The organism is Pseudomonas sp. NMI542_15 (assembly GCF_021283425.1).
Taxonomy (GTDB): Bacteria; Pseudomonadota; Gammaproteobacteria; order Pseudomonadales; family Pseudomonadaceae; genus Aquipseudomonas; species Aquipseudomonas fortuita.
On record NZ_JAJSRO010000011.1, the window covers coordinates 1 to 113,456 of the forward strand.

General features: G+C 62.7%; 107 protein-coding genes, 2 tRNA genes and 2 pseudogenes (1 of these 111 running past the window's edge). 59 read left to right on the top strand and 52 right to left on the bottom strand.

The genetic code is table 11. The features are described 5' to 3' along the window. The 3 genes from LU684_RS16705 to LU684_RS16715 form a co-directional block, all read left to right on the top strand. A partial coding sequence (locus LU684_RS16705; protein WP_232894833.1) for a hypothetical protein occupies positions 1-792 on the top strand: 792 nt, incomplete at its 5' end. Continuing rightward, the gene (locus LU684_RS16710) at positions 785-1,159 is read left to right on the top strand and encodes a hypothetical protein (RefSeq protein ID WP_024717369.1); all 375 of its coding nucleotides are present in this window, start codon (positions 785-787) and stop codon (positions 1,157-1,159) included. The genes LU684_RS16705 and LU684_RS16710, both read left to right, overlap by 8 nt. A gap of 256 nt (positions 1,160-1,415) precedes the next feature. Next, positions 1,416-1,790, top strand: coding sequence for a hypothetical protein (locus LU684_RS16715; RefSeq protein ID WP_232894834.1), 375 nt, complete (start codon positions 1,416-1,418; stop codon positions 1,788-1,790). Between the two features lie 136 nt (positions 1,791-1,926). On the opposite strand, the gene LU684_RS16720 is transcribed toward LU684_RS16715, so the two are convergent. Together LU684_RS16720 and LU684_RS16725 are read right to left on the bottom strand one after the other, a co-directional pair. Beyond that, a complete protein-coding gene (locus LU684_RS16720) occupies positions 1,927-2,178 on the bottom strand; it encodes a DUF3077 domain-containing protein (protein ID WP_191087914.1) in 252 nt (83 codons plus the stop codon). A gap of 109 nt (positions 2,179-2,287) precedes the next feature. Beyond that, entirely contained in the window at positions 2,288-4,276 is a 1,989-nt protein-coding gene (locus tag LU684_RS16725; protein ID WP_016489341.1) for a sensor histidine kinase, read from the bottom strand. Positions 4,277-4,541: 265 nt separating this feature from the next. Here LU684_RS16725 and LU684_RS16730 point away from each other — a divergent pair, with 265 nt between their 5' ends. The 4 genes from LU684_RS16730 (at position 4,542) to LU684_RS16745 (ending at position 8,023) form a co-directional block, all read left to right on the top strand. After that, entirely contained in the window at positions 4,542-5,339 is a 798-nt protein-coding gene (locus LU684_RS16730) for a hydroxymethylpyrimidine/phosphomethylpyrimidine kinase (RefSeq protein ID WP_016489342.1), read from the top strand. 13 nt (positions 5,340-5,352) lie between these two features. Beyond that, positions 5,353-5,976, top strand: coding sequence for a thiamine phosphate synthase (thiE, locus tag LU684_RS16735; protein ID WP_016501788.1), 624 nt, complete (start codon positions 5,353-5,355; stop codon positions 5,974-5,976). 17 nt (positions 5,977-5,993) lie between these two features. Next, entirely contained in the window at positions 5,994-7,277 is a 1,284-nt protein-coding gene (gene hemL / locus LU684_RS16740; RefSeq protein ID WP_016489344.1) for a glutamate-1-semialdehyde 2,1-aminomutase, read from the top strand. Between the two features lie 200 nt (positions 7,278-7,477). Then, on the top strand, positions 7,478-8,023 hold the full coding sequence (locus tag LU684_RS16745; RefSeq protein WP_016489345.1) for a tetratricopeptide repeat protein: 546 nt from the start codon (positions 7,478-7,480) through the stop codon (positions 8,021-8,023). A gap of 3 nt (positions 8,024-8,026) precedes the next feature. Here LU684_RS16745 and LU684_RS16750 read toward each other — a convergent pair whose 3' ends face one another. Beyond that, positions 8,027-8,353: a DUF1820 family protein gene (locus tag LU684_RS16750; RefSeq protein ID WP_016489346.1), complete on the bottom strand. Its 327-nt coding sequence runs from the start codon at positions 8,351-8,353 to the stop codon at positions 8,027-8,029. A gap of 232 nt (positions 8,354-8,585) precedes the next feature. On the opposite strand from LU684_RS16750, the gene LU684_RS16755 reads away from it, so the two are divergent. The 4 genes from LU684_RS16755 to lnt are packed head-to-tail and all read left to right on the top strand — an operon-like array spanning position 8,586 to position 12,441. Further along, positions 8,586-9,584 carry a PhoH family protein gene (locus tag LU684_RS16755; protein WP_016489347.1) on the top strand — a complete coding sequence of 333 codons (999 nt, stop codon included), beginning with the start codon at positions 8,586-8,588 and terminating at the stop codon, positions 9,582-9,584. Further along, the gene (ybeY, locus tag LU684_RS16760) at positions 9,577-10,050 is read left to right on the top strand and encodes an rRNA maturation RNase YbeY (protein WP_016489348.1); all 474 of its coding nucleotides are present in this window, start codon (positions 9,577-9,579) and stop codon (positions 10,048-10,050) included. Before LU684_RS16755 ends, ybeY begins: the two co-directional genes overlap by 8 nt. 25 nt (positions 10,051-10,075) lie before the next feature. After that, positions 10,076-10,915, top strand: a complete 840-nt coding sequence (locus tag LU684_RS16765) for an HlyC/CorC family transporter (RefSeq protein WP_003249762.1) — start codon at positions 10,076-10,078, stop codon at positions 10,913-10,915. An 8-nt stretch (positions 10,916-10,923) separates the two neighbouring features. Beyond that, positions 10,924-12,441 carry an apolipoprotein N-acyltransferase gene (gene lnt, locus LU684_RS16770; RefSeq protein WP_016489349.1) on the top strand — a complete coding sequence of 506 codons (1,518 nt, stop codon included), beginning with the start codon at positions 10,924-10,926 and terminating at the stop codon, positions 12,439-12,441. 129 nt (positions 12,442-12,570) lie between these two features. On the opposite strand, the gene LU684_RS16775 is transcribed toward lnt, so the two are convergent. Together LU684_RS16775 and LU684_RS16780 are read right to left on the bottom strand one after the other, a co-directional pair. Further along, complete coding sequence (locus LU684_RS16775; protein WP_232894835.1) at positions 12,571-13,332, bottom strand: YdcF family protein; 762 nt, start codon at positions 13,330-13,332, stop codon at positions 12,571-12,573. 143 nt (positions 13,333-13,475) lie between these two features. Further along, positions 13,476-13,790: a hypothetical protein gene (locus LU684_RS16780; protein WP_016489351.1), complete on the bottom strand. Its 315-nt coding sequence runs from the start codon at positions 13,788-13,790 to the stop codon at positions 13,476-13,478. 228 nt (positions 13,791-14,018) lie between these two features. Here LU684_RS16780 and leuS point away from each other — a divergent pair, with 228 nt between their 5' ends. From leuS to LU684_RS16805, 5 genes are all read left to right on the top strand, one after another. After that, entirely contained in the window at positions 14,019-16,625 is a 2,607-nt protein-coding gene (gene leuS, locus LU684_RS16785; protein WP_016489352.1) for a leucine--tRNA ligase, read from the top strand. Positions 16,626-16,686: 61 nt separating this feature from the next. Continuing rightward, the gene (locus tag LU684_RS16790) at positions 16,687-17,292 is read left to right on the top strand and encodes an LPS-assembly lipoprotein LptE (RefSeq protein ID WP_232894836.1); all 606 of its coding nucleotides are present in this window, start codon (positions 16,687-16,689) and stop codon (positions 17,290-17,292) included. Between the two features lie 39 nt (positions 17,293-17,331). Further along, positions 17,332-18,369 (top strand): DNA polymerase III subunit delta, encoded by a 1,038-nt coding sequence (holA, locus tag LU684_RS16795; RefSeq protein ID WP_232894837.1) that lies wholly within the window; start codon positions 17,332-17,334, stop codon positions 18,367-18,369. A gap of 113 nt (positions 18,370-18,482) precedes the next feature. Next, positions 18,483-18,647: an alternative ribosome rescue factor ArfA gene (arfA, locus tag LU684_RS16800; RefSeq protein WP_016489355.1), complete on the top strand. Its 165-nt coding sequence runs from the start codon at positions 18,483-18,485 to the stop codon at positions 18,645-18,647. Between the two features lie 60 nt (positions 18,648-18,707). After that, complete coding sequence (locus LU684_RS16805) at positions 18,708-20,024, top strand: lytic murein transglycosylase (protein WP_016489356.1); 1,317 nt, start codon at positions 18,708-18,710, stop codon at positions 20,022-20,024. A gap of 106 nt (positions 20,025-20,130) precedes the next feature. Here the strand turns inward: LU684_RS16805 and LU684_RS16810 are convergent, their stop codons facing one another. The 13 genes from LU684_RS16810 to LU684_RS16870 form a co-directional block, all read right to left on the bottom strand. Further along, entirely contained in the window at positions 20,131-21,069 is a 939-nt protein-coding gene (locus LU684_RS16810) for a S66 peptidase family protein (RefSeq protein ID WP_060518556.1), read from the bottom strand. Between the two features lie 88 nt (positions 21,070-21,157). After that, positions 21,158-22,174, bottom strand: a complete 1,017-nt coding sequence (gene lipA / locus LU684_RS16815) for a lipoyl synthase (protein WP_016489358.1) — start codon at positions 22,172-22,174, stop codon at positions 21,158-21,160. 2 nt (positions 22,175-22,176) lie between these two features. Beyond that, positions 22,177-22,824: a lipoyl(octanoyl) transferase LipB gene (gene lipB, locus LU684_RS16820; RefSeq protein WP_016489359.1), complete on the bottom strand. Its 648-nt coding sequence runs from the start codon at positions 22,822-22,824 to the stop codon at positions 22,177-22,179. Further along, positions 22,824-23,099: a DUF493 domain-containing protein gene (locus LU684_RS16825; RefSeq protein WP_016489360.1), complete on the bottom strand. Its 276-nt coding sequence runs from the start codon at positions 23,097-23,099 to the stop codon at positions 22,824-22,826. The genes lipB and LU684_RS16825 overlap by 1 nt, the downstream gene beginning before the upstream one ends. 73 nt (positions 23,100-23,172) lie before the next feature. Beyond that, positions 23,173-24,333, bottom strand: coding sequence for a D-alanyl-D-alanine carboxypeptidase family protein (locus LU684_RS16830; RefSeq protein ID WP_016489361.1), 1,161 nt, complete (start codon positions 24,331-24,333; stop codon positions 23,173-23,175). A 272-nt stretch (positions 24,334-24,605) separates the two neighbouring features. Further along, on the bottom strand, positions 24,606-25,607 hold the full coding sequence (locus LU684_RS16835) for a septal ring lytic transglycosylase RlpA family protein (protein WP_016489362.1): 1,002 nt from the start codon (positions 25,605-25,607) through the stop codon (positions 24,606-24,608). Beyond that, a complete protein-coding gene (gene mltB, locus LU684_RS16840; RefSeq protein ID WP_232894838.1) occupies positions 25,607-26,617 on the bottom strand; it encodes a lytic murein transglycosylase B in 1,011 nt (336 codons plus the stop codon). Before mltB ends, LU684_RS16835 begins: the two co-directional genes overlap by 1 nt. 17 nt (positions 26,618-26,634) lie before the next feature. Next, the gene (gene rodA, locus LU684_RS16845; protein WP_049275595.1) at positions 26,635-27,738 is read right to left on the bottom strand and encodes a rod shape-determining protein RodA; all 1,104 of its coding nucleotides are present in this window, start codon (positions 27,736-27,738) and stop codon (positions 26,635-26,637) included. Between the two features lie 38 nt (positions 27,739-27,776). After that, positions 27,777-29,666 (bottom strand): penicillin-binding protein 2, encoded by a 1,890-nt coding sequence (gene mrdA / locus LU684_RS16850; protein ID WP_016489365.1) that lies wholly within the window; start codon positions 29,664-29,666, stop codon positions 27,777-27,779. A 16-nt stretch (positions 29,667-29,682) separates the two neighbouring features. After that, positions 29,683-30,150, bottom strand: coding sequence for a 23S rRNA (pseudouridine(1915)-N(3))-methyltransferase RlmH (gene rlmH / locus LU684_RS16855; protein ID WP_003249722.1), 468 nt, complete (start codon positions 30,148-30,150; stop codon positions 29,683-29,685). Positions 30,151-30,159: 9 nt separating this feature from the next. Beyond that, positions 30,160-30,591, bottom strand: coding sequence for a ribosome silencing factor (gene rsfS / locus LU684_RS16860; RefSeq protein ID WP_016489366.1), 432 nt, complete (start codon positions 30,589-30,591; stop codon positions 30,160-30,162). Positions 30,592-30,634: 43 nt separating this feature from the next. After that, entirely contained in the window at positions 30,635-31,294 is a 660-nt protein-coding gene (nadD, locus tag LU684_RS16865) for a nicotinate-nucleotide adenylyltransferase (RefSeq protein ID WP_016489367.1), read from the bottom strand. 1 nt (position 31,295) lies between these two features. Next, a complete protein-coding gene (locus tag LU684_RS16870; RefSeq protein ID WP_232894839.1) occupies positions 31,296-32,567 on the bottom strand; it encodes a glutamate-5-semialdehyde dehydrogenase in 1,272 nt (423 codons plus the stop codon). Positions 32,568-32,864: 297 nt separating this feature from the next. Here LU684_RS16870 and LU684_RS16875 point away from each other — a divergent pair, with 297 nt between their 5' ends. Further along, positions 32,865-33,533: a DNA-3-methyladenine glycosylase gene (locus LU684_RS16875; RefSeq protein ID WP_023047864.1), complete on the top strand. Its 669-nt coding sequence runs from the start codon at positions 32,865-32,867 to the stop codon at positions 33,531-33,533. Between the two features lie 2 nt (positions 33,534-33,535). Then, entirely contained in the window at positions 33,536-34,852 is a 1,317-nt protein-coding gene (locus LU684_RS16880) for a bifunctional DedA family/phosphatase PAP2 family protein (protein ID WP_016489369.1), read from the top strand. A gap of 127 nt (positions 34,853-34,979) precedes the next feature. On the opposite strand, the gene LU684_RS16885 is transcribed toward LU684_RS16880, so the two are convergent. The 3 genes from LU684_RS16885 to LU684_RS16895 are packed head-to-tail and all read right to left on the bottom strand — an operon-like array spanning position 34,980 to position 36,655. Beyond that, a complete protein-coding gene (locus LU684_RS16885; protein WP_016489370.1) occupies positions 34,980-35,570 on the bottom strand; it encodes an LON peptidase substrate-binding domain-containing protein in 591 nt (196 codons plus the stop codon). A 9-nt stretch (positions 35,571-35,579) separates the two neighbouring features. Beyond that, positions 35,580-36,296: an LrgB family protein gene (locus LU684_RS16890; RefSeq protein WP_016489371.1), complete on the bottom strand. Its 717-nt coding sequence runs from the start codon at positions 36,294-36,296 to the stop codon at positions 35,580-35,582. Continuing rightward, on the bottom strand, positions 36,293-36,655 hold the full coding sequence (locus LU684_RS16895) for a CidA/LrgA family protein (RefSeq protein WP_232894840.1): 363 nt from the start codon (positions 36,653-36,655) through the stop codon (positions 36,293-36,295). Before LU684_RS16895 ends, LU684_RS16890 begins: the two co-directional genes overlap by 4 nt. A gap of 143 nt (positions 36,656-36,798) precedes the next feature. On the opposite strand from LU684_RS16895, the gene LU684_RS16900 reads away from it, so the two are divergent. The 9 genes from LU684_RS16900 (at position 36,799) to LU684_RS16940 (ending at position 48,043) form a co-directional block, all read left to right on the top strand. Then, entirely contained in the window at positions 36,799-37,254 is a 456-nt protein-coding gene (locus tag LU684_RS16900) for a MaoC family dehydratase (RefSeq protein WP_016489373.1), read from the top strand. 196 nt (positions 37,255-37,450) lie between these two features. Next, positions 37,451-38,329, top strand: coding sequence for a 50S ribosomal protein L11 methyltransferase (gene prmA / locus LU684_RS16905; RefSeq protein WP_016489374.1), 879 nt, complete (start codon positions 37,451-37,453; stop codon positions 38,327-38,329). Between the two features lie 42 nt (positions 38,330-38,371). Beyond that, complete coding sequence (locus LU684_RS16910) at positions 38,372-39,733, top strand: DUF3426 domain-containing protein (RefSeq protein WP_232894841.1); 1,362 nt, start codon at positions 38,372-38,374, stop codon at positions 39,731-39,733. Between the two features lie 196 nt (positions 39,734-39,929). After that, positions 39,930-40,943 (top strand): tRNA dihydrouridine synthase DusB, encoded by a 1,014-nt coding sequence (dusB, locus tag LU684_RS16915; RefSeq protein ID WP_016489376.1) that lies wholly within the window; start codon positions 39,930-39,932, stop codon positions 40,941-40,943. Continuing rightward, positions 40,940-41,260 (top strand): DNA-binding transcriptional regulator Fis, encoded by a 321-nt coding sequence (fis, locus tag LU684_RS16920; RefSeq protein WP_012274390.1) that lies wholly within the window; start codon positions 40,940-40,942, stop codon positions 41,258-41,260. The genes dusB and fis overlap by 4 nt, the downstream gene beginning before the upstream one ends. 81 nt (positions 41,261-41,341) lie before the next feature. Next, positions 41,342-42,949: a bifunctional phosphoribosylaminoimidazolecarboxamide formyltransferase/IMP cyclohydrolase gene (purH, locus tag LU684_RS16925; RefSeq protein ID WP_016489377.1), complete on the top strand. Its 1,608-nt coding sequence runs from the start codon at positions 41,342-41,344 to the stop codon at positions 42,947-42,949. A gap of 182 nt (positions 42,950-43,131) precedes the next feature. Beyond that, a complete protein-coding gene (gene purD, locus LU684_RS16930) occupies positions 43,132-44,427 on the top strand; it encodes a phosphoribosylamine--glycine ligase (RefSeq protein ID WP_016489378.1) in 1,296 nt (431 codons plus the stop codon). 150 nt (positions 44,428-44,577) lie between these two features. Next, positions 44,578-47,349: a hybrid sensor histidine kinase/response regulator gene (locus LU684_RS16935; protein ID WP_023049271.1), complete on the top strand. Its 2,772-nt coding sequence runs from the start codon at positions 44,578-44,580 to the stop codon at positions 47,347-47,349. Positions 47,350-47,446: 97 nt separating this feature from the next. After that, complete coding sequence (locus tag LU684_RS16940; RefSeq protein WP_016489380.1) at positions 47,447-48,043, top strand: MarC family protein; 597 nt, start codon at positions 47,447-47,449, stop codon at positions 48,041-48,043. Here LU684_RS16940 and LU684_RS16945 read toward each other — a convergent pair. The 7 genes from LU684_RS16945 to cobG form a co-directional block, all read right to left on the bottom strand. Next, positions 48,040-48,663, bottom strand: coding sequence for a hypothetical protein (locus tag LU684_RS16945; RefSeq protein WP_016489381.1), 624 nt, complete (start codon positions 48,661-48,663; stop codon positions 48,040-48,042). The two genes, LU684_RS16940 and LU684_RS16945, sit on opposite strands and share 4 nt — an antisense overlap. Continuing rightward, a complete protein-coding gene (locus tag LU684_RS16950) occupies positions 48,660-49,349 on the bottom strand; it encodes a hypothetical protein (protein ID WP_031312560.1) in 690 nt (229 codons plus the stop codon). Before LU684_RS16950 ends, LU684_RS16945 begins: the two co-directional genes overlap by 4 nt. A gap of 59 nt (positions 49,350-49,408) precedes the next feature. Continuing rightward, a complete protein-coding gene (locus LU684_RS16955; protein ID WP_016489383.1) occupies positions 49,409-50,089 on the bottom strand; it encodes a hypothetical protein in 681 nt (226 codons plus the stop codon). Positions 50,090-50,181: 92 nt separating this feature from the next. Beyond that, a complete protein-coding gene (gene cobJ, locus LU684_RS16960; RefSeq protein WP_232894842.1) occupies positions 50,182-51,879 on the bottom strand; it encodes a precorrin-3B C(17)-methyltransferase in 1,698 nt (565 codons plus the stop codon). Further along, a complete protein-coding gene (locus LU684_RS16965) occupies positions 51,867-52,598 on the bottom strand; it encodes a precorrin-2 C(20)-methyltransferase (RefSeq protein WP_232894843.1) in 732 nt (243 codons plus the stop codon). Before LU684_RS16965 ends, cobJ begins: the two co-directional genes overlap by 13 nt. Next, positions 52,598-53,224 carry a precorrin-8X methylmutase gene (locus LU684_RS16970; protein WP_016489386.1) on the bottom strand — a complete coding sequence of 209 codons (627 nt, stop codon included), beginning with the start codon at positions 53,222-53,224 and terminating at the stop codon, positions 52,598-52,600. The genes LU684_RS16965 and LU684_RS16970 overlap by 1 nt, the downstream gene beginning before the upstream one ends. Continuing rightward, the gene (gene cobG / locus LU684_RS16975) at positions 53,217-54,548 is read right to left on the bottom strand and encodes a precorrin-3B synthase (protein WP_102689308.1); all 1,332 of its coding nucleotides are present in this window, start codon (positions 54,546-54,548) and stop codon (positions 53,217-53,219) included. The genes LU684_RS16970 and cobG overlap by 8 nt, the downstream gene beginning before the upstream one ends. Before the next feature lie 244 nt (positions 54,549-54,792). Here cobG and LU684_RS16980 point away from each other — a divergent pair, with 244 nt between their 5' ends. The 17 genes from LU684_RS16980 (at position 54,793) to LU684_RS17060 (ending at position 72,661) form a co-directional block, all read left to right on the top strand. Continuing rightward, positions 54,793-56,004, top strand: a complete 1,212-nt coding sequence (locus tag LU684_RS16980) for a bifunctional cobalt-precorrin-7 (C(5))-methyltransferase/cobalt-precorrin-6B (C(15))-methyltransferase (protein ID WP_016489388.1) — start codon at positions 54,793-54,795, stop codon at positions 56,002-56,004. Next, positions 55,997-57,091, top strand: a complete 1,095-nt coding sequence (locus LU684_RS16985; RefSeq protein WP_016489389.1) for a cobalt-precorrin-5B (C(1))-methyltransferase — start codon at positions 55,997-55,999, stop codon at positions 57,089-57,091. Before LU684_RS16980 ends, LU684_RS16985 begins: the two co-directional genes overlap by 8 nt. Then, positions 57,088-57,831 (top strand): cobalt-precorrin-6A reductase, encoded by a 744-nt coding sequence (locus tag LU684_RS16990; protein ID WP_232894844.1) that lies wholly within the window; start codon positions 57,088-57,090, stop codon positions 57,829-57,831. Before LU684_RS16985 ends, LU684_RS16990 begins: the two co-directional genes overlap by 4 nt. A 231-nt stretch (positions 57,832-58,062) precedes the next feature. Then, complete coding sequence (locus tag LU684_RS16995; RefSeq protein WP_095116477.1) at positions 58,063-58,500, top strand: NfeD family protein; 438 nt, start codon at positions 58,063-58,065, stop codon at positions 58,498-58,500. Between the two features lie 26 nt (positions 58,501-58,526). Further along, positions 58,527-59,381, top strand: coding sequence for an SPFH domain-containing protein (locus LU684_RS17000; RefSeq protein ID WP_016489392.1), 855 nt, complete (start codon positions 58,527-58,529; stop codon positions 59,379-59,381). Positions 59,382-59,601: 220 nt separating this feature from the next. After that, entirely contained in the window at positions 59,602-59,991 is a 390-nt protein-coding gene (locus LU684_RS17005; protein WP_016489393.1) for a DUF2946 domain-containing protein, read from the top strand. 46 nt (positions 59,992-60,037) lie between these two features. Then, positions 60,038-60,523 carry a copper chaperone PCu(A)C gene (locus tag LU684_RS17010; protein WP_016489394.1) on the top strand — a complete coding sequence of 162 codons (486 nt, stop codon included), beginning with the start codon at positions 60,038-60,040 and terminating at the stop codon, positions 60,521-60,523. Between the two features lie 22 nt (positions 60,524-60,545). Further along, positions 60,546-60,977, top strand: a complete 432-nt coding sequence (locus LU684_RS17015; protein ID WP_016489395.1) for a DUF2946 domain-containing protein — start codon at positions 60,546-60,548, stop codon at positions 60,975-60,977. A gap of 66 nt (positions 60,978-61,043) precedes the next feature. Continuing rightward, a complete protein-coding gene (locus tag LU684_RS17020) occupies positions 61,044-63,110 on the top strand; it encodes a TonB-dependent copper receptor (RefSeq protein ID WP_016489396.1) in 2,067 nt (688 codons plus the stop codon). Between the two features lie 58 nt (positions 63,111-63,168). Then, complete coding sequence (locus LU684_RS17025) at positions 63,169-64,536, top strand: PepSY-associated TM helix domain-containing protein (protein WP_232894845.1); 1,368 nt, start codon at positions 63,169-63,171, stop codon at positions 64,534-64,536. Positions 64,537-64,774: 238 nt separating this feature from the next. Further along, positions 64,775-66,181: a D-serine/D-alanine/glycine transporter gene (gene cycA / locus LU684_RS17030; protein WP_145913623.1), complete on the top strand. Its 1,407-nt coding sequence runs from the start codon at positions 64,775-64,777 to the stop codon at positions 66,179-66,181. A 263-nt stretch (positions 66,182-66,444) separates the two neighbouring features. After that, complete coding sequence (gene urtA / locus LU684_RS17035) at positions 66,445-67,710, top strand: urea ABC transporter substrate-binding protein (RefSeq protein WP_016395201.1); 1,266 nt, start codon at positions 66,445-66,447, stop codon at positions 67,708-67,710. Positions 67,711-67,848: 138 nt separating this feature from the next. Beyond that, positions 67,849-69,336: an urea ABC transporter permease subunit UrtB gene (gene urtB / locus LU684_RS17040; RefSeq protein WP_016489399.1), complete on the top strand. Its 1,488-nt coding sequence runs from the start codon at positions 67,849-67,851 to the stop codon at positions 69,334-69,336. Then, complete coding sequence (gene urtC / locus LU684_RS17045) at positions 69,336-70,415, top strand: urea ABC transporter permease subunit UrtC (protein ID WP_016489400.1); 1,080 nt, start codon at positions 69,336-69,338, stop codon at positions 70,413-70,415. The genes urtB and urtC overlap by 1 nt, the downstream gene beginning before the upstream one ends. Then, positions 70,412-71,269: an urea ABC transporter ATP-binding protein UrtD gene (urtD, locus tag LU684_RS17050; protein ID WP_016489401.1), complete on the top strand. Its 858-nt coding sequence runs from the start codon at positions 70,412-70,414 to the stop codon at positions 71,267-71,269. The genes urtC and urtD overlap by 4 nt, the downstream gene beginning before the upstream one ends. Positions 71,270-71,415: 146 nt before the next feature. Then, complete coding sequence (gene urtE, locus LU684_RS17055; RefSeq protein WP_016489402.1) at positions 71,416-72,114, top strand: urea ABC transporter ATP-binding subunit UrtE; 699 nt, start codon at positions 71,416-71,418, stop codon at positions 72,112-72,114. A gap of 31 nt (positions 72,115-72,145) precedes the next feature. Next, positions 72,146-72,661 carry a GNAT family N-acetyltransferase gene (locus LU684_RS17060; RefSeq protein ID WP_016489403.1) on the top strand — a complete coding sequence of 172 codons (516 nt, stop codon included), beginning with the start codon at positions 72,146-72,148 and terminating at the stop codon, positions 72,659-72,661. 132 nt (positions 72,662-72,793) lie between these two features. On the opposite strand, the gene LU684_RS17065 is transcribed toward LU684_RS17060, so the two are convergent. After that, on the bottom strand, positions 72,794-73,099 hold the full coding sequence (locus tag LU684_RS17065) for a chaperone modulator CbpM (RefSeq protein ID WP_016489404.1): 306 nt from the start codon (positions 73,097-73,099) through the stop codon (positions 72,794-72,796). Between the two features lie 2 nt (positions 73,100-73,101). Beyond that, positions 73,102-74,055, bottom strand: a complete 954-nt coding sequence (gene cbpA / locus LU684_RS17070) for a curved DNA-binding protein (RefSeq protein WP_016489405.1) — start codon at positions 74,053-74,055, stop codon at positions 73,102-73,104. 164 nt (positions 74,056-74,219) lie between these two features. Between cbpA and LU684_RS17075 the strand changes: the two genes are divergently transcribed. Next, positions 74,220-75,491, top strand: a complete 1,272-nt coding sequence (locus LU684_RS17075) for an Hsp70 family protein (protein ID WP_023046920.1) — start codon at positions 74,220-74,222, stop codon at positions 75,489-75,491. 36 nt (positions 75,492-75,527) lie between these two features. On the opposite strand, the gene LU684_RS17080 is transcribed toward LU684_RS17075, so the two are convergent. The 3 genes from LU684_RS17080 to LU684_RS17090 form a co-directional block, all read right to left on the bottom strand. Then, positions 75,528-76,535 (bottom strand): AI-2E family transporter, encoded by a 1,008-nt coding sequence (locus LU684_RS17080; protein WP_023046919.1) that lies wholly within the window; start codon positions 76,533-76,535, stop codon positions 75,528-75,530. A 70-nt stretch (positions 76,536-76,605) separates the two neighbouring features. Then, positions 76,606-76,893 carry a PsiF family protein gene (locus LU684_RS17085; protein WP_191087033.1) on the bottom strand — a complete coding sequence of 96 codons (288 nt, stop codon included), beginning with the start codon at positions 76,891-76,893 and terminating at the stop codon, positions 76,606-76,608. A gap of 63 nt (positions 76,894-76,956) precedes the next feature. Next, positions 76,957-77,745, bottom strand: coding sequence for an AraC family transcriptional regulator (locus LU684_RS17090; RefSeq protein WP_191087034.1), 789 nt, complete (start codon positions 77,743-77,745; stop codon positions 76,957-76,959). A gap of 226 nt (positions 77,746-77,971) precedes the next feature. Here LU684_RS17090 and LU684_RS17095 point away from each other — a divergent pair, with 226 nt between their 5' ends. Continuing rightward, positions 77,972-78,844, top strand: coding sequence for a DMT family transporter (locus tag LU684_RS17095; RefSeq protein ID WP_016489410.1), 873 nt, complete (start codon positions 77,972-77,974; stop codon positions 78,842-78,844). Here the strand turns inward: LU684_RS17095 and LU684_RS17100 are convergent. Next, positions 78,841-79,731: an esterase/lipase family protein gene (locus LU684_RS17100; protein ID WP_016489411.1), complete on the bottom strand. Its 891-nt coding sequence runs from the start codon at positions 79,729-79,731 to the stop codon at positions 78,841-78,843. The two genes, LU684_RS17095 and LU684_RS17100, sit on opposite strands and share 4 nt — an antisense overlap. A gap of 123 nt (positions 79,732-79,854) precedes the next feature. Here LU684_RS17100 and osmE point away from each other — a divergent pair, with 123 nt between their 5' ends. Then, positions 79,855-80,196: an osmotically-inducible lipoprotein OsmE gene (gene osmE / locus LU684_RS17105; RefSeq protein WP_016489412.1), complete on the top strand. Its 342-nt coding sequence runs from the start codon at positions 79,855-79,857 to the stop codon at positions 80,194-80,196. Between the two features lie 42 nt (positions 80,197-80,238). Further along, positions 80,239-80,769 carry a ferritin-like domain-containing protein gene (locus LU684_RS17110; RefSeq protein WP_016489413.1) on the top strand — a complete coding sequence of 177 codons (531 nt, stop codon included), beginning with the start codon at positions 80,239-80,241 and terminating at the stop codon, positions 80,767-80,769. Positions 80,770-80,880: 111 nt separating this feature from the next. Here LU684_RS17110 and LU684_RS17115 read toward each other — a convergent pair whose 3' ends face one another. Then, complete coding sequence (locus LU684_RS17115; RefSeq protein ID WP_191087035.1) at positions 80,881-82,947, bottom strand: AsmA family protein; 2,067 nt, start codon at positions 82,945-82,947, stop codon at positions 80,881-80,883. A 340-nt stretch (positions 82,948-83,287) separates the two neighbouring features. Here LU684_RS17115 and LU684_RS17120 point away from each other — a divergent pair, with 340 nt between their 5' ends. The 3 genes from LU684_RS17120 (at position 83,288) to LU684_RS17130 (ending at position 85,549) form a co-directional block, all read left to right on the top strand. Then, positions 83,288-83,650, top strand: a complete 363-nt coding sequence (locus LU684_RS17120; protein ID WP_016489415.1) for a hypothetical protein — start codon at positions 83,288-83,290, stop codon at positions 83,648-83,650. Positions 83,651-83,772: 122 nt separating this feature from the next. After that, the gene (locus tag LU684_RS17125) at positions 83,773-84,408 is read left to right on the top strand and encodes a TetR family transcriptional regulator (protein ID WP_023046917.1); all 636 of its coding nucleotides are present in this window, start codon (positions 83,773-83,775) and stop codon (positions 84,406-84,408) included. A 43-nt stretch (positions 84,409-84,451) separates the two neighbouring features. Further along, entirely contained in the window at positions 84,452-85,549 is a 1,098-nt protein-coding gene (locus LU684_RS17130) for an AGE family epimerase/isomerase (RefSeq protein WP_060516800.1), read from the top strand. Between the two features lie 118 nt (positions 85,550-85,667). Here the strand turns inward: LU684_RS17130 and LU684_RS17135 are convergent, their stop codons facing one another. From LU684_RS17135 to LU684_RS17160, 6 genes are all read right to left on the bottom strand, one after another. Next, positions 85,668-86,435: an SDR family oxidoreductase gene (locus LU684_RS17135; RefSeq protein WP_016489418.1), complete on the bottom strand. Its 768-nt coding sequence runs from the start codon at positions 86,433-86,435 to the stop codon at positions 85,668-85,670. A gap of 594 nt (positions 86,436-87,029) precedes the next feature. Next, on the bottom strand, positions 87,030-87,746 hold the full coding sequence (locus tag LU684_RS17140; protein ID WP_016489419.1) for an ABC transporter ATP-binding protein: 717 nt from the start codon (positions 87,744-87,746) through the stop codon (positions 87,030-87,032). Continuing rightward, positions 87,743-88,618 (bottom strand): ATP-binding cassette domain-containing protein, encoded by an 876-nt coding sequence (locus tag LU684_RS17145; protein WP_016489420.1) that lies wholly within the window; start codon positions 88,616-88,618, stop codon positions 87,743-87,745. The genes LU684_RS17140 and LU684_RS17145 overlap by 4 nt, the downstream gene beginning before the upstream one ends. Then, positions 88,615-89,916 carry a high-affinity branched-chain amino acid ABC transporter permease LivM gene (gene livM / locus LU684_RS17150; RefSeq protein ID WP_016489421.1) on the bottom strand — a complete coding sequence of 434 codons (1,302 nt, stop codon included), beginning with the start codon at positions 89,914-89,916 and terminating at the stop codon, positions 88,615-88,617. The genes LU684_RS17145 and livM overlap by 4 nt, the downstream gene beginning before the upstream one ends. A gap of 2 nt (positions 89,917-89,918) precedes the next feature. Continuing rightward, positions 89,919-90,833, bottom strand: coding sequence for an ABC transporter permease subunit (locus LU684_RS17155; RefSeq protein ID WP_016489422.1), 915 nt, complete (start codon positions 90,831-90,833; stop codon positions 89,919-89,921). 154 nt (positions 90,834-90,987) lie between these two features. Beyond that, a complete protein-coding gene (locus LU684_RS17160) occupies positions 90,988-92,124 on the bottom strand; it encodes a branched-chain amino acid ABC transporter substrate-binding protein (RefSeq protein ID WP_016489423.1) in 1,137 nt (378 codons plus the stop codon). A gap of 469 nt (positions 92,125-92,593) precedes the next feature. Here LU684_RS17160 and pncB point away from each other — a divergent pair, with 469 nt between their 5' ends. After that, entirely contained in the window at positions 92,594-93,799 is a 1,206-nt protein-coding gene (gene pncB, locus LU684_RS17165) for a nicotinate phosphoribosyltransferase (RefSeq protein WP_016489424.1), read from the top strand. A 3-nt stretch (positions 93,800-93,802) separates the two neighbouring features. Then, positions 93,803-94,630 carry an ammonia-dependent NAD(+) synthetase gene (gene nadE, locus LU684_RS17170; protein ID WP_016489425.1) on the top strand — a complete coding sequence of 276 codons (828 nt, stop codon included), beginning with the start codon at positions 93,803-93,805 and terminating at the stop codon, positions 94,628-94,630. 114 nt (positions 94,631-94,744) lie between these two features. Here the strand turns inward: nadE and azu are convergent, their stop codons facing one another. Continuing rightward, positions 94,745-95,194 (bottom strand): azurin, encoded by a 450-nt coding sequence (azu, locus tag LU684_RS17175; protein WP_024717363.1) that lies wholly within the window; start codon positions 95,192-95,194, stop codon positions 94,745-94,747. Between the two features lie 349 nt (positions 95,195-95,543). On the opposite strand from azu, the gene LU684_RS17180 reads away from it, so the two are divergent. Continuing rightward, positions 95,544-96,131 carry a TIGR00730 family Rossman fold protein gene (locus tag LU684_RS17180; protein WP_016489428.1) on the top strand — a complete coding sequence of 196 codons (588 nt, stop codon included), beginning with the start codon at positions 95,544-95,546 and terminating at the stop codon, positions 96,129-96,131. 128 nt (positions 96,132-96,259) lie between these two features. On the opposite strand, the gene LU684_RS17185 is transcribed toward LU684_RS17180, so the two are convergent. Then, entirely contained in the window at positions 96,260-98,560 is a 2,301-nt protein-coding gene (locus LU684_RS17185) for a YgiQ family radical SAM protein (RefSeq protein WP_031311556.1), read from the bottom strand. 1,156 nt (positions 98,561-99,716) lie between these two features. On the opposite strand from LU684_RS17185, the gene LU684_RS17190 reads away from it, so the two are divergent. Beyond that, positions 99,717-101,321, top strand: coding sequence for an ATP-binding cassette domain-containing protein (locus LU684_RS17190; protein WP_023046913.1), 1,605 nt, complete (start codon positions 99,717-99,719; stop codon positions 101,319-101,321). 171 nt (positions 101,322-101,492) lie between these two features. On the opposite strand, the gene dnaB is transcribed toward LU684_RS17190, so the two are convergent. The 7 genes from dnaB to rnr form a co-directional block, all read right to left on the bottom strand. Continuing rightward, a complete protein-coding gene (gene dnaB / locus LU684_RS17195) occupies positions 101,493-102,890 on the bottom strand; it encodes a replicative DNA helicase (RefSeq protein WP_232894846.1) in 1,398 nt (465 codons plus the stop codon). A 113-nt stretch (positions 102,891-103,003) separates the two neighbouring features. Next, positions 103,004-103,450, bottom strand: a complete 447-nt coding sequence (gene rplI / locus LU684_RS17200; RefSeq protein WP_012316464.1) for a 50S ribosomal protein L9 — start codon at positions 103,448-103,450, stop codon at positions 103,004-103,006. Between the two features lie 20 nt (positions 103,451-103,470). After that, positions 103,471-104,334 (bottom strand): hypothetical protein, encoded by an 864-nt coding sequence (locus LU684_RS17205; RefSeq protein ID WP_016489435.1) that lies wholly within the window; start codon positions 104,332-104,334, stop codon positions 103,471-103,473. Positions 104,335-104,367: 33 nt separating this feature from the next. Then, a complete protein-coding gene (gene rpsR, locus LU684_RS17210) occupies positions 104,368-104,598 on the bottom strand; it encodes a 30S ribosomal protein S18 (protein ID WP_003249563.1) in 231 nt (76 codons plus the stop codon). A 28-nt stretch (positions 104,599-104,626) separates the two neighbouring features. Next, positions 104,627-105,052, bottom strand: a complete 426-nt coding sequence (gene rpsF, locus LU684_RS17215; RefSeq protein WP_003249557.1) for a 30S ribosomal protein S6 — start codon at positions 105,050-105,052, stop codon at positions 104,627-104,629. A 304-nt stretch (positions 105,053-105,356) separates the two neighbouring features. Beyond that, positions 105,357-106,103, bottom strand: a complete 747-nt coding sequence (gene rlmB, locus LU684_RS17220) for a 23S rRNA (guanosine(2251)-2'-O)-methyltransferase RlmB (protein ID WP_016489436.1) — start codon at positions 106,101-106,103, stop codon at positions 105,357-105,359. After that, positions 106,100-108,685, bottom strand: coding sequence for a ribonuclease R (rnr, locus tag LU684_RS17225; protein ID WP_232894847.1), 2,586 nt, complete (start codon positions 108,683-108,685; stop codon positions 106,100-106,102). Before rnr ends, rlmB begins: the two co-directional genes overlap by 4 nt. A gap of 272 nt (positions 108,686-108,957) precedes the next feature. On the opposite strand from rnr, the gene LU684_RS17230 reads away from it, so the two are divergent. The 4 genes from LU684_RS17230 to LU684_RS17245 all read left to right on the top strand — a co-directional run bounded on the left by LU684_RS17230 (position 108,958) and on the right by LU684_RS17245 (position 111,989). Continuing rightward, a tRNA-Leu gene (locus LU684_RS17230) sits at positions 108,958-109,044 on the top strand. 87 nt (positions 109,045-109,131) lie between these two features. Continuing rightward, positions 109,132-109,218, top strand: a tRNA-Leu gene (locus LU684_RS17235). A gap of 183 nt (positions 109,219-109,401) precedes the next feature. After that, positions 109,402-110,424 (top strand): extracellular solute-binding protein, encoded by a 1,023-nt coding sequence (locus tag LU684_RS17240; protein ID WP_232894848.1) that lies wholly within the window; start codon positions 109,402-109,404, stop codon positions 110,422-110,424. Continuing rightward, on the top strand, positions 110,424-111,989 hold the full coding sequence (locus LU684_RS17245) for an ABC transporter permease (RefSeq protein WP_016489439.1): 1,566 nt from the start codon (positions 110,424-110,426) through the stop codon (positions 111,987-111,989). Before LU684_RS17240 ends, LU684_RS17245 begins: the two co-directional genes overlap by 1 nt. A 97-nt stretch (positions 111,990-112,086) precedes the next feature. Here the strand turns inward: LU684_RS17245 and LU684_RS30750 are convergent. Then, a pseudogene (locus LU684_RS30750) lies at positions 112,087-112,602 on the bottom strand (methyl-accepting chemotaxis protein); the annotation flags it as partial. Positions 112,603-112,944: 342 nt separating this feature from the next. After that, positions 112,945-113,456: pseudogene (locus LU684_RS30755) on the bottom strand (HAMP domain-containing protein); its annotated part runs 229 nt beyond the window's last position; the annotation flags it as partial.

The window sequence follows — 113,456 nt, forward strand, 5'->3', positions numbered from 1 at the left end:
ACTGCAATGAGTGCGGCGAAACAGGCGCGGGAAGCGTTGGCGAGCCTGACGCCAGAAGAGGCCGAGTTCATGATGCGCCATCAGGCCGAGATTGCCGGGTTGCTCAGCGATGTGAGCCTGGCGATGGGGGTAAGTGAGGCGATGGTTGGCAAGTCGCTGGATGAACTCAGCGACATACTGCGAAAAATTGAAGACCTGCATAAAGATCAATTCATCAAGCATGGGCACCTTAGGCACCCTGAGTTCTTTGCGGAACGTCAAAAACTATTTACGCAATTAAGTAAAAATTTGAACGCAACCGTTCTGAACAAGCGGCTCAATCTCGGAAATTATGAGAGTCTGCGGCGGGACCTGGGAATCTCATCGAAAAGTTTAGTCCATCATTGGAGCAAGGCGGGAGGACCGACACACATCCCTGGCTACGCGACACATTTGGATAAACTGGCCAAGATGACCAAATATTTGAAAACCGGCGGGCGTATAGGGATTACTATTGGTGGAATCGGCTCGGCAATCAAAGTCTCTGAAGTCTGCAAAGAGGGAAACTCCAGAGCCTGCGAAAAAGTCAAAGTTACTGAAACAAGTAATTTCTCTGGCGGCTTAGCCGGCGGCTGGGCGGCCGGCAAAGTATCAGCTAGAGTCTCTGCAAAGGTTTGCTGGAGATTTGGACCCGGGACTGTCGCATGTGGAATAGTAATCACTGGCACAGGTACCTTGGCTGGTAGCGTCGGCGGCATGAAATATGGTGAAAAGCTCGGCGAATTAGTCTTTGAGATCTTTGCAGATGATTGAGCATCTTGACTTAAAGCTAAGACTATTGTTGCTAGCAACACCTGTATGCCTAATTTTAATCGGGCTTGCTTCTGATGTTCATATCGCCTGCTCTCGCCAATATAAAGAGATGACCTCGGCACTCCAACGGAGTGCGTGCCTTCCATTTGCGACTGCCATGTGGGGGGAGAAAAAAATTGGCTCCAGGGTGCTAGTCATTTCTGTAATCGCTGGCGCCATCGGATCACCAACTTCAAGCATTCGCAGAGGGCTTATGGATGAGCGAGACTACCGACAATTCCCTAAGAAGCTAAAAAGCAAAATACTTATTTCATCATCACTGAACAACATCGGCATCATCTGGATAGCCGTAAACTTCTTCATCTAATAGCCGACCTGAGAGCCCCCCCCTTATGACCTCAGACCAGAACCACCGCCCCGAATCGCCAACCACCTCACACTGCCAAAAAACGCAACTCCATGTCACGTCCATTTCAAAACTCATAATTATGGCATCCTTATCAATGGGCCTGTACCTTTATTATTGGTACTATCGACACTGGTTGCTCATTAGAGGTCAGCATGGCCTCAGACTCATCCCGCTGCTTTGTACAATATTCGGCGCCTTTACAATATTCTTCTTGATGAAAAAAATCGTCGCTCGCTGTACTCAAGCGAATCGGTCTATAGAAGGTAGTGCGGTCGGTGTCACTCTGATGGTATACGCACCCATCCTACTGATAGTAGGCTGGGAATTTTATATATCCGAAAAAGTACTGAGCAAGCTGCCACTCTCCTTTTTCACCATAATCCCGATTATGCTCACACTCCTCTACACCACCTTTTTCTCGGTAGCAATGGTGCAGATACAACAAGCAATCAATAGTTGCGAGGGTGATGCATGCGGGTTTGAAAACTCAAAAATAACTTGGACAAATGTTCTATGGCTGATTATCTGCTGGCTGCCCATCACCGCTCTTTTTGGCTTTTTGTCGGCTTACGGAGCATTGATGCCTTAACCCGCGCTACCTAGCCTTGCTTGAGGACTCATCGCGGGGCACCGATTCCCACAGTGATAGCGCATCTTTCAATCTATGCACAACTCCTGTGGGAGCGGGTTTACCCGCGAAGGGGCCGGTACAGCCAATACAAAAGTCAGCGCATCAAGCCCAGCTCGGCATCATCCAGCAGCGCCTTGGCCATGGCAGCGAAATAATGCGATGCCCACATCATTTGCTGGTCGCCATCCATCAAACCGGTCAGCGACAAGTCCCGTGCATAGCCCATCAACTCGGAGGCCTGCTCGCGGGCGCTGCGGCAGGGGATGCCTTCGGCTATGCGGAACAGCGGATGGGTTTGGCCTTCCCCTTGGTAGAAATAGGGCATGGGCTGGCAGGGGTTCGCCATGGCAGGTTCAGCGCCTGGGAGATCGAGCGCCGCCCGCGCGGCGCTTGATCTCATAGGCGCTGCACCTGCCACGGCGAGCACCTTTCAGCCTTAACCTAATGCCATGCCTTCAAAGCGAGCGCCGCGTCTGCAGCATGTTAGGGCTCATCTGCACCTGCGAAATCGCCATGTTCAAACTCAACTCAAACCGGCTCCCCAACCCGCGCGTTGACTCATGCGCCAACCGCGCCCCCAGCAACTCCCCCATCTGCCGGCAGATCGACAAACCAATCCCCAAACCGCCATACCGCCGGGTCATCGAACCGTCGACCTGGAAGAACCTCTGATAGAGGGTCGACTGCTCCAGGTCATCGAAGCCGATCCCGCTATCACTGACGGTAAAGGTCAAGGCCAGGTCGCCCGGCCCCAACCGGCGGCCGCGCACCTGGATCATCACCCCGCCCTGATGGGTGAACTTCAAACCGTTGTCCACCAGGCAGCCCAGGCACTGGGCCAGTTTCTGCCCGTCACCCAGCAGCCCGTCCGGCAGGTCGGCCGGTATGTCCAGGCTCAGGTACAAGCCTTTGCGCAGGGCCTGCCCTGCATAACCAGCGCGCAAGCCCTGCAGCAGCGCACGCAGACTGAACGGCGTCGGCTGCGCACGCAGGCGGCCGGCCTGCAGTTCGGACAGGGTGAGAATGGCGTCGACCATGTCCATCATGCCTTGCGCCGACCCCACCGCCGTGCGGTGGTATTGGGCCATTTCGGCGTCCATCGGCAGGGTGTGCATCAGCTCCAGCGAGCCGATCACGCCATTCATCGGGGTGCGCAGCTCATGGGTCACGCTGGCCAGGAACTCGTCTTTCAGGCGGTTGCTCCTGGCCAACTGCAGGTTGAGTTGCTCCAGCGTGCGCCCGGTCTCGCGCAAGGTCTGCGCCTGCTGCTCACGCAGGCTGTTGATGCGGTCCGCCAGCGCCAGCGACAGCAATGCCACCTCCAGCGCTGAACCCAACTGGCTGGCATACATGGTGATGAATACATTTGGCAGATAGCCCAGCACCATCAAGGTGTTGACCAGGCCGCCAAGCAGGAACGCCGTCCAGGCGATGATGAACCAGCGCGCCACGCGCAAGCCCCGCCACCAGGCGTACAAGCCAGCGCTGAAGATGCTGACGGTGAACAGTAATGCCAGCAGCGTGGCCATGCGCAGGGCAATGCCGTAGGGCATGCTCACCGCCAGCACCATGACCAGCGCACCGCCCAGCATCAGTAGCTGCAGCAGCCGGTCGAAGCCACGACTGATGTTGCCCAGTTGCAGGAAATGCCGGGCGAACTGGCAGCCGAACAGGCCTGCTGCACCAATGAACAGCGGCGTCGAGGCGTTCGCCCACCAAGGGCTGTCGGGCCAGAAGTAGGCCACGCCCGCACCGTTCACCGACACCTGGTACAAACCGAACGAGGCAATATAGAGGATGTAGTAGAGGTAGCTGACGTCACGCACGCTGAGGTAGATGAACAGGTTGTACACCAGCATCACCAGCAACACGCCGTAGATCATTCCCAGCACATACAAGCGGGTGGGCTGCTCCTCCATGTAGGCCTCGGGGGACCAAAGCGCCAGCGGCGCCTGCACCGAGCCCTGGCTGTGCAGGCGCAGATAGGCGGTGGTTACCTGCCCAGGCGGCAGCTGCAATTCGAACAGGTAGTTGTTCTGCCGGATCTGGCGGCTGTCGTAGGGCAAGGCATCGCCGGTGCGCTGGGCCAGGTGAAAGCCACCCCTGCCGTCGGACAGGTACAGTTCGAGGTGGTCCAGCGGCGGATAGGCCAGCTCAAGCAGCCATTGCCGTGGGGCAGCGCTGGGCGCGCCAACCGGGCGCAGCTCGACCTTGAGCCAGAACACCGAGGTGGAGTAACCGGCATTCAGCACGTCTTCGTGGTGAGGTTTGAAGTATTTGGCGAACCCGGGGGCACTCACCTGGGCGATGCTGGCACTGCCATCGAGGTCTTCGTAAACCTGCATGGCTTTGCCCAATGGAAGATGCCGGGTAGCGTCGTCGAAATCGACCGCTCCGGCCAGCACGGGCAGCAAGCCCAAAAGCACAATCAGCAAATAGCGCATACAGCCCCAGCATGGCCTGTCCAGTCGCGTCGCGTTAGCCTCCCATCCGTTTGAGACGACGTGATCCGGCAGCACCCGTTTGTCGAGTTATCCGAGCACTCTAGCATAGCTTCGCAACCTGGCAATCGGCCATCTCAAAAACCAAAGAAAAGGCTCTAAATCAATACTTTCAGAAGAACACCAAACAAAAATCTGACCAATCGATCAGTAAAACGCGTTTGTCGGACGATCCGCCCAAACAGGTTTGGTGGTAAGCTCGCCGACCATGAATACCTACAGCTCCCGCCCCGTTGTCCTCTGTCTCTCCGGCCACGACCCTAGTGGCGGCGCCGGCCTGCAGGCAGATATCGAAGCCCTGATCGCGCAAGGCTGTCACGCTGCACCCGCAGTGACCGCCCTGACCGTGCAGGATACCGTCAACGTTTCCGACTTCCGCGTGCTCGACCGCGAGTGGGTACTGGCCCAGGCCAATGCCGTACTGGCCGACTCCACGGTGGCCGCAGTCAAACTGGGCATGCTCGGTTCGATCGAAATGGTCGACACCGTCGCCGAACTGCTGGCCGCCCACCCGCACCTGCCGCTGGTCTGCGACCCGGTGCTGCGTGCCGGCGGCGGTGGCCGCCTGGGCAAGGACGAAGTCGGCTACGCCGTGCGCGAACGCCTGCTGCCGCTGGCGACCATCGCCACGCCGAACCTGCCCGAAGCCCGCATCCTCGCCGAACTGCCTGAAGGCACCGCCGACGAATGTGCCGAAAAGCTGCTGCCGTTCTGTAGACACCTGCTGATTACCGGCGGTCACGGCGACGAAGACGAAATTCACAACCGCCTGTACACCCAGGACGGTCAGCACCACACCTGGACCTGCCAGCGCCTGCCGGGCAGCTACCACGGTTCGGGCTGCACCCTGGCCAGCGCCCTGGCTGGCCGCCTGGCGCTCGGCGAGCAGCTGGAAAGCGCCGTGCGCAGCGCCCTGGACTACACCTGGCGCACCCTGCGTGACGCCGAACAGCTGGGCAGGGGCCAGTTCGTGCCGCGCCGCCTGCCCCTGGACTTCTGCTCCTGATACGAGGCCTTCGATGAAGCTACGCGGTCTGTACGCAATCACCGACAGCCAGCTGCTCGCTGGCCGTTTCCTGTCCCATGTCGAAGCGGCCCTGGAAGGCGGCGTGTGCCTGCTGCAGTACCGCGACAAAAGTGACGACGCGGCGCGCCGCCTGCGTGAAGCCGAAGGGCTGATGAAGCTCTGCGAGCGCTACGGCACCCAGCTGCTCATCAACGATGACGCCGAACTGGCCGCGCGCCTGGGCGTTGGCGTACACCTGGGCCAGACTGACGGCCCGCTGACCCCGGCCCGCGCCCTGCTCGGCCGCCGGGCGATCATCGGCTCCACCTGCCACGCCAGCCTCGACCTGGCCGCCCAGGCCGCCAGTGAAGGCGCCAGCTACGTCGCCTTTGGCCGCTTCTTCAATTCCGTTACCAAGCCGGGCGCGCCCGCCGCCAACGTTGAACTGCTGGAGCAGGCGCGTGCCCAGGTGAAACTGCCGATTGCCGTGATCGGCGGCATCACCCTCGACAACGCCGCCCCGCTGGTCGCCCACGGTGCCGACCTGCTGGCGGTGATCCATGGCCTGTTCGGTGCCGACAGCGCGCAAGAAGTCACCCGCCGCGCCCGCGCCTTCAACGCCTTGTTCGCATCCTGATTTCGAGAGAACCTTTCATGTCCCGTTCCGAAGACCTGTTCGCCAAAGCCCAGAAGCACATCCCAGGCGGGGTCAACTCGCCGGTCCGCGCCTTCAAGAGCGTTGGCGGCACGCCACTGTTCTTCAAGCATGCCGAAGGCGCCTACGTCGTTGACGAGGACGACAAGCGCTACGTCGACTACGTCGGCTCCTGGGGCCCGATGATCCTTGGCCACGGCCACCCGGACGTGCTGGACTCGGTACGCAAGCAACTGGAACACGGCCTGTCCTATGGCGCACCCACCGCCATGGAAACCGACATGGCCGACCTGGTCTGCTCGCTGGTACCATCCATGGAAATGGTCCGCATGGTGAGCTCGGGCACCGAAGCCACCATGAGCGCCATCCGCCTGGCCCGTGGCTACACCGGCCGTGACGCCATCATCAAGTTCGAAGGCTGCTACCACGGCCATTCCGACAGCCTGCTGGTAAAAGCCGGTTCCGGCCTGCTGACCCAAGGCGTGCCAAGCTCGGCCGGCGTGCCGGCAGACTTTGCAAAGCACACCCTCACCTTGCCGTTCAACGACATTGCCGCGGTCGAAAAAACCCTGGCCGAGGTCGGCCAGACCGTGGCCTGCATCATTGTCGAGCCCGTGGCCGGCAACATGAACTGCGTCCCCCCAGCGCCGGGCTTCCTTGAAGGCCTGCGCGAGCAGTGCGACAAACACGGCGTGGTACTGATCTTCGACGAAGTGATGACAGGCTTCCGCGTCTCCCTGGGCGGCGCCCAAGGCCACTATGGCATCAAGCCGGACCTGTCCACCTTCGGCAAGATCGTCGGTGGCGGCATGCCGGTCGGCTGCTTCGGCGGCAAACGCGAAATCATGGGCTGCATCGCCCCGCTCGGCCCGGTCTACCAGGCCGGCACCCTGTCGGGCAACCCGCTGGCCATGGCCGCCGGCCTGACCACCCTGAAGCTGATCAGCCGCCCGGGCTTCCACGCCGAGCTGACCGACTACACCAGCCGCATGCTTGATGGCCTGCAACAACGTGCCGATGCCGCTGGCGTACCGTTCGTCACCACCCAGGCCGGCGCCATGTTCGGCCTGTACTTCAGCGGCGCCGACGACATCGTCACGTTCGAAGACGTGATGAGCAGCGATGCCGAACGCTTCAAGCGCTTCTTCCACCTGATGCTGGAAGGCGGCGTGTACCTGGCACCGAGCGCGTTCGAGGCGGGCTTCACCTCCATCGCCCACGGCGACAAGGAGCTGCAGATCACCCTGGATGCAGCTGAAAAGGCCTTTGCTGCATTGAAGTAATTGCCAGCCTGCACCGGCCTCTGTGGGAGCGGGCTTGCCCCGCGAAGAGGCCGGTACAGGTAATAATTACGCATGCACAATCAGCTGACTTCCCCAACCAAGCAGAAATTCGAGTAAAACTTTGTAAGGTTGGCGCTGCTTATCCCATAATGTGCCACCAGAGACATTGGCCGCAGCTTTGCAGAGGTAAGTCGATCCCCATGAACCGCACCGGCCGCGCCCTGACCCTGGGCTGCCTGTTGCTTCTTCAGCCCCTGCTGGCCTTGGCGGAGGGCGGTAACTCGTTGCTGATTCCGGCGACGGGCCGCTGCACCTTGAATGTTCAGCCTGAAGACCTGGCAAACGCCCTCAAGGCCTGCGAGCAGACGGCTACCGCGGGGGATGCCCAGGCGCAATTCGAACTGGGCGAGTACTACTACACGCAAACGCCGAAAAACCTCGACAAAGCCCTGGACTGGTTCCAGAAGGCTTCGCTGCAAGGCCAGGCCGACGCCCAGTACCGTCTGGGTGCCATGTTCTTCCATGGCGAAGGGGTCAAGGCCAACAATGTGCAGGCCTACATCCTGCTGAAGATGGCCGCGGTCAACGGTGCCGAAGATGCATTGGACATGGCCGACGAAGTGACCGAGCAAATGCCCCGCGACGAGCTGGAGCATGCCACCCAGGTGCTCGGCCAGATTTTCCGCAAATACCTGCTGGAACTGCAGAACGCCGAAGGGCGCACGCCGTTCTCGCCGCTCCCCTGAAGGTTACTTTTCCGGCATTGGCATCGGGAACGGCATCACATTGCCGCCGCCCTTGGCTTCGCTGATCTTTGCCGTGCCCAGGCGCTCGACTTCGTCGATTCGCACGATCGAGTGCATCGGCACGAAACTGCGGATCACCCCCTCGAACTGGCTCTTGAGCTTCTCCTCGCTCGGGTCTACCACCAGCTGCGAGCGCTCGCCGAACACGAACTCCTCGATTTCCAGGAAGCCCCACAGGTCGCTCTGGTAGATCTGCTTGGCATACATCTCGAAGACCTGCCCCTGGTTGAGGAAGATCACTTTATAGATGGCAGGTTCGCGTTTGCTCATGATGGGAGGGATAACACATGCGTAAGAAAAGGCAGGCATGATACCTGCTCCGGCCTCTTCGCGGGTGAACCCGCTCCCACAGGTCATGCACCCAACCTGTGGGAGCGGGTTCACCCGCGAAGAGGCCAGAACAGGCAGTACATACCGTTGAACGTTTCAGTGCTTTCGCCACTGGCATTCAAGGGTTATTCTTGAGTTCACACCCATTGCCGTCGAGCGGCTAAAAACGACCTTGAACGCACCCATAGAACCCCATCGTTTCATCCTCGAGCCCTTCGAGGCCCACCGTTTCGCCAACCTGTGCGGGCAGTTCGACGAGCACTTGCGCCTGATCGAACAGCGCTTGGCCATCGAAATCCGCAACCGCGGCAATCAGTTCGAACTGATCGGCGAACCCAAGACCACCTCTGCGGCCGAACAGTTGCTGCGCCGTCTCTACCGCGAGACCAAGGCAACCGACCTGTCGCCGGAAACCGTGCACCTGTACCTTCAGGAGTCGGCTGTCGAGAACATCGACAACCCGGCCGTGAACGAAGTCAGCGTGTCGCTGCGTACGCGCAAGGGCAACATCCGCCCACGCGGGCTCAACCAGCAGCGCTACGTGAAGGAAATCCTGGCCAACGACATCAACTTCGGTATCGGCCCGGCCGGTACCGGCAAGACCTACCTTGCCGTCGCCTGCGCGGTGGATGCGCTGGAACGCGAACAGGTGCGCCGCATCCTGCTGGTGCGCCCGGCGGTCGAGGCAGGCGAAAAGCTTGGCTTCCTGCCCGGTGACCTGGCGCAGAAGATCGACCCGTACCTGCGCCCGCTGTACGACGCCCTGTACGAAATGCTCGGTTTCGAGCACGTGGCCAAGCTGATAGAGCGCCAGGTGATCGAGATCGCCCCGCTGGCCTACATGCGTGGCCGCACCCTGAACAACAGCTTCATCATCCTCGACGAAAGCCAGAACACCACGCTGGAACAGATGAAAATGTTCCTCACCCGCATCGGTTTCGGCTCCACGGCGGTGATCACCGGTGACATCACCCAGGTCGACCTGCCACGTGGCACCAAGTCCGGCCTGGCGCACGTCATCGAGGTGCTGAAGGACGTTCCAGGCATCAGCTTTACCCACTTCCAGCCCAAAGATGTGGTTCGTCACCCACTGGTGCAGCGTATTGTCGAAGCCTACGACCGCTTCGAAGCCCACCAGGCCAAGCCCGAGGCGCCCGGCAAAAATGCTTGAACTTGATATCCAACGGGCCACGGACGCTGCCGCCCCGGATGACGCCGCCTTCCGCCGCTGGTGCGAACTGGCCCTGCGCCAGCGCAGCGCCGACTCGGAAATGACCATTCGCCTGGTCGAGGAAGCCGAAGGCCGTGAGCTGAACCACACCTACCGGCATAAAGATTACGCGACCAATGTGCTGTCGTTCCCGGCCGATGTACCCGACGACCTGCTCGATATCCCGTTGCTGGGCGACCTGGTGATCTGTGTAGCAGTGGTCGAGCGCGAAGCGGCCGAACAAGGCAAGTCGCTGGAGGCCCACTGGGCGCACCTGGTCATTCACGGTTGCCTGCATCTGCTCGGCTATGACCACATCGATGATGAGGAAGCCGAAGAAATGGAAGGCCTGGAACGGGAATTGCTGGCAGAACTGGGTCACCCCGACCCGTATGCCGACGATGAAACCGACTCAATCACACACTGAAACACGAAGGATCACGAGAACCGCCATGAGCGAAGATCGATCGAGCAACGGGCAAAAGTCCTGGCTGGGCAAACTGACCCAGGCTTTTGCCCATGAGCCGAAAAACCGCCAGGAGCTCCTTGAGTTGCTGCGCGAAGCCCATCAGAACAAACTGCTGGACAGCGAAGCGCTGACCATCGTCGAAGGCGCCATCCAGGTCGCCGACCTGCAGGTGCGCGACATCATGGTGCCGCGCTCGCAGATGAACAGCATCAAGGCAGGCCAGTCGCCTCGCGAGTTTCTGCCAGCGGTGATCGACGCCGCGCACTCGCGCTACCCGGTGATCGGCGAAAGCCACGACGATGTGCTCGGGATCCTGCTCGCCAAAGACCTGCTGCCGCTGATCCTCAAGGAGAACGGCGACAGTTTCAACATCAAGGACCTGTTGCGCCCGGCCACTTTCGTGCCCGAGTCCAAACGCCTGAACGTGTTGCTGCGCGAATTCCGCGCCAACCATAACCACATGGCCATCGTCATCGACGAATATGGCGGTGTGGCAGGCCTGGTGACCATCGAGGACGTGCTGGAGCAGATTGTCGGCGATATCGAGGACGAGCACGACGTCGAGGAAGACAGCTACATCAAGCCGCTGCCCAGCGGTGACTTCCTGGTCAAGGCGCTTACCCCGATCGAAAACTTCAACGAGTTCTTCGACAGCGAGTTCTCCGATGACGAGTTCGACACGGTCGGCGGCCTGGTGATGAGCGCCTTTGGCCACCTGCCCAAGCGCAACGAAACCACCGAGATCGGGTCTTACAAGTTCCGTATTCTCAACGCCGACAGCCGGCGGATACACTTGCTGCGCCTGACCCCGATCACCCGTTAAGGACAAACATGCGTTGGATCACCCGCCCCGGCTGGCCCGGTAACCTGCTGGCCCTGGCGGCCGGTGCTTCCACCCTTCTGGCCCTGGCGCCGTTCGACATCTGGCCGCTGGCCATATTGTCCATCGCCGTGCTCTACCTCGGCCTGCGCGAGCTCAGCCCGCGCCAGGCCATGTGGCGGGGCTGGTGGTTCGGTTTCGGCCTGTATGGCGCCGGTACCTGGTGGATCTACGTCAGCATGAACACCTACGGCGGCGCCTCGCCGCTGTTGGCGATCCTGCTGCTGTTGGCGTTCTTCGCTGCGTTGGCCTGGTTCTTTGCCCTGCCCACCTGGCTGTGGGCGCGCTGGCTGAGGCGCAATGAAGCGCCACTGGCCGACGCGCTGTGCTTCGCTGCCCTGTGGCTGCTGCAAGAGGCCTTCCGCGGCTGGTTCCTGACCGGCTTCCCCTGGCTCTACGCCGGCTACAGCCAGCTGGACGGCCCGCTGGCCGGCCTGGCACCGCTGGGCGGCGTATGGCTGGTTTCTTTCGCCCTGGCGCTTACAGCAGCCCTGCTGTGCAACCTGCACCGCCTGCGCACCCGCCCCTCGTTCCTGGCCGTCGCCTGCCTGCTGTTACTGGCCCCGTGGGCACTGGGCCTGGCACTCAAGGGCCATGCCTGGACCAAACCGGCAGGCGACCCGCTGAAAGTGGCAGCCATTCAGGGTAACGTCGAGCAGGACCTGAAATGGGACCCGGCACACATCGACGCGCAACTGGCGCTGTACCGTGACCTGAGCTTCAGCTCCAAACCTGTGGACCTGCTGGTCTGGCCTGAAACCGCGGTGCCGGTGCTCAAGGACCAGGCCCAGGGTTACATCGACGTGATGGGCCGCTTCGCCGCCGAGCGTCATTCGGCGCTGATCACAGGCGTGCCGGTGCGTGAAGTGGTGCATCACCAGCGCCGCTACTACAACGGCATTACCGTCACCGGTGAAGGCGATGGCACCTACCTCAAGCAGAAGCTGGTGCCGTTTGGCGAATACGTGCCGCTGCAGGACATGCTGCGGGGCATGATCGAGTTCTTCAACCTGCCCATGTCCGACTTCGCTCGCGGGCCTGAAGACCAGCCGCTGTTGCAGGCCAAGGGCTATCAGGTTGCGCCGTACATCTGCTACGAAGTGGTCTACCCCGAGTTTGCCGCAGGCCTGGCCGCACGCAGCGACCTGCTGCTGACCATCAGCAACGACACCTGGTTCGGCAAATCGATAGGCCCCTTGCAGCACTTGCAGATGGCACAGATGCGCGCACTGGAAGCCGGCCGCTGGATGATCCGCGCCACCAACAACGGCGTGACTGCGCTGATCGACCCGTTTGGCCGCATTACCACGCAAGTGCCGCAATTCCAGCAGGCGGTGCTGTATGGCGAAGTGGTGCCAATGCAGCAATTGACGCCATACCTGAAATGGCGCTCGTGGCCGCTGGCGATCGTCTGTGTGCTGCTGCTGGGCTGGGCGTTGCTGGCAGGGCGCATAGCCAAAACCGTCTGATGATGCTGCCTGTAACGGCCTCTTCGCGGGCCTGCCCGCTCCCACAGGGACTGCACACGCCTCGAAGGCTGCGCTAATTCTGTGGGAGCGGGCAAGCCCGCGAAGAGGCCGTCACAGGCAGCACAAGGTTCAATAGAAGACCCGATACCCCACCAACCCCACCACTTCATTGAGCAACTGCCCGCTCTGCCACATCGCCCGGCTCTCCGGCAGCAGCCCGGCAAACGGCCGCGCATGATCGCGTCCCAGGAACCCCACCGGCGCCGGCACCACCTCGAATCCCGCTTGCTCAAAGCTCCAGCGCGAGCGCTGCATGTGCCAGGCTTGGGTCACCACCACTACGCGACGAATGCCCAACGGTTGCAGCACCTTGGCCGTGAGCTGGGCATTTTCCCAGGTCGTGCGGCTTGCCTCCTCGCGCCACTTCACCGCAACCGCAAAGTCTTCACGCAGGCGATCAGCCATCAACCGCGCCTCGCTCGGCGGCGTGCCATAGTGCAGCCCACCGCTGGTCAGCACCGGCAACCCCGATGCTTTGGCCAGCTGCGCGGCAAAGCGCAGACGCTCCAGCGCCGTGGCCGTGGGCTGGTCGCTACCGCCCCAGGCCGGGTCACCGCGCTCACGCCCCGCACCTAGCACTACAATGGCATCCGCCCGGCTCGCCAGGGCGCCCCAGTCGCCCACGCCCAACGGCGGCTCGCTTTCCAGCATACGGGCGGTTTCCTGTACCACCAGCGGCAGGCTCATCAGCCACAGCCCACCAAGCCCCACGGCAAAGCACAGCGCCGCCAATCGTGGCCGCCGCGCACGCAGCCACCAGGCCGCAAGCAGCAGCAGGAACAGGATGCCGGGCGGCATCAGCCATTGTTTGATGAAGAATCGGATCGGCATCGGCCACACCTCCTTGGCAGGGGTGCAGCCTAAAAGGATCGACGCCGGTCAACAAGGGTGCGACCGGCGCCAATCGTGAGCTGTGTGGTTGTGTGATATTGCAGAACCGGCGCGCGATGGCCTGCGGCTGGCATCCTGAACGGCTAGCGATGTGGCAGCGTCCTGGATCTCGCCGCATTGGCGGGGCGTTTCTTGTCCTTGAGCCAGATGATCTTGGCCGATGTCGGCTCCGCTTGTGGGTAACTGCCGGCACAGGCACTTGGGCGCTCCGGGATTGCATCCAGGTAGGCCTTGATCACTTCGAACTCGGCGTGGCTCAGGCCGCGCAATTCCAGCTCGGCTGGCATCTCGTCACGCAATCGCACCGAGGTCCTGGCCGCTTCCAGTGCCAGGCCAAGCCGGTCGATCAGGCGCTCGTAAAGCTCCGGCTTGATTGCGGGTAGCTGCGTCTCTCCCATCCGTTCACCTCATTGAAGATAAAGAATATCTCCCCCCACACCTGAGCTTAGCGGCGCAATGAAAAGCAGCCGCCTGCCGCGACCAGCGGGCATTCGCAACGAAGGTTTCCCACGATACGCAACGCTGCTGTATGCTACGGCGTTCACTCTAAACGACACCGGAGTACCGGTTGCAGCGAGGTTCCGCTGCCTGGAACAAGGTCTCTTCTCTCTCAGCCAAAAGTAGCCATGCACGAACAATACACGCCCCGTGATATCGAAGCCGCCGCCCAGAACTTCTGGGACGAGCAACAATCGTTCGCTGTTACCGAACAGCCAGGCAAAGACACCTACTATTGCCTATCGATGTTCCCGTACCCGAGCGGCAAGCTACACATGGGCCACGTGCGCAACTACACCATCGGCGACGTGATTGCCCGCTACCAGCGCATGCTGGGCAAGAACGTCCTGCAGCCGATGGGCTGGGACGCTTTCGGCATGCCCGCGGAAAACGCGGCGATGAAAAACAACGTCGCCCCGGCCAAGTGGACCTACGAAAACATTGATTACATGAAGACCCAGCTCAAGAGCCTGGGCCTGGCCATCGACTGGGCACGTGAAGTGACCACCTGCAAGCCCGACTACTACCGTTGGGAGCAGTGGCTGTTCACCCGCCTGTTCGAGAAAGGCATCATCTACCGCAAGAACGGTACCGTGAACTGGGACCCGGCGGACCAGACCGTACTGGCCAACGAGCAGGTCATCGACGGCCGTGGCTGGCGTTCGGGCGCGCTGATCGAGAAGCGCGAAATCCCGATGTACTACTTCCGCATCACCGACTACGCCGACGAGCTGCTGGAAAGCCTCGACGAGCTGCCGGGCTGGCCTGAGCAGGTCAAGACCATGCAGCGCAACTGGATCGGCAAGTCGCGCGGCATGGAAGTACAGTTCCCGTACGACCAGGCCAGCATCGGCCACGAAGGCACCTTGAAGGTCTTCACCACCCGCCCGGACACACTGATGGGCGCGACTTACGTCGCCGTTGCCGCCGAGCACCCGCTGGCCACCCAGGCTGCCCAGGGCAACCCGGCGCTGCAGGCGTTCATCGACGAGTGCAAGAGCGGCAGCGTTGCCGAAGCCGACATGGCCACCCAGGAGAAGAAGGGCATGGCCACTTCCCTGCTGGTCGAGCACCCGCTGACCGGCGAGAAGCTGCCGGTATGGGTCGCCAACTACGTGCTGATGCACTACGGCGATGGCGCGGTAATGGCCGTGCCGGCCCACGACGAGCGCGACTTCGAGTTCGCCCACAAGTACAAGCTGCCGGTCAAGGCCGTGGTGCGCACCAGCGCTGGTGATGAAGTCGGCAACGAATGGCAGGCCGCCTATGGCGAGCACGGCCAGCTGATCAACTCCGGTGAGTTCGACGGCCTGGACTTCGCCGGTGCATTCGACGCCATCGAAGCCGCCTTGATCCGCAAGGAACTGGGCAAGTCGCGTACCCAGTTCCGCCTGCGCGACTGGGGCATCAGCCGCCAGCGCTACTGGGGCTGCCCGATCCCGATCATCCACTGCCCGTCCTGCGGCGACGTGCCGGTGCCGGAAGACCAACTGCCGGTCACCCTGCCCGAGAACGTGGTGCCGGACGGCGCCGGTTCGCCACTGGCGCGCATGCCTGAGTTCTATGAATGCAGCTGCCCGAAATGCGGTACTGCAGCCAAGCGCGAAACCGACACCATGGACACCTTCGTCGAATCGTCCTGGTACTTCGCCCGTTACGCCTCGCCGAACTACGACAAGGGCCTGGTCGATCCGAAAGCCGCCAACCACTGGCTGCCGGTAGACCAGTACATCGGCGGTATCGAACACGCGATCCTGCACCTGCTGTATGCGCGCTTCTTCCATAAGCTGATGCGCGACGAAGGCCTGGTCACATCGAACGAGCCGTTCAAGAACCTGCTGACCCAGGGCATGGTGGTCGCCGAAACCTACTACCGCGTGGCCAGCAATGGCGGCAAGGACTGGTTCAACCCGGCCGATGTCGAGATCGAGCGCGATGCCAAGGCCAAGATCATCGGCGCCCGCCTGAAGACCGACGGCCTGCCGGTGGAAATCGGCGGCACCGAGAAGATGTCGAAGTCGAAGAACAACGGCGTCGATCCGCAATCGATGATCGAAGCCTACGGCGCCGACACCTGCCGCCTGTTCATGATGTTCGCCTCGCCGCCCGACATGAGCCTGGAGTGGTCCGACTCCGGCGTCGAGGGTGCCAGCCGCTTCCTGCGCCGTGTCTGGCGCCTGGCCCAGGCTCACGTCAGCCAAGGCCTGCCGGGCAAGCTGGATATCGCTGCCCTGGACGACGCACAGAAGGTCATCCGCCGCGCCATCCACGCAGCCATCAAGCAGGCCAGCACCGATGTAGGCCAGTTCCACAAGTTCAACACTGCCATCGCCCAGGTGATGACCGTGATGAACGTGCTGGAAAAGGCCCCTCAGGCCAGCGAACAGGACCGCGCCCTGCTGCAGGAAGGCCTGGAAGCCGTCACCCTGCTGCTGGCACCGATCACCCCGCACATTTCTCACGCGCTGTGGCAGCACCTCGGCCATGCAGGGTCGGTGATCGATGCCGCCTGGCCGAGCGTCGACGAACAGGCACTGGTGCAGGACACCGTTACCCTGGTGGTTCAGGTCAACGGTAAACTGCGCGGCCAGGTCGAGATGCCTGCCGCGGCCAGCCGCGAAGAAGTCGAAGCCGCCGCCCGCAGCAACGAGAATGTCCTGCGCTTCATCGATGGCCTCACCATCCGCAAGGTCATCGTGGTACCGGGCAAGCTGGTCAACATCGTCGCCAACTGATGAAAACGCCCACCCGCAGTGGCTGCGGGTGGGCGGAACAGGCCCACAAGGGAGCAACAACATGATCAAACGCAATTTGCTGGTAATCGGCCTGGCGGTCATGCTCAGCGCCTGCGGTTTCCAGCTGCGCGGCACCGGCTCTACCGAGCTGAGTGTGAAGGAAATGGATGTCAGTGCACGCAATGCCTACGGCCCGACCGTGGTCGAGCTGCGCAAGGTACTGGAGCGTAGCGGTGTCAACGTGCATGCTGGCGCGCCTTACCGCTTGGTGCTGACCAACGAGCAGGAGCGCGAGCGCTCGGCAACCTACAACAGCGGCAACCGTACCGCCGAGTACGAGCTGACCACCGATCTGAGCTACAGCATCCAGGGCCTGAACAACCTGGAGCTGCTGAGCGACAAGCTGCAGGTACGCAAGATCTACGTGCGTGACGGCTCGAACGTCACCGGTTCCGAGCAGGAAGCCAACCGCGCCCGTGAAGAAATGCGCCGCGACCTGGTCAACGCCATGGTTGTCCGCCTGCAGATGCTGAGCCCGTCCCAGCTGGACGAGCTGCAGCGCAAGGCCGACGAGCGTGCCAAGGCCGAAGCCGACGCACTGGAGGCCGCTCGCCGACAGCAGGCCGAAACGCCTCAGCAGTCGCCGCTGGAATTGCCGGGCAACTAAGCCCGCGTGGGGCACCCTCGGGTGCCTCACCTGTTTCCCATGAAACTCGCCCCCGCCCAACTCAACAAGCACCTGCAAGGCGCCCTGGCACCGGTCTACGTGGTCAGCGGCGACGACCCGCTGCTGTGCCAGGAAGCCGCTGACGCCATCCGTAACGCGGCACGCCAGCAAGGCTTCGACGAACGCCAGGTATTCAGTGCCGACGCCAACTTCGACTGGGGCACCCTGCTCCAGGCTGGCGCCAGCCTGTCGCTGTTCGCCCAGCGCCGCCTGCTGGAACTGCGCCTGCCCTCGGGCAAGCCCGGTGACAAAGGCGCCGCTGCGCTCATCGAATACTGCGCCAACCCTGCCGAAGACACCTTGCTGCTGGTCAGCTTGCCCAAGCTGGACGGCAGTGCGCAGAAGACCAAGTGGGGCAAGGCCTTGATCGAGGGTGCGCACTGCCAGTTCATCCAGATCTGGCCGGTGGATGTGCACCAGCTGCCGCAGTGGATCAACCAGCGGCTGCAGCAAGCCGGCCTGTCGGCTCAACGTGACGCTGTCGACCTGATCGCTGCGCGCGTGGAAGGCAACCTGCTGGCCGCCGCGCAGGAAATCGAAAAGCTCAAGCTGCTCGCCGATGGCAACCCGATCACCGTGGAAACCGTGCAGGCCGCCGTCGCCGACAGCGCCCGCTTCGATGTCTTCGGCCTGGTCGACGCCATTCTCAATGGCGAAGCAGCACATGCCCTGCGCATCCTCGAGGGCTTGCGTGGTGAAGGCGTGGAACCGCCAGTGATCCTCTGGGCCCTGGCTCGCGAGTTGCGCCAACTGGCCGGGCTGGCCCAACAGTTCAGCCAGGGGGTGCCGCTGGACAAGGCCTTCAGCCAGGCCCGCCCGCCGATCTGGGACAAACGCCGACCGCTGGTCAGCAAAGCCCTGCAACGCTTGTCGGCGCGACGCTGGGCACAGTTGCTGCAGGATGCCCAGCGTATCGATGCGCAGATCAAGGGCCAGGCCGAGGGCTCGCCCTGGACGGGTCTTGCGCGCTTGTCGCTGTTGATGGCAGGCCAGCGCCTTGCGCTACCTCCGGAATAGCCGGGGCCGCGAAGCGGCCCTAAGATCCCAGCCATAAACACAATCAATTGGCTCCCCCGCAGCCCAAGCCCTACAGTGCGCCCCGAAACCCCACCCAAACCGGGAAGCCGGCCATGAGCAAAAAGCCGAAAAAGCACGGCCCCAACAAGGCCAAGTCCATCGTTGCCCAACCCCTGTTCCGCTGCCGCCAGGAACGACCGGACAAGGGCAAAGGCAGCTACCGCCGCGAAGCCTTCCAATCAAGAGATTGGGAGGCTTCCTACTTTTTGGCAGCATGAAAGCATCGCAAGCGCAGGCATGGTATGGTCGTCACCTGACCTGCAATTCTGGATCTGTGCATGCTCTTCCGTCTTATCCCCCGTTGGGAAACCCGCCAGCTGATCGCGGCCTCCAGCTTCATCCTGCTTGTGGCCTGCGCGGAAAAGCCCACCGCTGCCGACGCACTGCCGCTGGCCCCTGCCCAACCCGCTCCAGTGGTGACTGTGCCCGGCACAACGCCCGACGTCAGCACTGAAATCCAGCCTCTGCAAACCTTCGCCCAGTGGCAGGCAGGCTTCCGCCAGCAAGCCCTGCAAGCCGGCATCTCGCCGAGCACGTTCGACAGTGCCTTCCTAGGCGTCACCCCCGACATGGACGTGATCAAGGCCGACCGCAGCCAGCCTGAGTTCACCCGCCCGGTGTGGGAATACCTCGACGGCGCCCTGTCGCCTCTGCGGGTACGCAACGGCAAGAAGCTGCTGGAGCAGAACGCCGAGCTGCTGACCCGCCTCGAACAACGCTATGGCGTGGATCGCCAGGTGCTGGTCGCGGTGTGGGGCATGGAAAGCAACTTTGGCCAGTTCCAGGGCAACAAGTCGGTGATTCGCTCGCTGGCCACGCTGGCCTATGAGGGCCGTCGCCCGCAGTTCGCCCAGGACCAGCTCATCGCCGCGCTGCAGATCATCCAGCATGGCGACATCCAGCCCGAGGCCATGCGTGGCTCGTGGGCCGGCGCCATGGGCCAGACCCAGTTCATCCCCACTACCTACAACACCCATGCTGTGGACTTCGACGGTGATGGCCGCCGCGACATCTGGAACAGCACACCGGATGCCCTGGCCTCGACGGCGCATTACCTGCAAAGCTCGGGCTGGAAGCGTGGTCAGCCATGGGGCTTCGAGGTACAAGTGCCGGCTGGTTTCGATTTCTGGCAAGCCGATGGCGCGCTGCGCAAACCGGTGAGCGAGTGGCTGGCAATGGGCGTGAAACTGCCTGCAGGCACGCAGTTGCCCGCCAACAGCAACCAGCTGTCAGCCGCCCTGCTGCTGCCGGCTGGCGCCCGCGGGCCGGCGTTTTTGGTACTGGACAACTTCCGCGCCATTCTGAAGTACAACAACTCTTCGTCCTACGCACTGGCGGTAAGCCTGCTGGGGGACCGCTTCAGCGGCTGGGGCTTCATTGCCGGCAGTTGGCCGAAAGAAGACCTGCCGTTGAGTCGCAGCGAGCGCATGGAGTTGCAGAACTTGTTGAACAGCCGTGGCCATGAGGCCGGGAATGCCGATGGCATCATCGGCGCCAATACCCGCAAGGCCATTCGCACTGCCCAGCAGGGGCTGGGGTGGCCAGCAGATGGCTACCCGACCCACAAGCTGCTTGAGAGCCTGCGTCAGCAATGAGAATGCTGGGGGCGCTCCTATAGCCAACCGCGTAACTGCAAGGTATCGCAATCCCCTGTAGGAGCGGCCTTGTGCCGCGATGGGCCGCAAAGCAGCCCCGACAACCTCAAACCTTGAACAGGTCCTGCTCCAGCACCAGGCTCTGCCGATCACTGTCCAGCCTGACCCGAGCCCCCAGCGGCAAGCACACATTCGGGTCGCAATGCCCACTGCGCCACCCCGCCAGCACCGGCACACCCAGCGGCGCGAAGGTCTCCTCCAGCAACGGCGCCAACGCCGCCGTGGTAATCCCGGCAAAGTCCCCCACCAGCACGCCTTTCACCCCCTCCAGCTTGCCCGCCAGGCGCAACTGGGTCAGCAGCCGGTCGACCCGGTACAACGGCTCGTTGACGTCCTCGATGAACAGGATGCAGCCCTGGGTCTCCAGCTCGGCAAGCGTCCCCATGGTCGCACCCAGCATCGACAGGTTGCCGCCCAGCAGCGGGCCGCTGGCCACACCCGGCAACACACTGCTCAAGGCATAGCCCGCCGGGTGCACAAGCTGCTCGCCTGCCCGTACGTGCCCGCCCAGCTGCGCCAGCAACGATGACTCGGTCGGCGGCAACTTGGCGCCCAGCAGGTCGGCATTGAGCATCCCCCCATGGAAGGTAACCAGCCCGCTATGCCGGTAGATCGCCGTGTGCAGCGCGGTAATGTCGCTGTAGCCGATCAACGGCTTGGGGTTGCGCCGAATCAGCTCGAAGTCGAGCTGGCCGAGCAAGCGCATGCTGCCGTAGCCGCCGCGCATGCAGAGGATGGCGTCGATGGCCGGGTCGGCAAACGCGTCATGCAGGTCCTGCAGGCGCTGTTGATCCGGTCCCGCCAAATAGCCCTGCGCCTGCAGGGCACCCGGGTAGATACGGCAACGGTAACCGCGGTCAGCAAACCACTGGCTGACCTTGTGCGTATCCAGACGCGCCGCGCCCGCCGGCGCGACAATGGCAAAGCAGGCGTTAGCCGGCAGCGCAGCTGGCAGGCTGGGTTGGAGGGTTTCGGCGCAATTCATCGCAGCTCCTAGCAGCGCGTGGGGCGCAAATAAAAATGCCGACGCCGCCTGTCGGCGTGCATCGGCATACGTGGCTCTGCTCTTTGGTTCAGAGCTTGATCTTGGCTTCGTGAGCTTGCTGGTCAGCATGGTACGAAGAACGCACCAACGGGCCAGAGGCGACGTTCTTGAAGCCCATCTTGTAACCTTCCTCGGCGAACCAGGCGAAGGTGTCCGGGTGAACGAAACGTTGCACCGGCAGGTGGCTACGCGATGGCTGCAAGTACTGGCCGAGGGTGAGCATGTCGATTTCATGCTCGCGCATGCGGTGCATGACCTCGATCACCTCTTCGTCAGTCTCACCCAGGCCAAGCATAAGCCCCGACTTGGTCGGTACGTGCGGTACCATCTGCTTGAATTTCTGCAGCAGGTCCAGCGACCAGTCGTAATCCGAACCCGGACGCGCGGCCTTGTACAGGCGCGGCACCGTCTCAAGGTTGTGGTTGAACACATCTGGCGGCTCTTGCGCAGTGATCGCCAACGCAACATCCATTCGCCCACGGTAGTCCGGCACCAGGGTTTCCAACTGCACACCCGGGGACAGCGCGCGAATTTCGCGGATGCAGTCGGCAAAGTGCTGAGCACCGCCGTCACGCAGGTCGTCGCGGTCTACCGAGGTGATCACCACGTACTTCAGGCGCAGGTCGGCAATGGCGACAGCCAGGTTCTTCGGCTCGTCCAGGTCCAGCGGTTTAGGTCGGCCATGGCCAACGTCGCAGAACGGGCAGCGGCGGGTGCAGATGTCACCCATGATCATGAAGGTGGCGGTACCACCGGAGAAGCACTCGCCCAGGTTCGGGCAGGAAGCCTCTTCGCATACGCTGTGCAGCTTGTGCTTGCGCAGCAGTTGCTTGATACGGTCTACCTCAGGCGACACCGGGATACGCACGCGGATCCAGTCAGGCTTTTTCGGCAGTTCGTCAGTAGGGATGATCTTTACCGGGATGCGCGCGACTTTGTCGGCGCCACGCAGTTTGACCCCAGCTTCCACCTTCTTCGGCGCTTGGCGCGGGGTGACATCCTGGGTAGATATCAGGTTCGGCACGGCTTCTTGCACAGTTGTCATATTCAGTCGATTCCGCCCGTGAGGGTCGTCTGCTCAGCGTAGTCGAGGTGCTTGACCAGCTGTCCGCGCAGCCTTGTCCTGACCTCGTCGAGTTCGATCGGACCTGCCAGATCGCGCAGCTGGGTCATGGCCAGCCCCGCATAGCCGCAGGGGTTGATTCGGCGGAATGGCGCAAGGTCCATGTCCACGTTCAGGGCAAGGCCGTGGAACGAACGGCCGTTGCGAATTCGCAGGCCGAGGGAGGCGATCTTCGCTCCATCGACATAGACGCCAGGAGCATCGGGCTTAGCCGATGCCTGCACGTCGTAACTGGCGAGCAGGCCGATCAAGGCCTGTTCGATACGGCTGACCAGCTCGCGTACGCCAAAGCCCAGCCGGCGCACGTCCAGCAGCAGGTAGGCCACCTGCTGACCGGGGCCATGGTAGGTCACCTGGCCACCGCGGTCGGTCTGCACCACCGGGATGTCGCCCGGTACCAGCAGGTGCTCGGCCTTGCCGGCCTGGCCCTGGGTGAAGACCGCGGGGTGCTCGACCAGCCAGATTTCATCCTGGCTGCACGGGCTGCGCTGCTCGGTAAAGCGACGCATGGCCTCCAGCACCGGTTCATAGGGCTGCAGGCCAAGCTCGCGAAAACCGAGACAGGCGGACATCAGAGCACCATTTTCACGATGCCGGTAGCGCGCAGGGCGCTGTTGATATCGTGCAGCTGATCTTCGCTGGTGGCAACGATGTGCAATTGCACGGTGGTGTACTTGCCTTCCTTGCTCTGGCGTTCAGCCAGCGTGGAAAGGTCGACCTTGGCGTGCTTGCTGAGAATCTCGATCACCGTGTCCTTGAAGCCGACAACAGTATCGCCGATTACCTTGATCGGGTAATCAGCGCAAGGGAATTCGATCTTGTGCGACTTGACGTCTGGTTCGCTCATGGCGGAAACGGCCTCGTAAGCCGTGGCAACAACAACGCCCCCGCTAGATACGCGGGGGCATGCAGGTCACGTATCAGTTGAACAACCCGAAGAAGAATAGACGGATGCTATCCCACATACGGCGGAAGAAACCACCTTCCTCGACGCCATCAAGGGCGATCAGGTCGGCGCTGTGAACCACTTTCTCGTCCAGTTTGACTTCCACTTTGCCGATCACGTCACCTTTGGCGATTGGCGCGGTGAGCTGCGGGTTCATGGTCATCGAAGCTTGCAGACGCTTCAATTGGCCTTTAGGCATAGTCATGGTCAGGTCGTCAGCCAGGCCAGCCTTGATCTGGCTGGTGGCGCCCTTCCAGACCGGGGCCTGGGTCAGCTCGGTGCCTTTCTGGTAGAAGGTCTGGGTTTCGAAGAAGCGGAAGCCGTAGGTCAGCAGCTTCTGGGTCTCGGCAGCACGGGACTGCTCGCTGTTGGTGCCAAACACCACGGCGATCAGGCGCTGGCCATCGCGAACAGCCGAAGCCACCATGCAGTAGCCCGCTTCGTCGGTGTGGCCGGTCTTCAGGCCATCGACAGTCTTGTCACGCCACAGCAGCAGGTTGCGGTTAGGCTGCTTGATGTTGTTCCAGAAGAACTCTTTCTGCGAGTAGATGGCGTAGTGGGCCGGATCGACGGTGATGATCGCACGGGCCAGGGTCGCCATGTCATGCGCCGACGAGTAATGCTCCGGGTTCGGCAGGCCGGTGGGGTTCATGAAGTGGCTGTTGCTCATGCCCAGGTCGGCAGCCGTTTTGTTCATCATGTCGGCGAAGGCATCTTCACTGCCTGCGATGTGCTCGGCCAAAGCGACCGAGGCGTCGTTGCCGGACTGGATGATGATGCCATGCAGCAGATCGCTGACAGTCACCTGGCTACCGACTTTGATGAACATGCGCGAACCGCCAGTACGCCAGGCGTTTTCGCTGACGGTAACCGGGTCGTTCTCACCGATCTGGCCGCGGCGGATGTCCAGGGTGGCGATGTAGGCGGTCATCAGCTTGGTCAGGCTGGCTGGCGGCAGGCGCTCGTCACCGTTGTTCTCGACCAGCACGTTGCCGCTGGACGCGTCCATGAGTACGTAGGACTTGGCTGCCAGTTGCGGTGGCGCCGGCGTCATCTGCTCTGCCGCGAAGGCGGCAGGCGTGATCATCAGCAGTACAGGCAGGCAAAGTCGTTTGGCAAGGTTGGTGATGTTCATCCGTCTCTCGAAAATCGCTAATGGTCTGAGATGTTCCCTGGGCAAGATCATGTGCCCAGCGCCAGTCAGTCTAGTTTTATGGCCGTTGGCCTGGCCCGCGAACGTGCGGCTTTATGTCGCTGCGGGCAAAAGCCGTCATTGTACATGGCCGCGCCCGGCAATTCATGACAAAACCGACAGTTTGGTGTTGCCTTCTTCGCGGGCACGCCCGCGCCCACAGGGTGTCGCATACCCCTGTGGGCGCGGGTGTGCCCGCGAAGAAGACGACGCGGTCAGTCTGCTGTGACCAGCTTGGCCTGCCCCAAGTTCGCCAGGCGGATGCTGTCTTGTGCTTGCTGGATCTCGCCCTGGCTGCCGATCGGCCCCAGGCGCACGCGGTGCAGGGTCTGCTGGTTACGCACGATCGAGCTGATGAACACCGGTGCATTGACCATGGTGCTGAGTTTGGAGCGCAGTAGCTCGGCGGCATCCGGGTTGGCGAAGGCGCCGACCTGAAGGAAGCTGCCACCCGCACCGCCAGGCACATTGTTGCCACCCACCTGCACCGGCACCACCGGCGCCGCATGCTGCTGTGCCGGCGGAGTCCATTGCTCGACACGCCCGGTACTGGCCGGGATCGCCTGGGTCTGGGCCACCTGCGGCTCTTTCAGCACCATCGGCGGCGTCTGCCCACGCTGGGCCCACCACTGCTGCGGGTCGATCCCCTCGACGCGCACATGCGCGGTGCCGGTCTCGGCATAGCCGAGCTTTTTCGCCGCCGCGTAGGACAGGTCGATAATACGGTCGGAATAGAACGGGCCACGGTCATTCACCCGCAGGATCACGCTACGGCCGTTGGCCAGGTTGGTCACCCGCACGTAGGCCGGCAGCGGCAGGGTCTTGTGCGCCGCGCTCATGCCATACAGGTCGTACAGCTCGCCGTTGGCGGTGTTCTGGCCGTGGAACTTGGTGCCGTACCACGATGCGGTGCCCTCGGCGCGGTAATTGCGCGAGTCCTGCATCGGGTAATACGTCTTGCCCAGCACCGTGTAGGGGTTGGCCTTGTAGTTGCCGGTGTGCACGGTCGGCGTGGCATCGGGGATCTTGTTCACATCCACGTCCCACCAGGGCGCGCCGTCCTTGTGAGCCCGGTTGATGTCCAGCCCCGGCTGGGTACGCACCACGTTGCCACTGCTTTGCGGGGTCGGGCGGCTGGATGAACAGCTGGCCAGCACCACGCCAACGGCGAGGCAGGTCAGCAGTTTGAAGGAGTTGGCAGAGATGATTGCGCGCATTACTTGACGCCCCGTGCTTGAACCAGCTGTTGCGCAAGCTGATGCACCGCCATGGCATACATCACGCTGCGGTTGTAGCGAGTGATCGCGTAGAAGTTCTTCAGGCCAACCCAGTACTCGGGACCATTGTCGCCCTCAAGGCGGAAGGCAGTAACCGGCAGATCATCGCGCAGCGAATCATGAACCGACCAGCCAAGCGCGCGCAACTCCCCTACCGTTTTCACCGGCTCGATACCGGTGGTCAGGCCTTGCTCGGCACCTCCACCGTCCACCCAGGCGCGACTGACCACGCCCCCGCCCGCCACCCAGCCATGGCGCTTGAAGTAGCTGGCGACGCTGCCGATGGCATCGTCCGGGTTATTCCAGATATTGATGTGGCCATCGCCGTCGAAGTCCACCGCGTAGTTGCGAAAACTGCTCGGCATGAACTGCGGCAGGCCCATGGCGCCGGCATAGGAGCCTTTGAGCGTCAGCGGGTCGAGCTGTTCATCACGGGCCAGCAGCAGGAACTCGCGCAGTTCCTTGCGGAAGAACTCGGCCCGCGGCGGGTAATCGAAGCCCAGCGTCGACAGCGCGTCGATCACCCGGTAGTTGCCGGTGTTGCGACCAAAGAACGTTTCCACACCGATGATCGAAACAATGTACTGCGCCGGCACGCCGTATTCCTGCTCGGCACGGGCCAGCACGGCTTCGTGCTGGCGCCAGAAGTCCACACCACGGGCAATGCGCGCGTCGGTGAGGAACATCGGCCGGTAGTCCTTCCACGGCTTGACCTTTTCGGCCGGGCGCGAGATGGCGTCGAGGATCGACTGCTTGCGCTGCACTTCACGGAACACGCTCATCAACTGCTCCGGGGCAAAACCATAGTCGCGGCTCATTTCGCCAACGAACTCGGCCACCTGCGGTGAGCCTTGATAATCGCCGGCATGGGCCAGCTGTACAGCGCCGAACAGGCCCACCGCGCCAATCCACGGCGCACAACGGGCAGCCCAGTTACGCACTGCTTGCATGAAATTCTTCACCTTATTCAAACCTGCGCGATCCATTTGCGGTGCGTGTGGATCGACATCAAAACGCCAAACGCTGACAGCAGCGTCACCAACGATGTTCCGCCATAGCTGATGAAGGGTAGCGGCACGCCCACCACAGGCAGAAGGCCGCTGACCATCCCGATATTGACGAACACGTACACAAAGAAAGTCATGGTCAGGCTGCCCGCGAGCAGCTTGCCGAACAGGGTCTGCGCCTGGGCGGTGATCATCAGGCCACGGCCGATCAGCAACAGGTAGACGATCAGCAACAGGCAGATGCCGACCAGGCCGAACTCCTCGCCCAGTACGGCGATGATGAAGTCAGTGTGGCTTTCCGGCAGAAAATCCAGGTGCGACTGGGTGCCGAGCAGCCAGCCCTTGCCGAACACCCCGCCCGAGCCGATCGCCGCCTTCGACTGGATGATGTTCCAGCCCGTGCCCAGCGGGTCGCTTTCCGGGTCGAGGAAGGTCAGTACCCGTTGCTTCTGGTAGTCGTGCATGACGAAAAACCACATCGCCACCGCCACTGGCACCGCCGCCGTCAGCACACTGAGGATCCAGCGCCAGCGCAGGCCCCCCATGAACAGCACAAAGGCGCCGGAGGCGAGAATCAGCAGCGCCGTGCCCAGGTCGGGCTGGCGCACGATCAGGATGAACGGCACGCCAATCAGCACCAGGCTGATCGCCACGTGCTTCAGGTGGGGCGGCAAGGTGCGCTTGGAGAGGTACCAGGCGATGGTCGCAGGCATGATGATCTTCATGAATTCCGAGGGCTGGAAGCGGATCACCCCGGGGATGTTGATCCAGCGCGTGGCGCCCATGGCGTTGTGGCCCATCACGTCCACCACCACCAGCAACAGCACCCCGGTCAAGTACGCCAGCGGCACCCAGCGGGCCATGAAGCGCGGCTCCAGCTGGGCGATGACGAACATCGACACCAGGCCTATGCCGAACGAGGTGGCCTGCTTGAGCAGCAGGTCCCAGTTCTTGCCACTGGCCGAATACAGGACGAACAGGCTGCCGGCCGCAAGGGTCAGCAGAATGATCAGCAAGGGGCCGTCGACATGGATACGCTGTAGAAAGCTGGCGCGCCGACGCATCACATCCTCACTGGAGAGCATGCGATCGAAATTGTTCATCACAGGGCCGATTCCTGGGTAACGGTGGCAGGCGCGAACTCGGGCTTGAGCCGGCCATTTTCGTCGAGCAGCCAGGCGTCCATGATCTGGCGTACCACGGGCGCGGCGACACCCGAGCCGGACTCACCGTTCTCGACCATCACCGATACCACGATTTTCGGGGCTTCGGCCGGCGCAAAGGCGACGAACAGGGCGTGGTCGCGGTGGCGCTCCTGAAGCTTGTTGCGGTCGTACTTCTCGCCTTGCTTGATCGCCACCACCTGGGCGGTACCGCTCTTGCCGGCAATGCGGTACTGGGCACCGGCGGCAGCCTTGCGCGCAGTGCCGCGGGCGCCGTGCATTACCTGCTCCATGCCATGGGTGACCTTGGCCCAGTCGGACTTGTCACGCAGCACGATGTTTTCCATAGGGTTGTCGTCCACAGGCTGCTGGCCTTCGATGGTCTTGGCCAGGTGCGGGCGGTTCCACACCCCCTTGTTGGCGATCAGCGCAGTGGCCTGGGCCAGTTGCAGCGGCGTGGCCTGCATATAGCCCTGGCCAATGCCGAGAATCAGTGTTTCACCGGGGAACCAGGCCTGACGGCGGGTGGCACGCTTCCATTCGCGCGACGGCATCAACCCGGCGGACTCCTCGAACATGTCGAGGGAAACCCGCTGGCCGATGCCGAACTTGTTCATATAGCTGGACAGCCGATCGATGCCCATCTTGTGCGCAAGGTCGTAGAAGTAGGTGTCGTTGGAACGCATGATCGCGGTGTCCAGGTCGACCCAGCCATCGCCGGAGCGGTTCCAGTTACGGTATTTGTGGTCATAGTTGGGCAGTTGGTAATAGCCCGGGTCGAACACCCGGCTGCTGGCATTGACCACGCCACTGTCCAGGCCGGCGATGGCTACCGCCGGCTTGATGGTCGAACCGGGCGGGTACAGGCCACGCAGCACGCGGTTGAACAACGGCCGGTCGATCGAATCGCGCAGTTCGGCATAGGCCTTGAAGCTGATGCCCGTGACGAACAGGTTGGGGTCAAAGCTGGGCTGACTGACCATCGCCAGCACCTCGCCAGTGCGTGGGTCGAGTGCTACCACTGCGCCACGCCGGCCACCCAGGGCGGCCTCGGCGGCTTCCTGCAGCTTGATGTCCAGGCTCAGCACAATGTCCTTGCCCGGTTTCGGGTCGGTGCGCTTGAGCACCCGCAGCACGCGGCCTCGGGCGTTGGTCTCGACTTCTTCGTAGCCGACCTGGCCGTGCAGGTCGTCTTCGTAGAAGCGCTCGATGCCGGTCTTGCCGATATGGTGGGTGCCGCTGTAGTTCACCGGGTCGAGCGTTTTCAGCTCTTTCTCGTTGATCCGCCCCACATAACCCACCGAATGGGCGAAATGTGCACCCTGCGGGTAATGCCGCACCAGTTGGGCCACCACTTCCACGCCTGGCAGGCGGAACTGGTTCACCGCCACCCGGGCGATCTGCTCTTCGTTGAGTTCGAACAGGATCGGCACCGGCTCGAACGGCCGACGGCCCTGGCGCATGCGCTTCTCGAACAGGGCCCGGTCGTCGGCCGTCAGGTCCAGTACTTCGACGATGGTATCCAGCACTTCCTGCCAGTTACCCGCACGTTCGCGGGTCATCGACAGGCTGAAGCTGGGCCGGTTGTCGGCAACGATTACCCCGTTGCGGTCGAAGATCAGCCCGCGGGTCGGCGGGATCGGCTGCACATGCACCCGGTTGTTCTCTGACAGCGTCGAGTGATAGTCGTACTGGATGATCTGCAGGTAGTACAGCCGCGCGATCAGCACGCAAATAAGCAGCATGATCGCCACCGCGCCGACCACGACGCGGTTGCGCACCAGGCGGGCGTCTTTCTCGTGGTCCTTGAGGCGGATCGGCTGCGACATCTGACTGCTTACAGGCTCATTTGTGGTATGGGTGCCCGGACAACACGGTCCAGGCGCGGTAGATCTGCTCGCCGATCAGTATCCTTACCAACGGGTGTGGCAGGGTCAGCGGCGACAGCGACCAGCGTTGCTCGGCGCGCGCGCAAACCTCAGGCGCCAGGCCTTCCGGGCCGCCCACCATCAAATTCACCGTTCGCGCATCCAGGCGCCAGCGGTCCAGCTCGGTCGCCAGCTGCTCGGTGCTCCAGGGCTTGCCATGGACCTCGAGGGTGACAATGCGTTCCCCAGGCTGAACCTTGCTCAGCATGGCTTCGCCCTCCTGACGGATCAGGCGGGCGACATCGGCATTCTTGCCACGGGTGTTCAGCGGGATTTCCACCAGCTCCAGCGACAGCTCGGCGGGCAGGCGCTTGGCATATTCATGCCAACCTTCCTCGACCCACTTCGGCATGCGCGAGCCGACCGCGATCAGGCGCAGACGCACGACGCTTCCTTATTCCCGGTCTTTGATCTTGTCATCGAAGTAGGCGCTGGCGTTTTCCGGGCTGTGATGCTTGGCATCAGCAGCACGGCTCTGCTCGGCACCCGCCCACAGACGCTCCAGGTCGTAGAACTGGCGGGCAGCGGCGGTCATCATGTGCACGATGACGTCGTTCAGGTCCAGCAGCACCCAGTCGCTGTCACCCTTGCCTTCTTCGCCCAGCGGCTGTGCGCCTTGTTTCTTGACCGCTTCACGGACCTTTTCCAGCATCGCGTTGATCTGGCGGTTGGAGGTACCGGTGGCAATGATCATGTAGTCGGTCAGGCTGTGCTTTTCGCGCACGTCGATGACCTGGATGTCCTGGGCTTTGACGTCTTCCAGAGCGCTAATGGTCAGTTTGACCAGTTCTTCGCCACTGATGCCATTGGTTTTCTGCTTGCTCATATAAAACTCGTTCAACTCGTTGGATGAGGCGCCAGAGGCACCGTCAGTTAGGCGCACGATACAGTTCGTGCGCCTCGATGTAGGCCAGTACGGCGTCCGGCACCAGGAACCTCACCGATTTGCCGCTGGCCAGCAGCTGTCGGATCTGTGTAGCCGACACCGCAAGCGGCGTCTGCCAGACGAACGAAATATTTCCCGCCGGGCCGGACATGGCGGCGGGATCGCTCTCCGAGCGCGCAGCCAGCAGGTTGCGCAGCTCGTCAGGGGGTTCTACGTCGGCATCCGGGCGTTGCAGCACCAGGATGTGACAGTGTTGCAGCAATTCTTCCCAGCGGTGCCAGCCCGGCAGACCACAGAAGGCATCCCAGCCCAGCACCAGGAACAGCTGGTCGTGGCCGGCCAGTTCGGCGCGGATCGATTCCAGCGTATCGATGGTGTAGGACGGTTTGTCCCGCTCAAGCTCGCGCGCATCGACGCTCAGGCAAGCCACGCCCTGCACCGCTTCGCGGACCATGGCCAGACGATCCTGCGCGGCCACCCGCGGGGTGTCGCGGTGCGGCGGCCGGGCGTTGGGCAACAGGCGCAGTTCGTCCAGCCCCATGAACTCGGCCACTTCCAGCGCGCTGCGCAGGTGGCCTATATGCACGGGGTCGAAGGTGCCACCTAGAATGCCGATGCGCCGGACTGCCTGGGCCGTGCTCAACTCAGCAGGACTCCTGACCGCGCAGCTGGCCGTCGCCGATCACTACGTACTTCTCGCAGGTCAGGCCTTCCAGGCCGACCGGGCCACGGGCATGTAGCTTGTCGGTGGAAATACCGATTTCCGCACCCAACCCGTACTCGAAACCGTCGGCAAAGCAGGTCGGGGTGTTGAGCATGACCGACGCCGAGTCGACTTCAGCCATGAACTGGCGGGCTTCACCCTGGTGTTCGCTGATGATCGAGTCGGTGTGGTGTGAGCCATAGTGGTTGATGTGCTCGATGGCCTGGTCCAGGCCATCGACGACGCGGATCGACAGGATCGCGTCCAGGTACTCGGTGTGCCAGTCGTCTTCAGTGGCCGGCTTGGCCTCGATGAGCGCGCGGGTACGCTCGCAGCCACGCAGTTCCACGCCCTTCTCCTGGAAGCGGCGGGCCATTTCCGGCAGGAAACGCTCGGCCACTTGCTGGTCGACCAGCAGGGTTTCCATGGCGCCGCAGATGCCATAACGGTAGGTCTTGGCGTTGAAGGCCACGTTCCAGGCCTTTTCCAGGTCGGCATGCTGGCTGACGTAGATGTGGCAGATGCCGTCCAGGTGCTTGATGACCGGAACGCGGGCATCGCGGCTGATGCGCTCGATCAGGCCACGGCCGCCGCGCGGCACGATGACGTCTACAAATTGCGGCATGCTGATGAGCGCGCCCACGGCTTCGCGGTCGGTGGTCTCGACCACCTGCACCACGGCAGCCGGCAGGCCCGCGGCGGCCAGGCCACGCTGGATGCAGGTGGCGATAGCACGGTTGGAATGGATGGCTTCAGAGCCGCCACGCAGGATGGTCGCGTTACCTGACTTCAGGCACAGGCTGGCAGCATCGATGGTCACGTTCGGGCGCGACTCGTAGATGATCCCGATCACGCCCAGCGGTGCGCGCATCTTGCCAACCTGAATACCCGATGGGCGGTAGCTCATGTCGCGGATGGCACCAACCGGGTCCGGCAGGCTGGCGACCTGGCGCAGGCCGGTGATCATGCCATCGATACGTGCAGGGGTCAGCGCGAGGCGGTCGAGCAGTGCCGGCTCCAGGCCATTGGCGCGGCCGGCGGCCAGGTCCAGCTCGTTGGCGGCAGTCAGTTCCGCACGGGCAGCATCCAGCGCATCGGCAGCGGCTTGCAAGGCGCGGTTTTTCTGCGCGGTGCTGGCACGGCCGATTACCCGGGAAGCCTCACGGGCAGCGCGACCCAAACGGGTCATGTAGTCAAGAACGGACTCAGTCATGGGTTCGGTGTCTTGGCGAAGGGGAAATCGGCTGATTATAACTGCCGCGCAGGTGTACGCCCAGCGGCGGGTGGCGGATGGTAGAAAATGGGTGTTCGTCTCACGATTGTCTGCGCCTGTGAAATCGAGCGCCGCGCGGGCGGCGCTCGATTTCACGGGCACCAAACACATCAAGGCGAATCCCTGACAGCCGCTACCAATGAAACATATGGATACCAATCAATCGCCCCACAGGTTCAGCCAAGATTAAGCCATTCATTGCTATCATCCCCGCGTCCCCCGCCACGAACTGCCCGCATGCCAGCCCTGCCCGACAGCTTTTTCGACCGTGACGCCCAGACCGTGGCCAAGGCCCTGCTGGGCAAGGTAATCCGCCACCGCCACGGCGACCTGTGGCTGGCCGCACGCATCATCGAGACCGAGGCCTATTACCTCACCGACAAAGGCAGCCACGCCTCGCTCGGCTACACCGAAAAGCGCAAGGCGCTGTTCCTCGATGGCGGGCACATCTACATGTACTACGCCCGCGGCGGCGACTCGCTGAACTTCAGCGCCCACGGGCCGGGCAACGCGGTGCTGATCAAGTCTGCCTATCCTTGGCAGGACGACCTCTCGGGCCCCGACAGCCTGGCGCAGATGCAACTGAACAACCCCGACGCCAGCAGCAAGCTCCGCCCGGATGAACGCCTGTGCGCCGGCCAGACCCTGCTGTGCCGAGCCCTGGGCCTGAAAGTGCCAGTGTGGGACGCCCAGCGCTTCGATGCCGAGCGGCTGTATGTGGACGATTGCGGCAACGCCGTACCAAGGGTTATCCAGACTGCAAGGCTGGGCATCCCGCACGGGCGCGACGAGCACCTGCCCTACCGCTTCGTCGACGCCGAGTACGCCCGGTTCTGCACGCGGAACCCGTTACGTCGCGGCCAAGTCGAAGGCCGTGACTTCTTCATTCTCGAACAAGGAAGCTGAACATGGGCCAATGGCTCGACAGCCTGACCGGCTGGCTAAGCGCCAACCCGCAGTGGCTTGGCCTGGCGATTTTCCTGGTGGCCTGCATTGAGTGCCTGGCTATTGCCGGCATCATCGTGCCTGGCACTGTGCTGCTGTTTGCTGTCGCGGTACTGGCCGGCAGTGGCGCCTTCAGCCTGGGCGAAACATTGCTGCTGGGCTTTCTTGGCGGCCTTTTGGGCGACGCCGTGTCGTACACACTGGGCAAGTACTTCCACCAGAACATTCGCCGCCTGCCGCTACTGCGCCACCACCCGGAGTGGATTGGCAGTGCAGAGACCTATTTTCAGCGCTACGGCATTGCCAGCCTGCTGGTAGGGCGGTTCATCGGGCCGCTGCGGCCCATGCTGCCAATGGTCGCGGGCATGTTCGACATGCCGTTGCCGCGCTTCATCGCAGTCAGCCTGGTGGCCGGCGCCGGCTGGTCGGTCGCCTACCTGCTGCCAGGCTGGGCTACCGGCGCGGCCATGCGCCTGCCGCTGCCGGAAGGTTTCTGGCTGGACGCCGGCATCATCGCCGGCACCCTGGCGGTCATCATCGGCCTTAGCCTGACCACCAGCATTCGCGACCAGCGCCATGGGACACGACTGATCGCCGGCATGAGCTTCGCTGCCTTGGCCGGGCTATTCCTCGGCTGGCCTTACCTGCACGAGTTCGACCAAGGCGTGATGACACTGGTGCAGGAGCATCGCAGCCAGGCCATCGACGGCGCCGTGGTACTGGTGACCCGGCTGGGCGATTTCCGCACGCAACTGTTTCTCGGCGCCCTGCTGACCGGCCTGCTGCTGCTTGCCCGCCAGTGGCGGCACGCGTTTTTTGCCGCTGGCGCGCTGATGGGCACAGCGATCGCCAACGGTACACTGAAATGGCTGTTTGCCCGGGCGCGGCCGGAAGTGCTGACCGACCCACTGACCAGCTACAGCATGCCCAGCGGGCACAGCTCGGCGTCGTTTGCGTTCTTTCTGGTCATGGCAGTGCTGGCAGGGCGCGGACAGCCGCCGCGCATGCGCCTGACCTGGGTGATGCTGGGTTGCATTCCGGCGCTGGCGATTGCCCTGTCACGGGTGTACCTGGGGGCGCACTGGCCAACCGACATCCTGGCCGGCGCCCTGCTGGCCTGCTGTGTATGCGCGCTTAGCCTGACTGTGGCGCAGCGCCAGCAGACACTGCCGGCCCTGCCGCTGCGGGTGTGGTGGCTGGTGTTGCCGGCATGTATCGCGCTGCTGGCGTTCTTTGCAATGCATGCGTTGCCGCAGGCTTTGCTCAGATACCAATATTGATGTCGCCCTTAATGGCCTCTTCGCGGGCTGCCCGCTCCCACAGGTACTGCACCTGCCTCGAAGCAAGTGACATACCTGTGGGAGCGGGCAAGCCCGCGAAGAGGCCAGCCCAAGCAGCACAAAGAGATCAGGCGAAAAGCTCACCCTGAATCCGCTCCAGCAATTTCTGAATCTCCCCCAATCGCTGCTGCGGCGAGTCGAGGGTCAGCAGGTCCAGCTTGTCTTCTTCCATGAACGGCAGCAGGTACGCCAGCTGGTTGGCCAGCGCCTGGCGCCCATCCACCGGGCGCGGCATGTCCAGCGCCTCGACCATCGGGTGCTCACCCAGCGCCACCAGCAGCGCCAGCAGGTCATCATCGGAATCGAGCAACGGGCTGTCCGCGTGCTCCGGCAGCCATTGCACCTGCCCCACCAGCAACTGGTCCTTCTGCACCTCGGTGCTTGCCAGACTGAAGCGCCGCACCCCTTCAACGCGAATACCCAGCAAGCCATTATCCTGCTGCGCAAAGTCGCGGATCACCGCTTCACAGCCGATCGAAGCGACCATCGGTGGCGCCTTGCCAACCTGTTCACCTTCCAGGATGCAGACCACCCCAAAGCCTTCGCCCTGCTTCATGCAGCGCCCGATCATGTCCAGGTAGCGCGCCTCGAAAATCTGCAAATCGAGAAAGCAGCCCGGGAACAGCACGGTATTGAGCGGAAACAGCGGTAGTGTCATCACAATTCCTCAAGCTACCAGGCTGACCGCCAGCGGCAGGAACACTGCCGTGGCTACCCCCATCAAGCTCATCGCCAACGCGGCAAAAGCGCCGCATTCGTCACCTTCCTGCAGGGCGACCGAGGTCCCCACCGCATGCGCCGTGACGCCCAGCGACATGCCGCGCGCCTCAGGGCTATGCACGCCGAAGCGGCTCAGCAGCGCCGGGCCGAAGATGGCGCCAATCACCCCGGTGATCAGTACGAACACTGCCGCCAGCGCCGCCACACCGCCAATCTGCTCTGCCACCAGCATGGCAATTGGCGAGGTCACCGACTTGGGTGCCATGGTCATCAGGATCATGTGTTCTGCACCGAACCACCAGCCCAGCAACAGGCAGCAGAGCGTGGCGAACAGGCCCCCGATTACCAGCGTAGTAAATGTGGGCCAGAACAGCTGCCGGATACGCCGCAAGTTGAGGTAGAGCGGCACGGCCAACGCCACAGTGGCGGGGCCCAGCAGGATGTTCATGATTTCGGTGCTCTTGCGATACTCGCTGTATTCAATGCCGCACAGCAGCAGCACGCCGATTACCAGCAACATCGATACCAGTACCGGCTGCAGGAAGATCCAGCGGGTTTTCTCGTAGGCCGCCAGCACCACCTGGTAGGCACCGAGCGTGATACCGATACCAAACAAAGGATGGTGCACCACTGCATCCAGCGCGCCTTGCCAATCGGGCATCATGGCCGCTCCTCGCGCTTGCCCTGGCGGTGAATGAGCGTTTGCATCAGCACACCCACAAAAACCAGCGTCACCAGGCAGGAGATCAGCAGGGCTCCGGCAATCGCCCAGAAGTCGGCGGCGATGTCTTTGGCATACACCATCACCCCCACTGCCGGCGGTACCAGCAAAAGCGGCAGGTAGCGCAGCAGGCTGCTGGCCGCCTCGTTCAATGGCTTGCCCACCTCACCGCGGGCCATGAGGAAGGCCAACAGCAGCACCAGGCCGATGATCGGCCCCGGCAGAAACGGCACCAACAAGTGGTTGATCGCCGTCCCCAGCAGCTGGAACAGCACCAGCCAGGTCAAACCACGCAACAGCATAAGCATCTCCCTCGGGCACGGCCGCCATTATAAGCACGCACAGCGATATACCGATATTCGTCGAAAAACAGACAACTTGACTGAAACGGTTCGCCGTGCTGATCTTGCACTTTCGTACCAACTGACAACCTGGAGAGTCCGCGATGCCCTATGTGCCGGTTACAGAGCTTTCGCAGTATGTTGGTAAAGCGCTGGGCCACTCCGCCTGGCTGAAGATCGATCAGCAGCGCATCAACCTGTTCGCCGAGGCGACAGGCGATTTTCAGTTCATCCATGTCGACCCTGAAAAGGCGGCCGAAACCCCGTTTGGCGGCACCATCGCCCATGGTTTTCTGACATTGTCACTGATCCCCAAGCTGATCGAGGACATCCTGGTCCTGCCACAAGGGCTGAAGATGGTGGTGAACTATGGGCTGGACAGCGTACGGTTCATCCAGCCGGTCAAGGTCAACAGCCAGGTGCGGCTGAAGGTGGACCTGGCCGAAGTGGTGCAGAAGAAGCCGGGGCAATGGCTGCTCAAGGCAATTGCTACGCTGGAAATCGAGGGTGAAGAGAAGCCTGCTTATATAGCTGAGTCGCTCTCGCTCTGTTTCGTCTGATGTAACCCCCGGGGGCGCAATGCGCCCCATTCGCAGCACAAGGCTGCCCCCGCAGGGGTATGCGATCTCCTGAGCAGCCTTGTGCTGCGAATGGGCTGCACAGCGGCCCCGATCCACAAATCTTCCGCACTCGCGTAGACTGCGAGCCTTCGCGCAGCCTAGGGCTGCCCCCGTCGATTTACCAAAGGTGCCCGCCATGCCCTGGCTGCAAGTACGCCTGGCCATCAGCCCGGAACAAGCCGAAACCTACGAAGATGCCCTGCTCGAAGTAGGCGCCGTCTCGGTCACGTTCATGGATGCCGAAGATCAACCGATCTTCGAGCCAGACCTCAACACCACCCCGCTGTGGTCGCACACCCACCTGCTGGCGCTGTTCGAGGCCGATGCCGAGCCCGAGCAGGTGTTTGCCCACCTGCGCCTGCTGACCGGCGCCGAGCTGCCACAGCACCAGGCCGAGGTAATCGAGGACCAGGACTGGGAGCGCAGCTGGATGGACAACTTCCAGCCTATGCGTTTCGGCCGCCGCCTGTGGATTGTGCCCAGCTGGCACGACGCCCCGGAAAAGGACGCAGTGAACCTGCTGCTGGACCCAGGCCTTGCCTTTGGCACTGGCACCCACCCCACCACTGCCCTGTGCCTGGAATGGCTCGACGGCCAGCAACTTGAAGGCACCCAGGTGCTGGACTTCGGCTGCGGCTCGGGCATTCTGGCCATCGCTTCGCTACTGCTGGGCGCCCGTGAAGCGGTCGGTACCGACATCGACGTGCAGGCCATCGAAGCTTCGCGCGATAACGCCCAGCGCAACGGCATTGCCGATGAGAAGCTGGCGCTGTACCTGCCCGAGCACATGCCGGCCATGCAGGCCGACGTGCTGGTCGCCAATATCCTCGCTGGCCCGCTGGTGTCGCTGGCTCCGCAGCTGTCGGGCCTGGTGCGCCCAGGTGGCCTGCTGGCGCTGTCCGGCATTCTGGCCGAACAGGGTGAGGACGTGGCTGCGGCCTACGCCGCCGACTTCGAGCTGGACCCGATCGTCGTTCGCGATGGCTGGGTGCGCATCAGTGGTCGCCGCCGCTAAGCGGGCCTAGAATATCCTTCTGCACAGCTCCCGGATTGCCGCATGACCGACAGTTTCGTCACCCAGTGCCCGCATTGCCAGACCAGCTTTCGCGTCACCCACCACCAGTTGAGCGTGGCCCGCGGCGTAGTCCGCTGCGGCCATTGCCTGCAGGTGTTCAATGCCGCCAAGCAACTGCTGGAGCAGAACCGTGCCAGCGCACCTGAGCTGCCGGTGCCAGTACCTGCACCTGTGCCAGCGGCGCCTGCCGAGCCCGTGCCCGCGCCGGCAATCACGCCCGAGCCTGTCCCCCGCGAGCGCAGCATTACCCCTGACGAGGACTGGGCCCTGACCGCCCAGGCGCTGGACGCACTTGACCTCGACCAGGAGCTCGCACGCCTGGAGCGGCGCGGCCAACCGACCCAGGCACGCCCCGCCAACATGGATGACGGGCTGCAGGCGCGGCGTGACGAACCGGGCTCGGACGAGCACGCGGACGACTTGTTCGGCAACGCCACCGGTGAGCCCTTCGAGCCAAAAACGCCCGCAGAGCCCGCCCCTGTGCTGGAGCCGCAGCCCCTGGAACTGGACCTGGAGCCTGTACCCGGCGAACGCACCGAGCCGACACTGGGCAGTAACCTTGACCTGGACAACGATGACGAGCCGCCCGTACACCGCGCAGCCGAAATCGATGACCAGGCCGCATTCAGCGAACCGCTGCGCGCCAGCGATGACGAAACCCCGGAAAAAGGCCTGAGCGCCCGCGATGATGAACCGCTGGCCCTGCACCTGTCGGCGCGAGACGATGACCCTGATGAGCCGCTGCCGGGTGAACGCCTGGAGCCGGGCCTTGCCAGCAAGCCCGAGCGCCCGCTGCGCAAGGAGCCGCTGGTCGATGTGGTCGACGACCCACTGCAACTGGGCTGGGAAAAACCCGCACCCAACTGGGGCAAACGCCTGCTGTGGGGCTTCCTGACCCTGCTGGCCGCTGGCCTGCTGGCATTCCAGTATGTGTGGTTCCACTTCGACGAGATGGCCCGCCAGGACCAGTACCGGCCGATCTTCCAGCAAATTTGCCCGATGGTCGGGTGCCAGGTACCGACCCGCGTCGATATCTCAAGAATCAAGAGCAGCAACCTGGTGGTGCGCAGCCACCCGGATTTCAAAGGCGCACTGATCGTCGATGCGATCATTTACAACCGTGCACCGTTCGCCCAACCGTTCCCGCTGCTGGAACTGCGTTTTGCCGACCTCAATGGCCAACTGATCGCCAGCCGGCGCTTCAAACCCAGCGAGTACCTGTCCGGCGAATTGGCCGGGCGTGGCGACATGCCAAGCCAGACGCCGATCCATATCGCCCTGGACATCCTCGACCCGGGGCCGAAGGCCGTGAACTACAGCCTCAGCTTCCGTTCGCCGGAATAGCCAGCAACCCTGTGGAGGCGGGGATGCCCGCTCCCAGAGGGTACGCGCGGTACCCGGATCTTGGCTCATACCAAAAGTCATAAGCCGACAACTGTTCAGATTTTATCCAAATCCATCTTTATCCGGTCACCGAGAGCGGGTATCATGCCCACCCTTTTTCGAACTCCAAGATTCGGCCCCACAACAGGGATCACCTATGTCGGCGGTACGCATCGGCCCATACACACTACGTAACAACCTGATCCTCGCGCCCATGGCCGGGGTCACGGACCAACCTTTCCGTACGCTTTGCAAGCGCCTGGGCGCAGGCATGGTGGTATCGGAGATGGTCTCCAGCGACATGAGCCTGTGGAACAGCCGCAAGTCGAGCCTGCGCCGCATCCATGAAGGCGATCCCGAGCCACGCTCGGTGCAGATCGCCGGTGGTGACGCGCAGATGATGGCTGCAGCAGCAAAGGCCAACGTCGAAGCGGGCGCCCAGATCATCGACATCAACATGGGCTGCCCGGCAAAAAAAGTCTGCAACAAAGCTGCAGGCTCTGCTTTATTGAGAGATGAAGCTTTGGTCAGCGAGATCCTCCACGCCGTGGTCGGCGCTGTGGACGTCCCGGTGACCCTGAAGATCCGCACCGGTTGGGACCGGGCGAACAAGAACGGCCTGAACGTGGCGAAAATTGCCGAACAGGCCGGCATCCAGGCGCTGGCGGTGCATGGCCGTACACGTGCCGATCTTTACACCGGCGAAGCCGAATACGACACCATCGCAGCCATCAAGCAAGCGGTGTCGATCCCGGTCTTTGCCAATGGCGATATCACCTCGCCAGAAAAGGCCCGGGCGGTGCTGGATGCCACCGGGGTCGACGGCTTGTTGATTGGCCGGGCAGCCCAAGGGCGGCCATGGATCTTTCGCGAGATCGAGCATTACCTGCGCACTGGCGAACACCTGCCAGCGCCGCAACTGGACGAAGTGGAACGCATCCTGCTGGAGCATCTGGCCGCGTTGCATGCCTTTTATGGCGATGTGATGGGCGTACGTATCGCCCGCAAGCACGTTGGCTGGTACCTGGCAACACGACCCGGCGGCAAGGAGTTTCGCTCCCGGTTCAACGCTTTGGAAGACACACAAGCGCAGTGCGCCAACGTTCGCGCGTTTTTCAGTGAACGTCGACAGAGCCTTGGGACAGAGGACGGACAAGGGGTGGCCGCATGACGATGATGACAGAGACATTTGTGAGTGGAACAACGCCCGTGAGCGACAACGCCAACCTGAAACAGCACCTCAACACGCCGAGCGAAGAGGGCCAGACCCTTCGCGACAGCGTCGAGAAGGCGCTGCACAACTACTTCGCCCACCTGGAAGGCGCGACCGTCACGGACGTGTACAACCTGGTGCTCTCCGAAGTGGAGGCGCCCCTGCTCGAAAGCGTGATGAATTACGTGAAGGGCAACCAGACCAAGGCCAGCGAGATGCTCGGGCTGAACCGAGGCACCCTGCGCAAGAAGCTCAAGCAGTACGACTTGCTGTAAGCCAGAATCCCAACCAGAAAAGGCGGCTCCCTGAACAGAGGCGCCTTTTTTGCAGACTCCACCGCGTTATTGGAACCCGAAATGACCGACCAGACTACCCGCCTGCCAGTCCGCCGCGCCCTGATCAGCGTCTCCGACAAGACCGGTATCCTCGAATTCGCCCGTGAGCTGCAGCAGCTCGGTGTCGAGATCCTGTCCACCGGCGGCACCTACAAGCTGCTCAAGGACAACGGCGTGAACGCGGTGGAAGTGGCCGACTACACCGGCTTCGCCGAAATGATGGATGGCCGGGTCAAGACCCTGCACCCGAAAATCCACGGTGGCATCCTGGGCCGTCGCGGCACCGACGACGCCATCATGAGCGAGCACGGTATCAAGCCGATCGACCTAGTTGCGGTCAACCTGTACCCGTTCGAAGCCACCATTTCCAAGCCTGGCTGTGACTTGCCAACCGCCATCGAGAACATCGACATCGGCGGCCCGACCATGGTCCGTTCGGCAGCCAAGAACCACAAAGATGTCGCCATCGTGGTCAACGCCAGCGACTACGCCGGCATTGTCGAAGGCCTGAAGGCCGGCGGCCTGACCTACGCCCAGCGCTTCGACCTGATGCTCAAGGCGTTCGAGCACACTGCCGCCTACGACGGCATGATCGCCAACTACATGGGCACCATCGACCAGGCCAAGGACACCCTTTCGACTTCCGCACGCAGCGAATTCCCGCGTACCTTCAACAGCCAGTTCGTCAAGGCCCAGGAAATGCGCTACGGCGAGAACCCGCACCAGAGCGCGGCGTTCTACGTAGAAGCCAAAAAAGGCGAAGCGAGCATTTCCACTGCCATCCAGCTGCAAGGCAAGGAGCTGTCGTTCAACAACGTGGCCGACACCGACGCCGCGCTGGAGTGCGTGAAGAGTTTCGTCAAGCCGGCCTGTGTCATCGTCAAGCATGCCAACCCGTGTGGCGTGGCTGTTGTGCCTGAAGACGAAGGCGGCATCCGCAAGGCCTACGACCTGGCCTACGCCACCGACACCGAGTCGGCCTTCGGCGGCATCATTGCCTTCAACCGCGAACTGGACGGCGAAACTGCCAAGGCCATCGTCGAGCGCCAGTTCGTCGAAGTGATCATCGCGCCGAAAATTTCCCAGGCTGCCCGCGACGTGGTGGCTGCCAAGCAAAACGTACGCCTGCTGGAATGCGGCGAGTGGCCAGCCGAACGCGCTGCCGGCTGGGACTTCAAGCGCGTCAATGGCGGCCTGTTGGTACAAAGCCGCGACATCGGCATGATCACCGCCGATGACTTGAAGATCGTCACCAAACGTGCCCCGACCGAGCAAGAAATCCACGACCTGGTGTTTGCCTGGAAAGTGGCCAAGTTCGTCAAGTCCAACGCCATTGTCTACGCCAAGCAGCGCCAGACCATCGGCGTGGGTGCAGGCCAGATGAGCCGCGTCAACTCCGCGCGTATTGCTGCAATCAAGGCCGAGCATGCTGGCCTGCAGGTGCAGGGCGCGGTCATGGCATCGGATGCGTTCTTCCCGTTCCGTGATGGCATCGACAATGCCGCTAAAGTGGGTATCAGCGCCGTGATCCAGCCGGGTGGCTCGATGCGTGATGCCGAAGTCATCGCTGCTGCTGACGAAGCCGGTATCGCGATGGTATTCACCGGTATGCGCCACTTCCGCCACTGATTTACGGCAATCGGCCGCACTGAAGCAGGCATCTGCTGCGTTGGGGCCGGTTCCGCTGATGCTCATTGCCAGAAGGCAACTCCGCTCATCGGAACCGGCCCCGCCTTGCATCTACCTGCTTCATTGCGACCTCGTACAGCGTGAGGCTTCGCCTTGCGCCCGAAAGAATTCGAGGTTTTGACATGAAAGTTTTGATCATCGGCAGCGGCGGCCGTGAGCACGCCCTGGCCTGGAAAGTTGCCCAGGACCCACGCGTGGAGAAAGTCTTCGTTGCCCCAGGCAACGCCGGCACCGCCATTGAAGCCAAGTGCGAGAACGTCGCCATCGACGTATGCGCCCTGGAACAACTGGCCGACTTTGCCGAGAAAAACGTCGACCTGACCATCGTCGGCCCGGAAGCACCACTGGTCATCGGGGTGGTCGACCTGTTCCGCAGCCGTGGCCTGGACTGCTTCGGCCCAACCAAGGGTGCAGCGCAGCTGGAAGGCTCCAAGGCCTTCACCAAGGACTTCCTGGCGCGTCACAAGATCCCGACCGCCGACTACCAGAATTTCACCGAAATCGAGCCGGCCCTGGCCTACCTGCAAGAAAAAGGCGCGCCGATCGTGATCAAGGCCGACGGCCTGGCTGCGGGCAAAGGCGTCATCGTCGCCATGACCCTCGAAGAAGCCGAAGCCGCCGTGCGTGACATGCTGGCCGGCAATGCCTTCGGTGAAGCCGGTTCGCGCGTGGTGATCGAAGAGTTCCTCGACGGCGAAGAAGCCAGCTTCATCGTCATGGTCGACGGCCACAACGTGCTGCCCATGGCCACCAGCCAGGACCACAAGCGCGTCGGCGACCAGGACACCGGCCCGAACACGGGCGGCATGGGTGCCTACTCCCCTGCCCCGGTCGTTACCGCCGACGTGCACCAGCGGGTGATGGACCAGGTGATCTGGCCAACCGTGCGCGGCATGGCCGAGGAAGGCAACGTCTACACCGGCTTCCTCTATGCTGGCCTGATGATCGACAAGGCGGGCAACCCCAAGGTCATCGAGTTCAACTGCCGCTTCGGCGACCCAGAGACCCAGCCGGTCATGCTGCGCCTGGAGTCGAGCCTGGTGCTGCTGATCGAAGCCGCCTTCGCCAAGGCGCTGGACAAGGTCGAAGCCCAGTGGGACCCACGCCCGAGCCTGGGCGTTGTGCTGGCGGCTGGCGGTTACCCGGGCGACTACGCCAAGGGCGACGTGATCAGCGGCCTGGACGCAGCAGCCAAGATCGAAGGCAAGGTGTTCCATGCCGGTACTTCGCTCAAGGACGGCCAAGTGGTCACCAACGGCGGGCGCGTGCTGTGCGCCACGGCAATGGGCAGCACGGTTGCCGATGCGCAGCAGCAGGCTTACCGCCTGGCCAGGGAAGTAAGCTGGAACGGCAGTTTCTACCGCACTGACATCGGCTACCGGGCCATCGCCCGCGAGCGCGGTGAACACCAGCAGTAAGCACTACCGGAACGCCGTGCCGCCCGGGGCTGTCAACCGCCCGGCGCACGGCATCCGGCTCGTCGACAAGGCCCGGCACGGGCCTTGCCTTCGACTTGGCGCGCCGCGCATAGTTAGTACCCGGCACATCGGCTAAGAAGGGATTTCGTAGTGCGTCGGCTTCGGATTGCCTCAGCTCTGATCGTCACCTTGCTGACCTTGCTCTTCATGTTACCGGCTGCAGCCGAGCATGACGGAGGCTGGACCGTTCTGCTCGACGAACAGGCCAACCTGCAACTTAGCGATGTACGCTCCGAGCGTTATCGCAACCAGTTCAGCCCGCTGGTACTTGCCGAACTGGATGCCGCTCCGCCGGAGCAGGCCTTGTGGCTGCACTACCGCCTGGAACCAGGCGACCAGGAGCAACTGCTTCGGGTATTCGCCCCCGACCTGTCTGGGCTTGACCTATACGCCCTCCAGGGCGACCAACTTCTGCGTCAGTTGCACCACGGGCGCCAGGCCGGCAATGCCAGCCCGACCCTGCGTGGCAGCGACCATGTACTGCCCCTGCCCAACAGCAGGCAACCACTGGACATCTACCTGCGCCTGGTCTCCGAGCACCAGTTGCGCCCGGCCATCAGCCTTGAACCTGCGGCCGTAGCCGCCTCGGACCATAGCCAGCCACTGCTGTTCGGCATGCTGTTCGGCGGCTTGGTCATGCTGATCCTGCATAACCTGATCCGCTTCCTCTACAGCCACTCCACCACCACCCTGATCCTGGCGCTCTACCACAGCCTGATGCTGCTCAGCGGCCTGATCCTGCTGAACCTCAGCGGCCCTTGGTGGCACGTGTGGCACAACGCGCAAACCCCGGCCGCCTACCTGACACTGGTACTGGCCGGCCTGGCGGGGCTGTATTTCACCCAGCACTTCTTCAACCCGTGCAACTCGCCGCGGATCAACCGCCTGCTGCAGGGCGAAATGCTGGTGGTCGGGGTCAGCGGGCTGGTGCTGCTGTTCGTCGACACCCTGCCCCTCAACCTGATGACCTACGCCTTGCTGGCGCTGGGCAGCGTGAGCATGCTGCTGGTCAGCAGCTACCACTGGTACCGGGGCTATGCACCCGGCCGGCTGTTCAGCCTGGCCATGGTGGTGTTCAACCTGGGTGGCCTGGTGCTGCTGCCGGCACTGCTGGGCCTGACCCGTACCGCTACGCCTTGGCTATTGTGCATTCTGCTGGGGCTGGCCGTGGCCAGCGGCCTGCTGCTCAACCTGGCAGTCAGCGAACGCCTGCGCCGCATGAGCGAAGAGCGCTTCAGCGCCAGCCGCGCCTTGGCCGCCAGCGATGCCGAAATGAACGCCAAGGCCGAGTTCCTGGCCAAGATCAGCCACGAAATCCGCACCCCCATGAACGGCGTGCTGGGCATGACGGAGTTGCTGCTGGGCACACCGCTGTCAGTCAAGCAACGCGACTATGTGCAGACCATCCACAGTGCCGGCAACGAGCTGCTGACACTGATCAACGAAATTCTCGACATTTCCAAACTGGAGTCCCGGCAGATCGAGCTGGATGACGTGCAGTTCGACCTCAATGCACTGATCGAGGATTGCCTGAACATCTTCCGCGCCAAGGCCGAGCAGCAGAACATCGAGCTGATCAGCTTCACACAGCCGCAGGTACCGCGAGTGATCAGTGGCGACCCGACACGCCTGCGCCAGGCCTTGTCGAGCCTATTGGAAAACGCCCTGAAAAACACCGATCAGGGCGAAATCCTGCTGGTAGTGGCACTGGACCAACGGGGTGAGCTACCGCGCCTGCGCATCGCTGTGCAGGACAGCGGCGAACCGTTGGCCGCCGCAGACCGTGAAGCGTTGTTGCAAGCCGAGCTGCACAGCCACCACTTCCTGTCCAGCAACAAGCTGGGCGGCCACCTTGGGCTGGTCATTGCCAAACAGCTGATCGGCCTGATGCAGGGCGAGTTCGGCATCAAGAGCAGCACCGGCATGGGCAACACCCTGTGGCTGACCCTGCCGCTGGACCCCTCTCGCCTGGAGCAGCCACCAACCGATCTCGACAGCCCGCTGCGCGATGCCCGCGTGCTGGTGGTGGACGACAATGACACCTGCCGCAAGGTGCTGGTGCAACAATGCAGCGCCTGGGGCATGAACGTCAGCGCGGTGCCTTCGGGCAAGGAAGCGCTGGCCCTGTTACGCACCAAGGCGCACCTGCGTGACTACTTCGACGCCGTGCTGCTGGACCAGAACATGCCGGGCATGACCGGCATGCAACTGGCCGCCAAGATCAAGGAAGACCCGAGTCTGAACCACGACATTCTGGTGGTAATGCTCACCGGTATCAGCAATGCACCGAGCAAGGTCATCGCACGCAACGCCGGGGTCAAACGGATACTTGCCAAGCCGGTGGCCGGCTACACACTCAAAACCACCCTGGCCGAAGAACTGGCTCAGCGCGGCCGCGATCAGGCGGTGCCGGCCAGCCTGCCCGGTATCCCGCAGGCACTGGACCTGCCAGGCGACTTCCGCGTGCTGGTCGCCGAGGACAACAGCATTTCGACCAAGGTAATACGCGGCATGCTCGGCAAGCTCAACCTTGAGCCCGACACCGCCTGCAATGGCGAGGAGGCCCTGCAGGCAATGAAAAACCAGCGCTATGACCTGGTGCTGATGGACTGCGAGATGCCCATTCTGGACGGTTTCTCGGCCACCCAGCAGCTGCGTGCGTGGGAAACCGCCAACCAGCGCCAGCGCACCCCGGTAGTGGCACTGACCGCGCACATTCTTACAGAACACAAGGAACGCGCCCGGCTGGCGGGCATGGACGGGCACATGGCCAAGCCGGTCGAGCTGTCGCAATTGCGCGAACTGATCCAGTACTGGGCCAATCACCGGGAAGCCAAGGTGGACCCGGCGCCTACTTCCTAGACTACGCTGTCGTGCAGTGAACACTGATCACCAGATCAATACGGCCCGCACCCACAATAATTGCGCAACCTTTTTGAGTTTCCGAGGACCAGCGCTCATGCTCCATGAGTTGTTCAGCGTCTACCTGAAAATGCTCGTGCTCTACAGCCCGTTCTTCGTGCTGTCGTGCTTCATCAGCCTGACCCGCGGCCACTCCAGCAAGGAGCGCAAGCAACTGGCCTGGAAGGTCGCTTTCGCAGCCCTGGTCGCCAGCGTGCTGCTCTACCTGTTCGGTCGGGTGATCTTCGGTATTTTCGGCATTACCGCCGACGCCTTCCGCATCGGGGCCGGCAGCGTGCTGTTCATTTCGGCTTTGGGGATGGCGCAGGGCAAGCCGGCGGTACAGGCCGACAACGTGCAGCAGGACGTGACGATCGTGCCGCTGACCATTCCGCTGACGGTTGGCCCCGGTACCATCGGTGCCCTCTTGGTGATGGGTGTGAGCCAACCGCACTGGGACGACAAACTGCTGGCCATCGTCAGTATCGCGCTGGCCAGCTTTACCGTCGGCCTGGTGCTTTACCTGTCGCACGGTATCGAGCGGATCCTTGGCGACCAGGGCCTGCAGATCGTCAGCCGTCTGATGGGGCTGTTCGTCTGTGCCCTGGCGGCGCAGATCATTTTTACCGGGATCAAAGGGTATCTGGTGCCTTAGATGGCATAGTCATGAATGCGCGCCTGGGACACCTTGACGACGCTTTCCTGGACTTTTGGCAATACGCTGTTCTCAAAGGCCAGAATATTGAACCGTACCAGTTCCGCACGCACATTCTTGTGACTGCGCTTGCGGCTGATGAACCCTGCACTGAAAACAGACTGTTTGTCCGCTTCGTGGTAAACCACCATATCAACCCGGTTGTTGCCAGCCGGCGCGCAGGCCAACACTTGAAAGTGTTGCCTCTCGAATGCCTTTGTCTCAAGTTCCTTCAGCACCGATGGCTTCTTCAGCAATGTTTGAATAGACACTTTCACCGATGTAGCAAAGCTGTCTCCGGCCGTTTTGGACAGCGTCTGCAGCAGTTGATCCGTCTGCTGCGTACGCGTCTTGTCCGGCCAATGGATCTGCTCGGCCGTTACGGCATCCCACCCCATGAATTTGAGCTGGTTACGGTAATAAGCGAACCAGTCTTTTATCAGCCCCTCCTTGTAAGCGGTATCGGTGGCTCGTTCGGCCATCGCCAGGGCCAGCTTCACCTTGTCTTTCTGCGCGGCATCAATGCCTGGCAAAAAGGAAACGATCCCGGCGCCGATCACGGCAGACGTGGCTTCACTCATGATGCTGCTCCTGTAGGTTGCGCGTAAGGGTCAAAGCGGTAAGCAGCTTGTGCGTCTTTGCTTTGCATCAAGGCTTGCAATTCACCACGCTGGTGCTGGAAGCGCCCTTCATCCAACGCCAGAGAGACGCCATTGAACTCGGCTTCGCCATCAAGCACGTGTTCGCTCGTAAATGTCGCCATCGAGACCAGCGAGAGTGGCTGGTCGATTTGCATCGAGATGCTGCACAGGTCCAGTGTCGGTCCCGGCTTGAGTACGCCGAGTTCGATGACCAGCGTGGAGGACTGGGCCTGGTCGTGTGCGCTGAACTTCAGCAGGTGCCGCAAGCCCTCAGCAGATCGAGCGAGGCCCGACTTGATTCCCGCCAGCACGGCCTCATGGCGTAACGAGCGAATTTTCAGCCAGGCTTCAAGTGGCTGTATATGCGCGTTGCGCACGGGTCGCCCCAACTGCTTGAGGTCATGTGTGCTGGCCAGCTTGATCCAGCCCAATTGGCGGTAAGCCTCGCGATACGCGGCATACCAGCGTTCATAATTGTCGATGCGTGAACCGGCGTGCTTGTTGGCCACCAACTGTGCGTAAAGGATTGAATCAAAAGCGGCCTGGCGTTGTGCCTCGACCGTGCCCGGCGAATACAGCAATGCTGTTCCGCCAATCAACATCAATTGCTCAGCTGCTCTATCCATCGTGTTACCTCATCACAAAGAACCGAACAAGGCGGCGTTGCGACGACGCCGCCGAGCAATCAGATGTCGTACTCGAGAACGTTCTCGACGCTGCGCACGCCAAGTTTGTTTTCTACGGTTTCGCGCACTTTGTCGTAGACGAAGTTGTTGAGCGTGAGCACTGCCGTACCGGCGTAGTACGAGGTTTTGTCCAGCTTCCACTGGATACCCAGCACGTCGTCGTCCAGTTGCGGGGCAGAGGCCTGGATGCAGCTCACCACCATGACCACATCGTTGTTTTCGGTTTCAATGCAGGCCGCCATGCCGACCATGCCCCTGGCCTTGTTCTTGCGCTTGTGATCAAGCACCTTGGCATCGTTTTCGACAGTGGTCAGTTTGTCGAAGGCCAGCTTTGCCACTTCGCCCAACTTCGTGCCGCCCAGCATCGCATTGCCCACCACACCGATCGCGCGGATCGCCACGGCGCCGACGGTGACAGACAGTTCCGCCGAAGTTTCAAGTTCGAAGGTACGGCGTGGGATGGTGAAGCCAAGGTCACGCATGACGTCGATAAATTTGTCGTACCACTCCCGGCTCTGCTTTTCGGCGTTAAAGGCTTTGTCGGCGACCAGCGTGGCGAAGTGGAAGGCATTCTTCACATCGTGACGGCTTTGCGCAGACATGCCCGCGCCGCAGGCAAGCAGGTTGCCTTCTACCAGGATGGCAGCGTTGGTGGTGGTGACTTGTGTTGCATCGGACATTGGAAACTCCTTGATGGTTGCCCCTTGAGTCAGGGGCAACCACCTTAGCCAGCGCGTTGGCCACGAAGCGCGCTGAAGGGTTTCCGACGCAACTAGTTGGCGGTGGGGTACCAACGCGGCGTGTACGCCCACACCCCACCCGACAGGCGAGGGAATACACAGGTTGTAGAGGACCCGACCAAAACCATGGTGCGCATATCGACCATTTCCGGCAGCAGCTCGGCCAAGGTGACTACCTTCAGCGTCTGCCCCGGCCTACCGATGTCGCGGCCAAGGACTACAGGCGTGTTCCCCTCGCGGTGGCGACGCACAACCTCAAGTGCCACCCCGAGCTGGTGCGGCCTGGACTTGGAAATCGGGTTGTAGAAGGCCAGCACCAGGTCCGCCTGGGCCGCCAGGTCCAGGCGCTTTTCAATGATCGACCAGGGCTTGAGGTTGTCCGACAGCGACATCACACAGAAGTCATGCCCCAGCGGTGCACCCGCCTGCGCAGCGGTAGCGAGCGAGGCCGACACCCCAGGCAGGATCTCAAGGTCGACGCGATGCCAGGCGGGGTCACTGGACTCGTGCAGCGCTTCAAGCACTGCAGCGGCCATGGCGAACACGCCTGGGTCGCCCGACGAGACCACCACCACCGAACGGCCTTGGGCCGCCAGCTCGAAGGCATGCCGGGCGCGCTGCATTTCTTCACGGTTGTCGGTGCAGTGCAGCACCTGATCGTCACGAAACGGCCCGGCCATGCGCACGTAGGTTTCGTAGCCGAGGATATCCTCGGCGCGTGCCAGCTCGGCCTTGACCGCCGGCACCATAAGCTCGGCAGCGCCAGGGCCGAGGCCGATCACCGCCAGCCGGCCACGACGGCGGCCGACCTGCGCGGCATCCACCGGCGCCGGCGCCACTGCGATGACCACTTCGGCCTGTTCTATCAACTCTGCGCCTGGCAACGCTGCAGCCACCATGCTGGCCACATCGCCTGGCCTGGCAGCGAAGCGCAAGGCGACACCCAAAGCCTGCGCAGCCTCGTGCAAGGCACTGTCGGCCATGGCTTGTTCGTCCGCCAGCACACAGGCAACAGATGGCTCGGCGATACCGGCCTGCTGCAATGCAGCTCGAATACCGTTCAGGTTGCCACCTGCAACCCCCACTACCACCGAGCGGGGGTGGATCAGCAATTCGTCTCGGTTGGCCGGGCGCGCCTGATGCCCCACATGAATGGTTCGCCGTGCTGCATCGCTGGCAGGCAACTGCACCTGTTGCAGCCACGGCGCATCACCTTCGATGCGCACCGCCTCGCCAGCCAGCAAATCAGAGACAAAGCGCTTGCCTTGCTCGATGTCCGCCAGTGCATAACCCTGCGGCGGGTTCAGCAGGCAAGTGCCGAACCGCAGCTCGCCGCTGGTGGTGATCGCAGCAGCAACGCCCAGTGCCTCTGCGATTTCGCGTGCCATCACGTTCACGCCACCCAGGCCACCGAGCAGCGGCACCACTGCACTGCCATCCTCGGCCACGGCCAGAACTGGCGGCTCGCTGCCCTTCTCGCTGAGCAGGCTGGCCAGGCTGCGGATGACAATGCCCGCAGCGCACAGGGCGATGATCGGCGTGTCCTGCTGGTATAACCCGCGCAGGGTATCGCCGAACGAGCTGTACGATTGGTCTGCACCCTCGACGCGCCCTTCCAGGCCATGGATCGTGGCCTGTGGATAACATTGCTGGATACGCTGCGCCGTCGCCAGGCTGCCTGGGCCGAGAATGACGATTGCCGGCGCCTTGTGGATGTTCAGCCCTGCCATTTTTCCCCCGGCACGATGATCAGCGAGAAGTACGGCGACGACTGCGGGTCGACCTGGTCCAGCGGCACGATCTTCTGGTTGGCCATGGTGGCCCGCTCCACATACAGCGCGCGCCCGTCCAGGCCCAGTTCGGTCAGTACTTCGCGTACTTTCGGGAAGTTGCGCCCAAGCTTCATGATCACCGCTGCATCGGCGTCGGCCAGGCGGCGCTTGAGTTCCTCGGCGGGCAACACGCCAGACAAGACCGAGAGGCTCTGGTTGCGGTACACCAGCGGCGCACCCAGCACCGAGGCGCCCCCGAGCATCGAGCACACGCCGGGGATCACTTCGGCTTCATAGCGCTGCGCCAGGCGGTCGTGCAGGTACATGTAGGACCCGTAAAAGAATGGGTCACCTTCGCAGATCACCGCCACGTCGCGACCGGCATCCAGGTGCTCGGCCACCTGCACGCTGGCTTCGTCGTAGAAGTCGCTGATCACCTGCTCATAGGAAAGCGGCGCAGGCAGGGCTTCGGTGGTGACCGGGTACACCAGCGGCAACAGCGTCTGCTGCGCGTGCAGGTGCGCCTCGATGATGCCGAAGGCATTGCCACGCTTGCCCTTGGCCACGAAGTAACCGACCACTGGCGCTTCGCGCAGCAGGCGCAGGGCCTTGAGGGTGATCAGTTCAGGGTCGCCCGGGCCCACGCCCAGGCCCAGCAGACGTCCACGCGGCGCCATCACTCCACCTCCGTGGCCAGGGCGTTGACCGCAGCGGCGGCCATCGCGCTACCGCCAAGGCGGCCTTGCATGATCACGAACGGCACGCCACGGCTGTCGGCGGCGAGCATCGCCTTGGACTCGGCAGCACCGACGAAACCGACTGGGAAGCCGAGGATCAGCGCTGGCTTGGGCGCGCCGGCGTCAATCATCTCCAGCAGGTAGAACAGGGCGGTGGGCGCATTGCCGATCACCACCACGCTGCCTTCCAGGTACGGGCGCCACAGCTCAAGGGCTACGGCAGAACGGGTGTTGCCTGCGTCCTTGGCCAGGCCCGGTACGCTTGGGTCGCGCAGCGTGCAGATGACTTTGTTGTCGGCTGGCAGGCGGGCACGGGTGATGCCTTCGGCGACCATGTGCGCATCGCACAGGATCGGCGCGCCGTTAAGCAGCGCCTCGCGCCCGGCCCGGCCGGCGCCTTCGGAGAACTGCAGGCCATCGATGGCATCGACCATGCCACAGGCGTGGATCACGCGCACGGCGAGCTTTTCGAGGTCTGCGGGGATCCGCTCGAGTCGGGCTTCCTCACGGATGATCCGGAAGGAATTGCGATAGATCTCCTGACCATCGCGGATGTAGTCAATCATCAAGGTGCTCCGTCGGCAGGTCGAGCATGGCGCCTGCTTCATTCAAGGTAAGGTCGGTGCCGCGCAGGGCGCCAAAGCCCGGTTGGCGCGCGTCACGCAGATAGAGGTCATATCGGCCCGGCGAGCGGGCCAGCAGGGTGGCCGGGGCAACATGGGCCACGGCGCAGGAACGGGGGCAGCCAGACAGGTGCACGCTGGCGGGCACGCCAGGGCCCAACAGCGCGGCCAAGGCAACGGCGTCGGCCTTTGTCTCGCCAAGCGCCTTGGCGCACCCGCTGGCACCGGTGCAGGCGCTGATGCGCGCCAGCGGTTCATGGTCGTGGCACAGCAGGCCCAGGGCGGACAGTTCGGCCTGGGCGGTGTCGATGTGGTGTGCTTGCAGGTTGGTCAGCACCAGGCTTTGCCAAGGGCTGAGCCGCAAGCTGCCATCGCCCCGTTCCCGGGCCACCCGCGCAGCCCCGCGCAGCATGGCCGGGGTCAGGCGGCCTTGCGGCGGGGCTACGCCAAGGGCAACGCCTTCTGCCTGCGGCAGCGTGCCCAGCCAGGAGGCGCGGTGCTGTTCACGGCGCCAGGCGAGCACGGCGGTATCACGGCGGATGTCCAGGCCGAGCCCATCGACGAAATCGCTTGCCGGGCACACCTCGAGCAACTGGCGCATGCGCGACTGCGTCAGGGTGGCCAGGTCGAGAAAGCGCTCCAGCACCGCACGCACCAACGCCAGGCCCTGCGCCAGCGGCACGGCGCCGAGCACCTGGCCGTCCGCCGGGCAGCCCGCCAGGCCAAACGCCAGCCAGGTCTGCTGCTCCAGACGCAGGGCCGATAGCCACAAATCGTGGGGGTGCTCGAGCATGGCGAGGCGCTCGCCGGCATCCAGCTGCACGGCAAACTTGGCCGACAATTGGTGAAAGCGCGGGGTGCCTTCCAGCAGGTCGAGGATCTGCCCTGCCAAAGGCCGTGCATCCAGCAGCATCGCCGGATCATGCCCGGCCAGCGGGCTGAGCATGAGGTTGCGCACATCGTCACCGGCCACATCGCGCGGCCCCAGGCCGGCTGCGAGCAGTGCCTCGACCAGGGCGCGATGTGCGTTGCCAATGCCGCGGATCTGCAGGTTGCCACGGTTGGTGGCCTCGATCACGCCGCCGGCAAAGCGCTCGGCTGCCGTCGCCACCGCGTCGGCCTGGTCGGCCAGCAGCAAGCCGCCTGGCAGTTTGATGCGGCAGATGCCGCCATCACGGGCACTGACAATACGCCACAACCCCGGGCAGGCCGAGGGGCGGGGCGAAACGTTGGGGGCATGGGCCTGCGTCAAAGGGGCGTCCGGCAATCTGTGAAAATGCGCTTGAGTGTAGAAGGCGCGGTATTATGCCTGCTTTGTCCGGCGGCATGAAAAGCCGGTGGTCGAGCATCCTCAGCGATTGAGGAGAAATTCAGGGCTGTGTCGCCCTCTTCGCGGGCACGCCCGCTCCCACAGGATCATCGCTTCCCTCAATGGCTGCGCTGTACCTGTGGGAGCGGGCGTGCCCGCGAAAGGGCGCGAAGCGGCCCCAAAAAATGGCGGAATGAAATACATGGCACCCTGGCTGACAGTAGTAGGCATCGGCGAAGACGGCTTCAGTGGCCTGGGCAAGCAGGCCCGGCGCGCGCTGCTGGGCGCTGCGCGGATCTTCGGCAGCCCGCGCCAGCTGGACTTGCTGCCGCGCTGCGTGCCCGGCGAACGGCTGGGCTGGCCAAGCCCGTTTTCCCTGGGCCCGGTGCTGGCCCTGCGCGGCGAGCCAGTGTGCGTGCTGGCCAGCGGCGACCCGATGTTCTTCGGTGTCGGCGCCAGCCTGGCGCGGCAGGTGCCTGCCAGTGAGATGCGTGTGCTGTCGATGCCCTCCTCCTGCGCCCTGGCCGCCGCCCGCCTGGGCTGGCCGCTGCAGGAGGTGCAGGTGGTGTCGCTGGTGGCCCGGCCACTGTCGGCGCTCAATGCCCACCTGCACAGCGGTGTGCGCCTGTTGGTGCTGAGCAACGATGGCGACAGCCCGGCGGCCATTGCCGCGCTGCTGCGCGAGCGTGGCTTCGGGCCAAGCCGCCTGCGGGTGCTGGAGCACCTGGGAGGCCAGCAAGAACGCGAACTGGCCGGCACCGCCCAGGACTGGCCGCACGCCGAGATCGCTGCGCTCAACCTGGTGGCCATCGAGTGCCTGGCCACGCCCGATGCCCCACGCCTGCACCGCCTGGCCGGGCTGCCGGACAGCGCCTTCCGGCACGATGGCCAGCTGACCAAACGCGATGTCCGCGCCATCACGCTGGCGCGCCTGGCGCCTCAGCCCGGCGAACTGCTGTGGGACGTGGGCGCGGGCTGCGGGTCGATCGGCATCGAATGGATGCGCGCCCACCCGGCCTGCCGCGCCTTGGCCATCGAGGCCGATGAAGGCCGGCAAGGCTTCATCGAACACAACCGTGACGCGCTGGGTGTACCCGGCCTGCAGCTGATCTGCGGCAAGGCGCCTGCAGCACTGCAAGGCCTGGAGCAGCCTGATGCAATCTTCATTGGTGGCGGCGTCACCCGCGAAGGCGTGCTGGACCTGTGCTGGGCAAACCTGCGCCCCGGCGGGCGGCTGGTAGCCAACGCGGTGACCTTGCAGAGCGAACTGGCCCTGGCGCATTTTCGCGAACAGCACGGTGGTGAGCTGACCCGCATCCATGTCGCCCATGCCCAGCCCTTGGGCGCGTTCGACACCTGGCGCCAGGCGCTGCCGATCACCCTGCTGGAAGTGGTGAAACCCGTCGATGCGTGAAGAAACCCGCGAACAGCCCGCGCCCCTGCGCAGCGGCCTGACCACCGGCAGCTGCGCCACCGCCACCAGCCTGGCAGCCGCTCGCTTGCTGCTGATCGGCGAAAGCAGCGACGCCGTCAGCATTACCCTGCCCAAGGGCAAGGTGGTGCAGATGCGCCTGGAATTCTGCCGCCTGATTGGCGAGCGTGCCGAAGCCGGCACCCTCAAGGATGCTGGCGACGACCCGGACGTGACCCACGGTGCCCTGCTCTACAGCCAGGTGCGCTTGCTGGGCGAGCCGGGCATCCGCTTTGTCGCCGGCACCGGCGTCGGCACCGTGACCCGCCCGGGGCTGGTGCTGGCGGTGGGTGAGCCGGCCATCAATCCGGTGCCACGGCGCATGATCACTGAACACCTGCAACGCCTGGCCGACGCGTGCGGCTACCTCGGTGGTTTCGAGGTCACGGTCAATGTGCAGGGCGGCGACCAACTCGCGCTCAAGACCATGAACCCGCGCCTGGGCATCCTCGGCGGGCTGTCGATCCTTGGCACCAGCGGCATCGTGCGGCCGTTCTCCTGTGCGGCCTATATCGCCTCGATCCACCAGGGTATCGATGTAGCCCACACCAACGGCTACACGCACATCGCCGCGTGCACCGGCAACGCCAGCGAAGACACCATGCGCCGGGTCTACGGGCTGCCGGAAATCGCCCTGATCGAGATGGGCGATTTTGTCGGTGCAGTGCTCAAGCACCTGCGCAAGGTGCCGGTGCCGCGCCTGACCCTGTGTGGCGGTTTCGGCAAGATCAGCAAACTGGCCGCCGGGCACATGGACCTGCACAGCCGCCACTCCAGCATCGACTTGCCGCAACTGGCCGGCTGGGCTGCCGACATTGGCGCTGACGAAACACTGCAGGCAGCCATCATCGGCGCCAACACCAGCCAGCAAGCGCTTGCACTGGCTCATGCGGCCGGCATTGCCTTGGGTGACGCAGTGTGCGCCCACGCCCTGGCCTTCGCCCGCAGCGTCGTGCCGGCGCTTGTGCAAGTGGAAGTGTTCGCCATCGACCGCCAGGGCGGCATCGTCGGCCGGGCAGGTGTGCAATGACTGCGCGCATCCTGCTACTGGGTGGTGTCGCCGAAGCCCTCGCCATCGCCCGCCGGCTCGGCCCTCAGCATGTCTATAGCCTGGCCGGTATCGGTCGTGTGCCGCAGGACCTGCAATGCCAGGTACGGGTCGGGGGCTTTGGCGGTGCCGAGGGCTTGGCCAACTACCTGCGCGAGGCAGGCATCACCCTGCTGATCGATGCCACCCATCCCTATGCCGCGCAGATCAGCCGCAATGCTGCCAGTGCTGCACGTAGCGCCGGCATCCCGTGCTGGGCCTTGCGCCGCCCGGCCTGGCAGGCGCAAGCGGGGGATGATTGGCGCGAAGTCGGGGACTGGGCAGGGCTGATCGAAGCACTCAAGCCGTTTCGCAGACCGCTGTTCACGTTGGGGCGTGAGCCACTACAGCATCTGGACGAGATTCCGCCGGAGCAGTTCTGGACCTTGCGGGCGCTGGAAGCGTGCCCTGGAAACGCGCGCTGCGAAGTGATTGGCGCGCGTGGGCCATTCAACATTGAAGATGAACGGGCACTGTTCCAACGCCGCAGTATCGATGTGCTGATCAGCAAGAACAGCGGCAGTGTGGCGACCGAGCCGAAGCTCGAGGTAGCGCGGGAACTTGGTCTGCCGGTGCTGATCCTCAAGCGCCCGGGGTTGCCGGATATTGACCGCGCATTCGAATCGCAGGCTGACATGGCAGCAGCACTCGACCTGCATCAACACATCTCGCAAGCACGCTAGAGATCCCTGTGGGAGCGGGCAAGCCCGCGAACACCGGCGAAGCCGGTGCCATACATCGAGTCGTCTTCTGCGCGGGCACGCCCGCTCCCACAGAAGACCGTACCCGTCTTGAAACCTGTATATGACCGTTGCCCTACAGCCCTTTCGGATCTTTCTTTCAACCCCGCACGTGGCTCTGGGTCGTACTGCTGCCGTAAACTCAACGCCCCTCCCCCGGAAGGTTTCACCCATATGGAAATGCAATGGTGGATCTGGCTGGTCTTCGGCATCGCGCTGATCCTGCTCGAACTGGTCTTGCCAACGTTCTTCATCCTCTGGTTCGGCATCGGTGCCGTGCTGGTCTCTCTCATCTCGCTTGCCGCCCCCAGCCTGCAACTGGACATGCAGGGCCTGCTGTGGGTCGTGCTGTCATCGGCCACCACCGCGCTGTGGTTCAACGTGTTCCGGCGCAAGCAGCCAGACGTGCGCTGGACCGCCGACAGCGTGATCGGCGAGGTGGGCTTGCTGACCGCTGGCGTTTCGGAGTTCCAGAAAGGCCGCGTGCGTTTCCAGAAGCCGATCCTTGGCAGCGAAGAATGGACCTGCATCGCCGATAGCCAGATCGCCGCCGGCGAACGGGTGCGCCTGACCGCCATCGAGGGGAACATCGCCCGCGTCATCCGGGCCTGAATCCGCACTAAAAGGAATTTCGCATCATGACCAGCCTCATCGTCGTCGGCGCCATCGCCCTGTTCGTTCTGATCACCGTGTTCAAGGGGGTACGCATCGTGCCCCAGGGCGAGGAGTGGATCGTCGAGCGCCTGGGCCGCTACCACAGCACGCTCAAGCCCGGCCTGAACATCCTCATCCCGTACATGGATGTGGTCGCCTATCGCCTGCCGACCAAAGACATCATCCTCGATGTACAGCAGCAGGAAATCATCACCCGGGACAATGCCGTCATCGTTGCCAACGCCCTGTGCTTCGCCAAGGTGGTCGACCCGCAGAAGGCCTCCTATGGCGTGCAGAACTTCTCGTTCGCCGTCACCAGCCTGACCATGACGTCGCTACGCGCCATCGTCGGCGCCATGGACCTGGACGAAGCGCTGTCTAGCCGCGAGCAGATCAAGGCACGCCTGCGCGAGGCAATGTCGGAGCAGACCGAAGACTGGGGCGTAACCGTGCGCTCGGTGGAAATCCAGGACATCAAGCCTTCGGAAAACATGCAACTGGCCATGGAGCGCCAGGCGGCGGCCGAGCGTGAGCGCAAAGCCGATGTGACCCGCGCCGAAGGCGCCAAGCAGGCCGCGATCCTTGAAGCGGAAGCTCGCCTGCAGGCCGCCAGGCTGGATGCCGAAGCGCAGATCAGCCTGGCCGAGGCTTCGGCGCGGGCGATTTCGCTGGTCAAGGAGGCCGTGGGCAACGAAACCGTGCCGGCGATGTATTTGCTGGGTGAGCGCTATGTCGGGGCCATGGAGAACCTGGCGAGCAGCAACAACGCCAAGGTGGTGGTGTTGCCGGCGGATCTGCAGGAAACCGTCCGTGGCCTGATGGGCCGCAACAAGGCTTGAGATTGCCGGGGCCGCTCTGCGGCCATTCGCGGGGCAAGCCCGCTCCCACATGACAGCGCAGTATTCGAGGCTGCGGCACTTCTGCAGGAGCGGCCTTGTGCCGCGATGGGCTGCGCAGCAGCCCCCATACCCGACCACCTGCGTCACTTCACCGCACCCTGCCTTTTTTACCTATACTGCGCCTTACAATAGCCACCACGATTCCTGACCGGATCTCTCCATGCCCCCACGTCGGCCCATCGCCTGGATAGCCTGCCTTGCAGTGCTGTTCAACCTGCTGGCCATGCCGCTGGCCTCTGCCGTGCCCAAGGGCCCGGCCGAGCAGCTGCTGTGGGGGGCTTTCTGTTCCAGCATGGCCAACAAAGCCAAGGTCGATGTCCAGGCCCTGGCCAAGATCGACCTCGGCCCGCAAAGCGACGACAGCGCCAGCATGATGAATTGCTGGTGCTGCTCCGGCGCAGCGCCGCTGCTGGCCCTGCCCGGCTACCCGCCGCAACTGCACAACCCGCCAACACTGTTTGCCGGCCTGCTGCCGCCCCCCGCCGACTACCAACCCACGCCGCGCCAGCTCTGGCCCGCGCTAAACCCCCGTGCCTCTCCGCTGGCCTGAGTTCATCACGCTGTCTGCCTGAACCTGAACACAACGGAGATTCACCATGCTCAAGCACGCCCTCGTCATGGCCGCCCTGCTGCTGCCCGGCGCCTTTGCCAATGCCCACGAATACAGCGTGGGCGACCTGCACATCGCCCACCCCTGGTCGCTGCAGTTGCCCCCCAACGCCCCCAATGTCGCCGCGTATTTCGTGGTGCACAACAATGGCCAGGCCGATGACCGCCTGCTGAGCGTCGACAGCCCCATCAGCGATGACGCGCAACTGCACGAGCATGCCATGAGCGCCAGCGGCGCCATGAAAATGCAGCAAGTGCCCAGCGTGGTGGTGCCTGCCGGCAAGGACCTGACCTTCGCCCCCAGCGCCTACCACGTGATGCTGATGCAGCCAAAAGACCGCAGCCTGCTCAGCGACGGCAAGCGCTTCCCGTTGACCCTGCATTTCGAAAAGGCCGGCGACATCACCGTCGAAGTGGCCGTGCAGAAGCAGGCGCCGGCGGACCAGCCGCAAGCCCACGAACACGCGCACTGACAACTGCTGACAGGCACTCGCCATGAGCCTGCCGCGCAACAGCATCAGCCGTACCACCCGCCCTGACCGCAGGCGCGCCGGTGGCGGATGGCTGAGCCTGTTCGCCATGTGGATGATCTTCATCGGCCCGCTGATTTCCCAGTCGATGCCGATGGACCACCACGCCGGTATGAGCATGCCGATGGACATGCCGATGGCGGCTGCCCATGAGCATGGCGGCGACGCCCATCACGGCCACGGCGGCGATGGCCAGCTGCATGTGATGTGGGAAAAGTGCGGTTATTGCAGCCTGTTGTTCAACTGCCCGGCCCTGCCCCAGGCCCTCAGCCCGCTCAGCGCCGGCAGCGTCGCCCCCACCACCCACCTGCTTGCACCAACGCACCAGGGCCATGCCCGGCAGGCTGTATTCCCCGGTGCGCGCAGCCGCGCCCCGCCTTCCTCGATCAGCGTCTGAACCCATATTTTGTGCACGAAGCCAGGAGGCTTCGCGCTAATTCATGACTGATCGACTGGAATCATTATGTCCGGCTGCACCCCTGTTTTTGCCTTGTCCCTGCGTGGGACCCTCGCCGTCGTGTGCGGCTCGTTGCTCGCGCCCGTGGCCCTGGCCGCCGACCCTGGCCATGAAGGCCATGGGCACGATGCTCCCGAGCTGAGCCCCACGGTGATAACTGCCGTGGCCCCAAGTTCGCCACTGACCGTGGTCACCAACCCGAAAGACCCGCGCCAGCCAGTGCCGGCCAGCGACGGCGCCGACTACCTGAAGACCATCCCCGGCTTCTCGGCGATCCGTGCAGGCGGCACCAACGGCGACCCGGTATTGCGCGGCATGTTTGGCTCGCGCCTGAACATCCTCACCAACGGCGGCCTGATGCTGGGCGCTTGCCCCAACCGCATGGACGCCCCCACCTCCTACATTTCACCGGAAACCTACGACCGCCTGACCGTGATCAAGGGCCCGCAAAGCGTGATCTGGGGGCCGGGCGGCTCGGCAGGCACCATCCTCTTCGAACGTGAACCGGAAAAGTTCGGCCCCCTCGGCAGCCGCGTAAACGCCAGCCTGCTGGCAGGTTCCAATGGCCGCTTCGACAAGGTGCTGGACGCCGCCGCCGGCAACAGCCAGGCCTACGCCCGCTTCGTCGGCAACCAGTCACGGTCGGATGACTACCACGACGGCAACGACGACACCGTGCCGTCACGCTGGGAAAAATGGAACGGCGATGTTGCCCTCGGCTGGACGCCCGACCAGGACACCCTGCTGGAGCTCACCGCCGGCAAGGGCGATGGCGAGGCTCGCTATGCCGGGCGCGGCATGGACGGCTCGCAGTTCAAGCGTGAAAGCCTGGGCCTGCGGTTTGAAAAGTCCAACCTCGGCGAAGTGCTCGACAAGGTCGAGGCGCAGGTTTACTACAACTACGCCGATCATGTGATGGACAACTACAGCCTGCGTACCCCGTCCGGCAGCGGCATGATGGGCATGCCGATGGTCAGCAACGTCGATCGCCGCACCCTGGGTGCACGCATAAAGGCCACCTGGCGCTGGGCCGATGTGCAGCTGATCAGCGGCATCGACGCGCAAACCAACGAACATCGCCAACGTGGCGGCATGGGTGTGGACGCACACAAGGGCCAGGCCTGGAGCAAGGACGCCGACTTCCACAACTACGGCGCCTTCAGCGAACTGACCTGGTACGTCAGCGGTGAGGACCGTTTGATCACCGGTGCCCGCCTGGACCGCGCCTCGGCCCGCGACTTCCGCCAAGGCAGCGCCACCGAAGGCGATACCCGCGCCGACACCCTGCCCAGCGGTTTTATCCGCTACGAGCACGATCTGGCAGCCATCCCGGCCACCACCTACATCGGCCTCGGCCATGCCCAGCGCTTCCCCGACTACTGGGAGCTGTTCTCGCCAAAGCTGGCGCCACCCGGTTCGGCCAATGCCTTCGACGGCATCAAGCCAGAGAAAACCACCCAGCTCGACTTCGGCATCCAGTACCGCACCGAACGCCTTGAAGCCTGGGCTTCGGGTTATGTGGGGCAGATCCGCGACTACATCCTGTTCGACTACCGCACCGGCATGATGGGCATGAGCACTTCCCAGGCGCAGAACATCGACGCCCGCATCATGGGTGGCGAACTGGGTGCGGCCTACCAGCTGACGGAAAACTGGAAGGCCGACGGCACGCTGGCCTATGCGTGGGGCAAGAACAGCAGTGACGGCAAAGCGTTACCGCAAATGCCGCCCCTGGAAAGCCGCCTGGGCCTGACCTACAGCCGCGATGTGTGGAGCGTCGGCGCACTGTGGCGGCTGGTGGCTGCGCAGAACCGCATCGCCGAGAACCAGGGCAACGTGGTCGGCAAGGACTATGACAAGAGCGCCGGCTTTGGCGTGTTCTCCCTGAACGGCGCCTACAAGGTGAACAACAACCTCAAGCTCAGCGCAGGGGTCGACAACCTGTTCGACAAAACCTACGCCGAGCACTTGAACCTGGCCGGGAACGCCGGGTTCGGCTACCCGGCTACAGACCCACAGCCGGTCAACGAGCCAGGCAGGACCTTCTGGACCAAGGTCGATTTCAGCTTCTGACAACAACCACGGGCGCAGCTTCGGTTGCGCCCCTCTGCTGGTCAAACAGGAGGTTCCCATGAGAGGAACACGCACCAATTTCTATAACCTGGCCTGGCGTTGGCACTTTTATGCGGGGCTGTTCGTGGCCCCGTTCATGATCCTGTTGGCGATTACCGGGATCATCTACCTGTTCAAGCCGCAGCTCGACCCGCTGCTGTACAGCGACCTGATGGTGGTCGAAGCCGGCCACCATCGGCAGGGCGCCGATGCGATGCTGGCCGAAGTGCGCCAGGCCTACCCCGAAGGCCACGTCGGCCAGTACCTGCCCCTGCTGAACGCCGAGCGCAGTGCGCAGTTCGTGGTGCATGACGGCGGGCGCGAACTGAACGTGTTCGTTGACCCGTACAGTGGCAAGATCCTCGGCGAGCAGGACGGCAAGCAGAACCTGCAGGCCATCGCCCGCGCCCTGCATGGCGAGCTGATGGTCGGCACGGTCGGTGACCGCCTGGTGGAACTGGCCGCAGGCTGGGGCATCGTGCTGGTGGTGTCGGGCCTGTACTTGTGGTGGCCACGCGGGCGCAATGGCGCTGGCGTACTGTGGCCACGGCTGTCGGCACGCGGCCGGCTGTTCTGGCGCGACCTGCACGCGGTAACAGGCTTTTGGGGTTCGGCCCTGCTGTTGCTGATGCTGGTCAGCGGCATGACCTGGACCGGCCTATGGGGCAAGCAGTACGCCGATTTGTGGAACCGTTTCCCGGCAGCCATGTGGAACGACGTGCCCAAGTCTGACCAGCAGGCAGGTGAGCTGAACAACGCGCACCGCCAGACCGTGCCCTGGGCGATGGAAAACACACCGATGCCGCAGTCCGGCGCACACGCCGAGCATGCTGGGCACCACATGATGTCGGACAAGCCCGCAGCACCCCAGGTGAGCGTGCAGCAGGTCGAAGACATCGCCACCTCCCGCCAGGTCGAGCCTGGCTACAGCATTACCCTGCCGACTACGGCAGACGGTGTGTTCACCATTGCCGTGTTCGCCGACGACCCGCGCAACGACGCTACCCTGCATGTCGACCAGTACACCGGCAAGGTCCTGGCCGATGTGCGCTGGCAAGACTACAGCCCGGTCGCCCGCGCCACCGAGATGGGCGTGATGCTGCACGAGGGCAAGATGTTCGGGGCGTTCAACCAGATCATCATCCTGGGGGTGTGCCTGATGATTCTGCTCGGTTCGGTGAGCGGGCTGGTGATGTGGTGGAAGCGCCGGCCTGAAGGCGGGCTGGGCGTGCCACCGCTGCGCCATGACCTGCCGCGCTGGAAGGCGGCGGTGGGCGTGATGCTGGTGCTGGGGGTGATGTTCCCGTTGGTGGGGGTGTCGATGGTGGTGATGTGGGTGGTGGACAGCCTGGTGGTGCGCCGCCGCCGGGAGCTGGCCAGCGCCTGACCCCTGCATAACCTGCACTGGCCTCTTCGCGGGCTTGCCCGCTCCCACAGGATCTCTGCCGCCCTCAGGCGTGGCGCGATACCTGTGGGAGCGGGCATGCCCGCGAAGAGGCCGGTGAAGATCTCGAACTTTTCCTGCGAAAGCACGGCTGCCATCTGAAGATCGTGTCGATCTGTCGCGATCTCGAATTGGAACGCCCGTGTTAGCCTAGCCAGCGACTTTCAAGGGAATGCAGCTTATGACCGCAATTTCACCCAAACCACAAGAAGAGCAGCACCTGCAACGCAACCTGACCAACCGCCATATCCAGCTGATCGCCATCGGCGGCGCAATCGGGACCGGCCTGTTCATGGGCTCGGGCAAAACCATCAGCCTGGCGGGCCCGTCGATCATCTTCGTCTACATGATCATCGGCTTCATGCTGTTCTTCGTCATGCGCGCCATGGGCGAACTGCTGCTGTCGAACCTGAACTACAAATCGTTCATCGACTTCTCGGCCGACCTGCTCGGCCCCTGGGCGGGTTACTTCACCGGCTGGACTTACTGGTTCTGCTGGGTGGTCACCGGTATCGCCGACGTGGTCGCCATCGCAGCCTATACACAATTCTGGTTCCCCGACCTGCCGCAGTGGATACCGGCGCTGACCTGCGTAGGGCTGCTGCTGTCGCTGAACCTGGTGACGGTAAAAATGTTCGGCGAGATGGAATTCTGGTTCGCCCTGGTCAAGATCATCGCCATCCTCGGCCTGGTCGCTACCGGCCTGTACATGGTCATCACCGGCTTCACCTCGCCCAGCGGGCGCACTGCACAGCTGGCCAACCTGTGGAATGACGGCGGCATGTTCCCCCATGGCCTGATGGGCTTCTTCGCCGGGTTCCAGATTGCCGTGTTCGCCTTCGTCGGCATCGAGCTGGTGGGTACCACCGCCGCCGAAGCCAAGAACCCGGAGCGCACCCTGCCGCGGGCGATCAACTCGATCCCGATCCGCATCATCGTGTTCTACGTGCTGGCGCTGATCGCGATCATGGCCGTGACCCCATGGCGCGACGTGGTACCGGGCAAGAGCCCGTTCGTGGAGCTGTTCGTGCTGGCTGGCCTGCCTGCGGCGGCTAGCATCATCAACTTCGTGGTGCTGACCTCGGCGGCCTCGTCGGCCAACAGTGGCGTGTTCTCCACCAGCCGCATGCTCTACGGCCTGTCGCAAGAAGGTGACGCGCCCAAGGCATTCGAAAAACTGTCGAGCCGTTCGGTGCCGGCCAACGGCCTGTATTTCTCGTGCACCTGCCTGCTGCTGGGCGCGGTGCTGATCTATCTGGTGCCAAACGTGGTCGAGGCGTTCACCCTGGTGACCACGGTTTCGGCGGTGCTGTTCATGTTCGTCTGGACGCTGATCCTGCTGTCGTACCTGAAGTACCGCAAGAACCGCGCGGCGCTGCACCAGGCGTCGAAGTACAAGATGCCGGGTGGGCGCTTCATGTGCTTCGTGTGCCTAGTGTTCTTTGCTTTCATCCTGGTGTTGCTGAGCCTGGAGGCGGATACGCGCTCGGCGTTGGTGGTAACGCCGATCTGGTTCGTGCTGCTGGCGGTGACGTATCAGTTTGTACGCAGCAGGCGCCATCCGCGTTCGGCTGTGCGTAACGGCTGATGGCCTAGGGGGCTGCTTTGCAGCCCATCGCGACACAAGGCCGCTCCCACACGCCGTCAGATGTGGGAGCGGCCTTGTGTCGCGATGGGCCGCACAGCGGCCCCAATCCTGTGCACATCGATGTCCCAGGCACCAACCTGGACCTCGCAAACGCCCCAACACCTCGCACAACCCCTCTATCACGCCCATTTCGCCACTAGGCACACCCCTTGCAACGCCCTCCCCGCTTGGCCAAAACCAAAAAAACTCAGCGGAGAGAGCACATGAAGCGTCGCAGTCTGATCAAGGCCTTTACCCTCAGCGCATCGATTGCGGCGATGGGCCTGAGCTGGAGTATCCAGGCCGCCGAGACCATCAAGGTTGGCATCCTGCATTCGCTGTCGGGGACCATGGCCATTTCCGAGACCTCGCTCAAGGACATGGCGCTGATGACCATCGACGAGATCAACGCCAAAGGCGGGGTCAACGGCAAGATGCTCGAACCGGTGGTGGTCGACCCGGCCTCCAACTGGCCGCTGTTCGCCGAAAAGAGCCGCCAGCTGCTGACCCAGGACAAGGTCGCCGTGGTGTTCGGCTGCTGGACCTCGGTGTCGCGCAAGTCGGTGCTGCCGGTGTTCGAAGAACTCAACGGCCTGTTGTTCTACCCGGTGCAGTACGAGGGCGAGGAGATGTCGCCGAATGTGTTCTACACCGGCGCCGCCCCCAACCAGCAGGCTATTCCAGCCGTTGAATACCTGATGAGCGAAGATGGCGGCAGCGCCAAGCGCTTCTTCCTGCTGGGCACCGACTACGTCTACCCGCGCACCACCAACAAGATCCTGCGGGCCTTCCTGCACAGCAAAGGCGTGGCCGACAAGGACATCGAAGAGGTGTACACCCCGTTCGGCCACGCCGACTACCAGACCATCGTTGCCAACATCAAGAAGTTCTCCGCCGGCGGCAAGACCGCGGTCATCTCCACGGTCAACGGCGACTCCAACGTGCCGTTCTACAAGGAACTGGCCAACCAGGGCCTGAAGGCCACCGACGTACCGGTGGTGGCGTTCTCGGTGGGCGAAGAAGAACTGCGCGGCATCGACACCAAACCGCTGGTGGGCCACCTGGCTGCCTGGAACTACTTCGAGTCGGTGGATAACCCGGTGAACCAGAAATTCGTCGCCGACTGGAAGGCCTACGCCAAGGCCAAGGGCCTGCCAGGCGCTGACAAGGCGGTGACCAACGACCCGATGGAAGCCACCTACGTGGGCATCCACATGTGGGCGCAGGCCGCCGAGAAGGCCAAGTCCACCGATGTCGACAAAGTGCGTGAAGCACTGGCCGGGCAGAGCTTCAAGGCGCCGTCGGGCTTTACCCTGACCATGGACAAGACCAACCACCACCTGCACAAACCGGTAATGATCGGCGAGATCCAGGATGACGGGCAGTTCAGTGTGGTGTGGGAAACCGAGCAGCCGCTGCGGGCGCAGCCTTGGAGCCCGTTCATTCCAGGCAATGACAAGCGACCTGACTACGCAGTGAAAGGTAACTGAGTGCACTGGGGCCGCTATGCGGCCCATTCGCGGGCTTGCCCGCTCCCAAAGGTCCCCACTGCCCTCTGGACCAGTGAAATACCTGTGGGAGCGGGCAAGCCCGCGAAGAATCCACCACTGTATTCCAGGATTGCCCGCATGCTCAGAATGCTGCTCACCCTGCTTCTGCTACTCCCCATGGCCACCCAGGCCAGCGAGGGCGAATTCTTCCTCACTGCCAAGCCCGCCGAGCAGGCTCGCCTGCTCGAAAGCTGGGCGGCGCAACCCGATGCCGCGCGCGTGCCGCTGCTGGACAACCTGCGCCAGGGCCGCATTGGCACTGACGACACCCGCAAGGTACGCCTGAACAACCGCCTGCGTGGCCTGATCGACAACGCCCTGGCCAGCCACCAGTTGCTCAGCGACAACAGCGAAACGCGCCTGGCCGCCGCCCAACAACTGCAAAAAAGCGCACAACCCGCGCAAATGGCCTTCCTCGACCGGCGCTTCGCCAGCGAGCCGGATGCCGCCGTACACGCCGCCATCGGCCTGGCCCTGGCCAACCTGCAACTGGGCGCCAGCGAACCGGCAGTACGCCTGGCCGCCGTGCGCCTGTTGGGCGAAACCGGTGACCCGGTGGCCCGCACCCGCCTTGAAGCGCTGCTGCAACCCGACGCAGAAGCCGACCCGGGCGTGCGTACTGCTGCCGAGACCAGCCTGGCCCAGGTCAAGCGCAAGCTGCTGGTCGGCGAACTGCTCGGCCAGGCGTTCAGTGGCCTGTCGCTGGGCTCGATCCTGCTGCTGGCGGCATTGGGCCTTGCGATCACCTTCGGCCTGCTCGGGGTGATCAACATGGCCCACGGCGAGATGCTGATGCTCGGCGCCTACAGCACCTACATGGTCCAGGTGCTGGTGCAGCGCTACGCCCCGGGCGCTATCGAGTTCTACCCGCTGATTGCCCTGCCGGTAGCCTTCGCGGTCAGTGCCGGCGTGGGCATGGCGCTGGAGCGCACGGTCATTCGCCACCTTTACGGCCGCCCATTGGAAACCCTGCTGGCCACCTGGGGCATCAGCCTGATCCTGATTCAGGCCATCCGCCTGCTGTTCGGCGCGCAAAACGTCGAGGTCAGCAACCCGGCGTGGCTGTCGGGCGGTATCCAGCTGCTGCCTAACCTGGTACTGCCCTACAACCGCCTGGTCATCATCGGCTTCGCCCTCGCCGTGGTGCTGCTCACCTGGCTGCTGCTCAACCGTACGCGGCTGGGCCTGAACGTGCGCGCGGTCACCCAGAACCGCAACATGGCCGCCTGCTGCGGCGTGTCCACCGGGCGCGTCGACATGCTCGCCTTCGGCTTGGGCTCTGGCATCGCCGGGCTCGGCGGCGTGGCACTGAGCCAGGTCGGCAACGTCGGCCCGGACCTGGGCCAGAGCTACATCATCGACTCGTTCCTGGTGGTGGTGCTGGGTGGCGTCGGGCAACTGGCCGGGAGCCTCTGGGCCGCATTCGGCCTTGGCATCGCCAACAAATTGCTGGAGCCGCAGATCGGTGCCGTGCTCGGCAAGATCCTCATCCTTGCGTTGATCATTCTGTTCATCCAGAAGCGCCCGCAAGGCCTGTTCGCCCTCAAGGGACGGGTAATCGACTGATGAACCAGCCACTGCTTGTCACCGCTACGCAAAAGGCCGGGCCACGCCTGACCCTGGCCATCGGCGCCATCGTCGTCCTGTTGTTGCTGGCCCTGCCGCTGCTGTCCCTGCTGCCGGCGGATCACGTGCTACAGGTATCGGCCTACACCCTGACCCTGGTCGGCAAGATCCTCTGCTACGCCATCGTCGCCCTGGCCCTGGACCTGGTCTGGGGCTATGCCGGCCTGCTGTCGCTGGGTCACGGCCTGTTCTTCGCCCTGGGCGGCTACGCCATGGGCATGTACCTGATGCGCCAGGCGGCCGGTGATGGCCTGCCGGGGTTCATGACCTTCCTGTCATGGACCGAGCTGCCGTGGTACTGGGCCGGTACCCAGCACTTCGCCTGGGCGCTGTGCCTGGTGGTGCTGGCGCCTGGGCTGCTGGCACTGGTGTTCGGTTGGTTCGCCTTCCGCTCGCGGATCAAGGGCGTGTACTTCTCGATCATGACCCAGGCCCTGACCTTCGCCGGCATGTTGCTGTTCTTCCGCAACGAAACCGGCTTTGGCGGCAACAACGGTTTCACCAGCTTCCGCACCATCCTGGGCTTCGACATTGCCGCCCAAGGGACCCGCGCGGTGCTGTTCCTGCTCACCGTCGGCCTGCTGCTGGCCAGCCTGTACCTGTGCTGGCGCCTGACCCGCAGCAAGTTCGGCCGCCTGCTCACCGCCGTGCGCGACGCCGAGAACCGCCTGATGTTCTGCGGTTACGACCCGCGCGGCTTCAAGTTGCTGGTGTGGGTGCTCAGCGCCGTGCTGTGCGGCCTGGCGGGCGCGTTGTATGTGCCGCAGGTGGGCATCATCAACCCCAGCGAAATGTCGCCGACCAACTCCATCGAAGCCGCCGTGTGGGTGGCCCTGGGGGGGCGCGGCACGCTGATCGGCCCGCTGCTCGGCGCCGGCCTGGTCAATGGCATGAAGAGCTGGTTCACCGTGGCCTTCCCGGAGTTCTGGCTGTTCTTCCTGGGCGCACTGTTCATCCTCGTCACCCTGTACCTGCCCAAGGGCGTGGTCGGCTTGTTGAAAAAAAGGAGTCAGCCATGAGAGGCGTGCCCCCTGCTCACCCCGAATTCATGCTTGAACCGGTCTTCGACAACCTCGGGGCCGGCCGCGATGCCATTGGCCTGGGCAGCCGCCGCGAGGCGGGCCTGGACACCCGCCACGGCACGGTGCTGAGCCTGGAGGACATCAGCGTCAGCTTCGATGGTTTCAAGGCGCTCAACGGGCTGAACCTGTACATCGGCGTGGGCGAGCTGCGCTGCATCATCGGCCCCAACGGTGCCGGCAAGACCACGATGATGGACGTGATCACCGGCAAGACCCGCCCGGACACCGGTAGCGCCTTCTTTGGCGACACCCTCGACCTGGCGCGCATGAGCGAGTACCAGATCGCCCAGGCAGGTATTGGTCGCAAGTTCCAGAAGCCCACGGTGTTCGAGGCGTTGACGGTATACCAGAACCTGGAGCTGGCGCTGAAGACCGACAAGTCGGTATGGGCCAGCCTGGCGGCGCGCCTGGGCAGTGAGCAGCGCCAGCGCATCGAAGAAGTGCTGACCACCTTGCGCCTGCTGCCCCTGGCCCAGCGCCAGGCCGGCTTGCTGTCACACGGGCAAAAGCAGTTTCTGGAGATTGGCATGCTGCTGGTGCAGGAGCCGCAATTGCTGCTGCTGGATGAGCCGGTGGCCGGCATGACCGATGCCGAGACCGAGTTTACCGCCGAGCTGTTCAAAGGCCTGGCTGGCAAGCACTCGCTGATGGTGGTGGAGCATGACATGGGCTTTGTGGGCAGCATTGCCGATCATGTGACCGTGCTGCACCAGGGCAGCGTGCTGGCAGAAGGGTCGCTGGCGCAGGTGCAGGCGGATGAGCGGGTGGTCGAGGTGTATCTGGGCCGATGATTCAAGCAGCCTGCACCGGCCCTTTCGCGGGACAAGCCCGCTCCCACAGGGAAATCACCCATTCCAAAACTGTGGTGAACCTGTGGGAGCGGGCTAGTCCCGCGAAAGGGCCGGTGCAACCACAGCAAAAACACCAAGGACATGACATGCTGAAAATCGACACCCTGCACCAATACTACGGCGGCAGCCACATCCTGCGTGGCCTGTCGTTCGAAGCCAAGGTCGGCGAAGTCACCTGCCTGCTGGGCCGCAACGGCGTGGGCAAGACCACCCTGCTGCGCTGCCTGATGGGCCTGGTACCCGCCCGTGACGGCAGCATCGAATGGGAGGGAAAGCCCATTACAAGCCTCAAGCCCCAGCAACGGGTGCAGGCCGGCATCGCCTACGTGCCCCAGGGCCGCGAAATTTTCCCGCGTCTCACCGTCGAGGAAAACCTGCTGATGGGGCTGTCACGCTTCCCGGCCCGTGAGGCCCGCGAAGTCCCCGCGTTCATCTACGAACTGTTCCCGGTGCTGGAACAAATGAAACAGCGCCGTGGCGGCGATCTGTCTGGCGGCCAGCAGCAACAGCTGGCAATCGGCCGCGCCCTGGCCAGCCGCCCACGGCTGCTGATTCTCGACGAGCCGACCGAAGGCATCCAGCCCTCGGTAATCAAGGAAATCGGTGCCGTCATCCGCCGCCTGGCCGAGCGCGGCGACATGGCGATACTGCTGGTGGAGCAGTTCTACGACTTTGCCGAGGAACTGGCCGACCAGTACCTGGTCATGGCCCGTGGCGAGATCGTGCAGCACGGCCGCGGCGAAAACATGCAAGCCGAAGGTGTGCGTGGCCTGGTAACCATTTAATCTGCAAGCAACGACCCTGCGAGACCCTGTCATGAGTTACCAAATCCGCGACGCCCTGCCCACCGACGTGCCGGGCATCCTCGACATCTATAACGACGCAGTGCGCAATACCACGGCGATCTGGAACGAAACCCCGGTGGACCTCGGCAACCGTCAGGCCTGGTTTGAAGCACGGGCGCAGCAGGGATATCCGATACTGGTGGCGGTGGACGACAGTGGCGTGCTCGGTTATGCCTCGTTTGGCGACTGGCGGCCGTTCGAGGGCTTTCGCAACACCGTGGAGCACTCGGTGTATATCCGCGGCGACCAGCGTGGCAAAGGGCTGGGGCCGGTATTGATGGCAGCGCTGGTCGAGCGTGCGCGCGGGTGCGGCAAGCATGTGATGGTGGCAGCCATCGAGAGTGGCAACGCGGCGTCGGTGCGCCTGCATGAGCGGCTGGGCTTCGTGGTGACCGGGCAGATGCCGCAGGTGGGGGTGAAATTTGGCCGCTGGCTGGACCTGACCTTCATGCAACTGGTGCTGAACCCCGGAACCGAACCGACCTGAAATTGATGCCGGCTGAACCAGCCTCTTCGCGGGGCAAGCCCGCTCCCACAGATACCCCACTCGCTTGAGATTCAGCGGAGTACCTGTGGGAGCGGGCTTGTCCCGCGAAGAGGCTGGTGCAGGCAAACACACTCATATCTGGGTGAACCTGCCCAGCCGCTGGCGCAGCATGCTGTTTTCGCTGCGCAACTGCTGCACTTCCTGCAACAGCTCCAGCGCCAACGCCACCCCTTCCCACTCAAGCTCCAGCTCCTGGTGCAACTTCACCGCGCGTTTGGCCAACAACGGCGCCTGATCGTCGAACAACCAGTCCTCAGGCGTTCGCCCGGAGGGTTCGACAATGCCGTGTTCGACGATTTCGATCACGCAGTCAGCCGTGACATCGGCTTCCTGACACAGGGTACGCATGTCCAGTTGAACGATCAGGGTGCTGCTCATGATCACTTACTCCATTGTGTCCTCGGGTTGAACGCCGCTTTCTCGGAAAGCTTCGTCCACAGTTCGCGGGCAGCCTCATCGGAGGTCGGCGGCATGACCACTTTCAGTTGCGCGTATAGGTTGCCGCGCTCACCGCGCTTGTTCGCCAGGCCTTTGCCCGGCACGCGCAGGCGCTGACCGCTCTGGCTGTCGGGGCGGATGGTGAGGTTGATCTTGCCTTCCAGGGTCGGCACCGCCACCTTGGTGCCCAGGGCCGCTTCCCACGGTGCCAGCGGCACGGTAATGATCAGATCATGGCCTTCGACATCGAACAGCGGGTGCGGTGCCATGCGGATGGTCAGGAACAGGTCGCCATTGGCCGCACCACCGCTGCCCGGCGCGCCCTGGCCCTTGAGGCGGATACGCTCGCCGTCGGTAACACCGGCCGGAATCTTCACGTTCAGGGTCTTGGTAGTGAAGCCGGTGCGTTGCCCCATGGCATTGGTTTGCGGCACCTGGAAGCTGATCTGCTTGGACTCCTTGCTCAGGGTCTCTTCAAGAAATACTGCCAGTTCCAGCTCCACATCCTGCCCTCGCCTGCCGGCACTGCGTTGCTGCTGCCGGGCGCCACCAAAGGGGTTGCCACCCCGCCCACCGAAGACCGAGCTGAAGAAGTCGGAGAAGTCGCCGCCCTCGAAGCCGCCGCCACCGCCGCGGCTCTCCCAGCCCGGTGGTGCCTGGAACGGTCGGCCATGTTGGCCGCCATACTTGCGAATTTCGTCGAACTCGGCACGTTTCTGCGCGTCGCCCAGCACTTCATAGGCCTCGTTGGCCTCTTTGAACTTGTCCTCGGCGTCGCGCTCCTTGCTGACATCGGGGTGATACTTGCGCGCCAGCTTGCGGTACGCGGCCTTGATCGCCTTTTCGTCCGCCGTGGGCTCTACGCCGAGTATCTTGTAATAGTCTTTGAAGTCCATTTGTGGATCACCAATGTGAATGTGCGTGTTGCAACAGAAGATAGGGGTCAAGCATAGCCTTTCAAGACCGACTTGGGTTTGCCTCAAGGCAGACGACTGGTCTTGATTCTGTAGCCAACTGGCATACACTGCGCGGCCGTTTTGCCTCCGGAAGCCCATTTCCCATGTCTGACGTATCCCCGGCCCGCGCCCTGGGCATCGACTTTGGCACCTCCAACTCCACGGTCGGCTGGCACCGCCCTGGCGTGGAGTCGCTGATTGCCCTGGAAGACGGCAAGATCACCTTGCCCTCGGTGGTGTTCTTCAATATCGAAGAGCGGCGCCCGGTGTATGGCCGCCTGGCACTGCACGAATACCTGGAAGGCTACGAAGGCCGCCTGATGCGCTCGCTGAAGAGCCTGCTGGGCTCCAAGCTGATCAAGCACGACACCAGCGTGCTGGGCAGCGCCCTGCCGTTCAAGGACCTGCTGGGCATGTTCATCGGCGAGCTGAAAAAGCGCGCCGAAACCGCCGCTGGCCGCGAGTTCGACCAGGTGGTTCTGGGCCGCCCGGTGTTCTTCGTCGACGAAGACCCGGCTGCCGACCAGGAAGCCGAGGACACCCTGGCCGACGTGGCGCGCAAGATCGGCTTCAAGGATGTGTCGTTCCAGTACGAGCCGATTGCCGCGGCCTTCGACTACGAGTCGGGCATCAGCCGTGAAGAACTGGTACTGATCGTCGACATCGGCGGCGGTACTTCGGACTTCACCCTGATCCGCCTGTCGCCCGAGCGCCACCTGGTCGCAGAGCGCCAAAGCGATATTCTCGCCACCGGCGGCGTGCACATCGGCGGTACCGACTTCGACAAGCAGCTAAGCCTGCAGGGCGTGATGCCGCTGTTCGGCTACGGTAGCCGGATGAAGAGCGGCGCACTGATGCCCACCAGCTACCACCTCAACCTGGCCACCTGGCACACCATCAACGCCCTGTACTCGCAGAAGTCGCAGTTGGCGCTGAGCAGCATGCGCTATGACATCGAGGACAGTTTCGGCATCGACCGCCTGTTCAAACTGATCGAGCAGCGCGCCGGGCACTGGCTGGCGATGGAAGTGGAAGCCAGCAAGATCGAGCTGACCGAACAGGACAGCCGCCACATCGACCTGCGCCGTGTCGAGCCCGAGCTGACTGCGCAGCTGACCCGAGCTTTGTTCGAAGACGCCATCGAAGGCCTGCTTGAGCGCGTACGCGGCAGCGTGACCGAACTGCTGGCCAAGGCTGGCGTGAGCGAGAGCCAGGTAGACACGGTGTTCTTCACGGGCGGCTCCAGCGGCATTCCGGCGCTGCGCAACAGTGTGTCGGCGATGTTGCCGAATGCGCGGCATGTGGAAGGCAACATCTTTGGCAGCATTGGTAGCGGGCTGGCCATCGAGGCCCGCAAGCGTTACGGCGCAGCCTGAGCTATTTTGGGGCCGCAACGCGGCCCCGACAATCTGTTAGACCAGCTCTTCGCGCTTAAGCTCACTCTTGAGGTAGGCATAGTAGATCGGCCCCGCCACCACCCCCGGCAGCCCGAACGCCGCCTCGAACACCAGCATCGCCAGCAGCAGTTCCCATGCCTTGGCGCTGATCTGCCCGCCAACAATCCGCGCGTTGAGGAAGTACTCGACCTTGTGGATAACGATCAGGTAACCCAGCGCCGCCGCCGCCACCCAGATCGACAACGACAAGCCGACGATGGTGATCAGGGTATTGGACATCAGGTTGCCGATCACCGGCAGCAAGCCCAGCAGGAAGGTCAGCACGATCAGCGTCTTGGTCAGCGGCAGGTGCACGCCGAACAGCGGCATCACCACCGCCAGGAAGATGCCGGTAAAGGCCGTGTTGAGCAGCGAGATCTTGATCTGCGCGAACACGATGTTGCGAAACGCCTTCACCAGCAGGTTCAGGCGCTCAAACAGCGCTGCCGCCAGGGGCTTGCGCCGGGAAACATCGGGAATACGCTGCAGGGCGATGATGGCGCCGAGAATCATGCCGATCAGCAGCGTCACGAACATGTGCGCCATGCCTTTGCCCACCAGCTGCAAATCGCTCAGGTGGCTTTTTATCCAGTCGCCGATGGCGACCTTGAACTCTGCGGCACTGGCGGGCAGGTAGCCCTCGATGAAGGGCGGCAGCTGACCGCGGGCACGCTCGACAAGGGCCATGAACTTGTCCAGCGAGGCGCCGGGGTTTTCCGCCTCGTGCAGCAAAAAGCTGAAGGCACCGGCAATGAGCAGCGTCAAGGTAATGACCACCAGCGTGCCAAGCAGCGCCACGGCCAGCCAGCGCGCACGCTGGCCGGCCAGCAGCGGCTGAAGGCGCGGGGTCAGCATGTTGACCAGTTCGAACACCAGCAGGCCAGCCAGCAGGCTGGGCAACAACTTAAGGGGCAAAGCCAGCAGCAGGCCGGCCATGACGATGAACAGGCTGGCCAGGGTGATCTGACGGGGGGTAAAGGTCATACAGCCTCGACGGCAGACAGCGGGAATGCCCGCAGTCTGCCAGCCTTGGCGGCGCAGGCATAGGCGCAGGTCATTTCTTCTTCAGGCAGTCGCTCATGTACGCCTTGCGCTCGTCACCCTTCAGGGCTTTGGTCGTGGCGTCGGCGTTGCAGGTCTTCATCTTCTGTTGCTGGGTTTGTGGCACGTCCTTCTTCAGGCAGGTGCTCATGAACGCTTTGCGCTCATCGCCCTTGAGGGCTTTGGTAGTAGCGTCGGCATTGCAGGTTTTCATTTTTTCCTGCTGCGCGGTATTGGCCGCGAAGCCTTGGGCACTGAACAACACTGCCAGCGCCAGTAATGGGATGTGCAGCACTTTCATGGAGTAGTCTCCTTGGCTCCGTGCCCGACGCACGGGGGTCGAGCTGAGTGTAGCCAAGATTTTTCAGCGCCCCGCCCGCGCCTGCCGGCGGTACTGCTCGGGCGTGCACTCGGCCTGGCGCTGGAACATGGCGATGAACGCCGAAGCGCTGCTGTAGCCAAGGTCGAAGGCAATGGCCTGAATGGGCAGGCCGGCCTCCAGCGCTTCGATGGCACGCAGAAAACGCAGGCGCAGGCGCCACTCGCCAAAACTGATGCCCAGTTCGCGCAGAAACTGGCGGGCCAGGGTGCGTTCGCTAACATGCACACGGGCGGCCCAGTCGGCCAGCGGGCGGTTGTCACCCGGCTCGGCACTGAGGGCGTCCAGTACCTGGCGCAGGCCATCGCTTTGGGCAAACGGCAGGTAGCAGGCCTGGGCGGGCGCCAGCAGCAACTGGTCGAGCAGTACCTGCACCAGGCGCTGGTCGCGCTCGTCCTCGGCCACCTTGAGGTCACGCCGGGCGAAGTCGCCGAGGATGGCCTTGAGGATATCGCTGATCATCAGGCTGCACGGTTGCGGTGGCAGGGCTGCGCACAGGCTGCGGTGTAGATAGATAGAGCGGTAGACGATGGCCTGGGGGTTGTAACAGCCATGCGCGGTATCGGGCGGTACCCAGACGGCGTAGTGCGGCGGAGACAGGAAACGCTGGCCGGCGACCTCCAGTTGCATCACGCCGTAGGCGGTGTAGTTCAGCTGGCCCCAGGCGTGTTGATGCACGGCGCTGTGGGTATCGGCAACGAACTCATCGTGTCGGAAGTACACCGGCGCCGGCAGTTGGGTGAATTGGGGTATATCGAGGTATTTGCGCGGCATGCTGTCTGCTTTGCGGGGTGGGTTGTCTGGATAAGAGTATAGGCTTGTGGACAGACACTCGATAATACAGGCCTATCGAGGGCCTGCCTTGCAGGCCTTCGCGGGCTTGCCCGCTCCCACAGGAACTGCGCCAGCCTCAAGGCCTGTGATATCCCTGTGGGAGCGGGCAAGCCCGCGAAGGCCTGCAAGGCAGCCCCAATCCAGGCCCCAATGAGTAACCCGCTACATGAATTACCTGTTCCCCCTCACCGCCATCCTCATCTGGGCCGGCAACACCGTGGTCACCAAGATGTCCGCCGGCGCCATCCACCCTGCCGAAATCGGCTTCTACCGCTGGCTGCTGGCCGGCTTGCTGTTCACGCCGTTCCTGCTGCCCGCCGTGTGGCGCAACCGCGCAGCCATCCGCCCACACCTGGGCAAGGTGTTCGTGCTGGGCGTGCTGGGCATGGCGATGTACCAGAGCCTGGCCTACTTTGCCGCCGGCATCACCAGCGCCACCAACATGGGGATCATCCTCTCGCTGATGCCACTGATGTCTCTGGCGCTGTCCATCGCCTGGCTGGGCCAGCGCCTGAGCTACGGTGCCCTGCTGGGTGCGGTGGTGTCATTCTTCGGCGTGCTGGAGGTGGTCAGTGCCGGTCACCCCGCGAGCCTGTTGCAGCAGGGCCTGAACAGCGGCGACTTGCTGATGCTGGTCGCCACCCTGGCCTATGCGCTGTACAGCTTCCTGTTGAAGAAATGGCAACTGCGCCTGCCCCCCCTGCAGTTGCTGTATTTGCAGGTGCTGGTGGCAATCGTGGTGCTGCTGCCGCTGTTCCTGCTGTCGGACAAGACGGGCCTGAACAGCCGTAATATCGGCCTGGTGCTGTATGCCTGCGTGCTGGCCTCGATGATCGCGCCGCGGGTGTGGATGCAGGCCGTGCATCGCCTGGGGCCAAGCCGCACCACGCTATTCTTCAACCTGCTGCCCTTGGTCACCGCACTGATCGCCGCCGTGGTGCTCGATGAGCAACTGGCGCGCTATCACCTGGTCGGCGGCCTGCTGACCCTGGCCGGGGTAGTGCTGGCCGAGCGCTGGACCACCCCGATACGCCGCTAAAGCCCGGCAGCCTTCAGCCGGGCGGCATGTTCGGTGAACAACCGCACCGGCTCGGCGCCTTTGCCCACGGCGCCGAGAGACTGGTTGACGATATCCAGGTGATCGAGCGGGTAGTCGTCGCCGATCACCTGCCCCAGGTGCGAACTGAAACGCCCGACCATGCCGTCGCAATGCCCCTTTTCTTTGACGAAGCTGCGGGCAAACAGGCGGCAGAAGCGATTGCTGCCGTCAAAGCGGTTGCGACCCTGGTCGGTAAGGCCGGGCTGCAAGGTGCCAGACCACGAGTAATAACGCACACCATCGACTTCATAGGCCCCTTCCCCGCCCCAGGTCTGCGGCAGCCCTTGGGGATATGCCTGGTTGAACAGCGCCACCCCGGCAGTGGTCATCGACTGGTGCGAGGCGTGCAGGTCAACCGGCAGCGGGTCGCGGCGCCAGCCGGTTTCCAGCCAAACCAGCAACACGGCAAGACCCTGCAACACAGCCTTGAGGATGCGCCCCTGGGGTGAATCGCCAGGCGCCGTGCGGTCCAGGTGGTCCGCCAGTTCCGAGCCGTGGTTGGGGCCGGCCACCGAGGTGACCGAAGCCACGCGCTCTGGCCGCCTGGCCGCTGCGTAGCGCGCGCTCAGGGCACCTTGGCTGTGGCCGATGAGGTTGACCTTTTCGGCACCGGTACGCGTGCAGATATCCTCGATGATCAGCAGCAACTGCTCGCCGCGCACCTCGCTGGAATGCAGCGGCGAAACCTGCACCGGGAACACCTGCGCCCCACCCTTGCGCAAGGCTGGCACGATGCCGAACCAGTAGGGGTAGAGCATTAGCCGGACAAAACCGAGCATGCCCGGCACCAGCACCAACGGGTATCGCGTGGCCAATTCCTGTTGCATTGCACCAGCCCCTTTCCGTGGACGACCGGTCAACACTACAGCGCCAATCATGACCATCGCAATCGAACTCCCGGCCCGCGCTGGGGTTCCAAACCACACAGACCCTTTGCAAGGAGCGGGACCATGTACAAGCAGACCCTGGCAATCCTTCTGGCAAGCGCCACCCTGGCCGCCTGTGGCAGCCGCCCGGAAAACCCGGCGGACTATGTCACCTACCGCGACGAGCCGCTGGTCAAGCAGGTGGAGCACGGCATGACCATGCAGAAGGTCATCGCCATCGGTGGCAGCCCATCGAATGTGATCGACCTGCCGCACGGGGGCACCTGCAACGACTACATCCTCAACCGCGACGGCAAACAACAGCCCTACTACGTGCGCTTCGACGCCACTGGCCACGTCGATGCCAAAGGGTTCAAGACTTGTAAACAACGCCAAGAGGACAGCGACGCCGTCCCCGGCGCGTGAGCCTGCGTCCCCACCCTGACCCTGATATGCCTGGAGATAACCATGAGCAACGTTGAACTGACCGATGTGAAAACCCTGCGCGAACGTGCCCGCCAGCATGTGGAGCAAGGCGCGGTGACCGAGGGCTACCACGCCGACCGTCAGGAAATCCTGCGCCTGCTGAACGAGTCGCTGGCCACCGAGCTGGTCTGCGTACTGCGCTACAAGCGCCACTACTTCATGGCAAGCGGCATCAAAGCCAGTGTGGCTGCCCAGGAATTTCTGGAGCATGCGAACCAGGAAGCCGAACATGCCGACAAGCTGGCCGAGCGCATCGTGCAGCTGGGCGGCGAGCCGGACTTCAACCCCGACAACCTGACCAAGAACTCCCATGCCCAGTACGTGGCGGGTAATTCGCTGAAGGAAATGGTGCTGGAAGACCTGGTGGCTGAGCGGATTGCCATTGATAGCTACCGCGAGATCATCCAGTACATCGGTGATAAAGACCCGACCACCCGACGCATCTTCGAAGACATCCTGGCCCAGGAAGAAGAGCACGCGGACGACATGTCCGACCTGCTGCAAGGGCTGTAATCGCAAGGGGCTGCTTTGCAGCCCATCGCGGCACAAGGCCGCTCCTACAGGGGAAAGCGATCCCTTGTAGGAGCGGCCTTGTGCCGCGATGGGCCGCAGAGCGGCCCCCTGCTATTTCCGACCTTTCACCACTGCCGGCGCCTTGCCCGCCTTCATCTGCTGCAACAGTGGCGTGCACTGGTTGGGGTCATCCCCGCTGCTGGGCGCAATCAGCGCCAGCAACCCCGCCGCCGGCCCGGCCACCACACCCAGCGCCACCATCCCCGCACCACGCAGTGCCAGCGGAACTGCCTGCACCCCAGCACTCGGCTTGGCAAACGGCCCACGCACATACAGTGGCGAACGCAGCGAGAACAGCCGCAGGCCTTTCGATTCGGGGGTGATTTTCAAGTCCAGCTGCTCACTGCTGAAGTTGGCCGTACCGTTGATGTAGATGATCGCGTTCTCGGTATCGAAGATGAACAGACGGGTCGTTGCCAACCCCTCCTTGATACCCACATCCGCCGCCGCGCAATTGATCTTCACATCCTCATCACCGAACAGCTTGCCGATGACATAGTTGCCCACGTTCAAGCCGGCAATCTCCATCAGGCTGCGGCTGATCGCGCCATCGTTGACGAGCATGCGCAGGTCGCCATTGGCCGTACCCAATAGCGCCGCCACTGAATTACCACGGCCGCTGATGTCGGCATCGCCGTTCAACTCACCAAAGCTGGTCTGCATCGGCGCGAAAGTCGGGAACAGTTGCTTGAGCTTGAAGCCCCTGGCAGTCAGTTGGGCGCGGCCCTGCAAAGGCACGCTGCGACCGTCCAGGCGAATTCTGGAGGCCAGGTTGCCGCCGGCCACGCCGAAACGCAGGGGCTCCAGGCGCAACAGACCGTCTTCGAGAATCACGTGGGCCGAAAGGTCATTGAACGGCAGTTGCGTGCTGTGCACGATGCGCTTGCCGGCAAAGGTGACGTCGGCGTCCATCGCGCGCCAGCGCTCGGTGCGGAACTCTTCCACCGGCAGCACCTTGCCCGTTGGCTGCTTGCTGGCACCACCACGGGCCTTCTGCTCGGCGTTGGAATCGGCGCCGATCAGCGGCGCCAGGTCCTTGAACAGCAACTGGTTGGACACCAGGTTGCCGGACAGCTTGGGCCGTGGCTGGCTGGCGACGAAGGCCAGGTCACCGTGGATGTCGCTGTCACCGATCTTGCCATTGAAGCCCTGGTAGTTGAACGTCGCGCCTTGTGGCGCATGCAGGTTGGCGCTGAGGCGGCCGTCGGTCGAGTAGGCCGGGGTGTCCGGCAGGGTCACCCCGGTCAATGGGTAGAGGTTGCCCAGGCTGGCACCGGACAGGCGCAAGCGCAGGTCCAGGGCGCCGAGGTTGCGCGGGTCGGTCAGGGTGCCGGCGAGCACCACATGGGTGTCGGCGATGCGCACGTCGGCTTGCAGCGGAAACGGCTGGCGGGCGTCCTGCAGCGCCAGCAGGCCGCCGATCTTGCCGGTGCCGGACACCGGCTGATCCTTGTAGCGGCCTTGTGCCTTGAGCCCGAAGGCGTAGTCCTGTGCACCACCCGCCTTCTCGGCGCTGGCCTTGCCGACAATCTCGCTGAACGGGATCGGCTTGCCCAGCGGGTCAATCTGCACCTTCATGCTGGTTTTCAGGGTTTGATCGTCGAAGCTGACATTGCCCTGGTCGAAACCGATCGCACCAATATCCAGCTGCCATTTGGAAGGTTCGGCGTTTTCATCCTTGGGGCCGAAGTCGAACGTCCAGTTGGCACGGCCATCGGCCAGACGGGTAAGGCTGGCAGTGGGTTTGGTCAGGTCGATGCGCGGGATGCTGATCTGCTGGAACACCAGCGGCAGCGGCGCCAGGCGGAACTCCACGCGCTCCAGGCCGACCATCTTCGGCTCCTTGAGCCACTCTGGGTTGCCCAGGGTCAGGTCCTCGGCAATGAAATGCGGCCATGGCACCCAGGCACGCCAGCCACCCTCTTCAGGCTCGGTGCGCCAGTGAACGGCAAGGTTGCCGTTGATAGCGAAGGGCCGGTGCAGGGCCTCGGACACCTTTTCGTTGAGCAGGGGCTTTACGCGGTTCCAGTCGAAGGTGGCAATCACCACCACCAGAATCGCCAGCAGGGTAAGGAGGGTAGCGAGGGCCCAGAGGAGGATTCTGGCGGGACGCGTCATTGCGTGATTCTCCTTGCGGTATGGCACAAAACGGGTGCAGCGATGGCAGTCAATATGTCGGACTGTGGAAAACCCGTGGGGTTTTATCGAGAGCGGCATCATAGCGAAGTTTTCCTGGCCTTTTGCTCAGCAATACGTCGCGTCAGGCGCTGCCCGCTACCCGGCATCAGGACCTTCACGTCATCCTGCGCAGACCTGTAAAGCGCTTTCCAGAGCGGTTGCCGACCTCTATCAATGCGGTCGATTGTTACCATTACCCGTATGAACTTCTCTCTGGCGTTACCGAGCGTAGCATTGGCTCCGTACCCACTTTCCAGCCCCCGAGAGGAGCACCGAAATCATGAAACGCCACCTGCTGACCCTGACCCTGTCCATCCTGGCTGCCAACGCTTTCGCCCTGCCAGCCGACGAACAGCACCTGACCGCCGAATCCCGCTCCAGCGCTGCCGAAATCGCCCAGCCGCTGAAAACCGTTGCCGAAGGGGGTTCTGACCGCCTGATCGAACGCGCTGGCCGTGTAGCTGAAGGTGGTTCTGATCGCCTGATCGAACGCTCTGGCCGCGTAGCCGAAGGTGGTTCTGATCGCCTGATCGAACGCTCTGGCCGTGTAGCTGAAGGTGGTTCTGATCGCCTGATCGAACGCAGTGGCCGCGTTGCTGAAGGTGGCTCGGATCGCCTGGTTGAACTCAGCCGTGTGAGCTGATCACCATGGCCGAAAAGAACAACCTCTGTCACATCGCTTGCTCCCCTCCAGGCCCGGTCCATTGACCGGGCTTTGTTTTTTTATCTAGAGTGCCCAGCCTTACCGTCACAGAAGCCCGCATCATGCTGCCGCGCGCCGAACAGAAGCTACAGACCCGCCAGGCCCTGCTCGATGCCGCCTGCCTGCTCATGGAGAGTGGCCGTGGTTTCGGCAGTGTCAGCCTGCGCGAAGTGGCGAAGACCGCAGGCATCGTGCCGACCGGCTTCTACCGGCATTTTTCCGACATGGACGCCCTGGGCCTGGCGCTTGTGGCCGAAATCGATACCACCTTCCGCCAGACCATCCGCCTGGTGCGCCAGAACGAATTCGAGCTGGGCGGCATCACCGATGCTTCGGTGCGCATCTTCCTCGACGTGGTCGCCGCTCACCGCGCGCAGTTCCTGTTTCTGGCCCGCGAACAGTACGGGGGCTCACAAGCCGTCCGCCAGGCCATTGCCCGGCTGCGCCAGGACATAAGCGACGACCTTGCCACCGACCTGGCGCGCATGAAGCGCTGGCAGCACCTGGACAGCGCCGCGTTGGCGGTAATGGCCGACCTGGTGGTGAAGACCGTGTTCGCTACCCTGCCCGAGCTTATCGACAGCCCCGACTCAAGTTATCCACAAGCACTGACGGCGCAGGAAAAGATCACTCAGCAATTGCGCTTCATCTTTGTTGGCGCCCGGCACTGGCAAGGGCTGGGCAACCCACAACCGTAGTTCTGCTACCATTGCGCCCTGCCCGACAGCGACGAGCGCCGAAATGTCTGACCCCCGCCCCACCCTGCCTGAACTGGCCCGCTTCAACCAGCACTTCGCCGAATGCATCGTGCCGTTGTGGCAAGGCCCGGGCTGGAATGCCGACATGGCCCTGCCCTACGAGGCCCTGGACGCCCACCACCAGCCCTTGCCTGTGCAGCGCTATCGGGCAATGGCCTGCGCACGCCAGCTGTACCTGTTCAGCAGCCGTATCGGGCAACCGGGCGCGGCCGAGCGCGCAGCAGCGTTGTTCCGCTCGCTGCAAAAGCACTTCCACGACGCCGAGCACGGTGGCTGGTTCTACAGCATCGACGCCCAAGGCAAACCGCTGGACCGCCGCAAGGACCTGTACACCCACGCGTTCATCGTCTTTGCCTGCGCGCACTATTGGGGCAAGGTGCGCGAAAGCCTGGTGGAGTCCACCTTGAATGCCGCGCTGGACATCATCGACCAGCAGTTCGCCCGTGACGACGGCCTGTACGAAGCCAGCCTGGGCGAAGACTGGGCAGACCTCGCCAGCGGCCCGCTGCAGAACCCGCAGATGCACCTGGCCGAGGCGTTCCTGCAGGTGTTGGCAGTGCGTGACGATAGCCATACCCAGCAGTCGCTGCTGCAGTTGTGTGAAGCGCTGCAGGTTCACTTCATTGAACCAGCCCATGGCCTGATGCTGGAAAAGCCACGCGGGGCTGTGGATAACTGGTTCGAGCCGGGGCACCAGTTCGAGTGGTTCTACCTGCTGCACACCTCACCGCTGCTGCGTGACACGCCGCTGCATGCGTCCATTGACCGGGCGTTCGGCTTTGCCGAGCAGTTTGGGGTGAAGAACGGGGCAGTGCTGGCGATGCTGGATGTGGATGGCCAGGTGCTGGATGCCACACAACGGGTTTGGGCACAGGCGGAGTACCTGCGAGCGCTGGTGCTGCGTGCTGGCGGCGAGGCGAAGTTGCGGGAGCAGTTGCAGCTGCTGGAAGCGCAGTTCTTGCGGGAAGCGGGCTGGTATGAGTGCCGGGATGGTGCGGGCAACGTCAGCCGGCATGATATGCCTTCTACTACGCCCTATCATTTGGCGACCTGCCTGGAAGGGTTGCAGCGCCTGAGCTGACGCATTCGCGGGGCAAGCCCGCTCCCACAGGTACTGCACCGTCCTTAGGCTAGTGAATTACCTTGTGGGAGCGGGCTTGCCCCGCGAATGGGCCGCACAGCGGCCCCGGTGACTATTTTCAGCCCTTGACCGAACGGTCGATGGAGAACCCTGCCCAATCCTGGCTCACCGGCATCAGCTCCAGGCTGTTGATGTTGATATGCGCCGGCTGGTTGAGGATCCAGAAGATGGTCTCGGCAATGTCCTGCGGCTGGATCGGCTCGGCACCCGCGTAAGTGGCGTCGTACTTGGCCTGGTCGCCGCCGAAGCGCACCAGCGAAAACTCGCTCTCGCACAGCCCCGGCTCAATGTTGCTCACGCGCACGCCGGTCCCGCGCAAGTCGCAGCGCAGGCTCAGCGAGAACTGGCCGACGAAAGCCTTGGTGCCGCCATACACGTTGCTGCCCGGGTACGGGTAGTTGCCCGCCACAGAACCTACGTTGAGAATCGACGCGCCACGACCGTGGGCGATCAGCCGTGGCAACAGCAGGCGGGTGGTGTACATCAGGCCCTTGATGTTGGTGTCGACCATGGTCTCCCAGTCGTCCAGGCTGCAGTTCTGCGCCGCATCCACCCCCAGTGCCAGGCCGGCGTTGTTGACCAGGCCGCGAAGCTTCTCGAACCCGGTCGGCAAGCCGGCGATCGCCTGCTCCATGGCCTTGCGATCACGCACGTCAAGCACCAGGCCGTGCACCTCGGTCTTGGCCGACAGCTCAGCGCACAGGGCGTCCAGGCGCTCCTTGCGGCGGCCGGTGAGCACCAGCTTCCAGCCAGCGTCGGCAAAACGGCGGGCGGTGGCCTCGCCGAAACCGGAAGTGGCGCCAGTGATGAATACGGTGGACGTCATGCTCTGTTCCTCACGGTAGGTTGTCATCGGCAGCTTTGCAGCATGCCCGCGCCGCGCGCTGGCAGCAAGCCGTTCGGGGCGCTGTACATTTTTTGTTCATATCCGGCAAACCCTTGCGGCAGAAGGCTCGGCGCCAGCTATGCGCATGTTATCCACAAGGCTTTCCCCACGGATTGGGGGCAACTTGTCTACTGTGCGGAACCCTTTCAGCGATGCAGGGTCGGTGGATAGTTTTTTGGTGATGGTGCAAAGCTTTCAAACATGCTGCCTGCAGCAGTCTGTCCAAAGTTTTCCCACAGAATTATCCACAGCCTTGATGCTGGTTTCGAGGTGCTTTCGGATCTGTGAAAAACCTTGAAAAATCATCCACAGGAAGGATGTGATCAAAAAATGATCGCATCGATGCAGGGCCTGATATCAAAGGGCTGGCGCGAGATGCCACCATGTTTTCCACAGGCGGTTCCACATTATCCGTGGACAAGATCAAGCCTGTGGAAACAAGGGGTTGCGAGAGACTATTAGCGTGGATCGAGAGTATCGCGGGGTAAGTTGTCCACATTGGAGATGGGACTGCTTTGCAGCCCCGAATGTAACTCAGTGCCCGCCCAGATAGGCGTTGCGCACTTCCTCGTTGACCAGCAGCTCCTGCCCGGTCCCGGTCATGCGGATCTCCCCGTTGACCATCACATAGGCCCGGTCGGAGAGCTTCAGCGCATGGTTGGCGTTCTGCTCCACCAAAAAAATGGTCATCCCGGTCTTTGCCAGCTCACGCAGGGTCGAGAAGATCTGCTTGACCACGATCGGTGCCAGCCCCAACGAAGGCTCATCCAGCAACAGCAACTTCGGTCGGCTCATCAGCGCCCGGGCAATCGCCAGCATCTGCTGCTCCCCCCCGGACATGGTCATGGCTCGCTGGTTACGCCGCTCCTTCAACCGCGGGAACAGCTCGTACATGCGCTGCATGTCTTCATCAGCATGCTTGTCACCGATGGGGATGGTACCCATCATCAGGTTCTCCTCGACGGTCATGTCGGGGAACACCCGGCGCCCTTCCGGCGACTGTGCAATGCCGTTGGAAGCAATGTAGTGCGACGATTTGCGGGTAATGTCGGTGCCGCGATAGACGATATGCCCGGACGCTGCCCGCGGCTGCCCGAAGATCGACATCAGCAGGGTCGACTTGCCAGCACCGTTGGCACCGATCAGGCTCACCGTCTCCCCCTCGTTGATGTGCATCGAAACCTTTTTCAGCGCCTGGATCGGCCCGTAGAACACGTCCAGGTCCTTCAGTTCGAGAATGGGTGCACTCATACCAGTTCCTCTTCATCTGCACCCAGGTAGGCGGCGATCACCGTCGGGTTGTGGCGGATTTCCTGCGGTGCGCCTTCGGCAATCACGTTGCCGTGGTCCAGCACCACGATATGGTCGGAAATGCTCATGACCATGCCCATGTCGTGCTCGATCAGCACCACAGTGATGTCATGCTCGTCACGCAGCACTCGAATCATGCGGCTGAGGGCTTCGGTTTCCTGCGGGTTCAGGCCGGCCGCCGGTTCGTCCAGGCAGATGATCTTTGGCCGCGTGCACATGGCCCGGGCAATTTCCAGGCGGCGCTGCTGGCCGTACGACAGCTCGCCGGCCAGGCGGTTGGCACAATCGACCAGGTCGACCACTTCCAGCCAGTAAAACGCGTGGTCCAGCGCATCGCTCTCGGCTTTGCGGTAGGCCTTGGTGTTGAGCACCCCGGCCAGCAGGTTGCGGTTGACCCACATGTGCTGGGCCACCAGCAGGTTCTCCACCACCGACATTTCCTTGAACAGGCGAATGTTCTGGAAGGTGCGCGCCAGGCCTGCGCGGTTGACCAGGTGGGTACCGCCGAACATCTTGTAGTACAGGCGGTTGGCAAAGCGCGCCGGCGACACGAAGTCCGCCGCCTGGAAGCGCTCGCCAAGCAACTGGATGACGTTGGTGTGGCTGCCGCGCACGTTCAGCTCGATGCGCCCGCCACTGGCCTTGTAGAAGCCTGTCAGGCAGTTGAACACCGTGGTCTTGCCGGCGCCGTTGGGGCCGATCAGGGCGAAGATCTGGTTGCGCCGTACCTTCAGGCTGACATCACTCAGCGCCTTGATGCCACCGAACTGCATCATCAGGTTGTCGACCGAGAGAATGATATCGTCGCTCATGGCGCCACTCCTTTACGCGGGGTCACACCGGTACGGCTGATGCGGATCAGCCCACGCGGTCGCCAGATCATCATCAGCACCATCAGCACCCCGAACAGCAGCACCCGGTATTCGGAGAAGCTGCGCAGCAGTTCGGGCGCCACAGTCAGCACGAACGCCGCAATCACCACGCCCACGGTCGAGCCCATGCCACCCAGTACCACAATGGCGAGGATCAGCGCCGACTCGAAGAACGTGAAAGACGACGGGTTGACGAAGCCCTGGTAGGTGGCAAAAAACACACCGGCCAGGCCCGCAGTGGACGCCCCCAGGGTAAACGCCGAAAGCTTGACCAGTACGTGGTTCAGGCCCATCGAACGGCAGGCGATCTCGTCTTCGCGCAGCGCTTCCCACGCCCGGCCTACCGGCATGCGGGTCAGGCGGTGCTTGATGTACAGCACGGCCAGCACCACCAGGAACAGCACCGCGTAGATGAACACGAACTTGAGGTTGGCGTTGTAATCGAAGCCGAAGAACTCGTGGATCGGCACCCCGCCATCCTTGGCCCGGCGGCCGAATTCCAGGCCGAAGAAGGTTGGCGAAGGCGCCGGCATGCCGTTGGGGCCACCGGTGAACGACAACCAGTTGTTCAGCACCAGACGGATGATCTCGCCAAAACCCAGGGTCACGATTGCCAGGTAGTCACCGTGCATTCGTAGCACCGGGAAGCCAAGTATGCACCCCGCCAGCGCTGCGGCGATGGCCGCCAAGGGCAGCACGCTCCAGAAGCCAAGGCCGAGGTACTGGTAACCCAAAGCAAGGCCGTAGGCGCCAATGGCATAGAACGCCACGTAGCCCAGGTCGAGCAGGCCGGCAAGGCCGACCACGATGTTCAGGCCAAGCCCCAGCAACACGTAGATCAGGCCGAGGATGACCACGGTCAGCAGGTACTTGTTGGCAAAGATCGGGAAGACGATGGCAATCACCACCAGCGCCGGGATGATGTAGCGCAGGCGCGACTTGTAGTCCGGCGCGTTCACATGCACGCCCGAGCCACCGCTGTCGAAGCCCTGGAGCATGCGCACGCCAGCGGCGCTCTGCAGGAACAGGCTGAGCAGGAAGCGCCCCACCATCACCCCGCCAACCAGCCAGGCTACGCGGCGCGGTTCGGCATTGAAGGTGTAGCCGTCGAGCACTACGCCCACGACCGGGCCAAACACAATGAGAGCCAGCAGGCCGGCGACAAGGGTCTCCAGCAGGCTGCGTTTAAGGTCGAAACCTTTGGTTTCGCTAACAGAGGCAGTTTTGGCAACGGACATGTTCACACCTTAGCCACGAGCGGGCGACCCAGCAGGCCTTGTGGGCGGAAGATAAGGATCATCACCAGCAGCGAGAAGCTGAACACGTCCTTGTAGTCGGAGTTGATCAGGCCAGAGAACAGCGACTCGGAAATCCCCAGGATGATGCCGCCGAGCATGGCGCCAGGCAGCGAGCCGATACCACCGAGCACTGCGGCGGTGAACGCCTTGATGCCGATGATGAAGCCAGCGTAGAAGTCGAAGGTGCCGTAGTTCATGGTGATCAGCACGCCCGCCAGAGCGGCCATGACTGCACCGATGACAAACACGTAGGAAATCACCCGGTCGGTGTTGATGCCCAGGATCGAAGCCATCTTGCGGTCTTGCTGGGTGGCACGGCACATGCGGCCGAGCTTGGTGTACTTGATCACGTAAGTGAGCAGGCCCATGCCCACGAAGGCAGCGATCAGGATGAATATCTTGGTGTAGGTCAGTTGCACGAAGCCGGTGCCAACTTCGACACGCAAGGCCCCTTCAAGCAAGGTCGGCACGCCTTGCTGGCGGGCACCCTGGCTGATCTGCGCGTAGTTCTGCAGGATCAGCGAGATGCCGATGGCACTGATCAACGGCGCCAGGCGGGTGGAGTTACGCAGGGGCTTGTAGGCGATGCGTTCGATGGTGAACCCATAAACGCCCGTGACGACGACGGTGAACAAGAGCGTGCCCAACATCAGTAGCGGGAACGACTCGACGCCGAAATAGGCCAGCAATGCCAGGCTGATTGCCGCGAGGTACGCGGAAATCATATACACCTCGCCGTGCGCGAAGTTGATCATGCCGATGATGCCATAGACCATTGTGTAGCCGATGGCGATCAGGCCATAGACCGACCCGAGGGTCAGGCCGTTGACCAGTTGCTGCAGGAAAATACCATCCATAACGCAATCTCACCTGATTGAGATTGCACGAGCGCCGACCACGGCGCGGGCCACCGGTGCGGGGCCCTCGCAGCGCAGAACTGTGCAGATCTACGAATAAAGACAGGTACCGCGGGGCTTGGGCCCGAGCATCAGCCCGGGCCATGGGCCGTTATTATTTTTGTTTTTCCAGCTGGTGGTATTTACCGTCTTTGTCCCATTGGTAGACCACGTAGTCGGACACGGTCAGGTCACCCTTTCTGTCCCACTTCTTCTCGCCCATGACGGTCTTGACGGAGTTGGCTTTCAGCCACTTGGCCGCGTCTTCGCCCTTGTTCGACTTGGCGCCGTTGAACGCAGCGGCCAAGGCTTCCAGCGAGGCGTAGGCGTAGAGGGTGTAGCCTTCAGGTTCGGTACCGGCCTTGCGGAACTCCTCCACCACCGCTTTGCTGTCTGGCAGCAGGCGCGGGTCGGCGCCAAAGGTCATGTACACGCCATCGACGTATTGCGCGCCGCCAGCGGTGGACACCAGTTCGTCGGTGACGATGCCATCATCGGACATGAACTTGACGTCCTTCAGGCCCTGCTCGCGCAACTGGCGTACCAGCGGGCCAGCCTCTGGGTGCAGGCCGCCGAAGTAGACCACATCGGCACCGGTGGAGCGGATCTTGGTAACCACGGCGCTGAAGTCTTTTTCGCCACGGGTCAGGCCTTCGTACAGCACAGGCTTCACGCCGCGTTTCTCCAGCTGCGCCTTGGTCGCGTCGGCCAGGCCCTGGCCGTAAGTGTCCTTGTCGTGCAGCACCGCGACTTTCTTGCCCTTGAGCACATCGACGATGTAGTCGCCGGCGACAATGCCCTGCTGGTCGTCCCGGCCGCACATGCGGAACATGGCGCTGAGGCCGCGTTCGGTCACCTGTGGGTTGGTCGAGCCCGGGGTAATGGCGATGATGCCCGCTTCGTCATACACCTCAGACGCCGGAATGGTGTTGGAAGAACAGAAGTGGCCCACTACGCCGATCACCTTGTCCTGATCGGCCAGGCGGTTGGCCACAGCCACGGCCTGCTTAGGTTCGCAGGCGTCATCGCCTTTGACCAGGACGATTTTCTCGCCGTTGACGCCACCGGCTGCGTTGATCTTGTCGGCCGCTGCCTGCGCACCTTTCATGTACTGCTCGCCAAACGCTGCGTTAGCCCCGGTCATCGGGCCCGCTACACCGATCTTGACGTCGGCCTGAACATACGAAGAAACACCCAGGGCCGTAGCTACGGCCAGTGCCAGGAAACCTTTCTTGTAAAACGTCTGCGACATGAGGTGGTGCTCCTAGAGTTTTTTTTGGTTGGCACTACAACTTCTCAACCCTGTGCTCAGAGCAAGGGCCGTGCCATCGGTTTTGTCTTCCGGGAAAACACACTGCGCAGGTGCACTGCAGGCGACCGACGGCCTTTTCTTTATTGAGCGTGCAACCGTCTGCTGCGCGGCAGGCGCCACCACACGTACAGACAAGGAGCAACCGCCATGTGCCATCATTGCAACCCTGGCAAGTGTTTACGTGCAACCGCCCTGTAACAGCGGACGTCACCGAAGTGCACACCGCTGGTGCGCGACTGCTACAGGCGGCACCGTTTCAAGGCTAGCCGGTGCACGGAAAAACACCTCTGTTTTGGCAGATACGCAGCCCTTTGGGAGCCGGTTCACCCGCGAAGAGGCCAGCCCAGACACATCAAGGCCCAAAAGGCTGGCACAATGTCGGCCATTCGCCGCTTCCGGAGCCCCCTTGATGAGCGAAAGCGCATTCGCCGAGCGCATCGTGCACAACCTGCTCGACACCGACTTCTACAAACTCACCATGATGCAGGGCGTGCTGCACAATTACCCGGACGCCGACGTCGAATGGGAATTCCGCTGCCGCAACGGCGAGGACCTGCGCCCTTACCTGGGCGAGATCCGCAACCAGCTCGAACTGCTCAGCGACCTCACCCTGGATGATGGCCAACTGGCCTTTCTTGAACGCATCAGTTTCCTCAAGCCCGACTTCCTGCGTTTTCTGCGCCTGTTCCGCTTCAACCTGCGTTACGTGCGCGTCGGCGTTGAAAACGACCAGCTGTTCCTGCGCCTGAAAGGCCCATGGCTGCATGTGATCCTGTTCGAAGTGCCGCTGCTGGCCATCATCAGCGAAGTGCGCAACCGCCATCTGCACCCGCATATGCGCCTGGCCGAAGCGCGCGACCAGCTGTACCGCAAGTTCGACTGGCTGCGTGCGCATGCCAGTGATGACGAACTGGCCGAACTGCAGGTCGCCGACTTCGGCACCCGTCGGCGCTTTTCCAGCCGCGTGCAGGAAGAAGTGGTTCGCGTGCTGCGCGATGACTTCCCCGCCCGCTTCGTCGGCACCAGCAACGTCGACCTGGCATGGAAACTGGATGTCAAGCCGCTGGGCACCATGGCCCATGAATGGTTCATGGCCCACCAGCAGCTCGGCCCACGGCTGATCGACAGCCAGATCGCCGCACTGGACTGCTGGGTACGCGAGTACCGCGGCCTGCTTGGCATCGCCCTGACCGACTGCATCACCATGGATGCCTTCCTCGGCGATTTCGACCTGTACTTCGCCAAGCTGTTCGATGGCCTGCGCCACGATTCGGGCGAGCCAATCGCCTGGGCAGAAAAGGCCATAGCCCATTACCAGAAACTGGGGATCGACCCGATGACCAAGACCCTGGTGTTTTCCGACGGCCTCAACCTGACCCGCTCGCTGGAGATTTTCCGTGCCCTGCGCGGTCGCATCAACGTCAGCTTTGGCATTGGCACCAACCTGACATGCGACATACCGGGTGTGGCCCCAATGAGCATCGTGCTTAAAATGACCGACTGCAACGGCGCGCCAGTGGCCAAGATCTCGGATGAATCAGCCAAGACCCAGTGCCGTGACGAAAACTTCGTCGCCTACATGCGTCACGTATTCAAAGTCCCCAGCAAGGAGTAACCCATGCAAGCGGTTCAGCAAGAGATTGCCCAGGCACTGAAGGTACAGCCGCCGTTCGCCGACACCGCCGCGCTCGAGGCCGAAGTCGCCCGCCGCGTGGCCTTCATCAAGGACTGCCTGGCCAATGCCCGGCTCAAGACCCTGGTGCTGGGCATCAGCGGTGGTGTCGACTCGCTGACTGCCGCCTTGCTCGCCCAGCGCGCCGTGAATGAATTGCGCGCAGAAACCGGCGACAAGGCATACACCTTCATTGCCGTGCGCCTGCCCTACCAGGTGCAGCATGACGAGCATGACGCCCAGGCGTGCCTGGACGTGATCAAGGCCGATGAAGTGCACACCGTGGATATCGCCCCGGCAGTGCGGGCATTGGCCGCTGAAGTAGTGGAATTGAAGAACGGCTCGCCGACGCTTGTGGACTTCGTGGTGGGCAACGTCAAGGCACGTACCCGCATGGTTGCCCAGTACACCATCGCCGGGGCCCGCGCGGGCCTGGTGATCGGTACCGACCACGCCGCCGAGGCGGTAATGGGCTTCTTTACCAAGTTTGGTGATGGTGCCTGCGACCTGGCGCCCCTGAGCGGGCTGGTGAAGAACCAGGTACGGGCGATTGCGCGCAGCTTTGGCGCACCGGAGTCACTGGTGGAGAAGGTGCCGACGGCGGACCTTGAAGACCTGGAGCCGGGCAAGCCGGACGAAGCATCCCATGGCGTGACCTACCAGCAGATCGACGCCTTCCTGCATGGGTTGCCGGTTGATCAGGCGGCATTCGACATCATCGTCGCCACCTACCGCAAGACCCAGCACAAGCGCGAACTGCCGTTCGCCCCATAAAAGCTTCGCGGGCACGCCCGCTCCCACAGGATTTTCACTGCCCTTGAAGACAGTGCTTACCCTGTGGGAGCGGGCGTGCCCGCGAATAGGCCCGAGAGGCCTACACAGCTGTCATTACTTGACTACAACCTTGCCTTTCATCATCGAGATGTGGCCCGGGAAGGTGCAGAAGAAGCTGTAGTCACCACCGGCCTCCAGCTTGGAAGTGTCGAACTTCACTTCGGTCTCTTTTTCCGGTGCGCCGATCATCGCAGTGTGGGCGATGATGTTGGCGTTATCTTCCTTCAGGTAGCCTTTTTCGATGCCCTGAGTCATGCCTTCAGTGGCAATGCCCTGCATGTCGGCAGTCTTGCTGATCACCAGGTTGTGGCCCATGACGTTCTTAGGCAGGTTGCCGGAGTGGGTCAGTTTGACGGTGAATTCCTTGCAGCTCTTGTCGACGGTGAATTCTTTGCTGGTGTAGGACATCTGGTCCGTCGATTCAACAGTCACCGAGCATTCGGCTGCAAAGACAGAGGCGCTGGCGAGGGTCAGCAGGGATACCGCTACAGCTTTCGCAAACATCATGAATCTCCTTGGCAGGGTTTTATCAATTGCGAGACTGCCTGAAACCGTTCAGCCCCTTGCTGATATGGGTCAAGGGGGTGTCAACAGGCCAGCCAGTAGAATTGTTCAATGGATTGTATACAACCAATCTAAGAGCACATCATGCCCTTTTAATAGACGATGGGACAACCTCTCATTTAGGAGCAATACCAAATGCCCATCTCTGCATTTATCAACAGCCTGCTCGCCGCCTATGCCCACGGGGCAACGGGCGCCATCTGCGAATTCTCCCGCCCGGAATGAACGTGGCCTTGGAAGCGACGGGCATGCGCCGTACCCTGTCCACCTGAGTGACAGGAGATGAGCAATGCCCGTACGTTCCGTTTGTGTGTTCTGCGGCGCCAGCATCGGCGCCAACCCTGCCTACCGTGATGCTGCCATCGCGCTTGGCCAGGCCATCGCGCGTCGCGGCCTGACCCTGGTCTATGGCGGCGGTGCGGTCGGCCTGATGGGCACCGTTGCCGACGCGGCCATGGCGGCCGGTGGCGAAGTGATCGGGATCATCCCCGAAAGCCTGATGAACGCCGAAATCGGCCACAAGGGCCTCAGCCGCCTGGAAGTGGTCGACGGCATGCACGCACGCAAGGCACGCATGGCCGAGCTGAGCGATGCCTTCATCGCCCTGCCGGGCGGGCTGGGTACGCTGGAAGAATTGTTCGAAGTCTGGACCTGGGGGCAACTGGGCTATCACGCCAAGCCATTGGGGCTGCTGGATGTGAACGGCTTCTACGCGAAGCTGGGCGGGTTCCTCGACCATATCGTCGAAGAAGGCTTTGTGCGGCCGCAGCATCGGGCAATGTTGCTGCTGGGGCAGCAGCCGGACGCGCTGCTGGACGGTATGGACAGTTTTGTGGCGCCGGTGGTGCCGAAGTGGGTCGACAAGCAGCCTGATTAAAGCTGAGATTTTTGGGACCGCTTTGCGGTCCTTTCGCGGCACAAGGCCGCTCCTACAGGGAATCGCGGTTTCTTGTAGGAGCGGCCTTGTGCCGCGAAAGGGCTGCAAAGCAGCCACAAATAGATCAATCAGCGCGGAATAACGGGCTGACGCGGCTTCTTGTTGCCCTTGCCGCCCTTGGCTGCTTCCTTGCGTTCCTTGGCCGCCTGCTGGTTACGCGCAAACGCCTCGGCCTTGGCCTTCTCACGCTTGTCCCACGGCTTGCTGCCATCGCTGGCACGCGGTGGCAGGCCGGTGTGCTGGGTCAGGATCTTCTGCTCCTTGCCCACCTTGTGGCTGCCCGCTGGCGTCGAGTTCTTGCGACGCGCGCTCTGGTACGTGTCGGATTGCGGCTGGTGCAGCGGGATCAGCTGGTGCTTGCCCGGCCCAATCAGGTCGGCGCGGCCCATACGCTCCAGCGCTTCACGCAGCATCGGCCAGCCCTTCGGGTCGTGGTAGCGCAAGAACGCCTTGTGCAGGCGGCGTTGCTCGTCGCTCTTGACGATCTCCACCCCTTCACTCTTGTAGGTCACCTTGCGCAGCGGGTTCTTGCCCGAGTGGTACATGGCCGTGGCCGAGGCCATCGGCGACGGGTAGAACGCCTGCACCTGGTCGGCGCGGAAGCCGTTGCCCTTCAGCCACAGGGCCAGGTTCATCATGTCTTCGTCGGTGGTGCCCGGGTGCGCGGCGATGAAGTACGGGATCAGGTACTGCTCCTTGCCCGCCTCTTTCGAGTATTTCTCGAACATACGCTTGAAGCGGTCGTACGAGCCGATGCCCGGCTTCATCATCTTGTCCAGCGGGCCACGCTCGGTGTGCTCCGGGGCAATCTTCAGGTAGCCGCCAACGTGGTGGGTAACCAGTTCCTTGACGTACTCTGGCGACTCCACGGCCAGGTCATAGCGCAGGCCCGAGGCGATCAGGATCTTCTTCACACCTGGCAAGGCACGGGCCTTGCGGTACAGCTCGATCAGCGAGCTGTGGTCGGTGTTGAGGTTTTCGCAGATACCCGGGAACACGCACGACGGCTTGCGGCAGTGCTTCTCGATTTCATGACTCTTGCAGGCGATGCGGTACATGTTGGCGGTCGGCCCGCCAAGGTCGGAGACCACGCCGGTGAAGCCCGGCACCTTGTCGCGCATTTCTTCGATCTCGTGCAGGATCGACTCGTGCGAGCGGTTCTGGATGATGCGGCCTTCGTGCTCGGTGATCGAGCAGAAGGTGCAGCCACCGAAGCAGCCACGCATGATGTTCACCGAGAAACGGATCATCTCGTAGGCCGGGATGCGCTCCTTGCCATAGGCCGGGTGCGGGACACGGGCGTAAGGCATGCCGAACACGTAGTCCATTTCTTCGGTGGTCATGGGGATGGGTGGCGGGTTGAACCACACATCCACTTCGCCATGCTTCTGCACCAGGGCGCGGGCGTTGCCCGGGTTGGTCTCCAGGTGCAGCACGCGGTTGGCGTGAGCATAGAGCACCGGGTCGTTACGTACCTTTTCGAACGATGGCAGGCGGATCACCGACTTTTCCCGGGTCACGGCCGGGCTGTCGAGAATCTGTACCACCTTGGCTTCGTTCGGGTCTTCCTGGTCGCCCTTGGCCTGCTCGATGGCGCAGGCCTGGGTGTCCTGGGTGTTGACGTACGGGTTGATGATCTTGTCGACGCGGCCTGGGCGGTCGATGCGGGTGGAGTCGATCTCGTACCAGCCCTGCGGGGTATCACGGCGCACGAACGCGGTGCCGCGGATGTCAGTGATGCTCTCGATCGTCTCGCCACTGGCCAGGCGCTGAGCCACTTCCACCACCGCACGCTCGGCGTTGCCGAAGAGCAGGATGTCGGCGCTGGCGTCGATCAGGATCGAATGGCGGACCTTGTCCTGCCAGTAGTCGTAGTGGGCGATGCGGCGCAGCGAAGCCTCGATGCCGCCGAGTACGATCGGCACATGCTTGTAGGCTTCCTTGCAGCGCTGGCTGTACACCAGGCTGGCGCGGTCCGGTCGGCTGCCGGCCAGGCCACCAGGGGTGTAGGCGTCGTCGGAACGGATCTTCTTGTCGGCGGTGTAGCGGTTGATCATGGAGTCCATGTTGCCTGCGGCCACGCCGAAGAACAGGTTCGGCTCGCCAAGCTTCATGAAGTCGTCTTTCGACTGCCAGTTTGGCTGGGCAATAATGCCCACGCGAAAGCCCTGGGCTTCCAGCAGACGGCCGATGATGGCCATGCCGAACGACGGATGGTCGACGTAGGCGTCCCCGGTCACGATGATGATGTCGCAGGAATCCCAGCCGAGCAGATCCATCTCCTCCCTGCTCATCGGCAGGAAAGGTGCTGGCCCGAAGCATTCGGCCCAGTACTTGGGATAGTCGTAGAGTGGTTTGGCTGCTTGCATGTCAGTGACCGGTTCTGGTGTGCAGGGAAATCGCGGGCGCGGAATATAGCACAAATTTTGACCAAATCCGACTGTCTTCGTGGGGATTGGTGGGTTGGGCGACGGTTGGGTGTAGGCTGCCAGGTGCTGGGCTTGGGGCTTGTGATGAGGTCGCCAAGTGTTCGCCGCAGCAGTTTCAGCGCCTGTGAGATCGAGCGCCGCCCGCGCGGCGCTTCGCGGGGCAAGCCCGCTCCCACATTTGTTTCGGGCCAATTATTCCTGAGCAATAGCCGCGCGCACCCCGGGTGCATGGCTGAAGAGTGATTAAGAGCAGCGATGCAACCTTCAATATCGAAGGAAACAAACAAAGCGGGCAGCGGTGGACTCACAGAAGGGGCTGGCCCGAAACAGATGTGGGAGCGGGCTTGCCCCGCGAAGCGCCGCGCGGGCGGCGCTCGATCTCATAGGCGCTGAAACTGCTGTGGCGAACACCTGTCAGCCCTCATGCGTCGCGGGCACGCCCGCTCCCACAGGTACTGTGCAAGCCTGAAAGCTGTGGTGTCTTGTGGGAGCGGGTTCACCCGCGAAAGGGCCCGGCCAGACGCACTATCAATCAAGCCTTACGGTGGGCATTCGGCCTGAATAGAGCTGTGTTCAAGGAGTGGGGATCGAGGGGTGGATCGGGGATAATTTTCAGCATGCTACAGCTCTCTGTAGATTCACACAGAGCCGCACTCATGACTTGCAGTGTGATGGGTGGCGGTCACGTACGGGTCTGCAAGACCGGACAGAGAACGAAAACCTCCCGCACGCAGCCACCATCAAGCGAGCCCGATGGCGCGTGCCATTGGCTTGCGGTGAACAACATTCGTTCCTGATCGGGCTTGTAGGCCCGGTCGCTGTTTTTACAACGACAGGGCCAGACTAGGCCGCCCAGAAAACCACCGCAATGGTGTAAAGGCCGTAGGAAGCTATTTCAGAAATGGCCTACGCGCAACGGGAAAAATCTGATCATGTCCTGCCAAACAGCGCCAGCCGGATACATTTCCAAACTCTTGGCAGGCAGACAACCAGCCGGACTTGTTGAAAGATACGCCCTTCCAGCAACACACCATTCCACAGCCTCTCTAGCCAATCAGGCCCGGCATCCACCTCCTGCAGAACGCACGCAAGGCATATGCATATCTATCGAGGAATCATCGCAGCTCTGAGCGCAACACTAGTGTTGAAAGTCGCGACCGTCGTACCAGCCCTGATCCTGGCTGACATTATCGACAACCTGTCCACATCGGCCTCGTCTTCATTCATTCTGCTCGGTGCCTTCATATGCCTTGTCGCGCTACAAGCCTCGTTGACCCCTTTGCAAGCCTGGTGCCTGGCGCGGCTCTGCCAAGAGCGCGTGAAGCAGCTTTCGATGCGCTGGTGCCGAGGGTTGCTGGACAAACGCTTCGAGGCTTATGGACAACTCCATGGCGGGACCTTGGTAAAGGTACTGGATAGAGGAATAACGGCCCAGGAACGATGGCTAGGCTTTCTGATTGGCTCAGCATGGCCGGTACTGGCCGAAGCGGTGGTGCTGGTCACACTGTTCGCATACCTCGGGGCTACTTCGGTATTAATCGGCCTCATCCCCTTGAGCTTGGCATATCTATGGGCCAACGATCGCCTGATACGCTGGCGTAGGCCTCATATCGAGGCCGTAAACTCGCGAGAGGATGAACTGGCGGAACAATGGGTGGATACCTTCGCCAGCGCGGCAACGGTCAAACTGGAAAGGGCTGAGGATGCGGCAATGCTCCCGGTCAACCAGACACTCTCGGACTATGCCGATTCAGCAGTGCGGGTAGCCCGCAGCGGGGGTTGGCTTCAGGGCTTGCGTACCCTGTTCATTGGCCTGGGCAGTGGTGGTGTGCTGTTGTGGGGCATCCATGATCAATCCCAGGCAACGCCGCATCTGAGCCTGGGCGAGCTTGTTGCCCTCATTACGCTGGTGACTGGGTTGCTCGCAAGCGTTGCACAACTGGCGGAAGCCTGGCGGGTACTCGACCAGTTCCGGCTCGACAAACGCAAGCTCGAACACTGGCTCCAACTCCCAGTGTTCGGCCCGACAGACTCCATGGAGGCAGAGCCCTTGGATGAAAACGCAGGGCTTCGCATCACACCCTGCCAACTCAGCGCTCGAAATGCGCTGCAACTGCTGATCAATGAGCCCTTGGTAATACGGGCAGGAGAACGAGTCGCGCTGGTCGGGCCCAGCGGGTGTGGTAAATCGACACTTCTGCATGCGCTCGCAGGAACGGTATTCCAGTTGCGCAAGCACGTTCACTTGTATGGCAGAAGCCTGGCTGCGCTCGAGGGGTGTGAGCAGTTCAGTCGTTTACGACTCTGCCCTCAGGATGCGCATTTCATACCCGGCCCCCTGTCCCGCGCAGTGCTGTTCGAACATGCTCATGATCGCGCTCAGATCGAACAATGGCTTGAGCGACTGGGCTTGAGCAAAGACTGGTACGAACTTGATCTGGATGCACGCGCAGAATCCATTTCGGGTGGCGAGGCGCGCAGGCTGACGTTGCTGCGGGTACTTAACCAGCCTGGCGATTTCAATTTCTTTGACGAGCCTACAAGCGGCCTAGATGCCGGATCGGCAGAGCAGACCTGGGATCTGCTGTTCGAAACACTCCACGGGAAGGGGCTGATCTGCGTTACTCATGATCAAAGTGCCCTGTCGCGATTTGATCGGGTAATCACGATGAGCGAAGGGCGGATTGTCAGTCAGTGCTAAAAGCCACGTTTCTTTAATCGGGGCCGCTTTGCGGCCCATCGCCGGCAAGCCAGACTCCCACGGGTACGGTGCAAAGCTTGAGATTTACGCCGTACCTGTGGGAGCCTGGCTTGCCGGCGATGGGCGGCGCAGCAGCACCAAAAGTCTTGAACCACTTATGACTTACTGGCGTTATTCGTCATCGTCGAAGTTGTACATGCCCGGCGCAAGGTTCTCGAAGCGGGTGTACTTGCCGATAAATGCCAGGCGTACGAAACCGATAGGGCCGTTACGCTGTTTACCGATGATGATTTCCGCAATCCCCTTTTGCTCGGTCTCGGGGTGATAAACCTCGTCCCGGTACACGAACATGATCACGTCGGCGTCCTGCTCGATTGCACCCGATTCACGCAAGTCGGAGTTCACCGGGCGTTTGTTGGGGCGCTGTTCCAGGGAGCGGTTCAGCTGCGACAGGGCGATGACCGGGCAGTTGAACTCCTTGGCCAGGGCCTTGAGCGAGCGGGAGATTTCGGAAATTTCGTTGGTGCGGTTGTCACCGGAAGAGCCCGGAATCTGCATCAGCTGCAGGTAGTCGACCATGATCATGCCGATTTCGCCATGCTCACGTGCCAGACGACGCGTGCGCGCACGCATTTCCGACGGGCTGATGCCGGCAGTATCGTCGATGAACAGCTTGCGGTCGTTGAGCAGGTTGACTGCGGAGGTAAGCCGCGGCCAGTCGTCGTCGTCCAGTTGGCCTGAACGCACCTTGGTCTGGTCGATACGGCCCAACGACGACAGCATACGCATGATCAGCGATTCACCTGGCATCTCGAGGGAGAACACCAGCACCGCCTTTTCGCTGCGCAGAACGGCGTTTTCCACCAGGTTCATGGCGAAGGTGGTTTTACCCATCGACGGACGACCGGCGACAATGATCAAGTCGGCTGCCTGCAGGCCGCTGGTTTTCTCGTCCAGGTCGGTGTAGCCAGTAGAAATACCGGTGATATCACTGTCGGAGTTGAACAGCGTATCGATGCGGTCGATGGCCATGGTCAACAGCTCGTTGACGCCTACCGGGCCGCCGGTCTTTGGCCGTGCTTCGGCGATCTGGAAGATCTGCCGCTCGGCATCGTCGAGAATCTCTGCAGCGTTGCGCCCCTGCGGGTTGAACGCGTTGTCGGCGATGTCGGAACTGATGCTGATCAGCTGGCGCAGTGTGGCCCGTTCGCGAATGATCGCGGCGTAGGCCTTGATGTTGGCCACCGACGGGGTGTTCTTGGCCAGCTCGGCCAGGTAAGCCAGGCCGCCTACCTGCGAGGACAGGCCTTCCTTGTCCAACTGCTCGTGCAGGGTCACCACGTCAAATGGCTGGTTGGCATCGGCCAACTTGTGCACGGCGCGGAAGATCAGCCGGTGGTCATGCCGGTAGAAATCGCCGTCCGACACCTGGTCCAGCACCCGCTCCCAGGCCTCGTTGTCCAGCATCAGGCCACCGAGCACGGCCTGTTCGGCCTCGATGGAATGCGGCGGCACCTTCAGGGCGGCGGTTTGCAGGTCAAGCTGTTCGGAGGTTGTGATCTCGTTCATGGCCACGAAAGAATTCTGGAGGATGAAAAAGACAAAGGGCACGGCCTGTATAAAACAGGACCGTGCCCGATGTTAACCGCCTGACTCGCAAGGAGCCAGCCAGTTAGCGCAGCTTAGGCAGCTACGACAACCACACGTACGGTGGCTTCAACGTCGCTGTGCAGGTGCACGGCTACGTCGTATTCGCCAACCTGACGGATGGTGCCGTTCGGCAGACGAACTTCAGCCTTGGCCACTTCAACGCCGGAGGCGGTCAGGGCGTCAGCGATGTCGTGGGTGCCGATCGAACCGAACAGCTTGCCTTCGTCGCCAGCGGTGGCAGTGATGGTCACTTCCAGCTCGGCCAGTTGGGCAGCGCGGCTTTCAGCCGACGATTTACGGTCAGCAGCTGCTTTTTCCAGCTCGGCGCGACGCTCTTCGAACGCAGCCAGGTTGGCGGCGTTGGCAACGGTGGCCTTGCCGAATGGCAGCAGGAAGTTACGGCCGTAACCAGCCTTAACTTTTACTTTGTCGCCCAGGTTGCCCAGGTTAGCGACTTTTTCCAGCAGGATCAGTTCCATTTGGTAAAACCTCTTAACTTTTAACCTTCACCGTTCGCGGAGTCATTCCCCTTGGGGGACTTGCGACCGCGAAAATCAATCAGGCTGTCGACAATGGCCAAAACCACCAGCAACGGATAAATCAGCTGCATGATCAGCGGCAACGTCACGTACATGCCCACCAGCCAGAAACCGGCCAGTCGGCCCTGTGCCACCAGCCCATGCATCAAAGCGATGCCGGCCAGTACCAGTACCAGGCTCGAAGCCGATGCCAGGATGATGAACTGCGGCCCGATAAACGGAGCCACCACCATCACTGCCACCAAGACCGCCATGGTCTGTTTTGGCAGCTTCAGCGCGCGAAACTCGCGACCGAAGCCTCCAGGGTTGTACAACGCTGCCTGCCAGTAGCGCGCCAGCACCAAGGCCAGCACACTGAACAATTGCACCGTCACTGCTGTGGAGGCGACCAGCACAGGGCGGATCAGCTCACCGGAGAGTACCGGCTGCCCCTCGATTTTCGGCATAGCTTCGGCAAACGCCTTGGCCAGCACATCGAAGGTTTGGGCCAGCGCCAGATCGAGCACGAGGCTGAAAGCCACGGCGAACACGGCACTGACCAGCAACACCCGGCTCCAGGGATGCTCGGCACGCAACATGGCGGCCAGGGCCAAGGCACCCGCAATCACCAGAAAGGTGATGGGATCACCCATGACCCACACGGCCAGACCCGCCAGCAGGCCGCCGGCGATGACCGTTGTAGCATCCTTGAACCCACGCCGCAGCAGCACAAGGCTGCAGGCAGCGGCACTCAACCAGAACAGCAGCGGCAGTACCGCGCTGATGACCACCACGAGGGTGGCCTGCACACGACCGCGCATGATGAAACTTGCTAACGCTCGCATGCTAATCCCTTACTGCTTGTCGACGACCCGGTCTCAGCGGCCGTGGCTGTCGGTGTAGGGCAGCAGGGCCAGGAAGCGGGCGCGCTTGATAGCGGTAGCCAGCTGACGCTGATAACGAGCTTTGGTACCGGTGATGCGGCTTGGAACGATCTTGCCGGTTTCGGATACGTAAGCTTTCAGGGTGTTGAGATCTTTGAAGTCGATCTCTTTCACGTCTTCAGCAGTGAAGCGGCAGAATTTACGACGACGGAAGAAACGTGCCATTTAATAGGCTCCTCTAAAGGTCCGTGGATTACTCGTCAGCGTTATCGCTGGAGTCGCTGTCATTGCTGTCGTCGCCTTCGGCGGAGTCAGCATGCTCAGGACGCTCACGACGCTCACGGCGCTCGCTGCGGTTTTCTTCAGCCTTCAGCATCTCGGACTGGCCGGTAACGGCTTCGTCGCGACGGATGACCAGGTTACGGATAACGGCATCGTTGTAGCGGAAGTTGTCTTCCAGCTCGGCCAGGGCCTTGCCGGTGCACTCAACGTTCAGCATCACGTAGTGAGCCTTGTGAACATTGTTGATTGCGTAGGCCAGTTGACGACGGCCCCAGTCTTCCAGGCGGTGGATTTTGCCACCGTCTTCTTCGATCAGCTTGGTGTAACGCTCAACCATGCCGCCGACTTGCTCGCTCTGGTCCGGGTGAACCAGGAAGATGATTTCGTAATGACGCATGAATGCTCCTTACGGGTTAGTAGTCTGCCAGCGAATCTGGTCAGACAAGGAGTGAATGACACTGTATGTCTTGCACGGAGGGGAGGCACATGTGCGCCTGCCAGCTCGGCAAGGGGCGCAATTGTAGAGAAGGCGTGGCGCACAAGCAAGGTAATTGGCGAATATTTGAACAGCCTGAAACATATTCACAGGCTACCGGCCCTTTCGCGGGTAAACCCGCTCCCACAGGGCCCCCACTGCTTGTAAGCCAGTGAAAATCCTGTGGGAGCGGGCGCGCCCGCGAATGGCCCGCAACAGGGGAAGATCAGCGCTTGGCCTGACGCTGACGCACAGCCTCGAACAGGCAAACCCCGGTGGCCACCGAAACGTTCAGGCTGCTGACGCTACCGCCCATCGGCAACTTCACCAGGAAGTCGCAATGCTCGCGGGTCAGCCGGCGCATGCCTTTGCCTTCTGCGCCCATGATCATCACCAGAGGCCCGGTCAGATCTTGCTGGTAGATCTCCTGCTCAGCCTCGCCGGCGGTACCCACCACCCACAAGCCACGCTGCTGCAGCTTTTCCAGCGTGCGCGCGAGGTTGGTCACGGCCACCAGCGGAATCACCTCTGCCGCGCCGCAGGCCACCTTGCGCACAACAGGCGTAAGGGTTGCAGACTTGTCCTTGGGCACGAGCACCGCCGTGGCACCGGCCGCATCGGCGGTGCGCAGGCACGCGCCAAGGTTGTGCGGGTCGGTGACACCGTCCAGCACCAGGATCAGCGGTGGCGTTTCGGTGCGCTCAAGCAACTCCTCGAGCATCAATTCGCCCCACACCTGGCTTGGGCTCACCTCGGCGACAACACCCTGGTGAACGCCTTCGACCCAGGCATCCATCTCACGGCGCTCGGCCTGGCCAACCTGCACACGGTTTTCTGCAGCCAGCGCCAGCAGGGTCTGCAGGCGTGGCTCGCTGCGCCCTTCCGACAGCCAGATCTGCTTGACCCGCTTCGGATGGTGCTGCAGCAACGCCTGCACGGCGTGCACGCCGTAGATCTTTTCCAGCTGACTCATGACTTGCTCTTGCTCTTGCGTGGCGCACCGGACTTCGGCGGGCCTTTACGGTGCTTGGTCGGCTTGCCGGCGGGCTTGCCGCCTTTGTCCGACTTGCTGCTGGACGAGCTGCCGGTGCGGGCATCGCTCATCAGCGCCTTTTTCATTTCACGGCTTTTGCGCACTTCGGCGTTACGCTGCACGGCGTCTTTCGGGAAATACGCCTCGGAGGTTTCGCTCTTGCGGCTGCGCGGCTTCGGCGTGGCCCTGGCCTCGACCGGTGCTGGCTCGGGCTTGTCGGCTTTGTCGGCAGCCGACGCGGCGCCGCGCTGCTTGCGGCCGATTGGCGCAGCCAGCGTCTTGTCAGCCACTTCGAAGTCGATCTTGCGCTCGTCCAGGTCAACACGCATGACCTTGACTTCAATCGAGTCGCCCAGGCGGAAGCTGCGTCCGGTGCGCTCACCGGACAGGCGGTGATGGACCGGATCGAAGTGGTAGGAGTCGCCCGGCAGCGCACTGACGTGCACCAGGCCTTCCACATAGATGTCGGTCAGTTCGACGAACAGGCCGAAACCGGTCACCGCAGTAATCACACCGGGGAAGGTTTCGCCCACGCGATCCTTCATGTACTCGCACTTGAGCCAGTTGACCACGTCACGGGTGGCTTCATCAGCCCGGCGCTCGGTCATCGAGCACTGCTCGCCAAGCTGCTCGAGGGTGTTCTCGTCGTATGGGTAGATGCGCGCCTTTGGAATGCTCATGGCGCCGGCACGCTTGACGTGCGGGGTATCGACCTTGGAACGGATGATGCTGCGGATGGCGCGGTGCACCAGCAGGTCAGGGTAACGGCGGATCGGCGAGGTGAAGTGGGTGTACGCCTCGTAATTCAGCCCGAAGTGGCCGTTGTTCTCGGTGCTGTACACCGCCTGGCTCAGCGAGCGCAGCATGACTGTCTGGATCAGGTGGAAATCCGGGCGCCCGGCGATGCTCGCCAGCAGGGCCTGGTAATCCTTTGGCGACGGGTCCTTGCCCTTGTGCAGGCTCAGGCCCAGCTCGCCAAGGAAGGCACGCAGTTTTTCCAGGCGCTCCGGCGGCGGGCCGTCGTGCACGCGGTACAGTGCAGGCACGCCGTGCTTTTGCAGGAACTCGGCGGTGGCCACGTTGGCCGCCAGCATGCATTCCTCGATCAGCTTGTGTGCTTCGTTACGCACGGTCGGGCGAATTTCCGCAATTTTGCGCTCATCGCCGAAGATAATGCGGGTTTCCTGGGTTTCGAAGTCGATCGCACCCCGGGTGTGACGGGCATCCAACAGCACCTTGTACAGGTTGTACAGGTTCTTCAGGTCAGGCACGACCGCCTTGTACTCCTCGCGCAGCGCCTTGCCCTCACGGGTGCGGGCGTGCTCGAGCATGCTGCTGACCTTGTTGTAGGTCAGGCGGGCGTGGGAGTGGATGACACCTTCGTAGAACTGGTAGTCGACCATCTGGCCGGCTTTGTTCATGGTCATTTCACAGACCATGGCCAAGCGGTCGACGTGCGGGTTCAGCGAGCACAGGCCGTTGGACAGCTCTTCGGGGAGCATCGGCACCACACGCTCGGGGAAGTACACCGAGTTGCCGCGCTGCTGGGCCTCGACGTCCAGGGCCGAGCCCAGGCGCACGTAGCTGGACACGTCGGCGATGGCCACATACAGGCGCCAGCCACCGGAGAACAGGCGCAGTTTGCCCAGCGGCTCGCAATAGACAGCGTCATCGAAGTCGCGGGCGTCCTCACCGTCGATGGTGACGAATGGCAAATGACGCAGGTCGACACGCTTCTCTTTGTCTTTCTCTTCGACTTCAGAGCGGAACTTGCGCGCTTCCTTGACCACATCATCGGGCCAGACATGCGGGATGTCGTAGCTACGCAAGGCAACGTCGATTTCCATGCCCGGCGCCATGTAGTTGCCGATGACTTCTACCACATCGCCTTGCGGCTGAAAGCGCGGCGTTGGCCAGTGGGTGATCTTGATCTCGACGAACTGGCCGATCTTGGCACCACCGTTACGCCCGGCGGTCACCAGCACTTCTTGCTGGATCTTCGGGTTGTCCGGGGTTACGTAGCCGATGCCGCCTTCTTCAAAGTAACGGCCGACCACGCTTTCGTGGGCACGGGAAATGACCTCGACGATCACGCCTTCACGGCGCCCACGGCGGTCGGTACCCGACACGCGCGCCAGTGCGCGGTCGCCATCGAAGGCCAGGCGCATTTGCGACGGGCTGAGGAACAGGTCATCGCTGCCATCATCGGGGATGAGGAAACCAAACCCATCGCGGTGGCCGGAGATACGGCCGCAGATCAGGTCGAGCTTATCCACCGGGGCATAAGTGCCGCGCCGGGTATAGATAAGCTGGCCGTCGCGCTCCATGGCACGCAGACGGCGACGGAGGGCTTCGATCTGGTCTTCTTCATACAGACCAAACTCTTTCGCCAGTTCCTCGCGCGCAGCGGGCTCGCCACGGTCGGCAAGGCGTTGCAGGATCAGCTCACGGCTGGGAATGGGGTTGTCATATTTTTCCGCTTCGCGAGCGGCCTCGGGATCGAGGGATTGCCAATCGGCCATCAGAAGGGGTTCACCTTGGGGTATATAGATATGAATTCTGGCATAGGCCTATTGAAACCGGAAATGTCTGCCTTGGACAGCCCCCACTGCTGTGCATCCAGAGCAGTAATAGGCCTGTGGAATCAACAAGTTGAATTTTTTGAAATTTTTTTTTATTGGGGGGTTTACAGCCTTGGGGAGCGTCCGTATAGTGCGCACCACAACGACGGACAACCCCAACGTTGTAGTAGAGATGAACGGCGCTGTAAAGCATCTTTTAATCTCGAATGTGTGCCCAGGTGGCGGAATTGGTAGACGCGCTGGTTTCAGGTATCAGTGACCGCAAGGTCGTGGAAGTTCGAGTCTTCTCCTGGGCACCAAATATTTTCAAGTAACAGATGACCAAGGATCTGTTACTACTGTGTGAAGCGAACGATAGTCGCCTTCTACAGATGATGCAAAGCTTTGCCCAGGTGGCGGAATTGGTAGACGCGCTGGTTTCAGGTATCAGTGACCGCAAGGTCGTGGAAGTTCGAGTCTTCTCCTGGGCACCATACAAAAACCCACTAGCTTGCTAGTGGGTTTTTTCTTGCCTGCGTTTTTTGCCCCACCCTCCCCGCGCACTCCCGGTCCTGCACCATGGTCTGCCCATGAATTTCTCGTCACCCGGCCACTTGAGAAACAATTTCGTTTACCATTGTTTCCAAATATGTAGCCGTAAGCGAGGAAGTACCCGCATGACGATCCGCCCGCAACTGCTGATGCGTACTCTGGCCGCCGCCGTGCTGAGCCTGGTCATCGGCGCTCCGGCCGCCATGGCAGACGCACCGGTCACCCTGACCATGTACAACGGTCAGCATAAGGAAATCGGCGAAGCCATCGCCAAGGCCTACGAGGCCAAGACCGGCATTCACATCAATATCCGCAAAGGCAGCAGCAACCAGCTGGCCAGCCAGATAATCGAGGAAGGCGACCGCTCGCCAGCCGACATCATCTATACCGAAGAGTCGCCGCCGCTGAACAACCTGGGCGAGCTGGGCGAGCTGGGCTTGCTGGCGAAGATCGACGACGCCACCGCAAACATGGTGCCCAAGGAATACGTTGGCGCCAACGGTACGTGGATGGGCATCACGGCCCGTACGCGCATCGTGGTGTACAACCCGAAGAAGGTCGACGAAAAAGACCTGCCTACCACAGTGATGGACTTTGCCAACCCTGAGTGGGAAGGCCGCGTCGGCTATGTGCCTACCAGTGGTGCGTTCCAGGAACAGGCTGTGGCCATCCTGAAAATGCACGGTCGTGAAGCCACCGAGGAATGGCTGACCGGCCTTAAAGCCTTCGGCAAGACCTACACCAACAACATGGTCGCCCTCAAAGCCGTGGAAAAAGGCGAAGTGGCTGCGGTACTGGTAAACAACTACTACTGGTACGCGCTTGAACGCGAACGCGGCAAACTGGACACCAAACTTTACTACCTGGCCGACGGTGACGCCGGCAACCTGGTCACCATCTCCGGCGCAGCCGTGGTGAAGGCCAGCAAGCACCCGAAAGAGACCCAGGCCCTGCTCAACTGGATGGCCAGCGAAGAAGGCCAGCGCGTCATCACCCAGACCACCGCCGAGTACCCGCTGCACAAGGGCATGGTTTCTGACCGCGGCCTGAAGCCGTTCGACGAGCTGCGCCCGCCGAAGATCTCGCCGGCCGACCTGGGTAACGCCGAGGAAGCCATCGAGCTTGAGCGCGAGGTCGGCCTGCTCTGATGACTGCCGCCCTGTCTGCACCGGCGCCGGTGCGCTTTGTACCGCGCCGCAAGCGCCCCTCCATCTGGGTCGTGCTGCCTGTGCTGTTCCTGGTCGCGATGAGCCTGCTGCCCCTGGCTTATGTCGCCATCAAAGCCTGGGAAGCCGGCTGGCGCGAAGCCTTGCACCTGCTGTGGCGCCCCTTTGTCTGGGGGCTGATGCGCAACACCCTGTTGCTGATGGTCGGGGTGACGCTGACCTGCATGGTGGTCGGCCTGGCGCTGGCCTGGCTGCTGGAGCGCAGCAACCTGGCAGGTCGTCGACTGTGGGGCGTGGTGTTGTGCCTGCCGTTCGCCGTGCCGTCGTTCGTCAGCAGCTTCACCTGGGTGTCGCTGAGTTCGGACTTCGAAGGCCTCGGCGGGGCGATCATGGTCATGGCCCTGTCCAAGTACCCGCTGGTGTTTCTGCCGGTGGCCGCAACCCTGCGTAACCTCGATACCTCGCTGGAAGAGTCGGCGCGCACCCTGGGTTGCAGCCGCTGGGGCGTGTTCAGCAAGGTCACCCTGCCACTGCTGTGGCCGTCGATGCTCGGTGGCGCGCTGCTGATTGCCCTGCACATGCTGGTGGAGTTCGGCGCGCTGTCGATCCTCGGCCTGCAGACGTTCACCACCGCCATCTACCAACAGTTCGAACTGGAGTTCAGCAATGCCAACGCGGCCATGCTGTCTGCCGTGCTGCTGGCGATGTGCCTGGTGATGCTGTGGCTGGAACTGCGCGTACGCGGCAAAGCCCGCCATGTACGCATCGGCCAGGGCGTAGCGCGGCGGGCGCAACCGGTGCGGCTGCGCGGCTGGGCGGTGCTGGCGCAGCTGTTCTGCGTGGGCCTGGCGGTGCTGGGCAGCGGTATTCCACTGGCCATGCTCGGCTACTGGCTCAGCGTGGGTTCGTCGGCAGCGTTCCCGGTGGCGGCTATCTCCAAGGCTCTGTTTACTTCGCTGTCGGTGTCGCTTGGCGGTGCTGGCTTCTGCGTGTTGTTGGCCCTGCCGATCAGCTTCCTGGTGGTGCGCTACAAGGGTCGCCTGGCGATCTGGGCCGAGCGCCTGCCTTACCTGCTGCACGCCCTGCCCGGCCTGGTGATTGCCCTGACCCTGGTGTTCTTCGCCCTGCACTACGTGCCGGCGCTGTACCAGACCACGGCACTGCTGCTGCTGGCCTATGCGCTGCTGTTTTTGCCACTGGCGCAGTCGCCAGTGCGCACCGCGCTGAACAAGGCTTCGCCAACGCTGGAGGAAGCTGCACGCACACTGGGCGCGAGCAGCTTTACTGCGTTCTGCCGGGTGACGCTGCCGATCATCTTCCCGGCCATGGCGGCGGCTTTCGCGTTGGTATTCCTGGATGCCATGAAGGAGCTGACGGCCACGCTGCTGCTCAGCCCCACGGGCATGACCACATTGGCCACCGAGGTGTGGGCGCATACGGCCAACGTCGAGTTCGCGGCAGCGGCGCCTTATGCGGCACTGCTGATCGTGGTTTCGGGGCTGCCGGTGTATTTGCTGACTACGCGGATGTACCTGAACAAGGCTTGAATGGTCCACCTCGATTGCTGTGCCGTTGCGTATATCGAGCGCCGCCCGCGCGGCGCTCGATCTCACAGGCGCCGAAAACCTCACGACCGCCTCCATCTCAAGCTCTGAACTGCCCCAGGCTTGCCCGTAGCTGCGCGGCCAGGTCATCCAGCACCTTGCTGCTGGCTGTTGTCTGCATCACCACTTCGGCCGAGCGCTCAGCCTGGGCATGGATAGTCTCCACCCGCCCCCGCACGGCCTGCGCCCCGCTCGCCTGCTGCTCAGCTGCGCGGGTGGCCAGGCCAATGGCCGCATGCACCTGCTCCACCGCCGCCTGCACCGACTGCTGCCGGCGCTCGTTATCACGCAGTACCAGCAGCCCTTCGCTGGCCTTGAGCCCGGCCTGGCTGATGGTCGCCACGGCTTCCTTGGCGCCCTTCTGCAGCGCCGCGATGTGCGACTGGATATCCCCTGTGGAGCTCTGCGTCTTGCTCGCCAGCGCCCGCACCTCATCGGCCACCACGGCAAACCCGCGCCCGGTCTCACCTGCCCGGGCGGCCTCGATGGCCGCGTTCAGCGCCAGCAGGTTGGTCTGTTCGGCAATGCCGTGGATCACCGTCAGCACCACTTCGATCTGCTCGCTTTGCTTGGCCAGGCGCTCGATCACCTGGGAGCCGGTCTCTACCTGGCCTGCCAGGTTCTCGATCAATCCCGCGAGCTGGGTCGAGGTGCGGCTGTTTTCGTCGGTGGCCTGGCGGATATCCACCACCTGTTTCAAGGCCGCCTGCATCGCATGGCTTTCGGCCTGGGCTTCATCGGCCATGCTCGAAAGGTCGCGCAGGCTGGCTGCCACTTCATCGCGTTGCAATGCGGCGGCAGCATCCGCGCCGGCGTTGCGCTGGGCCATCGCGCCAATCTCGACACCGGTACGCTGGGCCACCTCGCCCGCCTCACGCACGATCGGTTGCAACTTGTCGACAAAGCGGTTCACCGCCGAAGCCATGTCGCCAATTTCGTCGCGGCTGTCGAGCGGCACGCGCTTGGTCAGGTCGCCTTCGCCCGCCGCCAGGTCGTCCAGGGCAGCAATCAACAGGCGCAGCTTGCTCAGTACTCGGCGGCCAAGCACCACGGCCACCACCAGCAGCACGCCGAGACCAACGAGCACCAAACCCAGGCCAATGCGCCAGCGCAGCTCGGCGGCGGCATCACGCACGGTCTGCGCGGTATTGGCCTGCATTGCTGCAGCACTGCCTTGCGCCTTTTCCAGGCGCTCGCGCAGGGTCTTGCCGCTGTCGGCGGCAGCGCCCACCAGGCTGTCTGCAACCAGTTGCTCACCGCTGGCAATCAGCGCCGTGAAACGCTGATCCAGGGCCTTGAGCTCCTGGTCGATACCGGCCGTAGAAACACCCATCACCACCTTGCCGATTTCCGCCCCATTAGGGTTGATCGAGGCTTCGACAAAGTACACCGCCGGGTCGCGCCGGGCGG

Excerpts from the sequence above, each read along its gene's own strand:
- LU684_RS16710 (WP_024717369.1), top strand. The coding sequence starts at position 785 with ATGATTGAGCATCTTGACTTAAAGCTAAGACTATTGTTGCTAGCAACA.
- LU684_RS16715 (WP_232894834.1), top strand. The coding sequence starts at position 1,416 with ATGAAAAAAATCGTCGCTCGCTGTACTCAAGCGAATCGGTCTATAGAA.
- LU684_RS16720 (WP_191087914.1), bottom strand. The coding sequence starts at position 2,178 with ATGGCGAACCCCTGCCAGCCCATGCCCTATTTCTACCAAGGGGAAGGC.
- LU684_RS16725 (WP_016489341.1), bottom strand. The coding sequence starts at position 4,276 with ATGCGCTATTTGCTGATTGTGCTTTTGGGCTTGCTGCCCGTGCTGGCC.
- LU684_RS16730 (WP_016489342.1), top strand. The coding sequence starts at position 4,542 with ATGAATACCTACAGCTCCCGCCCCGTTGTCCTCTGTCTCTCCGGCCAC.
- thiE (WP_016501788.1), top strand. The coding sequence starts at position 5,353 with ATGAAGCTACGCGGTCTGTACGCAATCACCGACAGCCAGCTGCTCGCT.
- hemL (WP_016489344.1), top strand. The coding sequence starts at position 5,994 with ATGTCCCGTTCCGAAGACCTGTTCGCCAAAGCCCAGAAGCACATCCCA.
- LU684_RS16745 (WP_016489345.1), top strand. The coding sequence starts at position 7,478 with ATGAACCGCACCGGCCGCGCCCTGACCCTGGGCTGCCTGTTGCTTCTT.
- LU684_RS16750 (WP_016489346.1), bottom strand. The coding sequence starts at position 8,353 with ATGAGCAAACGCGAACCTGCCATCTATAAAGTGATCTTCCTCAACCAG.
- ybeY (WP_016489348.1), top strand. The coding sequence starts at position 9,577 with ATGCTTGAACTTGATATCCAACGGGCCACGGACGCTGCCGCCCCGGAT.
- LU684_RS16765 (WP_003249762.1), top strand. The coding sequence starts at position 10,076 with ATGAGCGAAGATCGATCGAGCAACGGGCAAAAGTCCTGGCTGGGCAAA.
- lnt (WP_016489349.1), top strand. The coding sequence starts at position 10,924 with ATGCGTTGGATCACCCGCCCCGGCTGGCCCGGTAACCTGCTGGCCCTG.
- LU684_RS16775 (WP_232894835.1), bottom strand. The coding sequence starts at position 13,332 with ATGCCGATCCGATTCTTCATCAAACAATGGCTGATGCCGCCCGGCATC.
- LU684_RS16780 (WP_016489351.1), bottom strand. The coding sequence starts at position 13,790 with ATGGGAGAGACGCAGCTACCCGCAATCAAGCCGGAGCTTTACGAGCGC.
- leuS (WP_016489352.1), top strand. The coding sequence starts at position 14,019 with ATGCACGAACAATACACGCCCCGTGATATCGAAGCCGCCGCCCAGAAC.
- LU684_RS16790 (WP_232894836.1), top strand. The coding sequence starts at position 16,687 with ATGATCAAACGCAATTTGCTGGTAATCGGCCTGGCGGTCATGCTCAGC.
- holA (WP_232894837.1), top strand. The coding sequence starts at position 17,332 with ATGAAACTCGCCCCCGCCCAACTCAACAAGCACCTGCAAGGCGCCCTG.
- arfA (WP_016489355.1), top strand. The coding sequence starts at position 18,483 with ATGAGCAAAAAGCCGAAAAAGCACGGCCCCAACAAGGCCAAGTCCATC.
- LU684_RS16805 (WP_016489356.1), top strand. The coding sequence starts at position 18,708 with ATGCTCTTCCGTCTTATCCCCCGTTGGGAAACCCGCCAGCTGATCGCG.
- LU684_RS16810 (WP_060518556.1), bottom strand. The coding sequence starts at position 21,069 with ATGAATTGCGCCGAAACCCTCCAACCCAGCCTGCCAGCTGCGCTGCCG.
- lipA (WP_016489358.1), bottom strand. The coding sequence starts at position 22,174 with ATGACAACTGTGCAAGAAGCCGTGCCGAACCTGATATCTACCCAGGAT.
- lipB (WP_016489359.1), bottom strand. The coding sequence starts at position 22,824 with ATGTCCGCCTGTCTCGGTTTTCGCGAGCTTGGCCTGCAGCCCTATGAA.
- LU684_RS16825 (WP_016489360.1), bottom strand. The coding sequence starts at position 23,099 with ATGAGCGAACCAGACGTCAAGTCGCACAAGATCGAATTCCCTTGCGCT.
- LU684_RS16830 (WP_016489361.1), bottom strand. The coding sequence starts at position 24,333 with ATGAACATCACCAACCTTGCCAAACGACTTTGCCTGCCTGTACTGCTG.
- LU684_RS16835 (WP_016489362.1), bottom strand. The coding sequence starts at position 25,607 with ATGCGCGCAATCATCTCTGCCAACTCCTTCAAACTGCTGACCTGCCTC.
- mltB (WP_232894838.1), bottom strand. The coding sequence starts at position 26,617 with ATGCAAGCAGTGCGTAACTGGGCTGCCCGTTGTGCGCCGTGGATTGGC.
- rodA (WP_049275595.1), bottom strand. The coding sequence starts at position 27,738 with ATGCGTCGGCGCGCCAGCTTTCTACAGCGTATCCATGTCGACGGCCCC.
- mrdA (WP_016489365.1), bottom strand. The coding sequence starts at position 29,666 with ATGTCGCAGCCGATCCGCCTCAAGGACCACGAGAAAGACGCCCGCCTG.
- rsfS (WP_016489366.1), bottom strand. The coding sequence starts at position 30,591 with ATGAGCAAGCAGAAAACCAATGGCATCAGTGGCGAAGAACTGGTCAAA.
- LU684_RS16870 (WP_232894839.1), bottom strand. The coding sequence starts at position 32,567 with ATGACTGAGTCCGTTCTTGACTACATGACCCGTTTGGGTCGCGCTGCC.
- LU684_RS16875 (WP_023047864.1), top strand. The coding sequence starts at position 32,865 with ATGCCAGCCCTGCCCGACAGCTTTTTCGACCGTGACGCCCAGACCGTG.
- LU684_RS16880 (WP_016489369.1), top strand. The coding sequence starts at position 33,536 with ATGGGCCAATGGCTCGACAGCCTGACCGGCTGGCTAAGCGCCAACCCG.
- LU684_RS16885 (WP_016489370.1), bottom strand. The coding sequence starts at position 35,570 with ATGACACTACCGCTGTTTCCGCTCAATACCGTGCTGTTCCCGGGCTGC.
- LU684_RS16890 (WP_016489371.1), bottom strand. The coding sequence starts at position 36,296 with ATGATGCCCGATTGGCAAGGCGCGCTGGATGCAGTGGTGCACCATCCT.
- LU684_RS16895 (WP_232894840.1), bottom strand. The coding sequence starts at position 36,655 with ATGCTGTTGCGTGGTTTGACCTGGCTGGTGCTGTTCCAGCTGCTGGGG.
- LU684_RS16900 (WP_016489373.1), top strand. The coding sequence starts at position 36,799 with ATGCCCTATGTGCCGGTTACAGAGCTTTCGCAGTATGTTGGTAAAGCG.
- prmA (WP_016489374.1), top strand. The coding sequence starts at position 37,451 with ATGCCCTGGCTGCAAGTACGCCTGGCCATCAGCCCGGAACAAGCCGAA.
- LU684_RS16910 (WP_232894841.1), top strand. The coding sequence starts at position 38,372 with ATGACCGACAGTTTCGTCACCCAGTGCCCGCATTGCCAGACCAGCTTT.
- dusB (WP_016489376.1), top strand. The coding sequence starts at position 39,930 with ATGTCGGCGGTACGCATCGGCCCATACACACTACGTAACAACCTGATC.
- fis (WP_012274390.1), top strand. The coding sequence starts at position 40,940 with ATGACGATGATGACAGAGACATTTGTGAGTGGAACAACGCCCGTGAGC.
- purH (WP_016489377.1), top strand. The coding sequence starts at position 41,342 with ATGACCGACCAGACTACCCGCCTGCCAGTCCGCCGCGCCCTGATCAGC.
- purD (WP_016489378.1), top strand. The coding sequence starts at position 43,132 with ATGAAAGTTTTGATCATCGGCAGCGGCGGCCGTGAGCACGCCCTGGCC.
- LU684_RS16940 (WP_016489380.1), top strand. The coding sequence starts at position 47,447 with ATGCTCCATGAGTTGTTCAGCGTCTACCTGAAAATGCTCGTGCTCTAC.
- LU684_RS16945 (WP_016489381.1), bottom strand. The coding sequence starts at position 48,663 with ATGAGTGAAGCCACGTCTGCCGTGATCGGCGCCGGGATCGTTTCCTTT.
- LU684_RS16950 (WP_031312560.1), bottom strand. The coding sequence starts at position 49,349 with ATGGATAGAGCAGCTGAGCAATTGATGTTGATTGGCGGAACAGCATTG.
- LU684_RS16955 (WP_016489383.1), bottom strand. The coding sequence starts at position 50,089 with ATGTCCGATGCAACACAAGTCACCACCACCAACGCTGCCATCCTGGTA.
- cobJ (WP_232894842.1), bottom strand. The coding sequence starts at position 51,879 with ATGGCAGGGCTGAACATCCACAAGGCGCCGGCAATCGTCATTCTCGGC.
- LU684_RS16965 (WP_232894843.1), bottom strand. The coding sequence starts at position 52,598 with ATGGCGCCGCGTGGACGTCTGCTGGGCCTGGGCGTGGGCCCGGGCGAC.
- LU684_RS16970 (WP_016489386.1), bottom strand. The coding sequence starts at position 53,224 with ATGATTGACTACATCCGCGATGGTCAGGAGATCTATCGCAATTCCTTC.
- LU684_RS16980 (WP_016489388.1), top strand. The coding sequence starts at position 54,793 with ATGGCACCCTGGCTGACAGTAGTAGGCATCGGCGAAGACGGCTTCAGT.
- LU684_RS16985 (WP_016489389.1), top strand. The coding sequence starts at position 55,997 with ATGCGTGAAGAAACCCGCGAACAGCCCGCGCCCCTGCGCAGCGGCCTG.
- LU684_RS16990 (WP_232894844.1), top strand. The coding sequence starts at position 57,088 with ATGACTGCGCGCATCCTGCTACTGGGTGGTGTCGCCGAAGCCCTCGCC.
- LU684_RS16995 (WP_095116477.1), top strand. The coding sequence starts at position 58,063 with ATGGAAATGCAATGGTGGATCTGGCTGGTCTTCGGCATCGCGCTGATC.
- LU684_RS17000 (WP_016489392.1), top strand. The coding sequence starts at position 58,527 with ATGACCAGCCTCATCGTCGTCGGCGCCATCGCCCTGTTCGTTCTGATC.
- LU684_RS17005 (WP_016489393.1), top strand. The coding sequence starts at position 59,602 with ATGCCCCCACGTCGGCCCATCGCCTGGATAGCCTGCCTTGCAGTGCTG.
- LU684_RS17010 (WP_016489394.1), top strand. The coding sequence starts at position 60,038 with ATGCTCAAGCACGCCCTCGTCATGGCCGCCCTGCTGCTGCCCGGCGCC.
- LU684_RS17015 (WP_016489395.1), top strand. The coding sequence starts at position 60,546 with ATGAGCCTGCCGCGCAACAGCATCAGCCGTACCACCCGCCCTGACCGC.
- LU684_RS17020 (WP_016489396.1), top strand. The coding sequence starts at position 61,044 with ATGTCCGGCTGCACCCCTGTTTTTGCCTTGTCCCTGCGTGGGACCCTC.
- LU684_RS17025 (WP_232894845.1), top strand. The coding sequence starts at position 63,169 with ATGAGAGGAACACGCACCAATTTCTATAACCTGGCCTGGCGTTGGCAC.
- cycA (WP_145913623.1), top strand. The coding sequence starts at position 64,775 with ATGACCGCAATTTCACCCAAACCACAAGAAGAGCAGCACCTGCAACGC.
- urtA (WP_016395201.1), top strand. The coding sequence starts at position 66,445 with ATGAAGCGTCGCAGTCTGATCAAGGCCTTTACCCTCAGCGCATCGATT.
- urtB (WP_016489399.1), top strand. The coding sequence starts at position 67,849 with ATGCTCAGAATGCTGCTCACCCTGCTTCTGCTACTCCCCATGGCCACC.
- urtC (WP_016489400.1), top strand. The coding sequence starts at position 69,336 with ATGAACCAGCCACTGCTTGTCACCGCTACGCAAAAGGCCGGGCCACGC.
- urtD (WP_016489401.1), top strand. The coding sequence starts at position 70,412 with ATGAGAGGCGTGCCCCCTGCTCACCCCGAATTCATGCTTGAACCGGTC.
- urtE (WP_016489402.1), top strand. The coding sequence starts at position 71,416 with ATGCTGAAAATCGACACCCTGCACCAATACTACGGCGGCAGCCACATC.
- LU684_RS17060 (WP_016489403.1), top strand. The coding sequence starts at position 72,146 with ATGAGTTACCAAATCCGCGACGCCCTGCCCACCGACGTGCCGGGCATC.
- LU684_RS17065 (WP_016489404.1), bottom strand. The coding sequence starts at position 73,099 with ATGAGCAGCACCCTGATCGTTCAACTGGACATGCGTACCCTGTGTCAG.
- cbpA (WP_016489405.1), bottom strand. The coding sequence starts at position 74,055 with ATGGACTTCAAAGACTATTACAAGATACTCGGCGTAGAGCCCACGGCG.
- LU684_RS17075 (WP_023046920.1), top strand. The coding sequence starts at position 74,220 with ATGTCTGACGTATCCCCGGCCCGCGCCCTGGGCATCGACTTTGGCACC.
- LU684_RS17080 (WP_023046919.1), bottom strand. The coding sequence starts at position 76,535 with ATGACCTTTACCCCCCGTCAGATCACCCTGGCCAGCCTGTTCATCGTC.
- LU684_RS17085 (WP_191087033.1), bottom strand. The coding sequence starts at position 76,893 with ATGAAAGTGCTGCACATCCCATTACTGGCGCTGGCAGTGTTGTTCAGT.
- LU684_RS17090 (WP_191087034.1), bottom strand. The coding sequence starts at position 77,745 with ATGCCGCGCAAATACCTCGATATACCCCAATTCACCCAACTGCCGGCG.
- LU684_RS17095 (WP_016489410.1), top strand. The coding sequence starts at position 77,972 with ATGAATTACCTGTTCCCCCTCACCGCCATCCTCATCTGGGCCGGCAAC.
- LU684_RS17100 (WP_016489411.1), bottom strand. The coding sequence starts at position 79,731 with ATGCAACAGGAATTGGCCACGCGATACCCGTTGGTGCTGGTGCCGGGC.
- osmE (WP_016489412.1), top strand. The coding sequence starts at position 79,855 with ATGTACAAGCAGACCCTGGCAATCCTTCTGGCAAGCGCCACCCTGGCC.
- LU684_RS17110 (WP_016489413.1), top strand. The coding sequence starts at position 80,239 with ATGAGCAACGTTGAACTGACCGATGTGAAAACCCTGCGCGAACGTGCC.
- LU684_RS17115 (WP_191087035.1), bottom strand. The coding sequence starts at position 82,947 with ATGACGCGTCCCGCCAGAATCCTCCTCTGGGCCCTCGCTACCCTCCTT.
- LU684_RS17120 (WP_016489415.1), top strand. The coding sequence starts at position 83,288 with ATGAAACGCCACCTGCTGACCCTGACCCTGTCCATCCTGGCTGCCAAC.
- LU684_RS17125 (WP_023046917.1), top strand. The coding sequence starts at position 83,773 with ATGCTGCCGCGCGCCGAACAGAAGCTACAGACCCGCCAGGCCCTGCTC.
- LU684_RS17130 (WP_060516800.1), top strand. The coding sequence starts at position 84,452 with ATGTCTGACCCCCGCCCCACCCTGCCTGAACTGGCCCGCTTCAACCAG.
- LU684_RS17135 (WP_016489418.1), bottom strand. The coding sequence starts at position 86,435 with ATGACGTCCACCGTATTCATCACTGGCGCCACTTCCGGTTTCGGCGAG.
- LU684_RS17140 (WP_016489419.1), bottom strand. The coding sequence starts at position 87,746 with ATGAGTGCACCCATTCTCGAACTGAAGGACCTGGACGTGTTCTACGGG.
- LU684_RS17145 (WP_016489420.1), bottom strand. The coding sequence starts at position 88,618 with ATGAGCGACGATATCATTCTCTCGGTCGACAACCTGATGATGCAGTTC.
- livM (WP_016489421.1), bottom strand. The coding sequence starts at position 89,916 with ATGTCCGTTGCCAAAACTGCCTCTGTTAGCGAAACCAAAGGTTTCGAC.
- LU684_RS17155 (WP_016489422.1), bottom strand. The coding sequence starts at position 90,833 with ATGGATGGTATTTTCCTGCAGCAACTGGTCAACGGCCTGACCCTCGGG.
- LU684_RS17160 (WP_016489423.1), bottom strand. The coding sequence starts at position 92,124 with ATGTCGCAGACGTTTTACAAGAAAGGTTTCCTGGCACTGGCCGTAGCT.
- pncB (WP_016489424.1), top strand. The coding sequence starts at position 92,594 with ATGAGCGAAAGCGCATTCGCCGAGCGCATCGTGCACAACCTGCTCGAC.
- nadE (WP_016489425.1), top strand. The coding sequence starts at position 93,803 with ATGCAAGCGGTTCAGCAAGAGATTGCCCAGGCACTGAAGGTACAGCCG.
- azu (WP_024717363.1), bottom strand. The coding sequence starts at position 95,194 with ATGTTTGCGAAAGCTGTAGCGGTATCCCTGCTGACCCTCGCCAGCGCC.
- LU684_RS17180 (WP_016489428.1), top strand. The coding sequence starts at position 95,544 with ATGCCCGTACGTTCCGTTTGTGTGTTCTGCGGCGCCAGCATCGGCGCC.
- LU684_RS17185 (WP_031311556.1), bottom strand. The coding sequence starts at position 98,560 with ATGCAAGCAGCCAAACCACTCTACGACTATCCCAAGTACTGGGCCGAA.
- LU684_RS17190 (WP_023046913.1), top strand. The coding sequence starts at position 99,717 with ATGCATATCTATCGAGGAATCATCGCAGCTCTGAGCGCAACACTAGTG.
- dnaB (WP_232894846.1), bottom strand. The coding sequence starts at position 102,890 with ATGAACGAGATCACAACCTCCGAACAGCTTGACCTGCAAACCGCCGCC.
- rplI (WP_012316464.1), bottom strand. The coding sequence starts at position 103,450 with ATGGAACTGATCCTGCTGGAAAAAGTCGCTAACCTGGGCAACCTGGGC.
- LU684_RS17205 (WP_016489435.1), bottom strand. The coding sequence starts at position 104,334 with ATGCGAGCGTTAGCAAGTTTCATCATGCGCGGTCGTGTGCAGGCCACC.
- rpsR (WP_003249563.1), bottom strand. The coding sequence starts at position 104,598 with ATGGCACGTTTCTTCCGTCGTCGTAAATTCTGCCGCTTCACTGCTGAA.
- rpsF (WP_003249557.1), bottom strand. The coding sequence starts at position 105,052 with ATGCGTCATTACGAAATCATCTTCCTGGTTCACCCGGACCAGAGCGAG.
- rlmB (WP_016489436.1), bottom strand. The coding sequence starts at position 106,103 with ATGAGTCAGCTGGAAAAGATCTACGGCGTGCACGCCGTGCAGGCGTTG.
- rnr (WP_232894847.1), bottom strand. The coding sequence starts at position 108,685 with ATGGCCGATTGGCAATCCCTCGATCCCGAGGCCGCTCGCGAAGCGGAA.
- LU684_RS17240 (WP_232894848.1), top strand. The coding sequence starts at position 109,402 with ATGACGATCCGCCCGCAACTGCTGATGCGTACTCTGGCCGCCGCCGTG.
- LU684_RS17245 (WP_016489439.1), top strand. The coding sequence starts at position 110,424 with ATGACTGCCGCCCTGTCTGCACCGGCGCCGGTGCGCTTTGTACCGCGC.